Here is a 115,343-nt window from a genome sequence, read left to right as displayed (position 1 = left end):
ATTCCCGCTGAACAAAAAGAAATCATGAAACCGCCTTTTTGGCTTGAGACAGAAACTGCAGTTTTTCCTCTGGCTGTCAGGGAAGAATACCGTCTTGAATCAGCATACAAGTTTGTTTGCGTATCTGACCGTCCAATGACATTCGGAAAAATGCATGCCGTCAGAGCGTCCAGCGGCGACAAAACGGATCTCCAAATTGGCGCGGTCATCCGGACGGACGCCTTTGATGACTCATTCTATTATGACGGAGAGCTGGGGGCCGTTTACACTGCGGATTATACTGAATTTAAAGTATGGGCGCCTGTCGCAACCTCAGCTGCAGTCAAGCTTTCACATCCAAATAAAAGCGGGCGCACATTCCAAATGATTCGGATGGAAAAAGGAGTCTACACCGTTACTGTCACTGGTGATCTCCACGGGTATGAGTATGTGTTCTGCATCTGCAACAATTCAGAATGGACAGAAACGGTTGACCCGTATGCAAAGGCGGTGACAGTAAATGGAGAGAAGGGGGTCGTCCTGCGCCCGGATCAAGTGAAGTGGGCTGGCCCGCTCAAACCATTCTCAAACCCTGTGGATGCCGTCATCTATGAGATGCACATCCGCGACTTCTCCATCCATGAAAACAGCGGCATGAAAAACAAGGGGAAATACTTAGCGCTGACGGAAACGGATACGCAAACCGCAAATGGCTGTTCTTCCGGTCTGGCGTATGTAAAAGAGCTCGGTGTTACACACGTAGAGCTTCTGCCGGTAAATGATTTTGCCGGAGTTGATGAAGAGAAGCCGCTTGATGCTTACAATTGGGGTTATAACCCGCTTCATTTTTTTGCCCCGGAGGGAAGCTATGCCTCAAATCCTCATGATCCTCAAACAAGAAAAACAGAGTTAAAACAAATGATTAAAACCCTTCATCAGCACGGCCTGCGAGTCATTCTGGATGTCGTCTATAACCACGTCTATGAGAGGGAGAATTCCCCTTTTGAAAAGACAGTGCCAGGTTATTTTTTTCGGCATGACGAATTTGGGATGCCTTCAAACGGCACCGGCGTTGGCAATGATGTCGCGTCAGAAAGACGGATGGCGCGAAAATTCATTGCGGATTGCGTCACCTACTGGATAGAGGAATACGATGTCGACGGCTTCCGCTTTGATCTGCTCGGCATTTTAGATATTGATACGGTGCTTTATATGAAGGAAAAAGCAACTGCGATAAAGCCAGGAATCCTGCTCTTCGGGGAAGGATGGGATTTGGCGACACCGCTGCCGCATGAACAAAAAGCGATTTTGGCGAACGCTACAAAAATGCCGGGCATCGGCTTTTTTAATGATACGTTTCGTGACGCTGTGAAAGGGAATACCTTTCACCCCATGGCAGCGGGCTTTGCGCTCGGAAGCGGTGAAGCTGCGGAAACCGTCATGCACGGAATTGCAGGCTCTTCCGGATGGAAGGTATTAGCACCGATTGTTCCTGAACCCAGCCAGTCCATCAACTATGTTGAGTCACACGACAATCACACCTTTTGGGATAAAATGGGCTTTGCGCTTTCTAAAGAAACTGACAGCCAAAAGAGAAGCAGGCAAAGGCTGGCAGCGGCGATCATCTTGCTTGCCCAAGGGGTGCCGTTCATTCACAGCGGACAGGAATTTTTCAGGACGAAGCAGGGAGTGGAAAACAGCTATCAATCCAGTGACAGCATCAACCAGCTGGATTGGGATCGTCGTGAAACGTTCAAAGAAGATGTTGACTATATCCGCAGGCTGATTTCGCTGAGATTAACGCATCGTGCATTTCGTCTTAATTCCGCTGCAGACATCCAGCGTCATCTTGAATGTTTAACGCTAAAAGAACACCTTATCGCATACAGGCTTTATGACCTTAACGAGATTGATGAATGGGAAGACATCATCGTCATTCATCACGCGAGTCCGGACTTCGTTGAATGGAAGCTGCCAAACGATAAAACGTACCGGCTTTTATGTGATACTTCAGGCTTTCATCATCAAATAGAAATTAAGAAAGCGGTTGCGGTAAACGGCATCGGAACGGTTATCTTATATTTAGCATCAGATCTTAAGAGTTTTGCTTGACGAAGTTTGTGCTATAGCGCTAAAATTTAAAGGACGGCTATTGATTAGCATATGAGACTCTCAATAGCTGTCTTTTTTATTTTCATACGATTCGTACGAAAAAGGCACTCGCTGGATAGACTAGAGACGATTAGCCTTTATTCTAAAATATTTTAAGAAATGATGGGTTGAACATTGATATGAACTGGTTGGGACAATTACTAGGTAGCGATTGGGAGATCTTCCCCGCCGGAGGAGCTACAGGAGATGCATATTATGCGAAACATAACGGGCAGCAGCTTTTTTTAAAACGTAATAGCTCACCTTTTTTAGCTGTTTTATCCGCCGAAGGCATTGTTCCGAAGCTGGTTTGGACAAAACGGATGGAAAATGGGGACGTCATTACGGCTCAGCACTGGATGACCGGCAGAGAGCTGAAGCCTAAAGATATGAGCGGACGGCCCGTTGCTGAATTGCTTCGTAAAATACACACATCAAAAGCCTTGCTGGACATGCTAAAGAGACTTGGAAAAGAACCGCTGAACCCGGAGGCTCTTCTGTCTCAGCTGAAGCAAGCTGTATTTAGTGTGCAGCAATCTTCGCCGCTGATTCAAGAAGGAATCAAGTATTTAGAAGAACATCTGCATGAAGTGCATTTCGGTGAGAAAGTCGTTTGCCATTGTGATGTCAATCATAATAACTGGCTATTGTCTGAAGACAACCAGCTGTATTTAATTGACTGGGACGGCGCCATGATCGCTGATCCGGCGATGGATCTAGGGCCTTTGCTGTACCACTACGTCGAAAAGCCAGCTTGGGAGAGCTGGCTGAGCATGTACGGCATTGAGTTAACAGAAAGCCTGCGGTTACGAATGGCTTGGTATGTGTTATCTGAAACAATCACTTTCATTGCCTGGCACAAAGCAAAAGGCAATGATAAGGAATTTCATGACGCAATGGAAGAACTGCATATTCTCATGAAACGTATCGTTGAATAATCAGGAATACGAATCCATCTGCTCTACCCATTGAGACAGGCTGTTCTGATGCTCTTGTATGTGTGAGTCGATGGATTTGGACGATATTCCTGATTGGCTGTAGCGGTAAACATCTTCCAGCACGTTTTTGAAGTTTGAATCGAGCTCGGTGTTTGCCATCAGCGATTTAATCACACGCTCAAGCTGCTCGTACTCTGCGACGGTTCCGCAGCAGTCCAATTGATGGTCAGTCAATATATCCTTCAATAAATGAACTTGATGCTCATAATGTAAACCCATAACGGTACACATCCCTTCAGTATCATACGGGTTAAATTGTTCAAAATAGAGCGTTTTTATGCATGTAAAAGGAGTGTTCCGGCAGACGGAAACTTCTTTTTTTATATAATCGGCCCTAGAAGGCACACTGGAAAAACGATCTTGCGGGTCTTTTTAATTCATGGTATGTTGTTAGTCGAAATAATAGATAGAGGTGTCAATCATATGAGAATGCGCCACAAGCCTTGGGCTGATGACTTTTTGGCTGAGAACGCAGATATTGCCATCAGCAATCCTGCTGATTATAAAGGAAAATGGAACACAGTGTTTGGCAACGACAATCCGATTCATATCGAAGTTGGTACAGGAAAAGGGCAATTCATTTCAGGAATGGCCAAACAAAATCCGGACATCAATTATATTGGGATTGAGTTATTTAAAAGCGTTATCGTGACAGCCGTCCAAAAAGTAAAAGACAGCGAAACGCCGAATGTAAAGCTTCTGAATATAGACGCGGACACGCTGACGGATGTGTTTGAGCCGGGTGAAGTCAAACGGGTCTACTTGAACTTTTCTGATCCGTGGCCGAAGAAACGCCACGAAAAACGCCGTCTGACATATTCCCACTTCCTCAAAAAATATGAAGAAGTAATGGGAAAAGGCGGAGCGATTCATTTTAAAACGGACAACCGCGGCTTGTTTGAGTACTCTTTGAAGAGCTTTTCTGAGTACGGCCTGCTGCTGACATATGTCAGTCTCGATTTGCATAACAGCAATCTGGAAGGCAATATTATGACAGAATATGAAGAAAAATTCTCAGCACTCGGCCAGCCGATCTATCGGGCTGAGGTTGAATGGAGAACGTAAAACAGACTCTGACAGGAGTCTGTTCAGTTTATTGACAAAATCCTAAAACAGTTTATTGTTTTAGGATTTTGTCATCTTTTCAGCGTAATTGAAAACCCTTGAAGTCTAGGAAGGGCGAGCACGGGAGCGTAGCGAATGCTAAAATTCGTGAGCACCGGAGCGCAGTCCTGACAACGAATGCAAGGGTTTGCCGACACGATGAACAGACTCTGACAGGAGTCTGTTTTTTTTATGGCCCGTTTGCTACCATGATGACAGGGGGGGATGAAAATGGAAACAATGAAAATTGGAAACATCATGTTGACCTGGCTTGATGGAGGCGTGACGCATATGGACGGAGGCGCCATGTTCGGCGTCGTTCCAAAGCCGCTATGGTCCAAAAAATATCCAGTCAATGAAAAAAACCAGATTGAACTAAGGACAGATCCTATCCTCATTCAAAAGGACGGGCTCAATATCATCGTCGACGCCGGAATTGGGTCCGGCAAGATGACTGATAAACAAAAACGAAACTATGGAGTGACACAAGAGTCGAGCGTGAAAGCATCATTAACGGCACTTGGATTGACGGTTGCTGATGTAGACGTAGTCGCTATGACACATCTTCATTTCGACCATGCATGCGGTTTAACGGAATATGAAGGAGATCAGCTCGTCTCTGTCTTTCCGAATGCAGTGATTTATGCATCAGCTGTTGAATGGAATGAAATGCGCCATCCAAATATCAGATCGAAAAATACGTATTGGAAAGAAAACTGGGAGGCTGTTGCCGGCCAAGTCAAAACCTTTGAAGACACCTTAACGATCACAGAGGGAATTACTATGCACCACACCGGAGGCCATAGCGACGGACACAGTGTACTTATATGCGAGGATGCGGGTGAAACCGCCGTACATATGGCAGATCTGATGCCGACACACGCCCACCGCAATCCGCTATGGGTGCTGGCTTACGATGATTATCCGATGACCTCTATACCGCAAAAGCAGAAGTGGCAGGCATTTGCAGCGGAAAGAGACGCTTGGTTTATTTTTTATCATGATGCTGGATTTCGCGCGCTTAAATGGGATGAGGATGGAAACATCAAAGATTCAGTCAAGCGAATGAAGCAATAGCATATTTTTATGTTTACCCTGCATGTTTTCCGGCTAATAATGCAAACCTAGTACTAATTATGCTCAGAAAGGAAGAGGCAGGGTGAAACAATTCAAAGTAACAAACGAAGGAGACATTCAAACAACATTAAGAGGCCTTGAAGTACTCTCTGTTCCTTTTTTGAACAAAGGTGTTGCTTTTACTGAGGAAGAAAGAAAAGAACTTGGTTTAAAAGGCTTTCTGCCGCCGAAGGTATTAACGATTGAAGATCAGGCGAAAAGAGCGTACGAACAATATTCCGCACAGCCTGACGATTTGAGCAAGAATGTCTATTTAACGGCACTACACGATCGGAATGAAACGCTGTTTTACCGCCTGTTAAATGACCATTTAGGGGAAATGCTCCCGATTGTCTACACGCCGACAGTCGGAACGGCGATCCAGAGATACAGCCATGAATACAGAAAGCCTAGAGGACTCTATCTGTCAATCGATGACCCGGACGGTATGAAAGAAGCATTTAAACAGTATAAAGATCAAAGCGATACGATTGATTTAATTGTTGCAACTGATGCGGAAGGAATTTTAGGAATCGGAGACTGGGGCGTCGGCGGAATCGCGATTTCTATCGGCAAACTTGCGGTTTATACGGCAGCTGCCGGCATTGACCCAAGCAGAGTGCTGGCTGTCGTTTTAGATGCGGGGACAAATCAGGAGAGCCTCTTAAACGACCCGCTTTATGTCGGCAATCAGCATTCCAGAGTGCGTGGGGAACGCTATGACCAATTTATTGACGATTATGTTGCGCTGGCAAGAGAAACGTTCCCCAATGCATTGCTGCACTGGGAGGATTTCGGAGCGAAAAATGCGCGCAGCATTTTGAAACGCTATAAAGATAAAGTATGTACATTTAATGATGATATCCAAGGTACAGGCGCTGTTTCACTGGCGGCAGTCTTATCCTGTGCAAAAGCGTCTAAAGTGCCGTTGAGGGATCACAGAGTTGTCATATTCGGAGCGGGAACAGCAGGAATCGGAATAGCTGAACAGCTGCGGGAAGCATTGGTGCGCGAAGGGCTGAGTGAGGAAGAATCATACCAGCGCTTCTGGTGCATAGACCGAAACGGGCTGTTAACAGATGATATGGATCAGCTTCTCGATTTCCAAAAGCCTTATGCCCGTCCGGCTGATGAGGTGAAGGATTATCGGCGGAACGGAGAAGGCGGGGGGATTGATCTCCTTGAAGTGGTCCGGCAGGCGAAACCGACGATCCTGATCGGGACATCAACTGTTTCCGGCGCATTTACTGAAGAAATTGTAAAAGAAATGGCTTCACACGTAAAACGTCCGGCCATTTTGCCGATGTCAAATCCGACAACTCTTTCTGAAGCAAAACCGCAGGATTTAATCGAATGGACGGAGGGCCGCGCGCTGGTCACGACAGGAAGCCCGTTTTCCCCGGTGGAATATAACGGCGTAACGTACCATATCGGCCAAGCAAACAACGCGCTTGTTTTCCCCGGGCTCGGGCTTGGAACAATTGTCACCAAATCAAAATTAATAACTGATGGCATGTTTGAAGCATGTGCACGCGCGATTGCAAGTATGGTCAATGTCGGTGTGCCTGGCGCGCCGATGCTTCCGAAAGTAGAGGATTTGCGGACTGTATCGGCAACCGTTGCAGTTGAAGTCGCTAAAACCACAATTAAAGAAGGCGTTGCGACGGAAGAGCCTGACGACATCATACAGGCTGTGCAGGACGCGATGTGGTATCCGGTATATAAACCAATTCGCGCGATATAATAAAAAAGAGCCGCTGCATGGGCAGCGGCTTTTATTTTACGCTTGTCCGGTATTAAGAGGCGATTGTATCAATAACATCTACAATTTCCCCCGTTTTCGCATCCACCATGACCTCATACTGCTCTAATTCTCCGAAAGCTGATCGTGTAATGCCGGTTTTGTACACCTGTACCGTTTCTCCGTTCAATTTGTAAGGCTCGGGCTGGGTGTAAATCCATGATCCGTCAATCGGCCCCCGCTGCTTAAAAGCGGATTTTACGATTCGAAGCGCTTTTTCTGAAGAAATATAAGGCTTCATCACATATTGTTTCACAACGACTGCCGTACAAATGCCAAGTCCTGCTCCTAAAAGAAGATGACGCAATTTCAAAATAAAGCACCTCCTGGTTGATCGTACTTTTCATTATACAGAAACCGCCAAATCCTGTTAAGCAATACGCGGCTGATTGAGCAGATTCGGTCAGGGTGCTTGGAAAACTTGATTTTTTCTAATAAAATAAAAGGACTACATAGAAATGAGGGGAAAACATGAATCAAGAAACGAAAGCGCTTTTCCAAACACTGACGCAGCTTCCCGGCGCGCCGGGCAATGAGCATCAGGTTCGTGCTTTTATGAAGCAGGAGCTTGCTAAATATGCCGATGACATCGTTCAGGACAGACTGGGAAGTGTTTTCGGAGTCAGAAAAGGCGAAGAGGGCGCACCGAGAATCATGGTAGCCGGGCATATGGATGAAGTCGGCTTCATGGTCACATCCATTACAGACAACGGGCTGCTCAGATTCCAGACACTCGGGGGCTGGTGGAGCCAGGTGCTGCTTGCACAGCGAGTTGAAATTCAAACTGATAACGGGCCGATTCCAGGTGTGATTTCAAGCATACCGCCGCATCTGCTGACAGATGCTCAGCGAAATCGCCCGATGGATATCAAAAACATGATGATCGATATAGGAGCGGATGATAAGGAAGACGCTATCAAAATTGGCATAAAACCGGGGCAGCAGATTGTTCCTGTCTGTCCATTTACGACGATGGCAAATGAAAAGAAAATTTTATCAAAAGCGTGGGATAACCGGTATGGATGCGGCTTGAGCATTGAACTTCTGAAAGAATTGCACGGAAAAGAACTTCCGAACACGCTTTATGCGGGTGCTACGGTTCAGGAAGAAGTGGGGCTGAGAGGCGCGCAGACGGCTTCCCATATGATTAAACCAGACTTGTTTTTTGCGCTTGACGCAAGTCCGGCAAACGATATGAGCGGTGACAAAAATGAATTTGGCCAGCTTGGAAAAGGCTTTTTGCTCCGGATTCTTGACAGAACGACAGTCATGCACCGCGGAATGAGAGAATTTGTTCTTGATATGGCGGAATCACATGATATTCCATATCAATATTTTGTATCAGGCGGGGGAACAGATGCAGGGAGAGTTCATATTTCGAACAGCGGTGTTCCTTCAGCAGTTATCGGAATTTGTTCCCGCTACATTCATACGAACGCTTCTATCATTCATATTGATGATTATGCTGCTGCTAAAGAAATGCTCATCAAACTTGTAACAGCCTGCGATAAGCAGACGGTGGATGCAATTAAAGAAAATATGTAGGATTACATGAAAGCTTGTTGAACGGGGCAGTAAGCCCGGATCGACAAGCTTTTTTCTTATTCTGTTTCAAATACATAGGAAAGGGCCTTAATGGCTTGATTCACGGTTTCAACCGTTATATTTGCTTTGTTGGAAAGCTCTTTTAAAGGATGGTGGAGCGATTCCGGCCGGATGATAATCAGGGGTTTTCCTTTTGCGATTGCATATGATGCATCCATTGCCGTGTTCCACTGTTTGTATTTTTCGCCAAACAGGGCGATCACAAAGTCTGCTTTATTCATCAAGACGGCGGTTCTGAAGTTGTTCATGTCAGAGGCTTTGTCATCCTTCAAAACGGCGTTTGGCTGAACGCCCATAACTTCTTCTCCGATATTGTCTGATCGGTCATGATTCTCCATCGGCCCGACAAACGTAATCGGCAGCTTCAGTGATTTTGTTTTCTCTTTGATTTCCTCGCGCCAATTGCTGTGGATTTCTCCTGCTAAATAGACGATAAACTCCATACTGAATCCCTCCTTATGTATGTCCATCTGTAAATTTTACCCTCATGTACAAGATGTTAAACGAAACGAGCTTGATAATGCAAATGAAATATGATAATGATAATGGGAAAGCCAATCTTACATATTTCATTCGTTGCATATAAGTGGTTTTGCCGCAAGCAGTTTGGTATGATCCAAATGGACGAGTATCGATAAACCAACATGTAAGAACATAAACAACTGGAGGGATATGAAATGAAAAAAATTGAATCAACACAAGAGCTGGAAAAAGCGGTAAAGGATGATTGGGCGGTATTTATGTTTTCAGCAGATTGGTGCCCGGATTGCCGTTTTGTAGAGCCTTTTCTGCCTGAACTGGAAGCGAACTTCCCTGAATTCACTTACTACTACGTAGACCGCGACAAATTCATTGATACGTGTGCAGAGTGGGAAATTTACGGCATCCCAAGCTTTGTGGTTTTTAATGAAGGAAAAGAAGTAAATCGTTTTGTGAGCAAAGACCGCAAAACGAAAGAAGAAATTGAAAAGTTTTTAACAGACTCTCTCGCTAAAGCGTAAAGGAGGACATCGGTTTGAAAATGACCTCAAGGAAGCTGTCAGATATACTGAAACAGCGCCTTCAGCACGAGAATCGCTCCTTTCTGTTTGACAGAGAAAAAGACACCCTCCGTGTTGAGGATCAAACGACCAAAAAAGGAATTACGCTCGACCTGCCGCCAATTATTGCAAAATGGGAACTGAAAAAAGACGAAGCCATTGATGAGATTGTGTACTATGTCTCCGAAGCAATGACGGCAATGGAAGGGAAGGCTCAGGAAATGACCGGAAAAGAAAGCCGCATTTATCCGGTTATCCGCTCAACTTCTTTCCCGGACAAGTCCAGCGAAGATATTCCGCTCATTTATGATGATCATACCGCAGAGACAAGAATTTATTACGCGCTAGATCTAGGGAAAACCTATCGTTTAATTGATCAGCGCATGCTCGAGAAGGAAAACTGGACAAAAGAGCGGATCAGAGAGACGGCTGCATTTAATCTCCGTTCCCTGCCGACGGTTGTCAAAGAGGATACGGTTGCCGGCAATTACTTTTATTTCTTCAGAGCAAACGACGGTTACGACGCCAGCCGGATTCTGAACGAAGCGATTTTAAATGAATACAAGCAACGTGCAGAAGGTGAGCTGGCGATCTCTGTTCCTCATCAGGACGTGCTGATTCTTGCTGACATCCGGAATGAATCGGGGTATGATATTCTAGGACAAATGTCGATGAGCTTCTTTGCAGGCGGCACCGTTCCGATTACCGCCCTTTCATTTTTGTACAATGAAGGAAAGCTGGAACCGGTGTTCATCCTGGCGAAAAGCCGTCCGAAAAAGGATTAGAAAGGATTTTTACTTATGAACGCTTTTTATAATAAAGAAGGTGTAGGAGACACGCTTCTGATCTCTCTTAAAGACGTGACACGCGAACAAATAGGCTATGAAAAACATGGCGACGTCTCCAAAATGTTCAATAACGAAACAAAGGAAACCACGGGCTTCAACATTTTCAATGCATCTTCTTACTTGACCATTGATGAAAACGGCCCTGTTGCGCTCTCAGAAACATTCGTGCAAGATGTGAATGAGATTCTAAACAGAAACGGCGTTGAAGAAACATTAGTCGTTGATTTATCTCCGAAGTTTGTTGTGGGATATGTGGAATCAAAAGAAAAACATCCGAATGCGGATAAATTAAGCGTATGTAAAGTCAATGTAGGAGAAGAAACGCTTCAGATCGTCTGCGGCGCGCCTAACGTTGACCAAGGCCAAAAAGTTGTTGTTGCCAAAGTAGGCGCTGTGATGCCGAGCGGACTTGTTATTAAGGATGCCGAGCTTCGCGGCGTTCCGTCAAGCGGAATGATCTGCTCAGCAAAAGAGCTCGCTTTGCCGGATGCACCTGCTGAAAAAGGAATTCTGGTGTTAGAAGGAGACCATGAAGCGGGAGATGCATTTCAGTTTTAGACTCCCATAAATCCGCCCAAAAAAACGAATCATGTGAAAAGCCGCTAAGCCCTTGTTTAGCGGCTTTATTTTGCTGAAAGCTTAATCTTTTCTGGGCCGACCAGCAATGGTATACTAAAAACCGTCCCAGAAAACTATAAGGGAGTTAGAGATAAATTATGAGTTGGCTTCATAAATTTTTTGATTTGTTTTTAGGCGAGAGCGAAGAGAAGGCTGAACGGGAGACAAAACCCGCTCAAATGCCGCAGCAACAAGAAGTACATCATCATCCTGAAGGACAATTAAAAAGGTTGGAAGATCCTAAAATATATTATGAATATCCAAAAGGCAAGTTCCGTTTTCCGATCGTGCCTGACGGATACAAAAATCAAGACTTAAGAAGGCGCCGCGGTGCACCATCGGACGAACCGAAACCCGCGCCTCGTCCAAGCGCTGCACCATACAGGGAACGTTCCAAAGGTGAAAAAGAGCAGCATACATATCAAACATCAGAGCCGGCGAAGAAACCGTTTAAACCGACAAATATCCCTTCGCCTATATATGGTTTCAATCAAAAACCATCCGTCAAAAAGGATGTGCCGAAACAGCCTTCTGAAACATTGAAGGCACCGGACAAATCTGTAAAAGAGAAAGTCACTCTACTGTCAGAAGAGATCGAACGTGAACGCGGCTATCCTGCGCCAGACATACCGGCGCAGTCCAAAAAAGAAGCGGTTAGTCAATTCGAAGAACAGCCTTCTGGCATCTTAAACGGAACGGCTGAAGGGCATGAAGAAGCGCTGGCGCAGCGCCCAGCCGAAGAGCGGTCAAACAAGAGAGTGCCATCTGCTAGCATTGAGGCGGAAAAAGAGACGCCTTTCTTCCCTGAAGGACAAAATGAAGAGCAAACAGCGCCTGAGACACTGGCAGATACGGTGGCTGAGACACAAGAAGACCTTACAGGCAGTGAAGACATCATGCCTGCAACGGATGAGACTCTAGAAGAACAAAAGGAACAACAGTCAGAGGAAGTAGAAGAGCCTGTGTTCCGCGGTGAACAAAATGAAGAGCAAACAGTATCTGAATTTCTGACAAATCCAGTATCTGAGGCCGAAGTAGCAGAAGAGCCGTCAGACAGCTCTGTAAACAATTATCACGAAATCTCGGCAGAAGCTTCTGAGACCCTATCTGTTCAAGAAGAGCAAATGGAAATTCAACAGAAAGAGCCTTCTTTATTTACAGATCATGAGTATTCATCATCTGAGGCTATGACTCAAGCAGAAACTGATGCCAAAGAATCAGAAGAGCCATCAGACAGCATAATAAATAATCAGTACGACATCCCGGGAGAAACTGAGGACGCGAAGATAGATGTTCAGCCAGACAGCCATACAGAATCGGTTGAGAATGACGGCTTGGAGCGGGATTCCGGACCGTTTGCTGCAGCCCCTGAAAATCCGCAGGAAATGCGTGCGAACGGAACACAACCAGCTATAGAGGAGCCGCAAAAAAGGCCTGTCATGCAGGAGAAACGGGCTGAACGAAGCGCATCTCCTCAAAAAGGGCCGTCCGTTCCTTTTAATGTCATGATGCTGAAAAGAGATACGCATAAGCAGCAAAAAGCAGAGGAGCGCCGCGGCAGCTATGTGTTTCCGAATGTCTCACTGCTTGATGTCCCGCCAGCGCAAGTTCAGGACGATACTGCGTGGATCGAAGAACAGCGTCAGCTTCTTGATTTGACCCTGAAAAATTTCAATGTCCGCGCCAATGTGGTCCATGTGACCCAGGGTCCGTCTGTTACAAGATTTGAAGTGCATCCTGAACCAGGCGTAAAGGTGAATAAAATCACCAATTTATCTGATGATATTAAACTCAGCCTGTCTGCAAGAGATATTCGGATTGAAGCGCCGATTCCTGGGAAAAACACAATCGGAATTGAAGTGCCGAACCGCTCGAGCAAGGTGGTTGATTTGCGCCAGATGATTCGCAGCTCAGCTTTCAGGACAAGCAAGTCACCGCTCACGGCTGCGCTGGGATTGGATATCTCAGGAAATCCAGTCGTTATCGACTTAAAGAAAATGCCGCATGGATTGATTGCCGGTGCTACGGGCTCGGGAAAAAGCGTGTGCATCAATACAATATTAGTCAGCCTGCTTTATAAAGCCGATCCGAGTGAGGTAAAGGTGCTGCTGATTGATCCGAAAATGGTAGAGCTGGCCCCTTACAACAAAATTCCTCATCTTGTCAGCCCGGTCATTACTGACGCTAAAGCGGCAACCGCTGCTTTAAAATGGGTTGTTGAGGAAATGGAGCGGCGCTATGAGCTGTTTGCCCATTCAGGTGTCCGCGACATTGACCGCTTTAATCAATTAACCGCTGATCACCACACGGGCGAAAAGCTTCCGTATTTAGTTGTGGTTATTGATGAGCTTGCTGATTTGATGATGGTGGCTCCAAATGATGTAGAAGAGAGCATTGCCCGGATCGCCCAAAAAGCCAGAGCGTGCGGAATTCATCTGCTTGTCGCAACTCAGCGGCCGTCGGTCGATGTCATTACCGGTCTAATTAAGGCGAATATCCCGACGAGAATCGCATTTTCTGTCTCAAGCCAAGTTGATTCCCGCACGATCATTGACATCGCCGGTGCAGAAAAGCTTCTCGGAAAAGGGGATATGCTCTTTTTGGAAAACGGCTCGGGAAAACCTGTCCGCCTGCAAGGTAACTTTGTGTCGGACCGCGAAATCGACCGCGTTGTTTCCCACGTCAGAAAACAAATGCCGCCAACCTATTTATTTGAACAAGAAGAGCTTGTAAGACAGGGGTCAGCCCTGAAAGAAGAGGATGAACTGTTTTACGAAGCGTGTGAATTTGTTGTTGAGCAAAACAGCGCGAGTACTTCAAGTCTGCAAAGAAGGTTCAGAATCGGGTACAATCGCGCGGCAAGGCTGATCGATATGATGGAAGCGGAAGGCATGATCTCTGAGGCAAAAGGAAGCAAGCCTCGTGAGGTGCTGATCACAGCAAGTGATTTAATAAAAGAATAATATAGGTTCATTTTCACACTAAACATGGTATGATAGTGTTTAGAGCATTTAACAGCTATGCCGCTTTACAGCAGATGTGCATAGATTAATCTTGATATCTAGGTTTAAACGGAAAGAAATAACCGGATACTGAACATAACAAAACATATAAAATACGCCGCTAAGTGCGGCTTTTCAGCCGCCGCGGTCGCAAATTGAAATGAGCGTCATATACTGGGGAACAGATAGACGTTTGTTGGAGGTACAATTATGACTGTTTATCATTTTGTTGGAATAAAAGGGACCGGTATGAGTCCGCTTGCCCAAATACTTCATGATAATGGATATACTGTCCAAGGATCGGATATCGAAAAATTTATTTTTACGCAAACAGCGCTTGAAAAAAGAAATATTACGATTCTTCCATTTAGCGCGGATAATATCAAACCCGGCATGACAGTCATCGCCGGAAACGCATTCCCAGACACGCATCCTGAAATTGAAAAAGCCGTGTCTGACGGAATTCCGGTGATACGTTATCATAAGTTTTTAGGCGACTACATGAAAAAATTCACTAGTGTTGCTGTTACGGGCGCACACGGCAAAACGTCGACTACGGGTCTGCTGGCTCACGTGATCCAAAACGCAAAACCGACGTCTTTCTTAATCGGGGACGGAACAGGCCAGGGAAATGAAAACAGTGAATACTTTGTGTTTGAAGCGTGCGAATACCGCCGCCATTTCTTAAGCTATCAGCCAGACTACGCAATCATGACGAATATTGATTTTGACCATCCTGATTACTTCTCAAGCATTGACGATGTGTTTGATGCATTCCAAGAGATGGCTCTTCAAGTCAACAAAGGGATTATTGCCTGCGGAGACGATGAGCACCTGCCGAAAATCCATGCGAACGTCCCGGTTGTGTATTACGGCACGGGGGAAGAAAATGATTTTCAAGCCAGAAACATCGTAAAAAGCACGGAAGGGACAACTTTCGATGTATTTGTCCGCAATACATTCTATGATACGTTTTATATTCCTGCGTACGGCCACCACAATGTATTAAACTCATTGGCGGTCATCGCGTTATGCCATTATGAAGAAATTGATTCCAGCATCATTAAGCATGCCCTCAAATCATTCGGCGGCGTCAAACGCAGATTCAATGAGAAGCAGCTCGGGGATCAAGTGCTGATAGATGATTACGCTCATCACCCGACAGAAATAAAAGTGACGATTGAGGCGGCAAGACAGAAATACCCTGATCGTGAAATCGTCGCGGTATTTCAGCCTCATACATTTACGCGGACGCAGCAATTCCTTGACGAATTCGCAGAAAGCCTGAGCGGGGCTGACTGTGTGTATTTATGCGATATTTTCGGCTCAGCCCGGGAGAATGCAGGAAAGCTGACAATCGGCGACCTGCAAGGAAAAATTCATAACGCTAAGCTGATTGAAGAAGATGATACATCTGTTTTAAAAGCTCATGAAAAAGCCGTTCTCATCTTTATGGGAGCAGGAGATATCCAAAAATATATGAGAGCCTACGAAAACGTTATGGCATAATAAAAAAGCAGTGATCTCACTGCTTTTTATTTATCTGATGGAAAAGCTTGTTAAAGGATTTTCCTACATAGTGGAGAATAATATGTATACAGCCCAGTACACATGTTTATGATTGAAGAAAACGGGTAAACAGCAGTATATCCTGCAGCAAGGAGGTTTGAGATGATTATTATTCTTTATTTAAGCGTTGCACTGATCGCAGTCGCATTTCTGGTATTAGTGATCTACTTGTCTAAAACATTGAAGTCACTGCAGCTGACACTAAAACACGTCGCATCCACTCTCGAGGGGCTGGAGGGACAAATGAAAGGCATTACAACTGAAACAGCCGAGCTTTTACATAAGACCAACCGCCTGGCTGAAGATATTCAGGAAAAATCAGAAAAGCTGAACACGGTCGTTCATGCTGTTCAAGGGGTGGGAACTTCTGTACAGCAGTTCAATACATCCATGAAACAGGCGGCAGGGTCTGTATCGGCATCAGTAAGAGAAAATCAAGACAAGATCAATCAAGTTGTCACATGGGGCCAAGCAGCAATGGAAATGTGGGAGAAATGGAAGCAAAAGAAAAAATCAACCCTGTAAGAGAAAAAAACACTATGAGGAGGAATAATGATGAGTAAAGATGGAATTAATAGTAAAGATTTTTTAATCGGAACTTTAATCGGGGGAATCATCGGTGCCACTACCGCTCTTTTCCTAGCGCCTAAATCAGGCAAAGAACTTCGCGACGATCTCGGCAGCCAAGCTGTTGCTTTACGGGACAAAACTGACAAAATGACAGCAGATGCGAAGGAAAAAGGCACGCAATATGTCAGCATTGCAAAAGACAAAACATCCAACATTACACAGCTTGTAGCGGATCAGTCAGGGCAGATCATGAACAAGGTGAAGGATTTAAGAGACCGTTCCAAATCTGCTAAAACAGATTCATCAACTGATATGCAAGAGATGAGAGAAGAAGCGATGCAGGCGGCAGACGAAACAAAAGATCAAGTCCTTCAAGCGAAAGAAGATGTAAAAGACGAACTGAAAGATGCACAAAAGCAGGCTGAGCATATCAACCGCTGAGCCGGGAAGGAAGATCTTGAATCATGGCAAAACAACTTATTCAATCTGAGGAAGAATTTAAACGCATTGCAGAACAGGAAGGCACTTTCGTCTTCTTTAAACACAGTACTACATGCCCGATCAGCCAGGCAGCATTTCATGAGTTTAATGCCTTTGCAAATCAGCATGAGGATGTGCCGGCTTACTATCTGCAAGTACAAGAAGCACGGCCGCTGTCAAATTTCATCGCAGAAACATACAGCATAAAGCACGAAAGCCCTCAGGTTTTCGTCATCCAAAACGGTGAAGTGAAATGGCATACCTCACATTCACAAATTACAGAAGCGGCCATTGAGCAGCATTTATCATAGAAAAAAGCGTCCGGATACTTTCTGGCGCTTTTTTTTTTGAAAAAACCCTTGAACATTGCCCTCACATCATGTAGGATAGCTTCATAGATTACTTTATCACTTAAAAGCGTTTGGGTAATAAAGTAGCGTTTTTATAAAATTTTTTGTATTTCAGTATTTCCATTTGGAATTACTTATAGTAAGATGCATGATAACTACAAAATAAAAAAATGAATGTGCAGGGAAAGGATGAAAATAATGAGCAACACAGAATTGGAGCTTTTAAGGCAGAAAGCAGACGAATTAAACCTACAAATTTTAAAATTAATCAACGAACGCGGAAATGTTGTAAAAGAGATCGGTAAAGCGAAGGAAGCACAGGGTGTCAACCGATTTGATCCTGTCAGAGAACGCACAATGTTAAACAATATCATTGAAAACAATGACGGGCCGTTCGAAAATTCTACCATCCAGCACATTTTTAAAGAGATATTCAAAGCCGGTTTAGAGCTTCAGGAAGAAGATCACAGCAAAGCGCTGCTTGTCTCCCGTAAGAAAAAACCTGAAGATACAATTGTAGATATCAAAGGTGAAAAAATCGGAGACGGCCAGCAAAGATTCATTGTCGGCCCATGTGCAGTAGAGAGCTACGAGCAGGTGGCTGAAGTGGCTGCAGCTGCGAAAAAACAAGGAATTAAAATTTTGCGCGGAGGAGCCTTTAAGCCTCGTACGAGCCCATACGATTTCCAAGGGCTTGGTGTTGAAGGCCTTCAAATCTTAAAACGTGTAGCGGACGAATTTGATCTGGCAGTGATCAGTGAAATTGTAACTCCGGCTCATATCGAAGAAGCGCTGGACTACATTGATGTCATTCAAATCGGAGCGCGCAACATGCAAAACTTCGAGTTGCTGAAAGCGGCCGGCGCAGTGAAAAAGCCAGTGCTTCTGAAGCGCGGACTTGCTGCAACGATCTCTGAATTCATCAATGCCGCTGAATACATTATGTCACAAGGAAATGACCAAATTATCCTTTGTGAGCGCGGTATCAGAACATACGAAACAGCAACGAGAAACACACTGGATATTTCTGCTGTACCGATTTTGAAACAAGAAACGCATTTGCCTGTTTTTGTTGATGTTACGCATTCAACCGGCCGCCGCGACCTCTTGCTTCCGACAGCTAAAGCCGCTTTAGCAATCGGTGCAGACGGCGTAATGGCTGAGGTTCACCCTGATCCGTCAGTCGCACTTTCTGACTCTGCTCAGCAAATGGCGATTCCTGAATTCGAAAAATGGCTGAATGAACTGAAACCTATGGTGAAAGTCAACGCTTAATTGAACAATACAAAAGGCCGCGTCTGCGGCTTTTTTTTATGCTTTCTCGTTTAATTAGTTATAAAATCCAAGTATACGTTTTCATCATCTATAAAAACGTGTATAATTTCATGAGAAGTATATAAATTTGATGAATAATGAAAAATAATGTACACTACTGACTTACGCTTACAAATCATAAACGACATAAATTCGGACATTATGACATTTCTCTACATAAAGTGTTTATGCTATAGATAAGGATAAGTGTATCCAGTAAAAGGAGTGGTTTTAGGATGAGCAATATTACGATCTACGATGTAGCGAGAGAAGCTAATGTAAGCATGGCAACTGTTTCCCGTGTCGTGAACGGCAACCCGAATGTAAAACCGACAACGCGGAAAAAAGTCTTGGAAGCTATTGACCGTCTCGGCTACCGTCCAAACGCGGTGGCAAGAGGCTTGGCGAGCAAAAAAACAACAACTGTAGGTGTCATCATTCCCGATATCTCAAGCATTTTCTATTCAGAGCTTGCGCGCGGAATTGAAGATATCGCGACAATGTATAAATACAATATTATTTTAAGCAACTCTGACCAAAACATGGAGAAAGAGCTTCACCTGTTAAACACAATGCTCGGCAAACAAGTGGATGGCATCGTGTTTATGGGCGGAAACATTACAGACGAGCATGTTGCGGAATTTAAGCGTTCACCAGTGCCGATTGTACTTGCCGCTTCTGTAGAAGAGCAGGAGGAAACACCGTCAGTCGCAATCGATTACGAACAGGCGATTTATGATGCAGTGAAGCTTTTGGTTGATAAAGGACATACAGATATCGCATTCGTTTCCGGACCAATGACAGAACCGATCAACCGCTCGAAAAAACTGCAAGGCTACAAACGCGCGCTTGAAGAAGCGAATCTTCCGTTTAATGAACAATTTGTCGCTGAAGGGGATTACACATATGATTCCGGACTTGAAGCGCTGCAGCATTTGATGAGCCTGGACAAAAAACCGACAGCCATTCTTTCTGCAACTGATGAAATGGCTCTTGGCATTATCCATGCGGCTCAGGATCAAGGCTTATCCATTCCTGAGGATCTTGAGATTATCGGCTTTGATAATACGAGATTAAGCCTCATGGTTCGTCCGCAGCTTTCAACAGTTGTTCAGCCGACATATGATATTGGCGCCGTTGCGATGAGACTGCTGACGAAGCTCATGAATAAAGAGCCGGTTGAAGAGCATATCGTCGAACTGCCGCACCGTATAGAACTAAGAAAGTCAACCAAGTCATAAGAAAAACAAGAGAGCAAGCTTCACCTCTAAGGTGAATTCTTGCTTTTTTCATGGGGAGAAATGATGAAACGTTTTGATTATCTTACACCTGTTGGTTTTGTGTTAGGAACAATTATTATTGTTATCGGAATTATTTCGGGGTCGGGAGTAAGCGGTTTCCGCTCTTTTCTTGATCTGACCTCTTTCTTCATCGTAACAGGGGGACTTTGCGCCGCTGTTTTTATCAGTTTTCCGCCGAGAGAGCTGAAAAAAGCGCCATTTGTATTAAAGCAGGCATTTATCCGCCAGGAAGACAATGTGAAAGATCTTGTGAAAACCTTTGTCTCTCTTTCCGATCACGCGCGTAAACACGGGCTTTTATCATTGGATGATCAGGCTCGGGAAATCAAAGATCCATTCTTGAAAAAAGGGCTGCTTTTAGCAATTGACGGCTGGGATGAAGAAACGATTCGGCTTGTCATGGATTCAGAAATCGCAGCAATGGAGGAACGGCACCGCAAAGGACGGCGTGTTTTTGAAAAAGCGGGAGAATTTGCTCCGGCATGGGGAATGATCGGAACACTCGTCGGGCTCGTGCTGATGCTCAAAAACTTAAATGATCCGCATATGCTTGGACCGAATATGGCCGTTGCGCTTCTGACTACCTTATACGGTTCATTGCTGGCAAACATGGTCTTCAACCCGATTGCTGCTAAGCTCGAAGAAAAAACAGAAAGTGAAATCTTCATCAAGCAGGTAATGGTGGAAGGCATTATCGGAATCCAATCCGGAAAAAATCCTCGTAATCTCGAAAGCCAGCTCGTCGTTTTCAGCTCCCGGGAAGAATGGCGGAAGCAGCCAAATCAAGTAAAAACAAAAAAGGGATCTGTACATGAAGCTTAGAAGAGAACGTTTTGACAGAAGGAATCGAAGCGGGAAAAACAGCCAATCATCATCCAACTGGATGGTCACCTTTTCAGATTTGATCACCTTGATCCTTGTGTTCTTTATTTTACTTTTTTCCATGTCCCAAATCGATCTGCAAAAATTTAAAGCGGCAGTCGATTCGATCCAAAAGGAAGGCGGCGGGCTTCAGCCGGACCAAACGTCCATAGAAAAAAAGGCTGCCTCGCCAGCTGAGGCGAAGAAGCAAGAGGATCAGCAGGATCAGCTTCTCAAGAAAGTAAATACATATATAAAAGACAATCATTTGAAGGCCCAAATGACAGCCAAACGGGATGAACGCGGTGTCGTGCTCGTTCTGCAGGAGGCTGTGCTGTTTGATTCAGGTGAGGCAAAGGTGCTGAAAAATGCTGAAACACTTCTTCACCAAATTGCCGTTCTTCTTCAAACAATTCCAAATGACATTCAGGTGGAGGGCCATACAGACAGCCGAAACATCTCGACATACCGATACCCGTCTAACTGGGAGCTGTCAGCAGCACGGGCAAGCGGTGTTATTCAATATTTCACATCAAAGGAAAAACTTCCCTCGAAGCGCTTTATCGCTGTCGGTTATGCGGATACAAAGCCTGTAAAGGATAACAAGACAAACGAACATATGAAGGAAAACCGGCGTGTGGAAATCGTCATCAAAAAATAAAACGACCTCTTCGTAAAGGTCGTTTTTATTTTGTTTTCTGCTGCTGCTCGGATCGTATCGCATATAATGCTTTGCTGACGGTTTGCGCATTTTTCTCTGTAATTTCTGGCTTGCGGGGAATCGGAGGATATAAATCGGCTGGATCTCTCCAGCTGGACGGAAGGGTGACGGGGCATTGTTTTTGCCATTTAGCGATCCATTCCGGCGGGATATCGTTTCCTGGATCAATTCCCTTCATTTCAAGCCATATTCTGGCCCAGGCACGGGGCACGACACGCCAAATATCATAGCCGCCGCCTCCCACTGCAATCCATCTTCCTCCGCAATATTGGTGCGCTAAAGTGTGTGCAAGCCGGGGGATTTCTTCGTATATGTTGATTGTTGCTGATAAATGTGTCAGCGGGTCATAGTAATGGGCATCGGCACCGTTTTGGCTGATAATGACATCCGGCTGGAAATAAGCAGCGACTTCGGAAGCTGCTGTCTGGTAAGCCTCTAGAAAAGAATCATCCTCTGTAAAAGCGTCAAGCGGGATATTAAAGGAATAGCCATATCCTTTTCCACTGCCTTTTTCCTGGATCTGGCCGGTTCCGGGGAATAAATACCTTCCTGTCTCATGAATGGACAGCGTGCATACGTCAGGGTTATCGTAAAATGTAAATTGCACACCGTCTCCATGGTGGGCGTCCGTATCAATATAGAGCACTCTTGCTCTGTATTTTTTCTGGATATATTGAATCGCCACAGCGCTGTCGTTGTATATGCAAAACCCTGAAGCTCTCCCTCGAAAGCCGTGATGTAGGCCTCCTCCAAGGTTAGCAGCATGCAGGGCTTGTCCTGACATCACCCAGTCTGCGGCCGTTAAGGTGCCGCCGACTAAGAGTGATGCCGCTTCGTGCATGCCGGCAAAGACGGGTGTATCTTCTGTACCGAGCCCGTAGCTTTCTCCTTCTTCAGCGGGAAGCTTTCCGGCGCCCGCAAGCTTGACCGCCTGGATGTAATCATCCGTATGGACAAGAGCAAGCTCTTCTTCTTCCGCGAGTCTGGGTCTGACAATGTCTCCATCATCAAAGGCATTGATCGTCTTGAGTAAATCGTATGTTAACAGAACCCGCTGCTGATTAAAGGGATGTTCCTGATGAAACATATAGGTTTGATACGATGGAGAATAGATAAATACACTGTCTCTCATAGCAGATCCCTTTGCTCTGACGGCCAGACGACGTGGTGTCCATTTCTTTGTAATTCCTGCAAAAACGGCAGCGGATTCATCGTTTTTACACGGAAGACAAGCACTTTTACACCGGGATCGTCATGCGGATAGACAAGCACGCTTAATATTTTTACTTGGAGGTCTTGGCAAAGGCTGCTGATTTCCGTGAGGCTTTTGGTGATATCGTTTACTTTTATTTCAATTTGCGATCCCGGCTGGTCAGCGCCTGTCAATTTGACAAATGTCCGCAATAAATCCGTTTTCGTCAAAATGCCTATTAATTTTTGATGCTGCACCACTGGAAGGCAGCCGATGCCATGCTCGTAGAAAACAGCAGATATTTCTTCGACAAAATCAAGCGGGTGGGCGCAGACGACATCTTTTTTCATAATAGAATCTACGCTTCGTGTGAGAAATCGGCTTCGTTTGCTTTCTTCAAAAATACTCGGGCTGGCCTGTTTCATGTCTCTGTCTGTAATCATGCCAATCACATGGCAGTCTTCATCTACGACAGGCAGATGCCTGATATGGAATTCCTTCAGTTTGCATATTGCTGTTTCAAGCGTATCCGTCTTCGTTAATGTAATGACATCCCTTTTCATGATTTGTTCAACAATCATTATTTTTTCCCCTTTGTCAGTGTCAGTTAATACATAAAACGATGATAAAAACGGAGCCTGTCAAATTGTTCAATTGATTCTTGGCTGACGTTTTTTCCGATGCGTGCCATCAGGCAGTTTGCAGGGTGGGAGCTGATCTCAGGCTCATCCGTCGCAAACCAGACCAATCCGCCTGCATTCATCATCTTCTCCATGAGCTTTCTGTATTCCCACACATCTTTTTTCATCCCTTTTAAATCCCAATGCCAGTAATATTCCGTCGTCATTACGATGTAGTTTTCCATTTGCTCATCCATCATGCTGACGGTTAGAAGCGTCTTTCCGACAGAACATCCCCGATAGGCCGGCGCCACCTCAATGGCCCCGAGCTCAAGCAAATCCTCCATATTTCCTTCAGACCATCTTTCGAGCGGGTCAGGATATAAATACGTCACATAGCCGATAATCGTTCGGCCGTCTCTGGCAATGATAATGCGCCCTTCGGGAAGGCCGGCAATGTCGACTAGCGCTTCCTGCTGCTCACGGGGCGGGCGAAATGCGGTTAAATCGTTATGAAACTCGTAACCTGCCAAATCCTCTGGAGAGACAGGCCCTTCTATCAGTAAGGAGCCGGTTGCTGTTTTGATGTTTGCTGAATGGTATGTTTTATGATGTTCCACTGATCCACCGTCCCATCAATTCTTATAAAAATACATGCCTTCTTTAAGAATAACAAATTATAAAGCGTTTTCAACATGGTTTATATTTTAAAAATTGAGAAGAATATGAATATATACTATAATAAATGTGACAACTTCAGCAAAGGGGGATGTTTGGGCATGAATTTGAAAGCGTTACCAGCAGTGGAAGGGGATCATCATTTAAAAAATTATGAAGAAACGTACCGACATTTTGATTGGGCCGAGGCAGAGAAACATTTCTCCTGGCATGAGACAGGGAAACTGAATGCGGCGTATGAAGCGATTGACCGCCATGCCGAATCGTTTCGAAAAAACAAAGTAGCGCTTTATTATAAAGACGCAAATCGGGATGAAAAATACACTTTTAAAGAAATGAAGGAAGAATCAAACAGAGCCGGGAATGTGCTGAGACGGTATGGAAATGTGGAAAAAGGGGACCGCGTTTTTATTTTTATGCCGAGATCACCCGAGCTTTATTTTATTATGCTTGGCGCCATCAAAATTGGCGCCATCGCTGGGCCGCTGTTCGAAGCATTTATGGAGGGGGCGGTGAAGGACCGGCTTGAAAACAGCGAAGCGAAGGTTATTGTCACAACGCCTGAGCTGCTGGAGAGAATACCGGCTGACAAACTGCCTCATTTACAGCATATATTCGTAGTCGGCGGAGAGGCTGAGAGCGGCACAAACATCATCAGTTATGATGAAGCAGCTGAGCAGGAAAGCACAAGACTGGATGTCGAATGGATGGACAAAAAAGACGGCTATCTGCTTCACTATACATCTGGTTCTACTGGAACGCCAAAGGGTGTGCTTCATGTCCATGAAGCGATGATTCAGCAATATCAGACAGGGAAGTGGGTTCTTGATTTAAAGGAAGAAGACATTTACTGGTGCACAGCTGACCCGGGCTGGGTGACAGGTACGGTATACGGCATTTTTGCACCGTGGCTGAACGGAGCGACAAATGTCATCGTCGGCGGCCGTTTCAGCCCGGAAAGCTGGTATGGAACGATTGAAAAGCTTGGCGTCAATGTCTGGTACAGCGCGCCGACCGCGTTTCGAATGCTGATGGGAGCGGGAGATGAGATGGCTGCGAAATATGATCTAACCTCACTCCGGCATGTGCTCAGTGTCGGTGAACCGTTAAATCCAGAAGTCATCAGATGGGGGCATAAAGTCTTTAACAAACGAATCCATGATACATGGTGGATGACAGAAACGGGCAGTCAGCTCATCTGCAACTATCCTTGCATGGATATTAAACCGGGCTCAATGGGTAAGCCGATTCCCGGTGTGGAGGCAGCAATCGTTGACAATCAGGGCAACGAGCTTCCGCCGTACAGAATGGGCAATCTCGCCATTAAAAAGGGCTGGCCTTCCATGATGCATACCATTTGGAATAACCCTGAAAAGTATGAATCGTATTTCATGCCGGGTGGCTGGTATGTCTCTGGGGATTCTGCTTACATGGATGATGAGGGATATTTTTGGTTCCAGGGCAGAGTCGATGACGTCATTATGACGTCCGGTGAGCGCGTCGGCCCATTTGAAGTGGAAAGCAAACTTGTCGAGCACCCGGCCATTGCAGAAGCAGGCGTAATCGGAAAGCCTGATCCGGTACGGGGAGAAATCATTAAAGCCTTTATCGCACTCCGAGAAGGATTTGAGCCGTCTGATAAACTGAAAGAAGAGATCCGTCTATTTGTAAAGCAGGGTCTTGCAGCCCATGCGGCACCGCGTGAAATTGAATTTAAAGATAAGCTTCCAAAAACCCGGAGCGGAAAGATCATGAGACGTGTGCTGAAGGCGTGGGAGCTCAATCTGCCGGCTGGAGATCTGTCAACGATGGAGGATTAAAAGGCGACGTTGACACGGGATTTTATTTATGTTAAAAATGATATAGCTTCATATGAAAAGGTAAAGATTGAGACAAGTAGAATATCCTTACGTTCCAGAGAGCTGATGGCCGGTGAAAATCAGCACAGACGGATATATCGAATACACTCATGAACCGCTTTTGCAAACAAAGCCGGCCAGGCTTTCAGTAGTGAAAGAACGGACCTGATCCGTTATCAGGCAAAGTGATAAGACGAATGTTTTGCATTCTCTTATTAGTAGGGTGGTACCGCGATAATCAATCGTCCCTTCGTGTAAACGAAGGGGCGTTTTTTATTTTAATCAAAAAAGGAGCTTTATCTTATGACAAACTTACTTGAAGACTTATCCTTCCGCGGATTGATTCAGCAAATGACGGATGAAGAAGGATTAAATAAACAGCTGAATGAAGAAAAAATCCGCCTGTACTCAGGCTTTGACCCGACAGCAGACAGCTTGCATATCGGACACCTGCTGCCTATTTTAACACTTCGCCGTTTCCAGCTTGCGGGGCATCATCCAATTGCGCTTGTGGGCGGCGCGACGGGCCTCATTGGCGATCCGAGCGGAAAAAAAGCGGAGCGTACATTAAACACTGCTGACATCGTATCCGAATGGTCCCAAAAAATTAAAAACCAGCTGTCCAGATTTTTAGATTTCGACGCAGCAGAAAATCCTGCTGTCATTGCGAACAACTTTGACTGGATCGGCAAAATGAATGTGATCGACTTCCTTCGTGATGTCGGTAAAAACTTCGGCATCAATTACATGCTGGCAAAAGACACGGTCAGCTCAAGAATTGAATCCGGCATTTCATACACGGAATTCAGCTACATGATTCTTCAATCTTATGATTTTTTAAATCTGTACAGAGATAAAAACTGTAAGCTGCAAATCGGCGGAAGCGATCAGTGGGGAAACATCACAGCGGGTCTTGAACTGATCAGAAAATCAGAAGAAGAAGGAGCAAAAGCGTTTGGCCTTACGATTCCGCTTGTCACAAAAGCAGACGGCACGAAGTTCGGAAAAACGGAAGGCGGCGCTATCTGGCTTGATAAGGAAAAAACATCGCCGTATGAATTCTATCAATTCTGGATCAACACAGATGACCGTGACGTTGTCAAATACTTAAAATACTTTACGTTCCTATCAAAAGAAGAAATTGAAGCATACGCTGAAAAAACAGAAACGGCGCCTGAAAAGCGTGAAGCGCAAAAACGCCTGGCAGAAGAAGTGACAGCGCTCGTTCATGGACGTGATGCGCTGGAGCAAGCTATCAACATCTCCCAAGCGTTGTTCAGCGGCAATATTAAAGAGCTTTCCGCCCAAGACGTTAAAGTCGGCTTTAAAGATGTTCCATCTATGGAAGCTGACAGCAGCCAAGAGCTTTCACTTGTAGATGTATTGGTGCAATCTACATTATCTCCATCTAAACGCCAGGCCCGTGAAGACATCCAAAACGGAGCTGTTTATATTAACGGTGAACGCCAGACGGAATTGAATTATATCTTATCGGATGAAGACCGCATCGAAGGCCAATTTACGGTCCTGCGCCGCGGGAAGAAAAAATACTTCCTTGTGACGTATAAATAAACAAAAAAAGATCCTTTGCCGCTAGGGTAAAGGATCTTTTTTTGTTTAGCGCATAGGAATGACAGGAAAAGAGTATATTAGATAGGGCAAACACGATCAATCACCACCTTTTAACAGAAAGGAGCGCTCACCGTGAATCTCATGTTTACGATTGCAAAAGAAAGGCTTCAGCGGGATTATTGGGAGCAGCAGGCGCGAGATAGTGTTGGCCAGCAAGAGGCAAATGACGAAACAGACGATAAAAAAACCCCGACCGCATAGCGGCAGGGGTTTTTAAAACGATTAACGAGAGTAGAACTCAACGATAAGCGCTTCGTTAATTTCCGGAGCAAGTTCAGAACGCTCAGGAAGACGAGTGAAAGTACCTTCAAGCTTTTCAGCATCAAAAGTAAGGTATTCAGGAACGAAGTTGTTCACTTCAACAGATTCTTTGATGATAGAAAGGTTTCTTGATTTTTCGCGAACACCGATTGTTTGACCAGGTTTTACTTGGTAAGACGGGATGTCAACGCGGCTTCCGTCTACAAGAATGTGACCGTGGTTAACCAATTGGCGAGCTTGACGGCGAGTACGTGCTAAACCTAGCTTGTACACAACGTTATCAAGACGAGAATCTAAAAGAATCATGAAGTTTTCACCGTGTTTACCAGCTAGTTTGCCAGCTTTGTCAAACAAAGTGCGGAATTGGCGTTCGTTTACACCGTACATGTGACGAAGCTTTTGCTTTTCTTGCAATTGCAAACCATATTCTGATAATTTTTTACGTTGTCCTGGACCGTGTGGACCTGGAGCGTAAGGGCGTTTTTCTAATTCTTTTCCTGTACCGCTAAGAGAGATTCCTAGACGGCGGGACAGTTTCCAAGATGGACCTGTATAGCGAGCCATAATGTGACTCCTCCTTTGGTTTTATTTTTGTGGAAAATAAAAACCGTCTGCTCTATTCGACCATGTACATTTTGTTTTCATGTATCCTCGCTCCAGCAGCAGAGAGTTACACGATACACCTTATGGATAAGGAACAAAATGAAAACATAGAAGCTGAACAAAAAGGCTGCAATATTTCACACAAAGGTCATTATATAATTTATTTGTTTTGAAGTCAACCATTCCTCCATTGTTGCTTTGACGTTTATGATATAATAAACAAAAATTAGTGGTAAACTCTTAGGTGATAAAAACATGGTAGAACAAACAAAAGAACAATTATCCGCCTTTCATTATCATATGCTCGATTTTTTGCTAACCAAATCTGAAAAAGTCTCATTCACCGATTCATTACTATGGCTGACTTCGGCTATTCAAACCTATTTTTCATCCCTTTGTGTTTCGCTTACACCGTCACCATCTGACTCTGCTGCAAACCTGGCAGATGAAGAATTACGTTTTTCCGCTTCGAAAATAAACGCTTCATTTTATATGATTGAGGACGGCTCCGGCAGACGCTTTCATCTTACATGCAGGCAGGATGGAGAGATTCCTGAAGGGCTTCCGGACGTGGTTGCTTCATTTTTAAACCAGTCAATGAAACAGGAAAGACTCTATATCAAAACGATCTATCAAAAAAAGATATACAAAATGACAGAGCTGTTCCATTCACTGCTTGATCAGACAGAGGTGCTGAAGCAGCTTTTAGAAAGCTTGACACGCACGTTTTCTCTTTTTGAGTTTTCATTGTTTATTTCGCACGACCAAGATCAATGTTTAGGTGTTCCCGCAAAAGAGCTGTATATGGAAGGGGAAAAATCCGATTCCTTTGCTCTCAAAGTATACTTGTCCGGGGATACTTTGCGGAAAAATGAATCTGCCGCCTACATTCCGATTAAAGGACAGCAGGGAACGTACGGGGTGTTGATGGCTGAAGGAACGGGCGGCAGTTTTATTACTGACGTCTACCTTGATGAAATGTCGCTGATAGCAAACGCTGCGGGAAAAGCGTTTGAAAATGCCCAGCTCTATGAACAATCCAAAGCAAGCATCTCGAATTTGGAATTGATCAATGAAACGACACGCCGCCTGAATCAGCGGCTGACACTGCCCGATACGATGAATGATCTGGCTGTAAGAATGGCAGAATCGTTTCAGGCTGAAGAAGTGGGGTTTTTTCATATAGACCATTTTGAAAAGCTAACATTGCTCCCCGGAAGCACAGCGTTTTTTAAAGAAGAGAAGCCATCTGATTTTTATCATGAGTTGAAAGAAAAGCTGTATGAAGGTGAAAAAGGGGTTTTCATCGGAAATGGCCAGTCTGTTTTTGGAAAGGCCGGCTACGGCTCGCTGATGGCCGCTCCGATGATTGAGAATGACAGGCTGTTAGGCTTTGCAGTTTTATTGAAGCAGGAACTGTACGCTTTTACATTTGAAATGTACAAACTGTTTCAAGCGCTGATTCATCACACAACATTGGCTGTAACCAACTCAATGCTCCGCGACCGCCTTGAGCATCTCGTGAAAACAGATCAGCTGACTGAACTGTATTCAAGGGTGTACTTAGATGAAAAAATTCAATATAGCATGAAAATCCACCCAAAGGGTGTCTTTATTCTTGTTGATATTGATAATTTTAAGAATGTAAATGATACGTACGGTCATCAGACTGGGGACGAGATTTTAATTCAAGTCGCTTCGGTGATTAAATGCAACATCCGCAAGCATGATGTAGGCGCCCGCTGGGGAGGCGAAGAGCTGGCCATTTATTTGCCGAATGTATCGGTTGCGGTGGGTAAACGGATTACTGAGCGATTGGTTTATGCGGTCAGAAAAAACACGAAACCCGAGGTGACCATTTCATGCGGTATCTCCTGCTGGACGGCAGAAACAAGAAAGTCTCTGAAAGAGCTTGTGCATGAGGCTGATGAAGCGCTCTACAGCGCAAAACGAAGCGGGAAAAACCGCTTGATGATTCACGAATCAATAAAATAAAAAAAGCCCAAAACAATATCAGTTTTGGGCTTTTATATTACTGTGCTAACGCTTTTTCAAGCGTTTCGGCAAATTGTGATAGATATTTTTCATCAATTTCGTCGAAACGGTTTTTCACTGGGCTGTCGATGTCCAAAACACCGACAACTTTTCCGCCTACATGAATCGGAAGCACAATTTCTGATTGAGACGCTGCATCGCAGGCGATATGTCCCGGAAACGCGTTTACATCCTCAACACGCTCCACTTTTCCGTTTGCATACGCTGTGCCGCAAACGCCTCTGCCGAAAGGAATCCGAACACATGCCGGCAGACCTTGGAACGGCCCTAACACAAGCTGCCCATCCTCTTCTTTGGCAAAATAGAAACCCGCCCAGTTGACTTCAGGCAAAGAATGATACAGAAGCGCTGAGGCATTTGCATAGTTTGCAATTTGATCTGTTTCGTCTTCGGTCATGGCTTCGAGCTGTTTTAGCAGAAGCTTATAGTCTTTTTCTTTATCTCCAGATTGTTTTTCGACATGGAACATGGAAAACCCTCACTTTTACTATAATATAAAACAAAATTCCGGCTTTTCTGCCGGCATTTGTCGATAAGTTCTTACAGGAACAGTGGCCTTCTGCTTGAATAGTAATCAAGAGGAAGGAGTGAGCCGTATGAAAGTAAGCACCAAAGACAAAATTATTGAATCTGCTGTCATGCTCTTTAACCAAAAAGGATTTTCTGGCACGTCTGTCCGTGAAATCGCCAAGTCAGCTGATGTAAATGTTGCGCACATCTCCTACTATTTTAAAGGTAAAGGAGGTTTGATGGAACACTTAGTTTCAGAGTTTTACGAAGGCTACAGCAAAACGCTTGAAACAGCGGCAGGCAATATCTCTTCTCAAAGCACGCAGGAACAGCTTCTCCAATTGGTTTTCGATATTTTATCCTATCAGCATAATCATCGTCAATTAACTCGTTTTGTCTACCGGGAAGTCACGATTGACTCCACGTTAATCAGGGAAATTATGTCGACATATCTAATGAAGGAAAAGTATATCTTCCAGCTTATCATTGAGGAAGGAGAAAAACAGCGTGAACATTTAACGCTGCCGCTGCCCCATTTTATTCTCCAATTAAAATCTCTCTTAATGATGCCATATCTCCAGCCTCAATATATTTCAGAAGTACTCTACATGCAGCCGCATGAGCCGTATTTTTATAAAATGTATTTTGAAGAAATCAAAATTTGGATCAGGAGCGTCTTCCGGACAGGAGACGTGGCGCTTATCAATTAGCACCGCTCCAAAAACGTCTCATATGCGTATCCGACATCTCCCGCTTGATGGGCATCAGACCCAAACACAAGCGGGATTTTCTTTTGCTTCGCTTCATTCAGCATCCAATCCTCGATATAAATGCCGCCAGCGTACATTTTTCTTAAGCCGGAAGTATTGAAGTCGAGCTCCATTCCGTTTTCTTTAATGGCACTCAGGCACTGAGAAACGAATTCGCGAATATGTTCAGACATGCTGTATGGAAACAGCTTGATGAATTTTTGAATAAGTGTGATATGACCGACTCTTTTTGGCTTATAAGAGCCGAGAGATGCTACAATGGAAGAATAGATGCTGCGGTAATACTGTTCATATACAGCTTCAATGCTCCCGCAGGCTGAAATCAGCTCCTTAAAGGTATGCTCATCATAATCAAGGCACAGATAGGAAGAACCCGCGCGCAAAAAATGAACGGATAAGATGCTGTCATCTAAGTATGGACCGTATGTGTCCAGAAATAATTTGATTTCGTCTTCAAATTCAGCAATATAATCGACCTCAAGCCCCGTCTGTATGGTAAGCTGTCCGCGATATTCTTTTTTTAATCCGGAAATTTCATTGATATAGCGCTCCAGAGAGGCTTGTGCCATCGCGCTGTCTTTCAGCGGTGTCGGATCAGTAAAAGAGGGCGGCAATGGGGCGTGTTCGGTAAAAGTAATCGAATCAAAGCCTTTTTTTATGGCTTCTTCTGCATATTGTCTGAGTGTGTCATTTGAGCCGTGAGGGCAAAATGGTGTGTGAATATGTCCGTCTCGCTTTTGCATTGGCGTCACCCCATGAAAAAATAGTCAAATCCTGCCGATTTTGCACAAAAAGTTTTTGATTTCTGGTCAAAAAATGTTGGTTACATGGTATCATAATAACAATGAAAACGACAGTTTTTCTCAATACATATCCTGAAATCTTTCTGAATAAATAAAACACCCTGACAGATTAAGGTTAACAGCAAGGGGGCTCATTATGGAGTTTGTCATTGGATTATTAATTGTACTGCTTGCGCTGTTTGCGGCAGGCTACTTTTTCAGGAAAAAAATCTACGCCGAAATTGACCGGCTGGAATCGTGGAAGATTGAAATTCTAAACCGGTCGATTGTGGAAGAAATGTCCAAAATTAAACATTTGAAAATGACGGGTCAGACAGAAGAGTTCTTTGAGAAGTGGCGTGAAGAATGGGATGAGATTGTCACAGCCCACATGCCGAAAGTTGAAGAGCTCCTTTATGATGCCGAGGAAAATGCAGACAAATACCGTTTTAAAAAGGCCAATCAAGTGCTCGTTCATATCGACGACCTGCTGACTGCGGCGGAATCGAGCATTGAAAAGATTCTTCGCGAAATCAGCGACCTCGTTACAAGTGAGGAAAAGAGCCGTGAAGAGATTGAACAGGTGAGGGAACGTTATTCAAAATCGCGAAAAAACCTGCTGGCTTACAGCCACCTTTACGGGGAGCTTTATGAAAGCCTTGAAAAGGATCTTGACGAAATTTGGAGCGGAATCAAACAATTTGAAGAAGAAACAGAAGGCGGAAACTATATTACTGCACGAAAAGTGCTGCTTGAGCAGGACCGCAATCTTGAACGGCTTCAGTCATACATAGATGACGTGCCGAAGCTGCTAGCTGACTGCAAACAGACGGTGCCAGGACAGATTGCAAAGCTCAAGGACGGCTATCGCGAAATGAAAGAGAAAGGGTATAAGCTTGAGCATATCCAGCTTGATAAGGAATTAGAAAATCTGTCAAATCAACTGAAGCGGGCGGAACATGTCTTGATGAGTGAGCTGGATATTGATGAAGCATCCGCAATCCTGCAGCTCATAGACGAAAATATCCAATCTGTTTATGAGCAGCTGGAGGGCGAAGTCGAAGCCGGCCAATCTGTGTTAAGCAAAATGCCTGAATTGATCATTGCTTATGACAAGCTGATAGAAGAGAAAGAGGATACAAAGGCGGAAACTGAGCTGGTGAAGGAAAGCTACAGACTGACAGCTGGCGAGCTTGGCAAGCAGCAGGCTTTTGAAAAGCGCCTTGATGAAATTGGCAAGCTGCTCTCATCCGTTAAAGATAAGCTCGATGCAGAGCACGTCGCCTACTCACTTTTAGTAGAAGAAGTTGCTTCAATAGAGAAGCAGATTGAAGAAGTGAAAAAAGAGCATGCAGAATATCGTGAAAAGCTGCAAGCACTGAGAAAAGAAGAGCTTCAGGCGAGAGAGACGCTCAGCAATCTGAAAAAAACAATTTCTGAGACGGCAAGACTGCTGAAGACAAGCAATATCCCAGGCATTCCGAGTCACATTCAAGAGATGCTAGAAAACGCGTATCATCACATTCAAGAAACAGTCAATCAACTAAACGAACTTCCATTAAATATGGAAGAAGCCGGAGCCCATTTAAAACAAGCAGAGGATATCGTCAACAGGGCAAGCCGGGAATCAGAGGAACTTGTCGAGCAGGTGATCCTCATTGAAAAAATCATTCAGTTCGGAAACCGGTTCAGAAGCCAGAATCATATTTTATCTGAACAGCTGAAAGAAGCGGAAAGACGTTTTTATGAATATGATTACAGTGAAGCGTATGAAATTGCAGCAGCTGCAGTTGAAAAAGCCGCACCAGGTGCTGTCCGAAAATTAGAATCACAAAAGACAAAAATTCATCAATATCAATAAAGTGTAAAAAGGCCGAGCTTAAGTGCTCGGCCTTTTATATGTATTCAGCATATAAAAAAGCCTTATCGGATGTAGATCCAATAAGGCTTTTCGTTTTTACTGGTTGATATCAGCTGGTTTTTTATTCGAACCGGTAGCAAGAGAAATCAGATAACCGGCAATGCCTCCAATGATTGCAGGGATGACCCAGCCAAATCCTAAGCTGTAAAGAGGCAGTGACTGACCGAGAACTTTATTTAAAGAACCGAGCGGAATGCTTGCGGCATTCAGGCCATCGATAATACTAAAAATACCAGTTGCGATCAAACAAAGAATATATACTTCACGTCTGCCTTTAAATGATTTTTCAATAAATGAAAGCAAAATGATAACAATTGCTAACGGATAAATAGCTGATAAAATAGGAACTGAGAACAAAATAATATTTGAAAGCCCAAAGTTAGAAATAATAAAGCTGAACACAGTGACAATCGTTACAACCGCTTTATAAGATAAAGAAGGAATCAGCTTTGAGAAATAATTTCCGCATGAAGAGACAAGGCCAATGCTTGTAGTCAAGCACGCGAATAGGATAGCGACGCCTAATATGATATTTCCTAATGATCCGAACAGATGCTGTGAAGATTCTGATAAAATTTTGCTTCCTGCTCCAAGGAGTCCGACAGAATCTGTGCTTGTTGCTCCTAAATAGGCGAGTGAAACGTAAACCAGGCCGAGGCCTGCTGCGGCAACAAGTCCTGCTTTAATACATACGGAAGCAACAGATTTACGGCTGGTGATGCCTCTGTCCTTAACGGCATTCACAACGACAATTCCGAACACGATAGAAGCAAGTGCATCCATTGTTTTATAGCCTTCTAAAAATCCTTTAAACAATGATCCGGAAGCATACGCTTCAAGCGGTGGCTGAATGTCCCCCATTGGCGTCACGATGCTTTTGATGACTAAGATTGCGATAACAGCAAGTAAAATAGGTGTTAATACCTTGCCAATCCTGTCAACAAGCTTTGTAGGATTTAAAGCCAGGTAGTACGTAACAGTAAAGAAAAGAAACGTAAAAATAAGAAGTGTCAGCCATGCAGGCATGCCGCTTACAAAAGGTAGAGCCGCAATTTCATAAGAAACAGTGCCTGTTCGCGGAATCGCAAACAACGGTCCGATTGTTAAATAAAGAACGACTGTAAAAATAGTTCCAAAGACCGGGTGTGCTTTATCTGCAAGGCCTTTAGCATCTGTCCCTGTTAATGCAACAGCTACAACACCTAAAAGCGGGAGGCCGACACCCGTCACGAGAAATCCTGTCATCGCTTTCCAAACATTTTCACCGGCTGCTTGTCCAAGTTCAGGCGGAAATATCATATTTCCTGCGCCAAAGAACAAAGCGAAGAGCATAAGCCCAATGGCGATCGTCTCCTTGGCTGATAGTGATGATTTCATAACGTATAAATCCTCCTAATTTCACTATGGTAGAATATTCTGTCAATTAATTGTCAGATAATATGACGAAAGTAACAAATCTAATTATAGGTGAATGTATGAAGAAGTCAATAGTAATTTTATTTACTTTTTCAGCAGTAATTTGTTATGGTAACATATAAAATTAGTTTTGTATCGCTTTCATATTAAAGGAGTAAAAAGATGTTATATTTAGACAATAGTTCAACGACCAAACCGTACGATGAAGTCTTGAACACATATGAACAAACAAGCAGAAGATATTTTGGAAATCCTTCATCTTTGCACCGGTATGGAGCCGAAACGGAACAGCTGCTTCAGGCAGCTAAACATCAGATAAAAAGAGCCATAGGCCTAAAGAATTATGATATTGTATTTACGTCAGGCGCTACAGAAGCTAATAATTTGGCTTTAAAAGGGGCCGCTTTGTCAAAAATAAAAGCAGGCAAACATATCATTGCCACTTCTATCGAACATCCGTCCGTTACGGAATCGTTAGAACAGCTGACAGAGTTACTCGGGTTTGACGTCACTTATCTTTCAGTGAACGAAGACGGATTTGTTTCAATAGAAGAATTAAAAAAAGCCATCCGTCCTGATACTGTGCTTGTGAGCATGATGCATGTTAACAATGAAGTCGGTTCTGTGCAGCCGATTGAAGAGGCAGGGGAAGTGCTGAAGGGGCACCCAAACATTTTGTTCCACGTCGATTATGTGCAGGGCATCTATAAAGTGCCATTGGCCATTGAAAAAGCCGGCATTGATCTTTGTTCAATTTCTGGGCATAAATTTCATGGGCTGAAGGGGACAGGCGCACTTATCGTAAAAGAAGGAACACGCCTTATCCCGCTGATAACGGGGGGCTCTCAGCAAAAAGGCATACGGGCCGGAACGGAACATACTGCGGGTGCGGTTTCGCTTGCCAAAGCCATTAATCTTGCCGCTGCTGATTTTGAAACACGGATTGACAAGATGGCTGCCGCTAAGGAATTATTTATGAAAAGGCTGAGTGAAACCGAAGGCGTCGTTGTCAACACGCCTCAAATGAATAGTGCGCCGCACATTATTAATTTCTCTGTTCCGGGGATTAAAGCTGAAGTGCTTTTACACATGCTCGAGGAACAGGATATATTCGTCTCAACAACATCGGCATGCTCAGCAAAAGAGCATAAGCCCAGCAAAGTTCTCTTACAGATGGGCAAGGGAGAGCCAATTGCCGGAAGCAGCATCAGAATCAGCTTAAACTACAGCCAGACAAGCGATGTGACAGAACCGTTTATGAACGCGCTCCGTCCTGGCATCAAAAAATTAAAGAAAATGATGAGGTAGAATATGAATTACGATCATATATTAATTCGTTTTGGGGAAATTTCGACCAAAGGAAAAAACAGAAAAAGCTTTATTGAGCGCTTAAAGCAAAATGTCAGACTCGTTTTGAAAGACTATCCGAACTTAAAATACTTTTCCAATCGGGACCGTATGACGATTACATTAAATGGTGAAGATCCTGAGGCTCTTTTTCCTCATTTAAAGCAGGTATTTGGCATCCAAAGCTTCAGCCTGGCGATTAAGTGTGATAGCCGCCTTGATGATATTAAGGCAACTGCGCTGCAGGCTATCGAGAATCAGTATCAGCCTGGTGATACGTTTAAAGTCGAAACGAAGAGAGCGTATAAACAATTTGAATTAGATACAAATCAAATGAACGCTGAAATCGGCGGCCATATTTTGCGACATACAGAAGGATTGACAGTCGATGTCCGCAACCCTGACATCCCGCTCAGAATCGAAATCAGAGAAGAAGCGACCTTTTTGACGATTCGCAATGAAAAAGGTGCAGGCGGACTGCCCGTTGGTTCAGCAGGCAAAGCGATGCTAATGCTATCCGGCGGTTTTGACAGCCCTGTGGCCGGATTTTATGCCATGAAACGGGGACTGTCGGTAGAAGCTGTTCATTTCTTCAGCCCGCCATACACAAGCGAGCGCGCAAAGCAAAAGGTCATGGATCTGGCAAAATGCCTATCCCGCTTTGGGGGAAGCATGACGCTTCATATCGTTCCATTTACAAAAACGCAAGAGCTCATCCAAAAACAAATTCCTGAGAACTACACAATGACGGCAACCCGCCGCCTCATGCTTCAAATTGCAGACAGAATCAGAGAAAAGAGAAACGGGCTTGCCATTATTACGGGAGAAAGCCTCGGTCAGGTAGCGAGCCAAACGCTGGAAAGCATGTACGCGATTAATGCGGTGACGTCAACACCGATTTTGCGTCCGTTAATCGCCATGGATAAAACAGAAATTATCGAAAAATCGCGGGAAATCGGCACATATGAGACAAGCATTCAGCCGTTTGAAGACTGCTGTACGATCTTTACGCCGCCAAGCCCGAAAACGCGCCCTAAAAAAGAAAAAATCGAACACTTTGAAAGCTTTGTTGATTTTGAACCGTATATTCAAGAAGCGGTTGAAAACATTGAAACACTGACGCTGTATAGCGAACAAGAAGCAAACGATAAATTCGCGGAACTCTTTTAAAACAGCTCCAGCTCCTGTATACAATTACCAAAGTTTTTTTGAATGAAGCCATGTGTTTTAACACATTCTATACTCACAAGGAGGTGAGACACATGGCTAACAATAACTCAGGTAACAGCAACAACCTTTTAGTACCAGGAGCTGCTCAAGCTATCGACCAAATGAAATTAGAAATCGCTTCTGAATTTGGTGTAAACCTTGGAGCAGACACAACTTCTCGCGCTAACGGTTCTGTTGGAGGAGAGATCACAAAACGTCTTGTATCTTTTGCTCAACAAAACATGGGCGGAGGACAATTCTAATTTACAATTTCACATAATGGCTTAGGAGTGGGGGTATCCCCACTCTTTTTCGTTTTTTAGATAAAAAAAGGACCAGCGGCCTATAAAACCTATGTTTACGTGGCTTGTTTTTAGGCATATCCTTACGGAAAGAGCCTGTATTTATGTATAATGGGTGGAGAAAGTGAGGAGTTGTTCGTGTTAAAACGAGAAGATTTAATTGCCCCTATGCAATATAATTTAGTGAATGAAATGGAAAAGTTCAGTGCCGCTGGACAGAAAACCGCTCTTCTTTGGGAGGATGAGTCGGGCAAGCAAGAATCTTGGTCATATGAAAAGCTGATGGAAGAAACAAATAAAATTGGAGCGGCTTTGGCTGACCTTGGATTTAAAAAGGGAGACAAACTGATTGTCATGGTTCCGCGGGTGCTTGAAGCCTATGCTGTTTATTTGGCTATCCTGAAATCAGGAATGGTTGTCATTCCGTGCTCGGAAATGCTTCGTGCGAAAGATCTTGAATACCGAATTGAACATGCAGAAGTGAAAGGCGCCATCGTCTATTCTGAATTTATCGGCGCTTTCCGTGACGTCAGTACGGCTGACAAACTGATTAAGCTGTCTATTGGCGAAAACGATGCCAACTGGAAAAATCTCTTATCGATTGAAGCTGACGGAAGCCAATTCCAAACAGCTGACACAACAAGAGATGATATGGCTTTCTTATCTTATACATCCGGAACAACAGGTCAGCCTAAAGGTGTTGTACATACACACGGATGGGCATTTGCTCATTTGAAAACATCTGCCGGCGCTTGGCTTGATATTTCTGAAAAGGATATCGTCTGGGCGACTGCTGCTCCTGGCTGGCAAAAGTGGGTGTGGAGCCCGTTTTTAGCGGTACTCGGCAGCGGAGCAACGGGTTTTGTGTACCACGGCAGATTCAAAGCAGAAAAATATTTAGAACTTTTAAACCGGTACAAAATCAATGTCTTCTGCTGTACGCCGACGGAATACCGCTTAATGGCGAAGGTCGAAGGCTTGGACCGCTACGATCTTTCTGCACTGCACAGCGCTGTGTCAGCAGGCGAGCCGCTCAACCGTGAAGTGATTGATGTTTTCCAAAAGCACTTCGGCATTAAGGTGCGGGACGGATATGGTCAAACAGAAAGCACGCTTTTAGTCGGTGTCTTGAAAGATATGGATATTAAACCAGGAAGTATGGGAAAACCGACACCGGGAAATCAGGTGGAGATCATTAATGAAGACGGTGAAATCTGCAAACCTGGTGAGGTTGGCGATATCGCTGTTCACCTCAGCACGCCGGCGCTCTTTAAAGAATATTACAAAGATCCGGAAAGAATGAAAACACAAATTCGCGGCGATTATTTCCTAACAGGAGACAGAGCAAAAAAAGATGAGGAAGGTTACTTTTGGTTTGAAAGCCGAAATGACGATATCATTATCAGCTCCGGCTACACGATCGGGCCATTCGAAGTGGAAGACGCGCTTGTTAAGCACCCTGAAGTAAAAGAATGTGCTGTTGTCGCAAGCCCGGATGAAATCAGAGGCTCCATCGTTAAGGCGTACGTTGTCCTGCAAGATCACGAAAAACGCAGTGATGAGCTTATCAAAATGCTGCAAAATCATGTGAAAACCATTACCGCTCCATACAAGTATCCAAGAGAGATTGAATTTGTAGAAAGCCTGCCGAAAACGGCTTCTGCAAAAATCAGACGAGTGGAATTAAGAAAACGTGAAGAACAGCTCAAAGCCAATAAAAAGGCGTAAAGAAAGAGAGTGAACGTGAATGAAGGCCATATGGCACGGCGGTTTCATTTATACGATGCTCGCAGAAGGCGATCGGACAGAGGCAGTTTATGTTGAGGATGGTGTCATAAAGGGCACCGGCAGCTATGAACGTCTGAAGAAAAAGTACGGGTCCCCGGAAACAGAAGAAATCTGCCTGAACGGAGCAGTGATGTTTCCCGGTTTTGTCGACAGCCATTTACATTTGATCGGCCACGGCGAGAAACAGCTTCAGCTCGATCTGTCCGCACTAACGTCAAAAGAAGCTATTTTGCAGGCTGCCAAGGAAAGAGAGCGGCAGCTTCCTGAAGGCGATTGGCTCATTGGAGAGGGCTGGAATGAAAATCAGTTTGAGACACCGGACTATTTGGTGAAGCATGATCTCGACCGCTTATTTCCAGACAGGCCCGTCTTGCTCAAGCGAATATGCCGGCATGCGATAGCTGCCAATTCTGCGGCTCTTCAAGCGGCAGGGATTTCAAGAAACACTCCTGACCCTGAAGGCGGAGTCATCGCAAAAGATGCAAACGGTGAGCCGACCGGGCTTCTGTTTGATAAGGCGCAGGACTTGATTCTGAAGACTGTCCCGCCAGTCTCCCAGCACTATGTTGATGAGGCGCTTACGGCTGCGATAGAAGACTGCTGGACAAAAGGCCTGACTGGCGGACATTCGGAAGACCTGTCCTATTATGGTGATGTCTCGGTGCCGATGAAAGCTTATGAGAAAGCTGCCGCTAGCGGAAATTATCCATTCCGCTGTCATTTGCTCGTTCATCACGAAGCGGTCGATCGATGGGAGCAGCTGGAGAAGCCGTCCGGCTCGTATGTGGAATTCGGTGCAATGAAAATCTTTGCAGACGGGGCGCTTGGCGGCAGAACGGCTTTATTGAAAGAACCATATCAGGATGATCCATCCACTAATGGTGTTCAGGTTCATGATGACGAAACCCTTGGCCGGCTCATTCGAAAAGCGAGAGAAAAAGGCATGGAGGTTGCGGTTCATGCAATCGGCGATCTTGCTTTTGAAAAAGTGTTGAACGCAATAGAAAAGCATCCACCCAAAAATGGACGGCATGATCGGCTGATTCATGCTCAAGTGCTAAATGATGAATTAATCGAAAAAGCAGTACGTATGCCGATCGCACTTGATCTTCAGCCTCATTTTGTCGCCAGTGATTTTCCGTGGGTCATTGAACGTCTCGGAAAAGACCGGATGAACACAGCCTTTGCGTGGAAAACGCTGATGTCTAAAGGCATTTTATGCGCGGGCGGTTCAGACGCTCCGATTGAGCCTGTTGACCCGCTTCTTGGCATCCAGTCCGCGGTGCTCCGGAAAAGCAGTCATGAGCAGAACGGACCAAGCTATAACGAAAGCGAATGTTTAACGGTATATGAAGCAATTAAGCTCTATACAGAAGGAAGCGCAAGGATCATTTATAAAGAGAAGTCACGCGGAAAAATTGCCGAAGGCTATGACGCGGATTTTACGGTTCTCAGCGATAATCCCTTTACAATTGACCCTGCACAGCTTCATCTTTTAGACATTAAAAAAACCGTAATAAACGGCCAGATTGTATATGAGAAATAATAAAAGGACAGGCGGGAAGCCTGTCCTTTTCATTTTCTATAAAAAAGTGCGTTTCACTTTCTCCCAAAATGAATTGTCCTTTAATTTGACTGTTTTGATTTTCTTGTCAGACAGTTTGATTTCGATCGTTTTCACATTTCTCGTGCTGAGTGCTTCATTGTCCAAGCCGATGATTGGGTGCTCGTTGCCGTCTTGTACCACACGAAGGGTCAGCTTTCGGTCAGAACTGAGGACAAATGGCGAGCCGAGTGTCCGGTAGGTGTTATTGTTAAGAGAAGCAAGTTCAGATACCTGCATGCATGGGAGCAGCGGATCAACGACCGCACCTGCAACAGACTTGTTATATGCGGTGCTGCCTGTAGGCGTCGAGATAATCATCCCGTCACCTCTAAACGTTTCAAAGTGCAGATCATCAATCAGCACGTCCATCACAAAGGTTTTAATGATGCTTGAACGGATGGAAACCTCGTTTAAGCAGTGAAAAGGACTTGCATTATCCACTGTCACTTCAATCAGCGGATACTTTCTGACTTCAATTTGTTCAAACGTCATTGCATCGACCATTTTTTCACGCTCATCACTATGAAAGTCGCAATATAAATGAGCTTTCCCCTTTTTGGTAATGCCGACGTACAAGCAGTCGTCACGGAAATTCGTCTTTCTGACTGCCTGCAAAAATGTGCCGTCCCCGCCAATGCTAGCAATGATATTGGCGTCTGAGTGCTGATTCACAACCGTAAATCCATGCTCTTCAGCCAATTTCGTTAAAGAGCTGGCTTGTTCGTTTGTTTCCTGGTCTTGTTTGTGAAAAAAATAAACATTACGGCGTTGATCGGTCATATCCCATTTCCCCTTTGCTGTCATATTTAAGTTTTTCTGCCATCCAGTATTTGTGATAAAATACCTTTGGCCATAAGTGTACCACGTTTGCCGGCAGCCCGTTAAGCCGGAGCTTTCTCATCACATGAAACATTTTTCATATTGAATCGTATAATGAGAGAGTTTGGGAAAAAGGAGGAGAAAAAAATGAATGCTAAAAGATGGATTGCATTAGTGATTGCCTTGGGGATTTTCGGCGTGTCCATCATCGTCAGCATCTCAATGAGTTTCTTTGAAAGCGTCAAAGGCGCTCAAACGGATCTCACTTCACTGACGGATGAGTCACAGGAAAAGACGCTGGAAAATGGCAGTCTCTCAAGTAAAATTGCCGTATTGAAGGTCAGCGGCACCATTCAGGATAATGGGGATTCAAGCAGTCTGCTCGGTTCAGACGGATATAACCACAGAACGTTCTTAAAAAACCTTGAGCGTGCAAAAGATGACAAGGCGGTCAAAGGTATTGTTCTGAAGGTGAATTCACCGGGCGGCGGAGTGTATGAAAGTGCCGAAATACATAAGAAGCTGGAAGAAATCAAGAAAGAAACAAAAAAACCGATTTATGTGTCGATGGGATCGATGGCAGCATCCGGCGGCTATTACATCTCAACGGCGGCAGATAAGATTTTTGCGACACCGGAAACCCTGACCGGGTCACTCGGCGTCATTATGGAAAGCGTCAATTATTCCAAGCTTGCTGATAAGCTCGGCATTTCTTTTGAGACAATTAAGAGCGGGGCCCATAAGGATATTATGTCACCTTCCCGTGAGATGACGAAAGAAGAAAAGAACATCATGCAATCGATGGTTGATAATTCGTATGAAGGCTTTGTTGATGTCATTTCTGAAGGCCGCGGCATGTCGAAAACAGAGGTAAAAAAAATTGCGGACGGACGCGTGTATGACGGACGGCAGGCGAAAAAACTGAATCTCGTTGATGAGCTTGGTTTTTATGACGATACCATTTCTGCGATGAAAAAAGATCATAAGGATTTGAAAAACGCCTCAGTCATTTCTTACGAGGAAAGCTTCGGATTAGGCTCATTGTTTTCCATGGGCGCCAACAAAATGTTTAAGAGTGAAATTGATTTTCTGAATATGAGAGAAATTCTTTCACAATCCGGTTCGCCGAGAATGATGTATCTCTATGCGAAGTAGGAGGGATCAATAATGGATGTGACATATGAAGAGTTGGAGCATAATGACATCAAAAGCCCGCAAGAAGCGGAGCAGCTGACACATGCCTATGCCGGCTTTTGGGTTCGTTTCTGGGCTTTCCTGCTTGATTGGCTCGTTGTATGGGGATTAAATCATTTACTTGTTTCTCCCCTCTTTACCGTATTGGATCTGCCGAAAACATCTGGCATGTTTACCTTCTCGGCCTACAGTGTGACAACGCTTATTGTTTATCTTGCCTATTTTGCGCTGATGACAAAGTTCTTCAGGCAGACGCTTGGAAAAATGGTGTTCGGCCTCAAAGTGGTTTCTGTGAAACCGGATCGCAAGCTGACATGGAGTACAGTAATTTTTCGTGAAGTAGTCGGACGGTATATTGACAAGATTTGGATTTTATATATCGTCGTTGCTTTTTCACCCACAAAGCAGGGGATTCATGATTACATTGCGGATACGACTGTGGTGCATGAAAAACTATACAGCAAATAACCGATAAACCCGGACTTCATCCGGGTTTATTTTTTTATGATTTGGCGATAATGCTCCTAGAGGAAGTGAAGAATATGGTATATGTGCTGACAGCCATTCTTATTCTTATAGGTATCATGCTGCTTCTCAGAATGAAAGTTCATGTCGCTGCAGAGTATCTTCACACAAATGATAACGACAAACTGACCTTGAAGATCACGACGCTGTTTGGCCTGATCCGGATCAAAAAATCAATCCCGGCCATTAAGGTGAACAAAGCTGACGGAACAGTTGATATCAAACAAAAATCAAAATCTAAAGTGAAAGAAAGCAGCAGTAAGAAAAAAATTACGTTTGATGATGTGCAGCAGAGTATTCATAAAATCGAAATGCTTCTGCACCAGGTCAAAAATTTACGGAAAACCAACGCGACTTTTCTGGCGCATGTACATATCACAAAACTCGAATGGGTTACAATCGTTGGAATTCATGACGCGGCAGTAACTGGTGTGTTAACAGGTGCTGTATGGGGTGTGAAAGGCGGCATCGCTGCGATGCTGTACGACCATCTGGACTTTGTGAATAAACCTGTCTATGAAGTGATTCCATCGTTTCAAGTCCCTGTCTCCAAGACCCATTTTCAGTGTATATTCTTTTTTCGCTTTGGACATGCTATGCTTGCAGCTTTCAAATTCGTCAAATACGGACGAGAGCTATCCGTATTAAAGAAGAATCCGTCGTCCCGAATGACTTCAAAGAATGATTCATCAGTTTAAGGAGGAAGCGTATATGGCAGACCATCCCATCCAAGGTTTAATGAAAACCGCAATGGAGAACTTGAAGGAAATGATTGATGTTAACACCATCATCGGAGATCCGGTTGAAACGCCGGATGGAAGCGTGATTTTAACCGTTTCTAAAGTTGGATTTGGATTCGCCGCAGGCGGAAGCGAGTTTGGCGGAAAGCCGGCAGAAAAGAAATCGGAAGACGATGAGACAAGAGAACAAAAACTTCCTTTCGGAGGCGGAAGCGGGGGCGGTGTGTCCATTACGCCGATCGCGTTTTTAATTGTCGGATCGACAGGAATCAGAATGCTTCATTTAGATGAAAATACCCATTTGATTGAGAAAATTTTAGACGCAGCCCCTCAAACCCTTGAACGCATCCAGCAAATGTTCAAGAAAAATAACAAGAACCAAGGTCAGGGACAAGGCCAAAATCAAAACCAAATGAACAATATGAATTATTAAAGAAGGTTAACTGCGGCCGCCGCAGTTAACTTTTTTTTGGCATAAACTTTGCAGTTTGCAGGAAACTTTACTATGATAGAGTCATACATACAAAAGGGAGGAATTATAATGGCTGAGATTACATTTAAAGGCGGTCCGGTTACACTCGTCGGACAAGAAGTGAAAGTAGGAGATCAAGCTCCTGATTTCACAGTGCTGACTAACAGCCTCGAAGAAAAATCGTTAGCTGATATGAAAGGAAAGGTAACGATTATTTCTGTTATCCCTTCAATTGATACAGGTGTTTGTGATGCGCAAACACGCCGTTTTAACGAAGAAGCTGCAAAGCTTGGAGATGTTAACGTCTATACAATCAGTGCAGACCTTCCATTTGCGCAAGCGCGCTGGTGCGGTGCTAACGGAATTGACAAAGTGGAAACACTGTCTGACCACAGAGATATGTCATTTGGCGAAGCGTTCGGTGTGTATATTAAAGAACTTCGTCTGCTTGCGCGTTCCGTATTCGTCCTTGATGAGAACGGAAAAGTCGTTTACGCTGAATATGTAAGCGAAGCAACAAACCACCCGAACTATGAAAAGCCAATTGAGGCTGCCAAGGCATTAGTGAAGTAAGCAGGGAAAAAAGCTCCAGGCTGCCGCCGGAGCTTTTTTCATGGCAAGGAGGAACATATATGCAAAAAGACCATGTAGGTGCGGTTTACGAGCTGTTAAACGAAGCCGCGATCATTATAAAGAATGAATTGCAAATTTCATATATAGAGGCGCTGGCTGAAGCGGGAGAAATGTATTTCCTTGAAAAAACGGATCAGCTGAAACTGCCTGATGAGAAAACCGAACAGCTTCAGGCTCTGCTTGAAAAAGCGGAATTCGGCACGTATGAACACGAGTGGGTGCGCAAAGCTTTTCAGCTTGCTGTCCTGAAAGGCCTGAAAGATATCTCCCATCCGAACAGACAAATGACGCCGGACACGATCGGGCTTTTCATCAGTTATTTGGTGAATAAGTTTATGTCAGACCAAAAGGAACTGACGATTCTTGATCCGGCTGTCGGAACGGGAAACCTTCTGTTCACCGTGCTGAACCAGCTGTCTGAAAAAACGGCAAATAGCTATGGCATTGAAATTGATGATGTGCTGCTGAAGATCGCGTATGCCCAAGCGAACCTTCTGAAAAAAGAGCTTGAGCTTTTCCATCAGGACAGCCTTGAGCCGCTGTTTATCGATCCTGTTGACACGGTCATATGCGATCTGCCAGTCGGCTATTATCCGAATGACGAAGGAGCAGAAGCGTTTGAGCTTAAAGCTGACGAAGGCCATTCCTTCGCTCATCATCTGTTTATTGAACAAAGCGTCAAGCACACCAAACCGGGCGGCTACTTATTTTTTATGATCCCGAATCATTTATTTGAGAGCTCCCAAAGCGACAAGCTGAAGCAGTTTTTCAAAGATAAAGTTCATATCAACGCGCTTTTGCAGCTGCCAAAATCCATTTTTAAAGACGAGGCTCATGCCAAAAGCATCCTTGTGCTTCAGAAAAAAGGAGAGGAGACAAAAGCGCCGAGCCAAATTCTGCTTGCGAATCTTCCGTCTTTCTCCAATCAGAAGCCGATGCTTGACATGATGGCACAATTGGATGCGTGGTTTAAAAAAGAAAAATAGATGTTAAATAGCAGCTTAGGCAGCCGTCATACGATGGATGCTTAAGCTGTTTTTATTTGTGCACTTGAAGACAAGACCGGCGAATTGAATCCCGCTTTGAAACACAAAATACAGAAAGAAAAACCGCAAATTGTAAGCGTTCGTCAACATGAAATCTATAGATGATATGTCTGAAAATAACGACTTCTCGTTGTAAGCGTTATCAATACACAAGTTGACTTGAAATGCCGACATGACAATGTTTAAATGGAAAAGTCAGATATTTTTCGGAGAAGATGATGATATTCACCGGGAAAAAAGTACGAAAAACGAAGTTGTTGATACAGAGTATAAAGGAGCGTCAATCATGTCCAAAATTATTGCAATTAACGCAGGAAGCTCGTCTTTGAAATTTCAGCTTTTCGAAATGCCTTCAGAAACCGTTTTAACGAAGGGTTTAGTTGAACGAATTGGTATCGCCGACAGCGTATTCACAATTTCTGTAAACGGCGAAAAAAATACAGAAGTAACTGATATTCCGGATCATGCGGTAGCTGTTAAAATGCTGCTGAACAAGTTAACGGAATTCGGCATTATTAAAGATTTGAATGAAATTGACGGAATCGGTCACCGCGTCGTACACGGTGGGGAAAAATTCAGCGATTCTGTTTTATTAACAGATGAAACCATTAAGGAAATTGAAGATATTTCTGAATTGGCACCGCTTCACAACCCGGCAAATATTGTTGGAATTAAAGCCTTCAAAGAAGTGCTTCCAAATGTTCCTGCGGTTGCTGTTTTTGATACAGCATTCCACCAAACAATGCCTGAACAGTCTTACCTGTACAGCCTGCCGTATGAATACTATGAAAAGTTTGGCATCCGTAAATACGGCTTCCACGGCACTTCACATAAATATGTGACTGAGCGCGCGGCAGAGCTTCTCGGCCGTCCGTTAAAAGACTTACGCCTGATTTCCTGCCACCTTGGAAACGGTGCAAGTATTGCTGCTGTTGAAGGCGGCAAATCAATTGATACATCTATGGGCTTCACGCCGCTTGCCGGTGTTGCAATGGGTACACGTTCTGGAAACATCGACCCTGCCCTTATCCCATACATCATGGAGAAAACAGGCCAAACGGCTGACGAAGTACTGAATACATTAAACAAAAAAAGCGGACTGCTCGGCATCTCCGGTTTCTCAAGCGATCTTCGTGACATCGTTGAAGCAACGAAAGAAGGAAATGAGCGTGCGGAAACTGCCCTTGAAGTCTTCGCAAGCAGAATCCACAAATACATCGGTTCTTACGCTGCAAGAATGAGCGGTGTAGATGCGATCATCTTTACTGCCGGCATCGGTGAAAACAGTGTGGAAGTTAGAGAACGCGTCCTTCGCGGCTTAGAATTCATGGGCGTATACTGGGATCCTGCGCTTAATAACGTGCGCGGCGAGGAAGCTTTCATCAGCTATCCACATTCTCCAGTAAAAGTCATGATCATTCCGACTGATGAAGAAGTCATGATTGCGCGCGACGTTGTCCGTTTAGCAAAATAAATCAGTTGAAAAAGCACATTCTCTTGAATGTGCTTTTTTGTTCATGCATGATAATGACAGACAGAAAAATAAAAGAGGTGGGCCAATGAGCGTTCAAGAGCATAAACAGGAAGCTCCCGATATCGTTCGGTGCAAAGTGATCACAGTCAGTGACACAAGGACGGAAGAAACCGATAAGAGCGGCAAGCTGATGATCTCGTTTTTAGAAGAAGCCGGTCATCACATTGCTGCATATGAAATTGTAAAAGACGAGAAGGATGCTTTGCAGCAGGCTGTTCTTGCGGGCTGCATGGATGAACAAACAGACGCGGTTCTCTTAAACGGAGGGACAGGCATAGCAAATCGGGACGTCACAATTGAAGCCATTACGCCGCTGTTTTCGAAAGAGCTGCCCGGCTTTGGAGAAATATTCAGGATGCTGAGTTATACAGAGGATATCGGCTCTGCCGCAATCATGTCGAGAGCGACTGCTGGTGTCATCCAGCATACAGCTGTTTTCTCAACACCAGGCTCAAGCGGTGCGGTAAAGCTGGCAATGAATAAGCTGATTATTCCCGAACTTGCACATGTGGTCAGAGAAATCAGAAAAGACAAGTAAATGAATAAATACTACGAAACTTCACCTGGAAATTTAGGTGAAGTTTTTTTTATAAAAGGCTTGAAAAAACGAAAAGTACTTGTTAAAGTGTATACATACAAAATGTATTTTTATTAAATATAATTTATTTTTATACAAAAAAGAAACACGGTGAGAGGGGATTTTTATCATGTCAGAACAGAAAAAAGTCGTATTAGCATACTCAGGAGGTCTTGATACTTCCGTTGCAATAAAATGGCTTCAGGAGCAAGGATATAATGTAATCGCCTGCTGCCTGGACGTCGGTGAAGGCAAAGATTTGGCATTTGTTCAGCAGAAAGCGCTGGAAGTCGGCGCGACAAACTCTTACGTGATCGATGCGAAAGAAGAATTTGCACAGGACTACGCACTTATCTCTCTGCAGGCCCACACGATGTATGAAGGGAAATATCCGCTCGTTTCAGCATTATCACGACCGCTGATTGCGAAAAAACTGGTTGAAATCGCAGATAAAGAAGATGCACAGGCGATTGCGCACGGATGCACAGGAAAAGGAAATGACCAGGTTCGTTTCGAAGTATCCATTAAATCATTAAACCCTGACCTTGAAGTTATCGCGCCGGTTCGGGAATGGCAGTGGTCACGTGAAGAAGAAATCGAATATGCGGCAAGCCGCGGCATTCCGATTCCGATCAATCTTGACAGCCCGTATTCTATCGACCAAAACCTCTGGGGACGTGCAAATGAGTGCGGCATTTTAGAAGATCCGTGGGCGGCGCCGCCAGAAGGTGCATACGATTTAACAGCTCCGCTGGAAAAAACGCCGGACACGCCGGAAGTGATTGAAATTGCATTTGAACAAGGTGTGCCTGTATCCATTGATGGCGTATCCTACCCGCTTTCTGAACTGATTTTAAAGCTGAATGAAATGGCAGGCGCACACGGTGTCGGACGTATCGACCACGTGGAAAACCGTCTTGTCGGCATTAAATCCCGGGAAGTATACGAATGCCCTGGTGCGATGACACTGATCAAAGCGCATAAAGAATTGGAAGATTTGACACTGGTTAAAGAGGTAGCCCACTTTAAACCGATCATCGAGCAAAAAATGTCAGAAATCATATACAACGGCTTATGGTTCTCACCGCTGAAAGATGCGCTGCATGCTTTCTTAAAAGAAACGCAAAAGCATGTCACAGGCATTGTCCGCGTGAAGCTGTTTAAAGGCCATGCGATTGTAGAAGGACGTAAATCAGATTACTCTCTATATGATGAAAAACTTGCAACATATACAAAAGACGATGCGTTTGATCACCATGCGGCAATCGGGTTTATCGAGCTTTGGGGACTTCCGACAAAAGTGAACAGCATCGTGAAAAAGAAGGAGCAGATTAAAGCATGAAGAAGCTTTGGGGAGGCCGATTTCAAAAAACACCGGAAAAATGGGTCGACGAGTTCGGCGCGTCTATATCATTTGACCAAAATTTAGTCACTGAAGACATTACAGGGTCTCTCGCACATGCTGCCATGCTGAAAAAATGCGGTATCCTGACAGCGGAAGAAGAACTGAAAATCCGGGAGGGACTGAATACCCTTCTGCAAAAAGCAGAGGAAGGAGCATTGGACTTCTCAGTCGATTATGAAGATATTCATTTGAACATTGAGAAAATGCTTATTGACGAAATCGGCCCTCTTGGCGGCAAGCTGCATACTGGCAGAAGCCGGAATGACCAGGTGGCAACTGACATGCATTTATACTTAAAAAATCATGTCGGCCACATCATCGAGCTGATTGAGGCATTCCAAGGCGCGCTGATCGAAAAGGCGGAAGCAAATATCGAAACGATTTTGCCGGGCTACACACATCTGCAACGCGCCCAACCGATTTCATTCGCTCACCATTTGCTTGCGTATTTCTGGATGCTTGAACGCGACAAGGAGCGTTTTCAGGATTCGATGAAGCGGATTAACAAATCTCCGCTAGGCTGCGGGGCACTGGCGGGAACAACCTTCCCAATCGACCGTGATTATTCAGCAGAACTGCTCGGTTTTGACTCTATTTATGAAAACAGTCTGGACGGCGTCAGCGACAGAGATTTCATTTTGGAGTTTTTAAGCAACAGCAGTATGCTGATGATGCACCTATCCCGTTTCTCTGAAGAAATCATTCTATGGTGCTCTCAGGAGTTTAAATTCATCGAGCTTGACGATACGTACGCAACAGGAAGCAGCATGATGCCGCAAAAGAAAAACCCTGATATGGCAGAGCTGATCCGCGGAAAAACGGGACGCGTATACGGCGATATGATAGGGCTGTTTACGATCATGAAAGGCCTTCCACTCGCTTACAATAAAGACCTTCAAGAAGACAAAGAAGGCATGTTTGACACAGTGAAAACGGTCGAGGGCAGCCTGCAAATCTTCACAGGCATGATCCAAACAATGACGGTCAACAAAGAGGTCATGAAGCAAGCGACAAAACAAGACTTTTCAAATGCGACAGAACTGGCCGATTATTTAGCGAAAAAAGGAATGCCGTTCAGAGAAGCGCATGAAGTGGTCGGAAAACTTGTGTACACATGCATTGAAAAAGGGATCTATTTAAGCGATATGCCGTTTGGTGACTTTCAGCAGGCGAGCGAGCTCTTCGAAGAAGATATTTACACCGTGTTAGACCCTTACCACGCAGTTGAAAAAAGAATGAGCGCCGGAGGCACCGGATTCAAACAGGTGGAGCAGGCGCTTGAAAAAGCGAAAGCTTGCGTGGCAGCAGGAGTTTGCTAAAATTTCCTTCATAAAATTCCGTCATTATAGCCAACCTACCTCTATAATGATGGGAGGCAGAATGATGAAAAAAGAACCGGAACGCTATATTTATGATGAACAAGAAAGCCAGGAGACAACAAGGCTCATTTCAGAAGCATATCAAAGCGGTTATGTGGATATGCCTGATCAGGAGCCTTCATCTTCTGCTGAATAAGCTGTCTGTATAGGCAGCTTTTTTTGTATGTCAAAGTGTAAAAAGTGATATTGAAGGCCTTTTATAGTAAAGTAGAAGAAGAAACACTTTATTGAAAGCGGCGACGTTGCTTTGGGAGGTATTCATGTGCGACATGCTTTAATTACTGCCGGTTCGAAGGGTTTAGGCCGCAAAGTGACTGAGACGTTGCTTGCAAAGGGGTATTCAGTAACAGTCAATTACAGACAGGATGAGGATGCTGTCAGCCGCCTGAAGGAAGCCTGTCATGATTGTCTTGACCGGCTGCAATTTGTAAAAGGTGATGTCACCAAAAAAGAAGATCTGCTGCGTATTGCAGAGGCAGCCTTAAACCGCTTCGGAAGGATCGACTTTTTGATTAACAACGCGGGACCATACATATTTGAACGTAAAAAGTTAGCCGATTATACCGATGATGAATGGTACGGCATGCTGGAAGGTAATTTAAGCGCCGTCTTTCATTTATTCAAAGCGGTTATTCCTATTATGAGAAAACAGCAATTCGGACGCATCATCACGTACGGATTCCAAGGTGCGGCGCACGCGCCCGGCTGGCTTCATCGATCGGCATTTGGCGCTGCGAAAGTGGGCTTGGCTTCTTTGACGAAGACCATTGCCATTGAAGAAGCCGAATTCGGCATAACTGCCAACATGGTTTGCCCGGGTGACATTGTCGGCGACATGAAGGAAGCATCAATAGAGGAAGCCAGGAAGAGAATCGGCAAAGAAAAAACGCCGATAGGAAGATCCGGCACAGGCGAGGATATCGCCCGGATTATCGCTTTCTTGTGTGAGGAGAACTCAGACCTTGTGACAGGGACTGTCATTGAAGCCACCGGAGGCCTCAATGTCATTAATAAGAATCAAACAACATAAGTTTTTCAGCTTTTTAAAAAGGGAAAATAAGAAAACAAAATAACGTGACGAGGTGAAAGAAATGAAAGTGACATATCACGGACATTCTGTAATCACAGTGGAAACGAAGGATCATCATATTATATTTGATCCGTTTTTGACAGGGAATTCGTTAACGGATGTAAAGCCGGAGGATGTAAAAGCAGACGTTATCTTATTGACGCACGGCCACAATGATCATGTCGGCGACACTGAGCAAATTGCCAAGCAAAACAACGCGCTGGTTGTAGCGCCGAACGAGCTCGCCGTGTACTTAGGCTGGAAAGGCTTGAATGTTCATCCAATGCACATCGGCGGCTCCCGCCAGTTCGATTTTGGAAAAGTGAAGCTCACACAGGCCTTTCACGGATCAGCCATCACTGATGAAGAAAACAAAACAATTACTTACACAGGCATGCCAGCCGGTATTTTGCTGACTGTAGAAGATAAAACGATTTTCCACGCGGGCGATACGGCTCTTTTCTCTGATATGAAACTCATTGGCGAATTGAATCATATTGATATTGCCTTCTTGCCGATTGGCGATAACTTTACGATGGGGCCTGAAGACGCCAAGCTTGCCGCTGAATGGCTGCGGGCAAAACAGGTCGTGCCGGTGCATTACAATACATTCCCGGTCATCGAACAAGACCCTGAGGCCTTCGCTGACAGCCTGCCGGGCGGAGTCGGTAAAGTCATGGCGGTCGGTGAGACGATCGAGCTTTAAACGGGTGAAAACATCTCCTGATTCATCAGGGGATGTTTTTTTATTTTCTCCGCTCATTGCGTATAAATCCTCCGAAACCTTATAATGAAAACAGAAGACTGTCCTTAGAGGTGAAAGGCTTGGCAACGAAGCATGAACAAATATTAATGTATATTGATTCACTGCCTGTCGGTGAAAAAATTTCTGTGCGAAGAATTGCAAAGGAAATGAAAGTAAGCGAAGGGACCGCGTACAGAGCGATCAAGGAAGCAGAGAATAAAGGGTTTGTCAGCACGATTGAACGTGTGGGCACAATTAGGATTGAGCAAAAGAAAAAAGAGAATATTGAAAAGCTTACCTATGCGGAGGTTGTAAATGTCATAGACGGACAAGTGCTTGGAGGCCGGGCCGGGCTCCATAAGACATTGAATAAGTTTGTCATCGGCGCAATGGAGCTGGACGCGATGATGCGTTACACCGCAGCGGGCAATCTTTTGATTGTCGGTAACAGAATCAACGCACACAGACAGGCGCTCGAAGCAGGCGCGGCTGTATTGGTGACCGGGGGCTTCAACACGGATGACAGCATTGTGCAGCTGGCAGATGAGCTTGAGCTGCCGATTTTATCTACGAGCTATGACACCTTTACAGTCGCCGCGATGATCAACCGGGCAATTTATGACCAGCTGATCAAAAAAGAAATTGTCCTGGTGGAGGACATCTTAACGCCTGCTGACCGTACGGTATATCTTTCGCCTAAGGATAAACTTGAAAAATGGTATGAGAAAAACTTTGAAACGGGGCACGGCCGATTTCCGGTTGTCGATGACCAGATGAAAATCCACGGCATCCTGACATCAAAAGATATTGCCGGCCACGACCGAAACGCACCTATCGAAAAGGTCATGACTAAAAATCCCGTTACGGTTATTGGGAAAACATCTGTCGCCTCAGCGGCACAAACGATGGTATGGGAAGGGATCGAAGTGCTTCCCGTCACTGACGGCCACCAAAAACTGATCGGCATGATCAGCCGCCAAGACGTGTTAAAAGCGCTTCAAATGATTCAAAAGCAGCCGCAGGTCGGGGAGAAGCTGGATGATATTGTTTCAAGGGGATTTAAAGATGAGGGTGGTGATAAAGAGGATCAAACGATTTACGAGTATGAAGTCACGCCGCAGATGACAAACCAGCTCGGAACCATTTCTTATGGTGTGTTTACGACCATTTTGACGCAAGCGGCAAACCGGTTTTTGCGCTCGAAAAAACGCGGCGAGCTCGTAATCGAAAGCATCACCATTTTCTTTTTGAAGCCTGTGCAGATGGAGTCGGTCATCGAAGTCAAACCGCGCATTCTGGAGGCGGGCAGAAAGTTCGGAAAAATGGAAGTCGAAGTGCACAGCCAAGGCCATATCGTGTCTAAAGCGATGCTGATGGTTCAGCTGATGGAAAGAAGCTAAGGGACGTTTCAGGCGCCCCTTACGCGTGATCTCTTTCAGCTTCTTTGGCGTGAAGGGGATAGTAATGCCTGTAGGCTTTATAACCTGCCCAAGCGCTTCCTGCTCCTATGACGATAAAGATACCGCCGATTACTAACGTTAATACAGAATGAAATAATATCATTTGGTTGAGCCCGTAGAACAGGACCAGTGACCCTAAGGCCATGCTTGATTTTGCTGAACAGATTTCTTTTTCCAAAGATTGCTTAGCCCGAACGCCTTTTACTTTATAGTACACATAAAAGCAGGCTGAAAGCCCAATCAAAAAAACAAGAACCAGCATAAATGAAATCCTCCATCGTAAAAGTTTACAAACCCATTCTATACAAAAACGGGCTTGGTTTTGACGTTATTTTTCTTTTCCGTCGGCAGAGAATGTGATTTAATGAATAAAAACAATAAAGGAGTATCAAATGAAAACAGAACTGATCAGAACCATATCATTATATGACACGATTATCTTACATAGACATGTGCGTCCTGATCCGGATGCCTACGGATCACAGTGCGGACTTACAGAAATCCTGCGTGAAACATATCCTGAAAAAAATATTTTTGCGGTCGGCACACCTGAACCGTCCCTCTCTTTCTTATATTCCCTTGATGAGGTGGACAATGAAACATATGAAGGCGCACTTGTCATTGTCTGCGATACGGCAAATCAGGAAAGAATCGACGATCAGCGTTATCCTTCAGGCGCCAAACTGATGAAAATCGACCACCATCCGAACGAAGATCCATACGGTGACCTTCTCTGGGTCGATACGAGCGCGAGCTCAGTAAGTGAAATGATTTACGAGCTGTATTTAGAAGGAAAAGAGCACGGCTGGAAGCTGAATACGAAAGCGGCAGAGCTCATCTACGCCGGTATTGTCGGAGATACCGGACGCTTCTTATTTCCGAATACAACGGAAAAAACATTAAAATATGCAGGCGAGCTCATTCAGTATCCATTCTCTTCCTCAGAGTTGTTTAATCAATTGTATGAAACAAAACTGAATGTGGTGAAGCTTAACGGCTATATCTTTCAAAATGTGTCATTATCCGAAAACGGTGCAGCTTCTGTTTTCATCAAAAAGGATACGCTTGAAAAGTTCGGCACAACGGCTTCAGAAGCGTCGCAGCTTGTCGGGACGCTTGGGAATATCTCAGGTATTCGCGCTTGGGTGTTTTTCGTAGAAGAAGACGATCAAATCAGAGTCAGATTCCGTTCGAAGGGGCCTGTCATTAACGGACTTGCCCGCAAATATAACGGCGGAGGACATCCGCTTGCTTCAGGCGCCTCTATTTACAGCTGGGATGAAGCCGATCGGATTTTAGCTGATCTGGAAACATTATGTAAAGAACACGAGTAGAGGGGAGACCCTCTCTCTTAGTGTTCATCTGTGACGGGGATGAACCAGCAGCCAAAATCAGTAAGGTCCTCATAGACTTGGAGATTGTGAGATTGAAGTTCTTTTTTGATGAGGGAAGCGAGTGAGTGTGTTTCGGCATATGCAGAAAAACCTTGTCTGAGCCGGGCTGTTTGATCTTTTGCTAACTGACGGTCACTGTAAACCTCCATTTCCCTTCCTCCTTCCTTTCGCCATTAAGCCTCACATATAGTTTATAAAAAAGAATGGGAAAAAGCGACAGAAGTTTGGAGAATTTAAAAAAAATCCATAATTACGCGGCGAATGAAATTTCAAGTTCTACTGTCAGTCTTGTATAAATCGTTAATTCCCTGACAGTTGCCTCGTATTTTTTTTCATTGATCATATAGACTTTATTTTCGATTGTCCGTTTTAAAAGATCCTTTGTTTGATAGACGCTCTCTATGTCTTTTGTAATCACCTCTGAAATATCATCCTTTACATGCTCCTCGAATTTCGTTTTATCCGGCTGCGATATTTTATATTTATCCCCATTCAGTAACTTAACGCTGACGCTTTGAATCAGCAGTTTTCTTTTATTATCTTCATTTAGTTTATGGAGGTCTTCCTGATAGATTGAAATTTGATTGTTTAAGTCTTTCACATGCTCTTTTTGTTTTTCGATGAGGCTGACCTGCTCCTCTTGGAATGTTCCGTAAGTAAACAGGAAAAAGAACCAGCTGATTACGGCTCCGCACATCATTCCCGCAAAAAAGCGCTGCCACCCCGGTTTTTTGTAATGCTGGGGAACCCTCATGAAGAAAGATGCTCCTGGGTCAGCCATGAAATAATGAGCCAGCCGCTTTGCGCGCCGCCCATGGCCGAGATAATCAAAAGAAGCTGCTTAAAGATATCTCTCGTATTGCCTTCAAGAATGCCCCGTTCAAAGCTGTATACCGCATCAAAGGTGCCTCCGATAGCTGCAACAAGCGCCCATATTTTTAACCGGTTCGCAAGCTTTGTAATCGCCGTAAGCGGGGGCTCGCCTGCCAAATATGCTCCGAGCCCTCCGATGAGTGCGCCCCCGATCAGCACCCCTAACGCAATGAAGTAACTATTAATAAAATTCACCATAAATCCTGCTTCCTGATCCATCTTTATCACCTCACCTTTTATATCATATTGAGCTTTCAGGACAAGTATGATGAGTAGTCGAAAAAGAACGTTTGTTTCTTTTGGGAACCGGACTTATAATAAAGAAAGAAATAGATCGTAATGAGAAAGAGGTGATAGCATGTCTTTTGTTCACCTGCAAGTGCATAGCGGGTACAGCCTGCTAAACAGCGCCGCGGCTGTGGAAGAGCTCGTCAGTGAAGCTGACAGGCTCGGATATGCGTCTTTGGCGCTGACAGATGATCATGTCATGTACGGAGCTATTCAATTTTATAAAGCATGCAAGGCGAGAGGGATCAACCCGATAATCGGTTTGACAGCTTCTGTTTTTACAGATGATAACGAACTTGAAGCCTACCCGCTTGTCCTGCTGGCAAAATCAAATACAGGCTATCAAAATCTGCTGAAAATCAGCAGCGTTCTGCAATCGAAATCAAAAGGCGGGCTAAAGCCGAAATGGCTTCACAGTTATCGAGAAGACATTATCGCTATAACGCCCGGTGATAAAGGATATATTGAAATGCTTCTTGAAGAAGGGCTGTTTGAACAGGCCGCTCAAGCCGCACTTGAATTTCAGTCTATATTCGGAAAGGAAGCCTTTTATTTCTCTTATCAGCCTTTTAAAGGGAATCAAGCCTTGTCCGAGCAAATTCTGCAGCTGTCTGAAGAAACCGGTATCCCTATTACGGCGACAGGCGATGTGCATTACATAAGGAAAGAAGATAAGGCTGCCTACCGCTGTCTGAAAGCGATTAAAGCAGGTGAAAAACTGACTGATGCACCCGCAGTAGATCTTCCTGATCTCGATTTGAAATCACTCGAAGAAATGCAAAACATTTATCGAGAGCATCCCGAAGCACTGCAAGCTTCTGTTGAGATCGCGGAACAATGCCGAGTTGACGTCAGCCTCGGGCAGACCCGTCTCCCGTCTTTCCCGACTCCAGACGGAACGTCCGCTGATGATTATTTAACGGACATCTGTACGGCAGGACTCCGAACCCGTTTTGGCACGACGCCTGATGAACGATATCTTCGCCGTCTTCAATATGAGCTTGATGTCATCAAAAGGATGAAGTTCAGCGATTACTTTCTGATTGTATGGGATTTTATGAAGCATGCCCATGAAAAAGGGATCGTCACGGGACCGGGAAGGGGTTCTGCGGCAGGCTCTCTCGTGGCTTATGTGCTGTATATCACAGATGTTGATCCGATTAAACATCACCTGCTGTTTGAACGATTTTTAAACCCCGAACGCATCAGCATGCCCGATATTGATATTGACTTTCCGGATACAAGAAGAGATGAAGTCATCCAATACGTTCAGCAGAAATACGGTGCGATGCATGTTGCGCAGATTATTACCTTTGGAACACTTGCGGCAAAAGCGGCGCTTCGGGACGTCGGCAGAGTATTCGGCGTAAACCCGAAGGAAGCAGATCAGCTTGCAAAACTCATTCCTTCAAGGCCGGGCATGACGCTGGATGAAGCGAGAAAGCAGTCGCCGCAGCTGGATAAGCGGCTTCGGGAGTCAACCCTGCTTCAGCAAGTCTATACAATTGCCTTAAAAATAGAAGGGCTGCCAAGGCATACATCAACCCACGCAGCAGGCGTTGTCCTTAGTGAAGAACCGTTAACTGATGTTGTTCCGCTTCAGGAAGGGCATGAAGGGATATATTTGACGCAATACGCGATGGATCATCTTGAGGACTTGGGCCTTTTAAAAATGGATTTCTTAGGTTTGCGCAACCTGACTCTGATCGAGTCCATTACTTCAATGATCGAAAAAGAAGAAAATATCAAAATAGATCTATCAAGTATTTCCTACCGTGATGACAAAACGTTCTCCTTACTGTCAAAAGGGGATACGACAGGGATTTTTCAGCTTGAATCTGCAGGGATGAGAAGCGTCCTAAAGCGGCTTAAACCTTCCGGATTGGAGGATATTGTGGCGGTCAATGCGTTGTACCGGCCTGGTCCGATGGAAAATATTCCGCTATTTATTGACCGTAAACACGGCCGGGAGCCTGTTCACTATCCTCATGAAGATTTAAGGAGTATCTTGGAAGATACATATGGTGTCATTGTGTATCAGGAACAAATTATGATGATTGCTTCCCGCATGGCTGGGTTTTCTTTAGGTGAAGCGGACCTGCTGAGACGGGCGGTCAGCAAAAAGAAAAAAGAAATTCTGGACAGAGAGCGAAGCCATTTTGTTGAAGGGTGCTTAAAAAAGGAGTATTCTGTAGACACTGCAAATGAAGTCTACGATTTAATCGTCAAATTCGCAAACTATGGCTTTAACCGAAGCCATGCGGTGGCATACAGCATGATCGGCTGCCAGCTTGCGTATTTGAAAGCTCATTACCCGTTATATTTTATGTGCGGTTTGCTGACAAGCGTCATTGGCAATGAGGATAAAATATCTCAATATCTTTACGAAGCAAAGGGGAGCGGGATTCGTATCCTTCCTCCGTCAGTGAACAAAAGCAGTTTTCCGTTTACAGTTGAAGACGGATCTGTCAGATACAGCCTCCGCGCGATAAAAAGTGTAGGCGTCTCAGCAGTCAAAGATATATATAAAGCAAGAAAAGAGAAACCATTTGAAGATCTTTTCGATTTCTGCTTTCGTGTGCCGTCAAAAAGCGTAAATCGCAAAATGCTTGAAGCACTTATCTTTTCTGGTGCGATGGACGAATTCGGCCAAAACCGGGCCACGCTGCTCGCAACCATTGATGTTGCCTTGGAACATGCTGAGTTATTCGCCGGGGACGACGACCAAATGGGATTGTTTTTAGATGAATCGTTTTCGATTAAGCCGAAGTATGTGGAGACGGAGGAGCTTCCGCTTGTGGATTTACTTGCGTTTGAAAAAGAGACGCTTGGCATTTATTTTTCAAATCATCCGCTCTCTGCTTTCCGAAAACAGCTGGCTGCGCACGGGGCAGCAACCATTCTGCAGGCTCAGCAGGCTGTCAAAAGGCAGCTTTCTCTCGGAGTCCTGCTGTCGAAGATCAAGACAATTCGGACGAAAACAGGTCAAAACATGGCGTTTTTAACGCTCAGTGACGAAACCGGCGAAACGGAAGCCGTAGTCTTCCCTGAACAATTCAGGCAGCTTTCTCCCGTTTTAAGAGAAGGCGCTCTTTTGTTCACAGCGGGGAAATGTGAAGTAAGACAGGATAAGGTCCAGTTCATCATGTCCCGGGCAGAATTATTAGAAAATATGGATGCAGAAAAAGCGCCATCGGTTTATATAAAAATAGAAAGCAGTCAGCACAGTCAGGAGGTCCTGGCAAAGATTAAGCGCATTTTGCTGGAGCATAAAGGGGAAACAGGCGTTTATCTCTATTATGAAAGGCAAAAACAGACAATTAAGCTTCCTGAGTCGTTTCATATCAATGCGGACCACCAGGTGTTATATCGCTTAAAAGAGCTGTTGGGTCAAAAAAACGTCGTTTTAAAACAGTGGTAACGCTTCACTTTTTGTTATACAATTGGAGCAATTATGTGATCCTGTTTAAATATTCAGATAGATCAACTCCGCAGAATGCAGCAATCAACGCAGCAATATACGAATCAAAAAATATCCATAAGGAGTGTTTAGGAGAATGTCATTAAGAGAAGAAGCATTGCACCTGCATAAAGTCAATCAGGGGAAACTTGAGTCCAAATCGAAAGTAGAGGTCAGAAACGCGAAAGATTTAAGTCTTGCGTATTCCCCGGGTGTAGCAGAACCGTGTAAGGATATTCACGAAGACATTAACAAAGTATATGATTATACAATGAAGGGGAACATGGTAGCAGTTGTTACTGATGGTACAGCTGTGCTTGGCCTTGGAAATATCGGCCCTGAAGCCGCGCTTCCTGTCATGGAAGGGAAAGCTGTTCTATTCAAAAGCTTTGCAGGCGTGGACGCGTTCCCAATTGCTTTAAACACAAACGATGTTGATAAAATCGTTGAAACTGTTAAATTGCTTGAACCGACATTTGGCGGCGTCAACCTTGAGGATATTGCAGCGCCAAACTGCTTTATCATTGAAGAGCGCCTCAAAAAAGAAACAAACATCCCGGTTTTCCATGATGATCAGCACGGTACTGCTATTGTAACTGTAGCAGGTCTTGTAAACGCGCTGAAACTGTCTGGAAAATCCATGTCATCCATTAAAGTTGTTGCAAACGGCGCCGGTGCAGCTGGTATTGCGATTATCAAGCTTCTTCACCATTACGGCGTGCGTGACATCGTGATGTGCGATTCAAAAGGAGCGATTTATGAAGGGCGTCCGGAAGGCATGAACGATGTCAAAAACGAAGTGGCGAAATTCACAAACCAAGACCGCAAAGACGGATCTCTGAAAGATGTCATCGTTGATGCTGACGTATTTATCGGCGTGTCTGTAGCAGGAGCGTTAACAAAAGAAATGGTTCAAAGCATGGCAAAAGATCCGATTATCTTTGCGATGGCAAATCCAAATCCGGAAATTATGCCGGAAGATGCGCGTGAGGCTGGCGCAAGCGTTATTGGAACGGGCCGTTCTGACTTCCCGAATCAAGTAAACAATGTTCTTGCATTCCCTGGTATTTTCCGCGGGGCGCTTGACGTTCGCGCCACTCACATTAACGAAGAAATGAAAATCGCAGCGGTTGAAGCCATTGCTTCACTGGTTTCAGAAGATGAGCTTAGCGCAGACTATGTCATCCCTGCACCTTTTGATAAACGTGTTGCGCCTGCTGTTGCGAAAGCTGTGGCAAAAGCGGCGATGGAAACAGGTGTTGCTAGAATCACTGTTGACCCTGAGGAAGTTGCTGAAAAAACGAGAAAACTTACGATTATTGGCGAATAATTTTTAATTCATTCCAAAAATGGCAGCGCGTTGGCGGAGACCAGCGCGCTGTTCTCAAGTTAAACTGGCGGCTGAAATTTTTTTAATCATTGGTCTTAAAAAAATTTCAGCCGGGTTTAACGTTATTTTTGAATGCGCTGCCAATCCTGTTATTTCAACGTCTTATCTGAATTCATTCGTACCTTTCCTAATACGTCATTGAATAAAAAGTTGTCGAATTGAGGATGACAGCGTTTGACAAAAAAAGTACAATAGTTTCGGTAAAGTTATTAGCAAGTCTATCTGTTTGATGACATGCGGTGAAGAGAACCCTTCACAAAAGGGAGGTAATCATTTGTTAAAGGATATATTCACGAAAAAGAAAAAGTATGCTTCCGTACCGTCTGATCAAGCGAAGCACGATGTTCCGGAAGGCATAATGACAAAATGTCCTAAGTGTAAAAAAATCATGCTCACTAAAGAGTTGGATAAAAATATGCGGGTATGCATGAACTGCGATTATCATTTCCCAATGAACGCAAAACAGCGTATCGAAAGCTTGATGGATGAACAATCCTTTGAGGAATTCAATCAGGGAATGTTATCGGAAAACCCGCTTGGTTTCCCTGGATATCTGGAAAAGCTTGAAAAAGATCGCGAGAAAACATCCTTAAACGAGGCTGTTGTAACAGGCAAGGGCACCATCGGCGGACACCCGGCTGTTGTCGCAGTCATGGATTCTTCATTCAGAATGGGCAGCATGGGTTCAGTCGTCGGTGAAAAAATCACGCTTGCGATTGAAAAAGCAAAAGCTGATAAAGTACCGTTTATTATTTTTACGGCTTCAGGCGGGGCTAGAATGCAGGAAGGCGTATTAAGTTTGATGCAGATGGCTAAGACAAGCTCTGCCCTAAAACTGTTCAGTGAAGAACAAGGCCTCATTATCTCAGTGATGACGCATCCGACTACCGGGGGCGTATCAGCAAGCTTTGCATCCCTTGGCGATTACAATTTCGCTGAGCCTGGCGCGCTGATCGGTTTTGCCGGAAGACGGATTATTGAACAGACAATAGGAGAAAAACTGCCGGAGGACTTCCAAACGGCAGAATTTTTATTAAAACATGGACAGCTTGATGCGGTTATTCACCGCGACGATATGAAAAAAACATTAGAAAATCTGCTGGATATGCATCAAACAGGAGGTGACATAGAGTGGCTGCAAGATTAGAATTTGAAAAACCGGTGATTGAACTGCAAACGAAAATCGCCGAACTAAAAAAATTCACCCAAGATTCCGATATGGATTTAAGTGCGGAAATCGAACGGCTCGAAGACCGTCTCGCTAAGCTTCAGGATGATATTTACAAAAATCTGAAGCCTTGGGACCGTGTTCAAATCGCACGTCTGGCGGACCGTCCGACAACGCTTGATTATATCGAACACCTGTTTACCGACTTTTTTGAATGTCACGGAGACAGAGCGTACGGGGACGATGAAGCCATTGTTGGCGGGATTGCGAAGTTCCATGGCCTTCCTGTAACGGTAATCGGGCACCAGCGCGGAAAAGACACGAAGGAAAACCTTGTCCGCAATTTTGGGATGCCGCATCCTGAAGGCTACCGAAAAGCGCTTCGTCTCATGAAACAGGCTGACAAATTCAACAGACCGATTATCTGTTTTATTGATACGAAGGGGGCATATCCTGGACGAGCAGCGGAGGAAAGAGGACAAAGCGAAGCGATTGCCAAGAACTTATTTGAGATGGCTGGCCTTCGAGTGCCTGTTATCTGTATCGTCATCGGTGAAGGCGGAAGCGGCGGAGCCCTTGGTCTTGGAGTAGGTAATCACTTGCATATGCTGGAAAACTCTACTTATTCTGTTATTTCTCCGGAAGGTGCCGCGGCACTTTTATGGAAGGACTCCAGTCTTGCTAAAAAAGCAGCAGAAACAATGAAAATCACTGCGCCGGATTTAAAAGAATTAGGTATTATAGATCATATGATTAAAGAAGTAAAAGGCGGAGCGCACCACGATGTAAAGCTGCAGGCAAGCTATATGGACGAAACCCTTAAACAATCGCTAAAAACGTTGCTAAAGCTGAGCGAAGAAGAATTAGTTCAGCAGCGCTATGAAAAATATAAAGCAATTGGTAAAGTCTCGGTTGAAGATCAATATATCGGGGTAAACTAAATAAACGTGAAGCCTTTGGCTCACGTTTATTTTTTGTGACATTCTTTAAATTTTATTTAAAAACAATTTATTTAATTGTATAATAGGTAAGGTTTCATAGGGAGGATGGAGATCCCTTTTCATTGTTTTTAGGGCAATGATCATGTTATGTTTAATCATATATGTTGCTGAGGTGAATGGAGAATGAAACGTATAGGGGTATTAACGAGCGGCGGGGATTCCCCGGGAATGAACGCAGCAGTTCGCGCAGTAGTCAGAAAAGCGATTTATCATGACGTTGAAGTTTACGGCATTTACAACGGATACGCAGGATTGATCAGCGGAAAGATTGAAAAGCTTGAGCTCGGATCTGTAGGCGATATTATACATCGTGGAGGAACAAAGCTTTATACGGCAAGATGTCCTGAATTCAAAACGGTTGAAGGCCGTGAAAAAGGGATAGAAAACTTGAAAAAGCTCGGTATTGAAGGTCTTGTTGTTATCGGCGGAGACGGTTCCTATATGGGTGCGAAAAAATTAACGGAACACGGGTTTCCATGTGTAGGTGTACCGGGTACAATTGATAATGACATTCCGGGCACTGATTTTACAATCGGTTTCGATACAGCTTTAAATACAGTAATTGACGCAATTGATAAGATTCGCGATACAGCGACTTCTCATGAACGTACATATGTGATCGAAGTAATGGGGCGTCATGCCGGCGATATCGCATTGTGGGCCGGTCTTGCAGGAGGCGCGGAATCAATCTTAATCCCTGAGGCAGACTATGACATGCACGAAATTATTGCCCGCTTAAAACGCGGCCATGAACGCGGCAAGAAACACAGTATTATTATTGTTGCCGAAGGTGTAGGCAGCGGTGTTGAGTTCGGGAAACGCATTGAAGAAGAAACAAATCTTGAAACTAGGGTATCTGTACTGGGCCACATCCAGCGCGGAGGTTCTCCAAGCGCGGCTGACCGCGTGCTGGCAAGCCGTCTTGGCGCATATGCAGTTGAACTGCTGCTTGAAGGAAAAGGCGGACGCTGTGTAGGTATACAAAACAATAAGCTTGTAGACCATGATATTATAGAAATACTGGATACAAAACACACAGTTGAGCAAAACATGTATCAGCTTTCAAAAGAACTGTCTATTTAACGTGCAGCTGAAGGCTGAAGATTTCAGAAGGAAGTGAACCAAATGAGAAAAACTAAAATTGTTTGTACTATCGGTCCGGCAAGTGAAAGTGTTGAAATGCTTACGAAATTAATGGAGTCAGGAATGAACGTGGCTCGATTAAACTTTTCTCACGGAGATTTTGAGGAACACGGTGCAAGAATTAAAAATATCCGCGAAGCAAGCAAAAAGCTTGGCAAAAACGTCGGTATCCTGCTTGATACAAAGGGTCCTGAAATCCGTACACATACAATGGAAAACGGCGGCATTGAACTTGAAACAGGCAAAGAGCTTATCATTTCAATGGACGAGGTAGTGGGAACAACAGATAAAATTTCAGTCACATATGAAGGTTTAGTTGACGACGTTGAAAAAGGTTCAACGATTCTGTTAGATGACGGACTTATCGGCCTTGAGGTACTAGATGTAGATGCCGCTAAACGCGAAATCAAAACAAAAGTAATGAACAATGGAACACTCAAAAATAAAAAAGGTGTTAACGTACCGGGCGTCAGCGTCAATCTTCCGGGTATTACTGAAAAAGATGCACGAGACATCGTTTTCGGTATTGAGCAGGGAGTAGACTTCATCGCACCATCTTTCATACGCCGTTCCACGGACGTGCTTGAAATCCGTGAGCTTCTTGAAGAGCACAACGCTCAGGATATTCAAATCATCCCTAAAATCGAAAACCAAGAGGGCGTCGACAACATCGATGCTATTCTCGAAGTGTCTGACGGCTTAATGGTTGCACGCGGAGACTTAGGTGTGGAAATTCCAGCTGAAGAAGTGCCGCTCGTGCAAAAAGAACTGATCAAAAAGTGCAATGCACTTGGCAAACCTGTTATTACAGCGACACAAATGCTTGACAGCATGCAGCGCAACCCGCGTCCGACTCGTGCGGAAGCAAGTGACGTTGCAAACGCGATCTTCGACGGCTCAGATGCGATCATGCTTTCTGGTGAAACGGCTGCCGGAAGCTATCCGGTTGAGGCGGTTCAAACGATGCACAACATCGCGTCCCGTTCAGAGGAAGCTTTAAATTATAAAGAAATTCTTTCAAAACGCAGAGATCAAGTGGGAATGACGATTACAGACGCAATTGGACAATCTGTCGCACATACGGCGATTAACCTGAATGCTGCTGCGATCGTAACACCGACTGAAAGCGGCCATACGGCGCGTATGATCGCGAAATACCGTCCACAGGCGCCAATTGTTGCGGTTACTGTAAATGACTCTGTTTCCAGAAAACTTGCGCTCGTATCAGGTGTATTCGCTGAAAGCGGCCAAAATGCGAACACAACAGATGAGATGCTTGAAGATGCTGTCCAAAAATCAGTAAACAGCGGAATTGTAAAACACGGCGATCTGATCGTCATTACAGCAGGCACTGTCGGTGAGTCTGGCACTACAAACTTAATGAAAGTTTACACTGTCGGCGATATCGTCGCTAAAGGCCAAGGAATCGGACGCAAATCAGCTTTCGGTCCGGTTGTCATTGCACAAAATGCAAAAGAGGCTGAGCAAAAAATGACTGACGGTGCGGTACTTGTTACAAAAAGCACTGACCGTGATATGATTGCATCTCTTGAAAAAGCGTCTGCCCTTATTACAGAAGAAGGCGGCTTGACAAGCCATGCTGCGGTAGTCGGATTAAGCCTGGGCATTCCAGTAATCGTTGGCCTGGAAAATGCAACATCTATATTGACAGAAGGCCAAGAAATTACAGTTGACGCTTCCAGAGGCGCAGTCTACCAAGGCCGTGCAAGCGTTCTTTAATCACAGGTGAAAACGGAAGGGGAATCCCTTCCTTTTCTCTTTATCTTGCCTTTTGTTGAACAGAGGCGTGTTACACGTGTGGGGGGGCTTGGATATGAGATTTTTATTTTTGCTTTTTATTGTATTTCCGGCAATAGAAATCGGCATATTCCTCTTTTCAGGCAAGCTGATCGGCATTTTGCCGACGGTCCTTTTAATGATTCTGTCGGGCATTATCGGCGCAGCAGCTGCAAAAAAACAAGGAACCGAAGTGTATTACAAGGTTCAGCGTGATCTTCAATATGGCAAAATGCCCGGGGAAGCGATTGTTGACGGCCTGTGCATTTTCATTGGCGGTCTATTGCTGATGCTTCCGGGCTTTTTATCAGATTTGGCCGGCGCCTGCTTGCTTATCCCGTTTACCCGCAGCTGGTGTAAGCCGATTCTGTTCAAATGGCTGAGAGGAATGTCGAAGAACAAACGGATCATCATCAAATAAAAAACGGCAGCCATGCAACATGGGCTGCTGTTTTATTTTTGCTGAACTGTGATGTAGGACCATATCTCCTTTAATGCGCCTGTTGTGATGAAGGCTTGGATGATGACAAGAAAAGCCGGCCCGGCGATCAGTCCTAAAAACCCGAATAATTTAAAACCGGCAAACAGGGCAACGAGTGTTGCCAGCGGATCGATCCCGATAGATTTACTAAGTATTTTAGGTTCTGTCAGCTGCCGCTGAATCAGAACGACGAGATACAGTACACCGATTCCGATCGCCTGTGGCAGCTGGCCTGTAATCGATAAATACAAAATCCACGGCACAAATACGGAGCCCGCCCCCAAATAAGGGAGAAGATCAACAAGCCCGATTAAAAAAGCAATTGTTGCAGCATGTTCAACTTTTAAGAGAGAAAGGCCGATAAATACAATTACCATCGTAATGAAAACGAGAACGGCCTGCGCTTTGATAAAACCGGTCATTGCTTTTTTTAATTCACTGCTGATCGCTTTGCTGTTAGCTGTAACCCGATCCGGCAGAATTGAAACGAGCATGGCTTTCAGCTTGTGCCAATCCTTTGTCATAAAAAAAGTTGCCAGAAGAGAAAAAATCAGAACAGCCGCTGTGTTTGGAAGAAGCGCAAAAAACCTCGGAATCATTTCTAGAATGTGGGACAGCAGCAGCCCGGCATTTTTAGCGGCGGAATCACCGAGTGTCTGGATGTGAGTGACGATGGAGGCCTGCTGATTGGTCTCCAATTCTTGAAACAAAAGGGTCAGTTCGTTATAGAGCGGCTGGATATGAGTCGTAAACAATTTTTCGCAATATGAGATAAACGTGCTGATATGCGGAGGCAGCGTTTTTGCAAGATAGGCTGTTCCCGTTACGATTTCGGCTACCAGAATGGTGAGCACACCGAAGGCTGCGAGCAGAAAAAAAGCAAGCACGCCCAGAACGTTTATCGTTCGGGGGAATCCTGTCACTTTGTCAAAGTAGTCAACAACAGGATGAATCGCTGATGAAAGAATAAGGGCGATCAGGAACGGATAAGTTAACGGAAACGAATAATAGGCCGCAGCTATCAATCCTGCGGTAATTGATATGACAAAGAGGGTTCTGAAAAAAATAGTGATATAAGATTGATTCACGAAATCGATCCTCCTCTCGTCAGCATGTCCTATTTTTTATATGTATTCACGCTCCTGCTGAATATGAATACATACAACTTAAAGGAGGGATGGCATGTGTTTACACAAGCGAATTTATTTTTAATTTTACTCTTGGCTATCGCACTTATCGCAAAAAATCAATCATTGCTTTTTGCTGTATCCGTCCTTTTGATCATCAAAATCATTGGACTTGACCAAAAATTATTACCAACCATCCAATCGAAAGGCATTAACTGGGGTGTGACCATTATTACCATCGCCGTTCTTGTTCCGATTGCAACAGGAGAAATCGGATTTAAGCAGCTTGGAGAAGCAATGCGGTCTTCCTATGCATGGATCGCCTTGGGAGCGGGCATCGCAGTGGCGCTGATTGCCAAAAACGGACTGACTCTGCTGGAAAATGACCCCCATATTACAACTGCCCTTGTGATCGGGACCATTCTTGCAGTTGCGCTTTTTGGCGGAGTAGCGGTAGGTCCGCTGATCGGAGCGGGAATTGCTTATATTGCCATGCAGATCGTAAAACTGTTCACTTCATGAAAAAAGCGGCCTAAGGCCGCTTTTTTTTACGCAGAAAAACCCGCAAATAAAGGCGTTTTTTCGGGGAAATCACAGAATGAAAAAAAAAATTATAGGTAAACATTTAACAAATGTCTGATTATTGTTTATAATGAGAATAGGCTTAAACTTAAATAAGCTTATAAGAATTTGTTATGTTCTTTCATAAGCAAAGGGTTTCAGTACCAGCAGGCTGTAAAATGTAAGCATTTTCTTTTTGGGGGAGAGAAATACTTGCATCATGCTTTTTAAGTAAGCCTCATGTTTTTACAACACTCTTAAAGGGGAAATTTATTTAAAAGGAGATGTTATATATGACAGCGACACGCGGTCTAGAAGGGGTTGTAGCAACAACATCATCTGTTAGTTCTATTATTGATGATACCCTTACATATGTGGGGTATGATATCGATGATTTAACAGAGAATGCAAGTTTTGAAGAAATCATCTACTTGCTTTGGCATTTAAGGCTGCCAAACAAAAAAGAGCTTGATGAGTTAAAGCAGCAGCTTGCAAAGGAAGCTGCAGTTCCGCAAGAAATTATTGAGCACTTCAAATCATATTCCCTCGAAAATGTTCATCCCATGGCTGCTCTTCGGACAGCAATTTCATTACTAGGCCTGCTTGACAGCGAGGCTGATACCATGAACCCGGAAGCCAACTACAGAAAGGCGATCCGCCTTCAGGCAAAGGTGCCTGGCCTGGTTGCAGCGTTTTCCAGAATCCGCAAGGGTCTTGAGCCTGTTGAACCAAGAGAAGACTACGGCATTGCCGAGAATTTTCTCTACACTTTAAACGGTGAAGAGCCTTCGCCAATTGAGGTCGAAGCCTTCAACAAAGCATTGATTTTACATGCTGACCATGAGTTGAACGCGTCAACATTCACAGCAAGGGTCTGCGTCGCAACACTTTCTGATATCTATTCAGGCATTACTGCCGCAATCGGCGCACTGAAGGGGCCTCTTCACGGCGGTGCAAACGAAGCAGTCATGAAAATGCTGACAGAGATCGGCGAAGTGGAGAATGTAGAACCTTATGTTCGCGCCAAGATGGAAAAGAAAGAAAAAATCATGGGATTTGGCCATCGCGTGTATAAGCACGGCGACCCGCGCGCGAAGCATCTGAAAGAAATGAGCAAGCGCCTGACCAACCTGACAGGCGAAAGCAAATGGTATGAGATGTCGATTCGCATAGAAGAAATCGTCACATCAGAGAAAAAGCTACCGCCTAACGTTGATTTCTATTCGGCTTCAGTTTATCACAGCCTCGGTATTGACCATGACTTGTTCACACCGATTTTTGCTATAAGCAGAATGTCTGGCTGGCTTGCTCATATTCTTGAGCAGTATGATAACAACCGACTGATCCGTCCGCGGGCAGATTACACAGGCCCTGATAAACAAGCATTTGTTCCGATTGAAGAAAGAGCCTAAAGAACCATTGGAGGCTGGCTTGCGTTAATGAGGTTAGCCTCTTGTTCAGAACATCAAAAGTGGTTTACAATTTAGATTGAATGTTGAGAAAAATCATTTTGTTTTCTATATAGGAAAAATAAAATGTTTTCTAAATATGAATTACATACTGGGAGGTTTTTATTGTGGCACAAGGTGAAAAAATTACAGTCTCTAACGGAGTATTAAACGTACCAAACAACCCGATTATCCCGTTTATCGAAGGAGACGGAACCGGTCCTGATATTTGGAACTCGGCTTCGAAGGTTTTGGAAGCAGCAGTTGAAAAAGCATACAAAGGCGAAAAGAAAATTACGTGGAAAGAAGTTTATGCCGGAGAAAAGGCTTATAATAAAACAGGTGAGTGGCTTCCTGCTGAAACATTAGATGTGATCCGCGAATATTTCATCGCGATTAAAGGACCGTTAACGACACCTGTCGGCGGCGGGATCCGATCATTGAACGTAGCGCTCAGACAAGAGCTTGACCTATTCGTCTGCTTAAGACCTGTAAGATACTTTACTGGAGTGCCGTCCCCGGTAAAACGCCCTGAAGATACTGATATGGTCATCTTCCGTGAAAATACAGAAGATATTTACGCTGGTATCGAGTACGCAAAAGGCTCTGAAGAAGTGCAAAAACTCATCAGCTTCCTGCAAAATGAGTTAAACGTCAACAAAATCCGTTTCCCTGAGACATCAGGTATCGGCATTAAGCCTGTTTCTGAAGAAGGAACAAGCCGTTTGGTCAGAGCTGCCATTGATTATGCGATCGAGCACGGCCGCAAATCTGTAACGCTTGTTCACAAAGGAAACATTATGAAGTTCACAGAAGGCGCCTTCAAAAACTGGGGCTATGAACTTGCTGAAAGAGAATACGGCGAAAAGGTCTTCACATGGGCTCAATATGACCGCATTGCTGAAGAACAAGGAAAAGACGCTGCCAACAAAGCACAAAGCGAAGCGGAAGCAGCAGGCAAAATCATTGTCAAAGACAGCATTGCTGACATCTTCCTTCAGCAGATCTTAACGCGTCCGAACGAATTTGATGTTGTTGCAACAATGAACCTGAACGGAGATTACATCTCTGACGCTCTTGCTGCGCAAGTCGGCGGAATCGGCATTGCTCCTGGAGCGAACATCAACTATGAAACAGGACATGCGATTTTCGAGGCGACGCACGGAACGGCTCCTAAATATGCAGGCCTTGATAAAGTAAACCCATCTTCAGTTATTCTTTCAGGCGTTCTGCTTCTTGAGCACTTAGGATGGAACGAAGCGGCTGATTTGGTTATCAAATCTATGGAAAAAACAATCGCTTCTAAAGTCGTAACTTACGATTTTGCCAGATTAATGGACGGCGCGACCGAAGTAAAATGTTCAGAGTTCGGACAAGAACTGATTAAAAACATGGACTAAGCAAGGAAACAGCCTAAAACTAGTCATAAAGGAGAAGAGAGACATGGGAAATACTCGTAAAAAAGTTTCTGTTATCGGAGCAGGTTTTACCGGAGCGACAACTGCATTTTTAATCGCTCAAAAAGAGCTGGCAGACGTTGTTCTTGTTGACATTCCGCAATTGGAGAACCCGACAAAGGGAAAAGCGCTTGATATGTTTGAAGCAAGCCCAGTTCAAGGCTTTGACGCAAAAATTACGGGTACATCCAATTACGAGGATACAGCGGGTTCTGACATTGTTGTTATTACAGCCGGTATCGCAAGAAAACCTGGTATGAGCAGAGATGATCTAGTCTCTACAAACGAAAAAATTATGAGAAGCGTTACACGAGAAATCGTGAAATATTCTCCTGACTCTATCATTGTGGTGCTGACAAATCCTGTTGATGCAATGACATACGCGGTGTACAAAGAATCAGGTTTCCCTAAAGAGCGCGTAATCGGCCAGTCTGGTGTGCTTGATACGGCAAGATTCAGAACATTTGTGGCAGAGGAATTAAACCTGTCAGTGAAAGATGTGACTGGTTTCGTTCTTGGCGGGCACGGTGACGATATGGTACCGCTTGTGCGTTATTCTTATGCCGGTGGCATCCCGCTTGAAACTCTCCTTCCGAAAGAACGGATTGACGCAATTGTGGAGCGCACCAGAAAAGGCGGAGGCGAAATCGTGAACCTTCTTGGAAACGGAAGCGCGTATTATGCGCCTGCGGCTTCTCTGACAGAAATGGTCGAAGCGATCTTGAAAGATCAGCGCCGCGTCCTTCCTACAATTGCTTATCTTGAAGGGGAATATGACTATGAAGGCATCTACCTTGGTGTTCCTACAATTGTAGGCGGCAATGGTCTTGAGCAAATCATTGAACTTGAACTGACAGACTATGAAAGAGCACAGCTGAATAAATCAGTTGAATCAGTCAAAAATGTCATGAAAGTATTATCTTAATAAAAAGAGAGAAAGGCTTGCTTGATAGAGCCTTTCTCTTTTTACTATAAATGAAAGCGTTATCATTCACTTCTTTATTTCTTTTAAAAATGATGTAAAAGGCGAATTGTCGGAATGTCCTGCTTTCGCTAAAATAAAATCATGAAACATGTTAAGATGACATAAAATAGAGAAATAGGATGTCGGGGAATTATAATACTGGAGGCACAGCATGAACAAGAAAATTTTAGTTGTGGATGATGAAGAATCTATTGTTACTCTTTTACAGTACAATTTGGAACGGTCGGGCTATGATGTCATTACTGCCCCGGATGGGGAAGAAGCACTCAAAAAAGCGGAAACAGAGAAGCCTGATTTGATTGTGCTTGATGTGATGCTTCCAAAACTGGACGGAATCGAAGTATGCAAGCAGCTGAGACAGCAAAAACTAATGTTTCCGATTTTAATGCTGACAGCGAAAGATGAGGAATTCGACAAAGTATTAGGGCTTGAGCTTGGTGCTGATGATTATATGACCAAGCCGTTCAGTCCAAGGGAAGTAAATGCAAGAGTCAAAGCGATTTTAAGGCGTTCGGAAATGGCTGCGCCCTCTAGTGAAATGAAAAACGATGAAATTGAAGGTCAGATCGTAATTGGCGATCTGAAAATCCTGCCTGATCATTATGAAGCGTACTTTAAAGAAAATCAGCTTGAGCTGACACCGAAAGAATTCGAACTGTTGCTCTATTTGGGCAGACACAAAGGCAGAGTGCTGACGAGAGATCTTCTGTTGAGCGCTGTCTGGAATTATGATTTTGCCGGGGATACGAGAATTGTTGATGTACATATCAGCCATCTCCGCGACAAAATTGAAAACAATACTAAAAAACCGATCTATATTAAAACAATTAGGGGATTGGGGTATAAACTGGAGGAGCCAAAAATGAATGAATAAATACCGTGTGCGCCTTTTTTCTGTACTCGTTGTCTGTATGATTCTGGTGTTTAGTGTCCTCGGGCTGTTTTTGCAGCAGCTCTTTGAAACATCTGACCAAAGGAAAGCAGAGGAACACATTGAAAAAGAAGCCAAATACATGGCTTCGCTTCTTGATGCCGGCAATCTGAATGATCAAGCAAATGAGAAAATCATTAAAGATGCAGGCGGCGCGCTTGATGTGAGCGCATCCGTTATCGATACAGACGGCAAGGTGCTGTACGGGTCAAACGGGAGAGCAGCAGATTCTCAAAAGGTGCAAGCGCTTGTTTCTGGCCATGAGGGTGTTCTTTCTACAGCGGATAACAAGCTTTATTACGGACTTTCGCTTAGAAGCGAAGGTGAAAAAACTGGATATGTGCTGCTTTCTGCCTCTGAAAAAAGTTACGGCTTGAAAGGCGAAATGTGGGGAATGCTGACTGCCAGTCTTTGTACCGCTTTTATCGTCATTGTTTATTTTTATTCCAGTATGACCTCACGTTATAAAAGGTCGATTGAAGCAGCGACAAACGTAGCAACAGAACTGTCCAAGGGAAATTATGATGCCAGGACATATGGCGGCTATATCAGGCGTTCTGATAAGCTTGGCCGTGCAATGAACAGCCTTGCCGTTGATCTGATGGAAATGACGAGAACGCAGGAAATGCAGCGGGACCGCCTGCTGACAGTCATTGAAAATATCGGCTCCGGGCTGATTATGATTGATGGAAGAGGCTTTATCAATCTCGTGAACAGGTCTTACGCCAAGCAATTTCATATCAATCCGAATCAGATGTTGCGCCGTCTTTATCATGATGCATTTGAACATGAAGAAGTGATCCAGCTTGTCGAAGACATTTTTATGACGGAGACAAAGAAATGCAAGCTGTTAAGGCTTCCGATCAAGATTGAACGGCGTTATTTTGAAGTGGACGGCGTTCCAATTATGGGTCCGGACGATGAATGGAAAGGAATTGTGCTCGTTTTCCATGACATGACGGAGACGAAGAAATTAGAGCAGATGAGAAAGGATTTTGTGGCTAATGTTTCTCATGAGCTGAAAACGCCGATTACGTCCATTAAAGGGTTTACGGAGACGTTATTGGACGGGGCGATGGAGGACAAAGAAGCGCTCTCTGAATTTCTCTCCATTATTCTAAAGGAAAGTGAAAGGCTACAGTCTTTGGTTCAGGATCTTCTCGATCTCTCAAAAATCGAGCAGCAAAATTTCACGCTAAGCGTCGAAACGTTTGAACCAGCCAAAATGCTTGCTGAGATTGAAACGCTTCTTAAGCATAAAGCAGATGAGAAAGGCATCTCCTTACAACTGAATGTCCCGAAAGACCCGCTATATGTATCGGGAGACCCGTACAGGCTGAAACAGGTATTTCTTAATCTCGTAAACAATGCGTTAACGTACACGCCTGAAGGAGGCTCTGTAACTATCAATGTAAAGTCCAGAGAAAAAGACATTCAGATTGAAGTTGCCGATTCCGGAATCGGAATTCAGAAAGAAGAAATTCCTCGCATCTTTGAACGTTTTTACCGCGTAAATAAAGACAGAAGCAGGAATTCGGGCGGAACCGGCCTGGGCCTTGCGATCGTAAAGCATTTAATAGAGGCTCATGAAGGGAAAATCGATGTCACAAGCGAGCCAGGACGGGGAACGGTCTTTACAGTGACGCTAAAACGGGCCGCTGAACAGTCCGCCTAATGTTTACAAAGGTTTAACAATATCTTCATGCACTGTTAAACCTATGCTGGTAGGATGTAGTAGAACCCCTTCATCCAAGGAGCCAATTTTGACGGCGGGAACCAATTTGAGTTCCCGTCCTTTTTTGTGTCTTCTCCTCAGTTTACGTATTTTCCTTTCAAATTGAACTTTGTTAAAATAAGAGGAGCTAATGATTATGTAAGAGATGAATGGAAGCCTGAAGCTTCTTAGGAGGATATTGAATGACGGAACGAAAAAAATTAGTGCTTGTAGACGGAAACAGTCTGGCTTACCGGGCGTTTTTTGCATTGCCGCTGTTAAGCAATGATAAAGGTATTCATACGAATGCCGTATACGGCTTTGCAATGATTTTAATGAAGATGCTTGAGGATGAAAAACCGACGCACATGCTCGTTGCATTTGATGCCGGAAAAACAACATTTCGTCACGGCACATTTAAAGAATATAAAGGCGGCAGACAGAAAACCCCGCCTGAGCTTTCCGAACAAATGCCATTTATCCGCGAGCTGCTGGATGCCTACCAGGTGAGCCGCTATGAGCTGGAACAATACGAAGCCGATGATATTATCGGCACACTTGCCAAATCGGCTGAAAAAGACGGATTTGAAGTAAAGGTTTTCTCAGGAGATAAGGATTTAACTCAGCTGGCAACAGACAAAACAACAGTTGCCATTACGCGAAAAGGAATTACCGATGTTGAATTTTACACACCGGAGCACGTCAAAGAGAAATATGGGCTTACGCCTGAACAAATCATTGACATGAAAGGCCTGATGGGCGATTCCTCGGATAATATTCCGGGTGTGCCCGGCGTAGGAGAAAAGACAGCGATAAAGCTTTTAAAACAGTTCGATACCGTGGAAAAGCTGCTGGAGTCCATTGACGAGGTGAGCGGAAAGAAACTGAAGGAAAAGCTTGAGGAATTTAAGGATCAGGCATTGATGAGCAAGGAGCTTGCTACGATCATGACGGATGCGCCGATTGAGGTATCCGTTTCCGGCTTGGAATATCAAGGATTTAATCGTGAACAGGTGATTGCCATCTTTAAAGACCTTGGATTCAACACGCTTCTTGAACGTCTTGGGGAAGACAGTGAAGAAGCAGAGCAGGATCAGGCGTTAGAAGAAATTAAAGTCGAAACCGTCACAGACGTAACAAGCGAAATGTTGGTTTCTCCATCCGCGTTTGTCGTTGAACAGATTGGCGACAATTATCATGAAGAGCCGATTCTCGGATTTTCGATCGTAAATGAAACGGGATCTTATTTTATTCCGAAAGACATTGCTGTGGAGTCTGAGGCGTTTAAAGAATGGGCGGAAAATGACGAGCAGAAGAAATGGGTTTTCGACAGCAAGCGGGCTGTTGTCGCTTTGCGCTGGCAGGGCATTGATCTGAAAGGGGCGGAATTTGATACGCTTCTTGCAGCTTATATCATCAATCCGGGCAATTCATATGATGACGTTGCGAGTGTGGCCAAGGATTACGGCCTGCATATCGTATCAAGCGACGAATCGGTTTACGGCAAAGGAGCAAAACGGGCGGTGCCGTCAGAAGATGTACTGTCTGAGCACCTTGTCCGAAAAGCGTTAGCGGTTCAAAGCCTCCGGGAAAAGCTCGTTCAGGAGCTGGAGAACAACAATCAGCTTAAACTGTTTGAAGAGCTCGAAATGCCGCTTGCGCTTATTCTCGGCGAAATGGAATCAACTGGCGTCAAGGTCGATGTGGACCGTTTAAAACGGATGGGTGAAGAACTGGGTGCGAAGCTGAAGGAATATGAAGAAAAAATCCATGAAATTGCAGGAGAGACGTTTAATATCAATTCTCCGAAACAGCTCGGCGTCATCTTGTTTGAAAAGATCGGCCTGCCTGTCGTGAAAAAAACAAAAACAGGCTATTCAACGTCTGCAGATGTACTGGAAAAGCTGGCAGACAAGCATGATATTGTCGACTATATTTTGCAGTACAGACAAATTGGCAAGCTTCAGTCGACATATATTGAAGGGCTTTTAAAGGTGACGAGACCGGATTCGCATAAAGTGCACACACGCTTTAACCAGGCTTTAACGCAAACAGGCCGTCTCAGCTCGACTGATCCGAATCTGCAAAACATTCCGATCAGGCTTGAAGAAGGGCGTAAAATCCGCCAAGCTTTTGTTCCGTCTGAAAAAGACTGGCTCATTTTTGCAGCCGATTACTCACAAATTGAGCTGCGGGTGCTTGCCCATATTTCAAAGGATCAAAATCTTATCGAAGCTTTTACAAATGATATGGATATTCATACGAAAACGGCAATGGATGTATTCCATGTTGCCGAGGATGAAGTGACATCTGCGATGAGACGCCAGGCGAAAGCGGTCAACTTTGGCATCGTATACGGCATCAGCGATTACGGGCTGTCACAGAACCTTGGCATTACCCGGAAGGAAGCCGGAGCATTCATCGACCGCTATTTGGAAAGCTTCCAAGGCGTAAAAGCGTACATGGAAGATTCAGTTCAGGATGCGAAGCAAAAAGGATACGTGACAACGCTCATGCATCGCCGCCGCTACATTCCTGAGCTGACGAGCCGAAACTTTAATATCCGCAGTTTTGCGGAGCGGACGGCGATGAATACGCCGATTCAAGGAAGCGCCGCTGATATTATAAAAAAAGCCATGATTGATATGGCTGCCAAGCTGAAAGAAAAACAGCTGAAAGCAAGACTGCTGCTTCAAGTACACGATGAATTGATTTTTGAGGCGCCGCAGGAAGAAATTGAAATTCTTGAAAAGCTTGTTCCTGAAGTGATGGAGCATGCGCTTGCATTAGATGTGCCGTTAAAGGTGGACTTTGCATCTGGCCCATCTTGGTACGATGCGAAATAAACAGAGATAGGAAGTGATGGATGTGCCGGAATTACCAGAGGTTGAAACGGTCCGGCGCACTCTGACCGGGCTTGTAAAGGGAAAAACAATCAAATCGGTAGAGATCAGATGGTCGAATATCATCAAACGGCCTGCCGAACCGGAGGAATTTGCGCGAAATCTAGCAGGAGAAACCATAAAGTCTATCGGAAGACGGGGAAAGTTTTTGCTGTTTCATTTAGATCATTATGTCATGGTTTCCCACCTTCGAATGGAAGGGAAATACGGGCTTCATCAGGCGGAGGAGCCAGACGATAAACACGTGCATGTCATATTCACGATGACAGATGGAACCCAGCTTCGTTACAGGGATGTGCGGAAGTTTGGAACCATGCACTTATTTAAACCGGGAGAGGAAGCGGGCGAGCTCCCTCTTTCTCAATTAGGGCCGGAGCCGGATGCAGAAGAATTTACGAGTGCATATTTAAAAGAACGGCTTGCCAAAACAAACCGTGCTGTCAAAACCGCCCTACTGGATCAAAAAACAGTTGTCGGACTCGGGAACATTTACGTGGATGAGGCTCTTTTCAGAGCGGGTGTCCATCCTGAGACGAAAGCAAATCAATTATCAGACAAAACAATCAATACACTTCACGCTGAAATCAAAAACACCCTGCAGGAAGCGATTGACGCAGGCGGCAGCACAGTCCGTTCGTATATCAACTCCCAAGGGGAGATCGGAATGTTCCAGCTGCAGCATTTTGTGTACGGAAAAAAAGACGAGCCGTGCAAAAATTGCGGAACGATGATTTCAAAAATTGTCGTCGGAGGCAGAGGCACGCATTTTTGCGCGAAGTGCCAGAAAAAAAAGTAGCATAATGCTTCATCGTCCAAGCTGTCGGTGCATATATCAGTAACTCTGTAATAGAGGATGCCATTTTCGAAACACGGATTTTTCACTTTTCCATATATATGTTGTGATGAATCCCGGGCATTTTACATCTGATACAAGAGCACCAACAGAAAGGAAGAAACGGATATGCAAATGGTTTCTATACTGCTGCTGGCGTTGGCTGTCAGCTTGGACAGTTTTTCAGTCGGATTTACGTACGGATTGAGAAAAATGAAAATACCGTTTAAAGCGATTTTGGTTATTGCCTGCTGTTCCGGTGCTGTCATGTTTATATCCATGCTGATCGGAAGCTTTCTCACAAAGTTTTTTCCTGTATATGTAACGGAGAAGCTTGGCGGTTTAATATTGGTCGGAATCGGTGTATGGGTTCTGTATCAATTTTTCAAACCGGCAAAAGACAAAGAATACTTATTGCATGAAAAAACACTGCTTAATTTAGAGGTTCGGTCATTAGGGATTGTCATTCATATTTTGAGAAAACCTATGAGTGCGGATATTGACAAATCGGGTGTGATCAATGGAATTGAGGCGGTCTTATTGGGATTTGCCTTATCGATTGATGCCTTCGGAGCAGGTATAGGCGCAGCCATTCTCGGTTTTTCCCCGATTGTGATGAGCATTGCCGTGGCAATCATGAGTTCGCTGTTTGTATCAATTGGAATCAATGCCGGCCATTTTCTGTCTAAGTGGAAATGGATCGATAAAATGGCGTTTTTGCCGGGGCTTCTGCTGATCACGATTGGGCTCTGGAAATTGTAAAAAGGAGTGGATCTCTTGACCTTAGTCATTGGTTTAACGGGAGGGATAGCTAGCGGCAAAAGCACGGTAGCCAATATGCTGATTGAAAAAGGAATAACAGTTATAGATGCAGATATCATTGCAAAACAAGCGGTAGAAAAAGGGATGCCGGCCTACCGGCAAATCATTGACGAATTTGGTGAAGACATTCTGCTCCCAAACGGTGATATAGATAGAAAAAAGCTTGGGGCACTGGTTTTTACAAATGAACAAAAGCGTCTTGCTTTAAATGCAATTGTTCATCCCGCAGTCAGGCAGGAAATGCTTAAGCGCCGTGATGAAGCCATTGCAAATCGGGAGGCATTTGTTGTATTAGATATCCCGCTATTGTTCGAAAGTAAATTGGAATCATTAGTTGATAAAATTATAGTGGTCAGTGTCACAAAAGAGCTTCAGCTGGAACGTCTGATGAAGCGAAACCAGCTGACGGAAGAAGAAGCGGTCAGCCGAATCAGCGCTCAAATGCCTTTAGAGGAAAAAAAAGCAAGAGCAGATCAAGTCATCGATAACAGCGGCACGCTCGAAGAGACCAAACAGCAGATTGATGAAATTATCAACAGCTGGGCATAATACAAAACACCGTTCAATATGAACGGTGTTTTTTGTCATTAAAAATCAAAGTTGTCTGGGTCAGGGCCGACGCGCAGGTTTTCATTCAGCGCATCGATTCGGTTCATGTCCTCCTGTGTTAACTCAAAGTCAAACACGCTGGCATTTTCTTTAATGCGGTGTTCCTTCGTTGATTTAGGAATCGTAATGATGCCATGCTGCAGATCCCAGCGCAAAATGATTTGTGCTACAGATTTGTTATATGTTTGAGCGATGTCTGCTAAGACAGGGTGATCCAGCAGCTGTCCCTGCATTAAAGGTGACCAAGCTTCCATCTGGATGCCTTGTTTTTGGCAGTATGCCATCAGCTCTTTTTGTGTAAGACGCGGGTGAAATTCCACTTGGTTGATCATAGGCTTGATTTCAGCAGCCGTCATCAGGTCTTCAAGATGATGGATTTGGAAGTTACTCACGCCGATTGCTTTGACACGGCCTTCTTTATATAGAGCTTCAAGCGCTCTCCACGCTTCTTTATATTTTCCATCTACAGGCCAGTGGATAAGGTATAGATCTAAATAATCCAGACCGAGTTTTGACAGGCTTGTTTCAAATGCGGCGAGTGTTTCCTCGTAGCCTAAATCCGCATTCCATACTTTTGAAGTAATAAACAGATCCTCTCTTGAGATGCCTGCTTCTTCAATGCCTTGCCGAAGCCCTTCTCCGACTCCAGCTTCATTTCCGTAGATAGCGGCAGTATCAATACTGCGGTATCCATGAACAATGGCGGTTCTAATGGCGTTTACCAGTTCAGATCCTTCTTCCACTTGGAATACGCCGAGGCCGAACCAAGGCATTCTTACTCCGTTATGAAGTGTTGCTGTTGCTTGTAAATGTGTTGTCATGTTGATTTCCTCCTTTAAAATTGTCAGGCTTCCTGCTGATCCCGTTTTTCCATCAAGCGGCTCAAGCCTGTTAAGATGACTGCGCCGACCACCATTAATCCGCCGATCCAAGCGGTATGAATCAATCCGATTGAATCGGTGATCACACCTCCAAGATATGAGCCAAGCGCAATCCCTGCATTAAAGGCAGCGATATTCATCGCGGATGCGACGTCAACTGCACTTGGGACAAAACGCTCAGCCAGCATGACGACATACACCTGAAGGCCGGGCACATTCATAAAGGCCAGCAATCCCATACAGAGAATGGTGATGAGGCCTGCTGTTTGATATGGAGCCGTAAATGTCAGCGTAAACAGAACGAGTGCCTGTACGATAAACATATAAAATAAAGCGGCAATTGGATTTCGATTTGACAGCTTTCCGCCCATCATATTGCCGATTGCAATGGCAATTCCGTATCCGAGCAGGATTACTGCAACAGTTCCGGCTTTGAAGCCTGTTACTTCCTGAAGCAGTGGAGACAGGTACGTGAATACAACGAATGTTCCTCCGTATCCAAGAGCTGTAATGACAAATAAAAGTAATAACCGGCCGTTTGTCACAAGCTTCATTTGATCCCGCATCGTTGTTTTCGTCCCTTTTCGTAATTTGGACGGGACAAGAATGCCATTGGTAATGAAAGCAATGATTCCGACTGCGATAATGACCATAAAGGCAAAACGCCAGCCGAGCTGCTGGCCGATAAACGTGCCGAAAGGAACTCCGGTTACTGTTGCTACAGTGAGGCCTGTAAACATGATCGAAATTGCGCTAGCCCTTTTATCCTCTGGGACAATATCCGCTGCGATGGTCGAACCGATCGACATAAACACACCGTGAGAAAAAGCTGATATCACACGTGCTGCTAATAATATCCCGATGCTTGAAGCGGTAGCTGCCATCGTATTCCCGGCAATAAAAATCAACATGATCCAAAGCAATAGCGTCTTACGTGACATGCCTGAGGTCAATGAAGTTAATATAGGCGCACCGAATGTAACGCCAAGCGCATAAAGGGAAACGGTCAATCCCGCTGTTGTGACAGGAATGTCCAGGTCATCAGAAATTAGCGGCAAAAGGCCGACGCTGATAAATTCGGTTGTTCCTATGGCGAATGCACTTACGGCCAAAGCCAGGAGTGCAGGAATGCTGCTTTTATTGGCTGAAGTCATCATGTTCCTCCTTTGTGTAATGTGTTGTATGATTGAAATTCTGCCGAGTAAGCTATATAAATAAAAAGAGCAGATTCAAATCAGCCGGCAAATGTGATTATGAAAGATATCGTCAAAAAAGAAAAGTACGTACTTTTAAGTGCTATAGTCACTTTTTGGTGCCTGTAAGGAGAATGAACGGTATGGAGAAGAAAAAATATAATATCTCTGTGGAAGCGACTCTTGAAGTGATCGGCGGGAAATGGAAATGCGTCATTTTATGCCACCTGACGCACGGAAAAAAACGCACGAGTGAATTAAAGCGCCTGATGCCTAACATCACGCAAAAAATGCTGACCCAGCAGCTGCGTGAGCTCGAAGCGGACGGTGTCATTAACCGGATCGTGTACAATCAGGTTCCTCCCAAAGTGGAATACGAGCTCAGCGAATACGGCCGCAGCTTAGAAGGGATTTTAGACATGCTGTGTGCTTGGGGAGCGAATCATATCAACAGAGTGTACGGGGATACATTTTCTGTATTAGAAGAAAGTGTGCTCAATGATAAGTTAAAACAGGAATCATAAAAAAATGAGAGCAGTCAGTGCGGAGCGCTGGCTGTTTTTTTGGTTCTTACGCCTAATTTTGTGTGCAAGAAAACATATAATGCATCATAAATTAGCGTTGTAATCGTTGATTTTTATCAATATGTACTGGCGAATTCGATTTAATGTGTTATACTAATTACAGATGACAACAAATTAGAATGGCATAATTGATAAGGGGTGTCCAACATGAAGGTAAAAGTAGCGATCAACGGGTTTGGAAGAATCGGAAGAATGGTTTTTAGAAAAGCAATGTTAGACGATCAAATTCAAGTAGTGGCCATTAACGCCAGTTATTCTGCAGAAACGCTGGCTCATTTAATAAAGTATGACACAAATCACGGCAGGTACGACAAAGAGGTTGTGGCTGGTGAAGACAGCCTGATCGTGAATGGAAAGAAAGTGCTTTTGTTAAACAGCCGTGATCCAAAACAGCTGCCTTGGCGGGAATATGATATTGACATTGTCGTTGAAGCCACAGGGAAGTTTAATTCAAAAGATAAAGCGATGGGTCATATTGAAGCGGGTGCGAAAAAAGTCATTCTGACTGCTCCGGGAAAAAATGAAGACGTTACCATTGTGATGGGAGTAAATGAGGACCAATTCGACGCCGACCGTCATGTCATTATTTCAAATGCATCATGCACGACTAACTGCCTTGCGCCAGTTGTAAAAGTGCTGGATGAACAATTTGGCATTGAGAGCGGGCTGATGACCACAGTTCACGCATATACGAATGACCAGAAAAACATTGATAATCCTCACAAAGATTTGCGCCGGGCGCGGGCATGCGGTGAATCCATCATTCCGACGACAACAGGAGCGGCAAAGGCGCTTTCGCTCGTGCTGCCGCATCTGAAAGGAAAGCTTCACGGCCTTGCCTTGCGCGTCCCTGTTCCGAACGTCTCACTGGTTGATCTCGTTGTCGATCTGAAAACAGATGTAACGGCTGAAGAGGTAAACGAGGCATTTAAACGGGCTGCCAAAACTTCAATGTACGGCGTTCTTGATTATTCAGATGAACCGCTCGTTTCGACTGACTATAATACAAATCCGCATTCAGCAGTCATTGACGGGCTAACGACAATGGTAATGGAAGACAGAAAAGTAAAGGTGCTCGCATGGTATGACAACGAATGGGGCTACTCATGCAGAGTCGTTGATCTGATCCGCCATGTAGCGGTACGAATGAAACATCCGTCTGCTGTATAAAATAAGGTCATGGACGCTTTTTGAAGAAAAAACCCTTAACAGCATATTTCTGAAAAAACGCACCTTGCAAATTAGACTTAAACACAGTATACTATTTTTCGTGAACTTCTTGCTTGAGACTGTTTCGGAATTACTTAAAGGGTTAGGACCTCTCCGGACTAACTTTCCCCCGTGGTAAATGGCCGACCCAGTTGTTGGAATTTCACTTTTTAATTCTTGTTAAGGGGGGTCCATGACTATGGAAACAATGGGGCGTCACGTTATCTCCGAGCTATGGGGATGCGATTTTGATAAGCTGAATGACATGGATTTTATTGAAAAAACGTTTGTAAATGCTGCTCTAAAATCAGGTGCTGAGGTGCGCGAGGTTGCATTTCACAAATTTGCACCGCAAGGCGTAAGCGGAGTTGTGATTATTTCTGAATCACACTTAACAATTCACAGTTTTCCTGAGCACGGATATGCGAGCATTGATGTTTATACTTGTGGAGACTTAGATCCTAATGTTGCTGCTGACTATATCGCAGAGGCATTACATGCTGATACAAGAGAAAACATTGAAATACCAAGAGGAATGGGGCCTGTGCAAATTAAACAGGCGCAAGCGAAAGTACTATAGTTAATACGAACACAAAGGGAGCTGAAGCTAAAAGCCATTATGCGCTTTTTAGCTTATGCTCCTTTTATTTTTATAAAGAAACAAAGGCAGTCAGCTTTTTCTTTTTTCATTTTTTTTGTAAAATAAGAAAGAGATTTTCACAAACCACCTGATGCTGTAGATACAGTTTTACACAACGGCTCTCCCGACAGATGCTGTCACATCTATTTTAAAAAGGCGGAGGCTGCCGAAAATACATTGCAGGGAACGAAATAGTTGGGAGCTGATTTTATTGAAATGTCCTTCATGCCAGCATAATGGAACGCGAGTCCTTGATTCACGGCCTGTGGATGACGGAAAATCGATTCGCCGAAGACGCGAATGTGAATCCTGCCACTACCGGTTTACGACCTTTGAGAAAGTGGAGGAAACCCCGCTCATCGTCGTAAAAAAAGAAGGTGTGCGTGAGGAATTCAGCCGAGAAAAAATGCTGCGCGGCCTCATAAAAGCATGCGAAAAAAGACCTGTTTCACTCAAAATGCTTGAAGACATGTGCTTTGATATTGAAAAAGAACTTCGCAATCAAGGCTGCTCTGAGGTGAAAAGCGAGCTTGTCGGAGAAATGGTGATGGACCGGCTGGCCAAGATTGATGAAGTCGCATATGTGCGGTTCGCGTCAGTCTATCGGCAGTTTAAAGATATAAACGTCTTTATCGACGAATTAAAAGACTTAATAAAGAAAGAGCGTTAAAAGAGCTAAGAGGATTCTTCTAGCTCTTTTCTCATGTGCAAAATTGGCATTTGATAGATATGAGAAACGGTGTAAAATGAAAGGTAGAAACAAATTCGGAAGGTTTGAGATGTATGGCTGACTATTGGAAAGATGTACTGCCTGTAGATCCGTATGTGGTCAAAAGCAGATCAATGCTGCAGGATATAGACAGACAAATTATCACACAACTGTATCAGCCCTTAATCGGCCCTGTTGCATTCTCTCTTTATATGACATTATGGGGAGAGCTTGAACAAAACCGTTTGTGGGGCGGAGAGTCCACACATAGACAGCTGATGGGGATGACACAGTCCAACTTAAAAACGATCCATCAGGAACAGGGGAAGCTCGAAGGCATCGGATTGCTGAAAGTATATATGAAGGAATCCGAGCGGCAGGAGCGCCTCTTTATATATGAACTCCTTCCGCCGCTCAGGCCAAATGATTTTTTTGAAGATGGAATGCTGAATGTTTTTCTGTACAATAGAGTCGGAAAAACAAAATATCAGCAATTGAAACAATTTTTCACGCACCCGGCCATTTCAGAAGATGCGAAGGACATTACGCGGCCGTTTAATCATGCGTTTGAATCGCTGCAGCCGAGTGAATGGAAGCTCACATCTGATATGGAGGAAACGGTGAGACTTGCGCAGGGTGCAGAGTATACTTCTGTCGGACAGGCTCCGTCCTACACCATAACAGAGGATGTGTTTGATTTTGATTTGTTTTTAGCGGGTCTATCTGAGACGATGATTCCGAGAAAAGCGATGACCCAGCAGGTGCGGGACACAATCAAAAAGCTTTCTTATCTTTACGGCATAGATCCTTTGCAGATGCAAAATGTCGTGATGAGCGCGATTGATGAGCGTGACGTCATTACAACGGAGGCTTTACGAAAAGCGGCCAGTGACTGGTATCAAATCGAAAGAAACGGCCAGCTGCCTGACTTAGTGGAAAAAACACAGCCGGTGCATCTGCGTGAAGGCGAAAAACCGGCGGAAGGGGAATCACTGGACGGAAAGCTGATTGCATTGCTTGAGACGATTTCTCCGAAGAAGCTTCTCCAGGACATTGCCGACGGAACAGAGCCGTCAAAAGCTGATCTGAAAATCATAGAAGAAATTATGTTTGAACAGAAGCTCGAGCCCGGCGTTACAAATGTGTTAATTTATTACGTCATGCTGAAAACCGACATGAAGCTGTCGAAAAACTATATCCAAAAAATCGCGTCGCATTGGGCGCGCAAAAAGGTAAAAACGGTCAGAGAAGCGATGAAGCTTGCGATAGAAGAAAACCGCCAATACCTTGAATGGGCTGAAGGAAAAGCAAATCAGCCTTCGAAACGAAACCAAAAAGTGATTCGCGAAGAAAAACTTCCTGACTGGATGAAAGAAAAGCAGACAGCGTCCGAGTCAGAGTCCGGACAGCAGAAGCTGCAACCGCAGGATTTGGAAGAACAGAAGAAAAAGATGATGGAAGAAATGGAAAAACTGAAAAAATACTCTGCCTATTAAAGACAGAGATGCGGGGTGAAGTAATAGATGGAACCAATCGGCCGTTCCCTGCAGGGCTTAACCGGCAGACCGGATTTCCAAAAACGTCTTGAACAAATGAAGGAAAAAGTCATGAAGGATCAAGATGTTCAGGCATTTTTGAAGGAAAACGAAGAAATGATTGATCAAAAAATGATCGAAAAGAGCTTAAATAAGCTTTATGAATATATCGGACAAAGCAAGAAGTGCTCCTATTGTTCAGAAGATGAAGATTGCAACAATCTGTTGGAGGGCTACCATCCGAAGCTTGTTGTCAATGGCCGTTCTATAGATATCGAGTATTATGAATGTCCTGTCAAACGGAAGCTAGACCAGCAGAAAAAACAAAAGTCTCTTATGAAAAGCATGTATATCCAGCAGGACCTTCTCGGCGCGACATTTCAGCAGGTTGATATCAGTGATCCGAGCAGGCTCGCGATGTTCCAGCATGTTACGGATTTTCTGAAAAGCTATAATGAGACGGGAAAAGGGAAAGGACTGTATTTATACGGGAAATTCGGGGTAGGAAAAACGTTTATGCTTGCTGCGATTGCCAATGAACTGGCTGAAAAAGAGTATTCCTCCATGATCGTATATGTGCCCGAATTTGTGAGAGAGCTCAAGAATTCGCTTCAAGACCATTCATTGGAAGAGAAGCTCAATATGGTCAAAACAACACCTGTATTAATGCTTGATGACATCGGAGCGGAATCAATGACGAGCTGGGTAAGGGATGAAGTCATCGGAACGGTGCTTCAGCACAGAATGTCCCAGCAGCTGCCGACGTTCTTTTCTTCTAATTTTTCACCTGATGAGCTAAAGCATCATTTTACGTATTCGCAAAGAGGAGAAAAGGAAGAAGTAAAAGCGGCAAGACTGATGGAGCGGATATTATATTTGGCTGCTCCAATCCGTCTTGACGGAGAAAACCGCCGCCATCCGTAATCGCTGCGGTTCAAAGGGGAAGGAACTGAGTGTATGAAACGAAAAACCGCTCTTAAATGGCTGACAGTGCTGGCCGTTGCAGGTTTAATCTTTTGGGGAAATAAAAGGTATTTGAATCTATCACCGAAAGAGATCAGGGTTTGGGTATTATCGTTCGGGGTCTTTGCACCGCTGATGTTTATCGGGATATCCATCGTCAGACCTCTTGTTTTATTTCCCGTTTCTGTTATTTCTATAGCGGGCGGACTTGCGTTTGGCCCGCTTCTCGGCACGCTTTATACGTTATTCGGTTCGATGTGCGCCTCAGCTGTATCGTTTTTTGCGGCCGGTTTGTTTGCGGCGAAAAAGACCGGCCATTACGAAAAGCTGGAAGCCATTCAGAAGCAAATGGAGGATAACGGATTTTTTTATATCTTTCTTCTGAGGATCCTGCCGATTAATTTTGATTTCGTCAGTTATGCGGCAGGTCTTTCCAATGTCAAAGCGCTGCCGTATTTTGCGGCGACGGCCGCGGGAATCATCCCTGGGACCATTGCGCTTAATGTGCTGGGGGCGAGCTTTTTGGCTGGAAATCTGCCCGCTTTCTATATGGTGCTCGTATTGTATATCGTGTTTATCTCGCTGCCGTTTATCTTCAGAAAGAAAATGCAAAACTTGTTCCAGGAATCAAATTAAGATTTGCCAATGACCTTTACGTCTATTTTAAAAACATCCCCCATATACTTGTAACAGATGCCGTAAGGGGGGACAAACATGCTTGAAATAATCTTTGAAGATGACCATGATGCAGCCGCTTTTTTACATCTCATTCAGCATTCGGACGATCGGAACAATATTATTGTCCGTGAAGGCATACGAAAAATCGGGATTGAAAAAGCGAAGCCGGCTTTCTCTATTCAGCGTTTTATGGAGCCGATTCTGGTCAAATTTTTTTTAGAATGCAAAGAAGACGAACATATGCTGTCATTGATTGAGGGAACATACTGCTTCACGGACCAGGATGAACAGCAGCAAATCCTTCAGCTCGCACACAGTATTATTGAAGGAGAAGCGGACGATCTTCCGTTTGAGCCGCTAAAGCTTTCGCGAAAACAATCTATTTTGGATGAACTCCAAACGATCTGTTTAGAGGAAGGCTTATTTTCCATTCGTTCCTTTCAGACCTTCCGACTCGGACAATACTACAAGCAGCTTAGAGACATTACGGAAGCGGCGATAGATGAATATAAGATGGAACAGGAATATCAAAATTTTATTCAAACACTCAGAGACTATGTAACAGCCAAACAGCCGAGACTCAAAAAGGTGCACATTGTCCATGATGGTTCTTTTACATTATGGGAACTGCGCTATGTGCCGGAACGGGAAAAGATGAAATACATAGACAGGCGATTTGTCCGCGATCATCCTATGTACATTGATTCTCATTTGCTCGCACCCCTGATTTCCATTGCGCCTGATGAAGTGGTGCTTTATACCGACCAGCCCGAGCACATGATGGCAAGGACCATTCAAAACGTATTTCAAGAGAGAGTGGAAATGCTTCCGCTGCACGCTTTTTCAGACGCAGAAATACCGGTGAAGCACTCGGAAGGATAAGGGCCGGCAGCCTGTATATATAAGGCTGTCGGTTTGAAAAAAAGGAAATACGCTCGTGTTGATTTTTTGGATTGAACAATTTATAATACATAGGAGATTAAGAAAGACACACGTATTGATAAGGACATGAAGGAATGATACCGGCTCAAAGAGAGGGAAGCCAAGGCTGCAAGCTTCCCAGCTAAGGACCATTCACTTTACCGCCTTTGAACTTCAGCTGTGAACCCCTTGATAAAGGAGCAGTAATGGCTGACGGGAACTCCCGTTACAGAGCTAGAGCCGCAGGTGCCGGAGTATTGGCTATGCGGAAAAAAGGGTGGAACCACGATTCCGTTTATTCAACCTCGTCCCTTTCATAGGGGGCGGGGTTTTTATATGCAAAAAAAGGAGTGACATAGATGTCAGATATGGTAAAAATCACATTTCCTGATGGAGCAGTCAAGGAGTTTGCGAAAGGAACAACAACAGAAGATATCGCGGCATCCATCAGTCCGGGATTAAAGAAAAAATCGTTAGCCGGAAAACTGAACGGAAAAGAAATCGATTTGAGAATGCCGATCAATGAAGACGGTACAGTGGAAATCATTACAGAAGGCTCAGAAGAAGGTCTTCAAATTATGCGCCACAGTACGGCTCACTTGCTGGCTCAAGCGATTAAACGCATTTACAAAGATGTCAAATTCGGTGTCGGTCCGGTCATCGAAAACGGTTTTTACTACGATGTAGAAATGGAAGAAGCGATTACACCGGAGGATCTGCCGAAAATCGAGAAAGAAATGAAAAAGATCGTCAATGCGAACCTTCCGATCGTTCGAAAAGAAGTCAGCCGTGAAGAAGCGAAAGCCCGTTTTGCAGAAATCGGTGACGACCTGAAGCTTGAACTATTGGATGCAATTCCTGAGGGAGAAACCGTTTCAATCTATGAGCAAGGCGAATTCTTTGACCTATGCCGCGGTGTGCACGTTCCTTCAACAGGAAAAATTAAAGAGTTTAAGCTGTTAAGCCTTGCAGGCGCATACTGGCGCGGTGACAGCAATAACCAAATGCTTCAGCGCGTATACGGCACAGCGTTCTTCAAAAAAGCTGATCTTGAAGAGCATCTTCGCATGCTTGAAGAAGCAAAAGAGCGTGACCACAGAAAGCTCGGCAAAGAATTAAAGCTGTTTGCGAACTCTCAAAAAGTCGGACAAGGCCTGCCGCTTTGGCTGCCAAAAGGCGCGACAATCCGCCGCGTCATCGAGCGCTACATTGTCGATAAAGAAATCAGCCTCGGCTATGAGCATGTATACACACCTGTGCTTGGAAGCAAAGAGCTGTATGAAACATCAGGACACTGGGATCATTATCAGGAAGGCATGTTCCCTCCGATGGAAATGGATAATGAAACACTTGTGCTCCGTCCGATGAACTGCCCGCACCATATGATGATTTACAAACAAGACATTCATAGCTACCGCGAGCTTCCGATTCGGATTGCCGAGCTCGGAACAATGCACCGTTATGAAATGTCTGGTGCGTTGTCAGGCCTTCAGCGCGTGCGCGGCATGACATTAAACGATGCACATATCTTTGTGCGTCCGGACCAAATTAAGGATGAGTTTATTCGCACAGTCCGTTTAATCCAGGACGTATATGAAGACTTCGGCTTGAGTGATTATACATTCCGTCTGTCTTACCGTGATCCGGAAGACACAGAGAAATATTTTGATGACGATGAAATGTGGAACAAAGCACAATCCATGCTGAAAGAGGCAATGGACGAAATCGGCCATGACTATTACGAAGCAGAAGGTGAAGCGGCATTCTACGGCCCTAAACTGGATGTTCAGGTAAAAACAGCGATTGGCAAAGAAGAAACATTGTCTACGGTTCAGCTTGACTTCTTATTGCCTGAACGTTTTGATCTAACCTATATCGGTGAAGACGGCAAGCAGCACCGCCCGGTTGTAATTCACAGAGGTGTCGTCTCAACAATGGAACGCTTTGTTGCCTTCTTAATCGAAGAACACAAAGGCGCGCTGCCAACATGGCTTGCACCGGTTCAATTCCAAGTCATCCCGGTTTCTCCGGCTGTGCATTTAGACTATGCCAAAAAAGTGCAGGAACGCCTGCAGCGTGAAGGCCTGCGTGTTGAAGTCGACAGCCGCGATGAAAAAATCGGCTACAAAATCCGTGAAGCGCAGATGCAAAAAATTCCGTACATGCTTGTGGTCGGTGACCAAGAAGCAGAAAACGGAGCGGTAAACGTCCGTAAGTACGGAGAGCAGAACTCTGAAACCATTTCACTTGATGATTTTGTGAAAAAGGCAGTAGCTGAAGCGAAGAAATAACATGAAAAAAGCATGATCTCATTGAAGAGATCATGCTTTTTTATTTCTCTAATATAGGAAACAAATCATGAAGGCTGCTGATGATAAAATCAGGCGTCACATCAGTTTCGTTTTTCTTCTCTGTCCGGTTGATCCAAACGGTTTTAATTCCGGCTCTTGAAGCGCCTAAAATATCAGTATTCAAATTATCGCCGACCATGATCGCATCGTCTTTTTCAATATTCATCAGCTCAAGGCAGTGTTCAAAAATTGAAACATCCGGTTTCCCTTTCCCGAAAGCGCCCGAGATGACGATTTCATTGAAATAAGGGGCGAGCTCAGGCACACCGGCGAGCTTCTCCTTTTGCAGGCTCGGATCGCCGTTTGTCAAAAGCAGCAATTCATATTTACCTTTTAATTGATCGAGTACAGCAAATGTTTCATCATATACAAACGGGCGTTTTCTGCGCTCTGCCGCGAAAAACTCTCCTAAAAATTCGCCGTATGCCGGATCTTCAATGCCAAGCGCTTTCAGTCCGTTTGTCCATGCGTTTCTTCTGTACTCCGGCACAATCTTGTTCAGCTTCTGAAACCCTTCACTGATTGGTTCTGAGAAATTGGACCAGAGTCCTTCAAACGGGTTAATGCCGATCATCACTGTATATGGATACGTCTCATATGACATGTACAATTCTCTCGCCGCTTCGCGAACAGCTGTTTCGAATGCCTGCGGGTCAAGGCCATATTTTTTCTCCGCCTGTAAGCAAGTTTCTGCAAATGTTGTTCTGACGCTTTTTTCGTCCCAAAGTAGTGTATCGTCTAAATCAAAAAATACGGCTTTCATGATCTTCTCCTCTGCTTCAGATTCAAATCTTTCTGCCAAAAGGCTTATGTTTTATTTTACAATAGATAAAAGTCTTGTGAAATATGTTTTCAGACGATTTTAAAAAAACAGTCAGCCGTAAAACGAAACCATGCTAGAATGAAAACGGAAAGAACAGGTGACATGAATGATTCATTTAATGATTATGATGCTGGAGAGAGTAGGGATTATTGTTATATTAGGGTTTATACTCGCCCATACGAAACTTTTCAGACAAGCTCTTCAGAATCAGGACGGCTATAAAGGAAAAGCGGTTTTAATCTCTATTTTTTCTCTTTTTAGCATCATCAGCAATTATACAGGCATCGAAATTCAAAAAAATATGATTGTAAATAATGACTGGGTGTTTGCGATAGATCCGTCGGGCTCTATCGCGAATACCCGTATTTTGGGCGTGGAAATCGGAGGCCTTCTAGGAGGTCCTTTTGTAGGGGCTGGGATCGGTATACTGGCGGGCCTGCACCGTTTTTCGCTCGGCGGCAGCACGGCCTTAAGCTGTGCGGTATCATCCGTTTTAGCAGGTGTTCTTGCAGGCTTGATCGGCAGGTATTTTACGAAGCGCTACCGAATGCCGACACCGCGTATCGCGGCTCTTGTGGGAATCGGCATGGAGTCACTGCAGATGGTGATTATTTTGCTGATGGCGAAGCCGTTCAGTGCCGCTTGGGAGCTTGTCAGCATGATCGGGATACCGATGATACTCATCAATGGAACAGGCAGTTTTATTTTCTTGTCGATCATTCAAGCGATCATTCGCAAGGAAGAGCAGGCAAGGGCTCTTGAAACGCATAGAGTGCTGACAATTGCTGATCAGACGCTCCCATTTTTTCGCCAAGGTCTAAATGAAAATTCCTGTAAAAGTGTGGCGGCTATTATCCATAAGCTGACCGGAACAGATGCGGTGTCTCTCACTGACAATGAGAAAATACTTGCGCATGTCGGCGCGGGAATGGATCACCATATTCCATCAAAAAGCTTGATCACCGGCTTGTCCAAAAAGGTGATTAAAACAGGGCAAATCATGAAGGCGGTTTCCCAGGAAGAGATTGAATGCACGCATTCTGAATGTCCTTTGCACGCGGCGATTGTCCTGCCGCTGACATCAAATGGCAATACAATCGGCACCTTAAAAATGTATTTTAAAAGCCCGGCAGGCCTGAGCCAAGTAGAGGAGGAGCTTGCTGAAGGGCTCGCCATGCTGTTTTCGACACAGCTTGAGCTTGGGGAAGCAGAGCTGCAAAGCAAGCTTCTCAAAGATGCTGAAATCAAAGCGCTTCAAGCACAGGTAAATCCGCATTTTTTATTTAATGCGATCAACACGATTTCTGCGTTATGCCGCACGGATGTTGAAAAAACCCGGAAGCTCTTATTGCAGCTCAGTGTTTATTTTCGTTCAAACCTTCAAGGAGCGAGGCAGCTGCTGATTCCGCTCTCAAAGGAGCTGAACCACCTTCACGCCTATTTGTCATTAGAACAGGCGCGTTTTCCCGGGAAATATAAGATTGAACTCAATATTGACAGCAGGCTGGAGCAGATTGAAATCCCTCCGTTTGTTTTACAGGTGCTTGTGGAGAACGCGCTTCGGCATGCGTTTCCGAAAAAACAAGACATGTGCAAAGTTACGGTCTGTGTCTTATCTGATGTTACATCCGTCTATATGAAGGTGACGGATAACGGACGGGGAATTCCGCCGGACGTCCTGCCGGATCTGGGAAAGAAACCGTTTCCGTCTAAGGAGGGAACCGGTACAGCACTCTATAACCTGAACCAGCGGCTGATTGGTTTATTCGGTCAGCAGGCTGCACTGAATATCAAAAGTGAGGTTCAGAAAGGGACAGAGGTTTCCTTTCAAGTGCCAATGCAACAGAGGAAAGAGGGAGAAGAACATGCTCAGGGTGTTAATAGTTGACGATGAGATGCTGGCAAGGGATGAATTGGCTTACTTGCTCAAGCGGTCCAATGAAGAAATGGAGATCAATGAAGCGGAAAATATCGAATCTGCATTTGACCAAATGATGGATCAAAAGCCTGACTTGTTGTTTTTAGATGTTGATTTATCCGGAGAAAACGGTTTTGATATTGCAAAGCGGTTAAAGAAAATGAAGCATCCTCCTGCTGTTGTGTTTGCGACAGCGTATGACCAATATGCACTCAAAGCGTTTGAGGTGGATGCTCTTGATTATTTAACAAAGCCTTTCGATGAGGAAAGAATCCAGCAAACGTTAAAAAAATATAAAAAAGTAAATCGGGATATCGTTGAAACGGAACAGAACATCCATGCCGGCCAGCATAGACTCGCGCTATCTGTCGGAGAATCAATCGTAATCGTCGATACGAAGGACATTATCTATGCTGGAACGGAAGATGGTCATGTCAATGTAAAAACCTTCGATACATCTTATTCGGTCAGCGATACGCTCGTTGTCATTGAGAAAAAGCTGCCGGATGCGGATTTTATCCGCGTCCATCGAAGTTTTGTCGTCAATACCGAATATATTAAAGAAATTCAGCCTTGGTTTAATTCAACGTACAATCTGATCATGAAAGACGGATCGAAAATACCGGTCAGCCGGACATATGCGAAGGAATTAAAAAAGCTGCTCCATATTTAATGGGCGGCTTTTTGCATTTCAGCCATTTGATTCTGCAACTCAGTTCCGCTATTCGACATGTTATCTTGTAAGCGCTTCATAACAGGGGCTTCTTATTTATAATGAGGGTACCAAAGAGAAAGAGGTGAAGAAAATGAGTGCTAAAAAAGTGTACGGGTTTTTAACACAAGCATTTATTTTTGCCGTCATTATGCTGGTTTCGAATATGATTGCCGCTATTGTCCCAATACCTATCCCGGCATCGGTTGTAGGGTTGGTCTTATTATTTCTCCTATTATGTTTGAAAGTCATTAAACTGGAACAAGTAGAAACTCTCGGAACGTCTTTAACCTCTCTGATCGGATTTTTATTTGTCCCGTCAGGTATATCTGTTATGAATTCGCTTGGTGTAATGCAGCAATACGGTCTGCAAATTGTTCTTGTCATTCTGCTCGCAACGATCATTTTGCTAGGGGCTACAGGATTGTTTTCTCAGCTGATTCTTTCGCTTAGCGGAAAACGCAATACCGCAGCGGACATGAAAACAAAAACAGTGCAAAGCCCGCAGAACAATAAAGAACTCGTTCACCATTAAGGAAACAGGAGGTTCTTCAGATGGAAAGCACAATGAGTCCTTATTTCGGAATTGTCGTATCACTTGCTGCATTCGGCATCGGCACCTTTTTATTTAAGAAAACGAAAGGCTTCTTTCTTTTCACTCCTTTGTTTGTTGCCATGGTGCTTGGGATCGCATTTTTAAAAATCGGCGGTTTTTCCTACGCTGACTATAATAACGGGGGAGAAATCATTAAGTTTTTCCTTGAACCGGCGACAATCGCTTTTGCAATTCCTTTGTACAAACAAAGAGATAAGCTGAAAAAATACTGGTGGCAAATCATGTCCTCCATTATTGTCGGCTCTATCTGCTCTGTGACGATTGTTTATTTGCTTGCAAAAGGCATTCACCTCGATACGGCAGTGATGAAAAGCATGCTTCCGCAGGCGGCTACAACGGCAATTGCGCTTCCTCTATCAAAAGACATAGGAGGAATCAGCGATATCACTGCCTTTGCGGTCATCTTTAACGCTGTTATTGTTTATGCGCTCGGAGCATTGTTCTTGAAGGTGTTTAAAGTAAAGAATCCGATTTCTAAAGGATTGGCTCTCGGAACATCCGGACATGCACTCGGTGTAGCGGTCGGTATCGAGATGGGAGAAGTCGAAGCTGCGATGGCAAGTATTGCTGTTGTCGTAGTAGGAGTGGTAACGGTTCTGGTCATCCCTGTGTTCGTGCAGCTGATCGGAGGATAAGCCAAGGCTTTCAGCCTTGGCTTTTTCTATTTTAAGGTGCGTCTTCAGGATCGATATATCCTTGTTTAATGCCCCATTCCACTTGATCATCATGCCACTTTTTTCGTTCTTCATAACCATATCCGTCGTCATCAGGAAGCTCTGAAGCCGGCTGTTGAATGGTATCATCTGTCTGGTTTGAGGAAGACGGTGAATGTTGGCTATTAGATGAGGATGCCTCTGTCTTCTGCCGTTGTGCCTGCGATTGCCGCTTTTTTTGAGCATTCGCTTCCTGCTCTTTTTGGATTGCAGCCTGCCGCTGTCTTTCAAGCTCTGCTTGTCTTTCAGCTTCCGCTAGCCGCTGTCTCTCTGCTGCTTGCCGCTCTGCCAATCGCTGTCTCTCCGCTTCTCCTTCTTGCTGTTTCTTTCGTTTTGCTTCTCGCTCTTTTTCACGTTTTTTCGAGTCGGCGATTTGTCTTTGTTTCTCTGCTTCTTCTTTTGACTTCAGCTTTCCTAATTCAGCAGCGAGCGGACTCTCAAACTTAATTTCCAATGAAACGAGTTTTCGTTTTTTCAGGGGTGTCAGCGGCTGGATGTCGGAACAAAAAGTCAGCTATTTTCAGCATTTCCGGGGATCAGTCATGGATCACCGCTGGCTGAACCGAGGTTATTCAACAGAACACCTGATGCGCGGCTGACTGGTCCAGAAACTTTACATTCTGGATGAGGATGAAAGATTTTCTTTTTCTATCTTGCACTCATAGAAAACCCATGTTACAATGTAAAAGTTGTTCCGGATAAGTCGTCCTTGACTAAAGATCCGGCATTGTGTAGAATAGTTATTGAATTGAATATAAATCACAAGCAGAAGCACCCGCTTCTCACCTGATTGACACATGCATGTAGTTGGCAGGTTGACCGTACATTTTTATTGATACAGATGTTCGTAGTGTGGGTGTTTTATAATGCCCACACTTTTTGTTTGCCTGCAGAATGCAGTCAAAATGAGTTGTGAATCAATTCGAAGAAACTATGGAGGTGGCTCATTATTAGCAAAGATCAATTGGTTAATGAGGGTATCCGTGCACGTGAGGTCCGCTTGATCGGACAAAATGGCGACCAGCTTGGAATCAAGTCCCGTCAGGAAGCACTTGAAATCGCCGGCCGCGCAAATCTTGACCTTGTGTTAGTTGCAGCGAATGCAAAACCGCCTGTCTGCCGAATTATGGACTACGGTAAGTTCCGATTTGAGCAGCAGAAAAAGGAAAAAGAAGCACGCAAGAATCAAAAAATCATTAACTTAAAAGAAGTTCGATTAAGTCCGACAATCGATGAGCATGACTTTAACACGAAATTGCGCAATGCGATTAAATTCCTTGAAAAAGGCGATAAAGTGAAAGCTTCTATCCGCTTTAAAGGACGCGCAATCACTCATAAAGAAATCGGTCAGCGTGTGTTAGACCGTTTTTCTGAAGCATGTGCTGAGGTTGCGACTGTCGAAACAAAACCAAAAATGGACGGCCGCAGCATGTTCTTAATGCTCGCGCCGAAAAATGAAAAGCAATAAGGAGGAAATCCCATGCCAAAAATGAAAACTCACCGCGGATCTGCTAAACGTTTTAAAAAGACAGGTTCTGGGAAGTTAAAACGTTCTCATGCGTATACAAGTCACTTATTCGCTAACAAATCTCAAAAGCAAAAGCGTAAGCTTCGCAAGAGTGCTGTTGTAAGTGCAGGAGACTTCAAACGTATCAAACAAATGCTTGCTAACATCAAGTAATCGGATAAGGAACAATTAGGAGGGAAATTTAATGCCAAGAGTAAAAGGCGGAACTGTTGCGCGTAAGCGTCGTAAAAAGGTTCTTAAATTAGCAAAAGGTTATTTCGGTTCAAAACATACATTATACAAAGTAGCTAACCAGCAGGTCATGAAATCTGGAAACTATGCTTTCCGTGACCGTCGTCAGAAAAAACGTGATTTCCGTAAGCTTTGGATCACTCGTATTAACGCGGCTGCTCGCATGAACGGTCTTTCTTACAGCCGTTTAATGCACGGTCTTAAGCTTTCTGGTATCGAAGTAAACCGTAAAATGCTTGCTGATCTTGCTGTAAACGATCTTACTGCATTCAATCAGCTTGCTGATGCTGCTAAAGCTCAATTAAACAAGTAATCATATAGAGCCGCTCTCCAGCAGAGCGGCTTTTTTATATAAAGGATGAGGCAACATGGTTATTGCTGTCTATTTGGTGCTGATTAATCTATGCGGTTTTTGGGTGATGGGCGTTGACAAACGAAAAGCGCAGCAGCACAAATGGAGAATTTTTGAAGAACGGCTGTGGCTGATAGCGATCGTGTTTGGAGCACTCGGTGTCTGGCTTGGCATGCAAACCTTCAGACATAAAACGAAGCACACGTCGTTTAAGTACGGAGTGCCGCTTCTTCTGGTAATTGAAGCGATCTTGATCGGCATTTATTACAGCCCGTTTGATTTATAAAAAGCAGAAAAGCGTTTTAACGCTCTTCTGCTTTTTTTGTGAGTTTAATGGGCTGGTCCCAGTCAATCTTACAATTTGGATATCGTTCCAGCACTTTTTCTTCAATGTTCTCAAAATCTTTTGAAGAGAAATGCTTCAGCTTCTCAGGAGATTCTGTCCAGACAAAGATGGTGTGGATAAACAGCGGATGATCCTTGGAAGGAATATGCTTTTCTCCTTCAAAAAGCACGCCTTTATACGTCAGCTGAAAGTTTTTTCGGGTATTGTTCTGTTCATCAATAATATAAAAATGTTCTTTTGATTGGGCCAGCTTTAGCCTTCTCTTTGGATTTGCGACATATTTGACTGCGGCATAAATACAATAAGCAAAAAGTGCAAGCAATATAATCCTTAAAACCATGACAAACATTGTGTGAAGGCACCTCCCTTATTGTGATGATCTGATGTAATACGAAGAGCATAGAAAAAGGTTTCACTTTTTCTAAAAGAAAGTTCTAAAAACATATACCCGATTTTCAAGTGAAATAGTCGTATGGTTAGCGCCAGGTTTTGTATAATAAGAATGCAGGACAGATGAAGGAGGTTTTTGGAACATGGAAAAATTAGATGAAACATTGACCATGCTGAAAGATTTAACAGATGCAAAAGGCATACCGGGCAATGAGAGAGAAGTAAGGCAAGTGATGAAATCATACATAGAACCATTTGCTGATGAAGTAACAACAGATCGGCTGGGCAGTTTAATTGCCAAAAAAACAGGTGCGCAAAACGGCCCGAAAATTATGATCGCCGGGCATTTGGACGAAGTCGGCTTTATGGTGACGCAAATCACCGATAAAGGCTTTATCCGTTTTCAAACCGTTGGCGGCTGGTGGGCTCAGGTTATGCTGGCCCAGCGTGTCACCATTGTGACAAAAAAAGGTGAAATCACAGGGGTTATCGGCTCTAAGCCGCCGCATATTTTATCTCCTGAAGCGAGAAAAAAATCAGTGGAAATAAAAGAGATGTTTATTGATATTGGAGCTTCAAGCCGTGAAGAAGCCTTGGAATGGGGTGTACTCCCGGGAGATATGATCGTACCTCATTTTGAATTTACGGTCATGAACAATGAAAAATTCTTACTGGCGAAGGCCTGGGACAACCGCATCGGCTGTGCGATTGCCATTGATGTTTTAAGAAACTTACAAAACACAGATCATCCAAACATTGTGTATGGTGTCGGAACCGTGCAGGAGGAAGTTGGCCTGAGGGGAGCGAAAACAGCTGCACACACCATTCAGCCTGATATTGCGTTTGGTGTTGATGTAGGGATAGCAGGAGACACGCCTGGCATTTCCGAGAAGGAAGCGCAAAGCAAAATGGGCAAAGGCCCGCAGATTATCGTTTACGATGCATCCATGGTCTCTCACAAAGGTTTACGTGATGTAGTTGTCGCTACCGCAGAGGAAGCAGGCATTCCGTATCAATTTGATGCCATTGCCGGCGGCGGTACAGATTCAGGAGCCATCCATTTGACGGCAAATGGCGTTCCTGCGCTGTCCATTACCATTGCAACGCGCTATATTCATACGCACGCAGCCATGCTGCATCGTGACGATTATGAAAACGCGGTCAAATTAATTACAGAAGTCATTAAGAAGTTAGACCGAAAGACAGTTGACCAAATCACATATGAATAAAAATCATCAGAATCCGCTATAAAAGGCGGGTTCTATTTTTTTGTCTGTACAAATTCAATAAGCAACCCTACAATAAGGATATATATAGAAAATATGTGCTAGTCTGGATGATAGACAAGTTTTCTATATCACAAAAAAAGGGGGATTTGATGAATATGAAAAAGAAAGCGTTTTCTGGTTTGTTGCGTTTTTCTTGCGCAGCTTTAACAGCTGGTGCTGTGATGTTGTCCGCTTTACCGGCATCAGCCGCTTTTTGGGGAGCATCAAATGAGCTTCTGCATGATCCGACGATGGCAAAGGAAGGAAATACTTGGTATGCTTTCGGGACAGGGCTTTCAGAGGAAAACGGACTTCGTGTACTGAAAGCGGACAGCAACGGGGTATGGAGAGTTCAAAAGTCAATTTTCACCAGTCCTTTATCGTGGTGGCGTCAATATGTGCCTAATCATGAAATAAACCAATGGGCTCCGGATGTGACATACTACAACGGAAAGTACTGGCTTTACTATTCGGTTTCTTCGTTTGGAAGCAATACCTCTTTAATTGGTCTTGCTTCAGCAACTAATCTCAGTTCGGGCAGCTGGAAGGATGAAGGGCTTGTTACTCGGACAACAAGTGCAAATAATTATAATGCCATTGATCCTGAATTAACCATTGACAAAGATGGAAATCCTTGGCTTGCGTTTGGTTCATTTTGGGGCGGAATTAAATTAACAAAATTAAATAAAGATACAATGAAACCCACCGGTTCATTATATTCAATAGCAGCCAGACCAAATAACGGCGGCGCTCTGGAAGCCCCTACATTAACATACAATAATGGCTACTATTACTTAATGGTTTCATTCGATAAATGCTGTGAAGGCGTAAATAGTACGTACAAAATTGCTTACGGCAGATCGAAAAATATTACAGGTCCTTATGTAGACAGAAACGGTAAAAGCATGATGGACGGAGGAGGTACGATTCTTGATGCCGGCAATGAACAGTGGAGAGGGCCGGGCGGACAGGATATCGTTAACGGGAACATACTCGTGCGTCATGCTTATGATGCAAAAGACAACGGCATACCAAAGATGTTAATCAATGATTTGAATTGGAGCTCAGGCTGGCCGTCTTATTAAGAGAAAGCTTAATCATTCACATCTTATCATTTGTTTAGCCCTGATACATCAGGGCTTTTTCTAATGGAAAAACGAATCGGAAGATTGATTGACAGAGCAATCACAGTTCTTTAGAAGACGTTTTTTCACCTGAAAACCTTGTAACCAATCATTTTTGTAAAAGAATACAAAAATGATTGACAGTCAATAAACCTACTAATATAATAAAGTTGTTCGTACAAATTAATTGTATATGGTTTGTTTTTTCTTATTAGTCCGTATCTGTTTAGGTAATTGAAAGCGTTTTACTATAGGAAGAAAGGGGCAGTTTACATGCTTCAGACAAAGGATTATGAATTCTGGTTTGTAACAGGAAGCCAGCACCTATACGGGGAGGAGACGCTGGAACTGGTGGATCAGCATGCGAAAAGTATTTGCGAGGGGCTCAGCGGGGTTTCTTCCAGATATAAAATCACTCACAAGCCTGTCGTCACTTCATCGGAAACCATCAGACAACTATTAAGAGAAGCGGAGTACAGTGAGACATGCGCCGGCATCATTACATGGATGCATACATTTTCTCCCGCGAAAATGTGGATAGAAGGTCTTTCTTCATATCAAAAACCGCTTATGCATCTGCATACACAATACAATCGCGATATCCCTTGGGGTACGATTGACATGGATTTTATGAACAGCAACCAATCCGCACATGGTGATCGTGAGTACGGTTACATCAACTCGCGAATGGGTCTGAGCCGGAAAGTTGTTGCCGGCTATTGGGATGATGAAGAAGTGAAGAAAGAAATTTCCCAGTGGATGGATACGGCGGCTGCATTAAATGAAAGCAGACATATTAAGGTTGCCAGATTCGGAGATAACATGCGTCACGTCGCGGTAACGGACGGAGACAAGGTGGGGGCGCATATTCAATTTGGCTGGCAGGTTGACGGGTATGGCATCGGAGATCTTGTAGAGGTGATGAACCGCATCACCGACGACGAGGTTGACACGCTCTATGCGGAGTATGACAGGCTCTATATAATCAGCGAGGAAACAAAACGTGACGAAGCAAAGGTAGCGTCCATTAAAGAACAGGCGAAAATTGAACTTGGATTAACCGCTTTTCTTGAACAAGGCGGATATACAGCTTTTACGACATCGTTTGAAGTGCTGCACGGAATGAAGCAGCTGCCGGGGCTTGCCGTTCAGCGCCTGATGGAGAAGGGCTACGGATTCGCCGGTGAGGGAGATTGGAAGACAGCGGCCCTTGTACGAATGATGAAAATCATGGCTGAAGGAAAAAGAACGTCCTTCATGGAAGATTATACGTACCATTTTGAACCGGGAAATGAAATGATTCTAGGTTCGCATATGCTTGAAGTGTGTCCGACTGTCGCTTTGGATCAACCGAAAATTGAGGTTCATCCGCTTTCGATCGGGGGAAAAGAGGACCCTGCACGTTTTGTATTTAACGGCATCAGCGGTTCAGCCATTCAAGCAAGCCTTGTTGATATCGGTGGGCGTTTCCGTCTTGTTTTGAATGAGGTCAACGGACAGGAAGTTGAAAAAAACATGCCGAATCTGCCGGTGGCCCGTGTACTCTGGAAGCCGGAGCCGTCATTGAAAACAGCGGCGGAGGCGTGGATTTTAGCCGGCGGCGCACACCATACCTGCTTGTCTTATGAACTGACAGCGGAGCAAATGCTCGATTGGGCGGAAATGGCGGGGATCGAAAGTGTTCTCATTTCCCGTGATACGACAATTCACAAGCTGAAACACGAATTAAAATGGAACGAGGCGCTTTACCGGCTTCAAAAGTAGAGAGGGGGATGTCACTTGGCTTACACAATAGGGGTTGATTTTGGGACTTTATCAGGAAGAGCAGTGCTCGTTCATGTCGAAACAGGAGAGGAACTGGCGGCTGCTGTAAAAGAATACAGGCATGCTGTCATTGATACCGTCCTTCCAAAAACGGGTCAAAAGCTGCCGCGGGACTGGGCGCTGCAGCATCCGGCTGATTACCTCGAAGTCTTGGAAACAACCATTCCGTCTTTATTCGAACAGACAGGGGTTGACCCGAAAGACATTATCGGGATCGGAATTGATTTTACGGCATGTACGATCCTGCCTGTTGACAGTACAGGACAGCCGTTATGCATGCTGCCGGAATATGAAGAGGAGCCGCACAGCTATGTGAAGCTCTGGAAGCATCATGCAGCCCAAAAACATGCTGATCGGCTCAATCAAATCGCTAAAGAAGAAGGAGAAGCTTTTTTACAGCGGTACGGAGGAAAAATTTCATCAGAATGGATGATTCCAAAGGTCATACAGATTGCCGAAGAAGCGCCTCACATATATGAAGCGGCTGACCGGATCATCGAGGCGGCAGACTGGATCGTGTACCAGCTGTGCGGCTCGCTCAAGCGAAGCAACTGTACTGCAGGGTATAAAGCAATTTGGAGTGAAAAAGCGGGGTACCCGTCAGATGATTTCTTTGACAAATTAAATCCTTTAATGAAAACGATTACAAATGACAAATTAGCGGGTTCTATTCATTCAGTAGGGGAAAAAGCCGGCGGACTGACTGAAAAAATGGCACAGCTGACAGGCCTTCTTCCGGGTACGGCTGTTGCTGTTGCCAATGTTGACGCGCATGTTTCCGTGCCGGCAGTCGGCATCACAGAGCCAGGGAAAATGCTGATGATTATGGGAACCTCAACGTGCCACGTTCTTTTGGGCGAAGAGGTACATATCGTGCCCGGTATGTGCGGGGTTGTGGACAACGGAATTCTCCCGGGCTATGCGGGATATGAAGCAGGGCAGTCCTGTGTTGGCGATCATTTTGACTGGTTTGTGAAAACATGTGTCCCGCAAGCGTATCGAGAGGAAGCAGAGGAAAAAAACATTGGCGTTCATGAGCTGCTGAGTGAGAAAGCAAACCTTCAAGCGCCGGGTGAAAGCGGCCTGCTTGCTTTAGATTGGTGGAATGGAAACCGTTCAACACTTGTTGATGCTGATTTAACTGGGATGCTGCTTGGCATGACGCTGCTGACGAAGCCTGAAGAGATTTATAGAGCGTTAGTTGAAGCGACAGCTTACGGAACCCGGATGATTATCGAAACGTTCAAAGAAAGCGGGGTTCCGATTGAAGAGCTGTACGCAGCCGGCGGAATTGCTGAGAAAAACCCGTTTGTCATGCAGATTTATGCCGATGTGACAAACATGGACATTAAAATCTCTGGTTCACCGCAAGCCCCTGCCTTAGGATCTGCTATTTTCGGCGCGCTTGCCGCCGGTAAAGAAAACGGTGGATACGACGACATCAAAGAGGCAGCGGCCCACATGGGAAAACTGAAAGATATATCTTATACGCCGAACGCCGAAAACGCCGCCGTGTATGAAAAATTGTACGCTGAATATAAAGAGCTGGTTCACTATTTCGGAAAAGAAAATCATGTCATGAAGCGTCTGAAAACAATTAAAAATCTTCAATTTTCATCTGCCGCCAAAAAGAATTCATAAAGGGTGATGGAGCATGCTTGAAACATTAAAAAAAGAAGTGCTGGCTGCCAACCTGAAGCTTCAAGAGCATCAGCTGGTAACCTTTACGTGGGGAAATGTCAGCGGCATTGACCGTGAAAAAGAAAGAATTGTTATCAAACCAAGTGGTGTCGAATACAGCGATCTGACAGCTGATGATTTGGTTGTTTTAAACCTTGAAGGAGAGGTCGTCGAAGGTTCGCTCAAGCCTTCATCAGATACACCTACTCATGTTTATTTGTATAAAGCCTTCCCGAACATCGGGGGAATTGTCCATACCCATTCTCAATGGGCGACAAGCTGGGCGCAATCGGGGAGAGACATACCGCCTTTAGGCACGACGCATGCTGATTATTTTGACAGTGCGATTCCGTGTACAAGAGAAATGTACAATGAAGAAATCATTCATGACTACGAACTGAATACAGGAAAAGTCATAGCCGAAACCTTTCAGCATCATAACTACGAACAGGTTCCGGGTGTGCTCGTGAATAATCACGGCCCGTTCTGCTGGGGCACGGACGCCTTAAATGCCATTCATAACGCAGTTGTATTAGAAACAGTTGCGGAAATGGCCTATCACTCCATTATGCTGAACAAGGATGTAAACCCAATCAATACAGTCCTTCATGAAAAGCATTTTTATCGAAAACACGGAGCAAATGCGTACTATGGCCAGTCATGATTCCGCAGTGTCACCGGCCGGCATTCTAATTGACTTGGACGGTACTGTATTCAGAGGAAATGAATTGATTGAAGGGGCAAGAGAAGCGATCAATACACTTCGGGGAATGGGGAAGAAAATCGTCTTTTTGAGCAATCGGGGGAATATCTCCCGTGCCATGTGCAGAAAAAAACTTCTCGGCGCGGGGATTGAAGCGGATGTAAGCAACATTGTTCTGTCGTCAAGTGTCACAGCAGCTTTTCTGAAAAAACATTATCGTTTTTCAAGGGTGTGGGTCCTGGGAGAACAAGGCCTGGTTGATGAGCTAAGACTGGCGGGCGTGCAGCACGCGAATGAACCGAATGAAGCGGATTGGCTCGTTATCTCCCTCCATGAAACGCTCACGTATGAAGATTTAAATCAAGCCTTTCAAGCGGCTGCTGGCGGAGCTCGTATCATTGCTACGAACAAAGACCGCTTTTTTCCGAACGAAGACGGCAATGCCATCGATGTAGCCGGAATGATTGGGGCGATAGAGGCTTCCGCTCAAGCGAAGACGGAGGTTGTTGTCGGAAAGCCGTCATGGCTGATGGCGGAGGCTGCCTGTACAGCAATGGGGCTGTCCGCACATGAATGCATGATTATCGGGGACAGCATTGAATCAGACATTGCGATGGGGAAACTTTATGGCATGAAAAGCGCCTTAGTGCTTACTGGTTCTGCGAAACCGGGTGAACAGCGCCTGTACACGCCGGATTATGTGCTGGAGTCTATTAAGGATGTATCCAAATTAGCTGAGGAGGGGATTCTGTTATGAATCGTATCGCAGCTGACGTTCAGCGTGCTTTTGAACACGCCGGAGAAAAGACGTTTCCTATAGAAGTTGAAGAAATTGTTCTTGATAAACAAGCAGCCGATTCACTTTTGGACTATGTAAAAAGAAAAAACGACAAACATATTGTCCTTGTCTGCGACTCGAACACACATCGCATTGCAGGAACTGATCTGGAAAACCGGCTGAATCAAGAAGGATTTCAGGCGGAGTGCCTGATCATTCCGGAAAATGAGGCCGGAGATGTGACAGCTGATGAACGATCGCTCATTCATACGCTGCTCCATACGAAAAAAACAACGGATGTCATGGTCGCAGTCGGTTCGGGCACGATTCATGATATCGTGCGCTTTGCAGCGTTTCAGAGGGATTTGCCGTTTATTTCTTATCCGACTGCTCCATCTGTAGACGGATTTACATCAGCCGGGGCGCCGCTTATTTTATACGGTACGAAAACTACCATCCAAACGAAGGCTCCGTGTGCGCTGTTCGCTGATCTGGATTTATTAAAAGCGGCACCCCAGTCAATGGTGGCGGCTGGATTTGGTGACATGCTCGGTAAAATAACGTCTTTAGCTGATTGGGAAATATCCCGCCATCTTGCCGGCGAGCCTTATTCGCCAGCAGGAGCTAAGATCGTTCAGGAGGCGCTTGATGCCTGTATCGAACATACAGAAGACATTGCGATGAAGACGGAAACAGGCATACAAGTTTTGATGGAGTCTTTACTTGTATCAGGACTTGTCATGCTGGCCTTAGATCATTCCCGCCCGGCATCAGGCGGAGAGCATCATATTTCACATTGGATTGAGATGGAATTAATGGAGAAAAACCGGCCTCAGATTCTTCATGGAGCAAAGGTCGGCTGTGCCGCTGTTTTATTAACTGACACATACAGAAAGCTCGCTCAGGATGACGGGCTGAACGAATTTTCTCCACGCCGGCGGCAAGCCATTCAATTGGCTTATGAAACGCTTCCGGAAGGAAAAGTGCTTGCCGATTGGCTGAGATCAGCCGGAGGCCCTGCGTCTTTTGACGAAATCGGTGTCGGGCAGGATTCCGTCAAGAATGCCTTCAGACACGCGCACACCTTAAGAGACCGCTGCACCGGATTAAGAATCATTAATGAAAACAAAACGCTGATCAATCATGGTCTATATGAATAGCCCGCACCTCGAATGGAAGGGGTAACGTAAATGAAAAAATTGACTGCCTGTTTTCTTGTCCTTATGATGCTGTTGACATTATTCATTGCTGGGTGTTCAGCAGAAAGATCATCCGGGAAATCGGGTGAAACCGAGCTGACCTTTTGGACATTTAACGGACTTCATGAGCAGTTTTATGTGGAAATGGTGAAGGAATGGAACAAAAAATATCCTGACCGCAAAATTAAACTGAATACGGTCGTTTATCCATATGGGCAAATGCATGATAACTTGTCTATCTCCTTAATTGCGGGAGAAGGCGTCCCTGATATTGCCGATGTCGAATTGGCCCGTTTTTCAAACTTTTTGAAGGGCTCTGACATACCGCTTGCCGACCTGACTCCGCTGATTGAAAAGGATCGCGATAAATTCGTCGAGGCGCGGCTTACCCTGTACAGCAAAAACGGCAAGCTTTACGGACTGGATACCCATGTAGGGACGACAGTGATGTTTTATAACATGGATGTGATGAAAAAAGCCGGCGTCAATCCTGATGATATTAAAACATGGGATGATTACCATAAAGCTGGGCAGAAAGTGCGTAAAGTGACTGGGAAGCCGATGGGAACGGTGGAAACAAATGATTCCGGAACGTTCTTATCCATGATTTCACAGCAAAACTCAGGCTATTTTGATAAAAACGGCAAGCTGATCCTCAATAATGACACCAACGTAAAAACACTTCAATATTTAAAGGACATGATTAATGATAAAACGATGATTGCCGCACCAGGCGGCGGGCATCACAGTGAAGAATACTACGGCTTTATGAACCAAGGCGGAGCCGCTTCAGTCCTGATGCCGATTTGGTATATGGGAAGATTCATAGATTATATGCCTGATCTGAAAGGGAAGATTGCCATTCGGCCGCTTCCAGCATGGAAAGAGGGAGGCGACCGTTCGGCAGGTTTGGGCGGTACGGCAACTGTTGTGCCGAAGCAATCCAAGCATGTTGGGTTAGCAAAGGAGTTTTTGGCCTTTGCGAAGGGCTCTAAAGAAGGAAATAAAAAGCTCTGGAGCGTACTCGGGTTTGACCCGCTTCGCTGGGATGTCTGGAGCTCCAAGGAATTGAAAGAGAAAAACAAATATACGGATTATTTCCAAAACGGAACAGGTATTTTTTCTGTGCTGCTCGATATCAAGGATGAAATCAATCCGATTTATTTACATGAGGATTTTGCCAAGGCTTCAGACCTTGTTAACAGAAGTGTATTGTTCGAAGCACTTAAATCTCAGCAAAAAACGCCTAAACAAGCCTTGGACAGAGCGGCAGGTGAACTGAAACAGAAATAGAATCTCATTCAAAAAGTGAAAGCGGGGAGGTTCTCATGAAACCTGTGAAAACGGGAACGGTTCATCCCGTTCCTTCAGCTGCGAAACAATCAGGCTGGCGAGATTTATTTTATTCGAAAAAAGCGGCGCCCTATCTGTTTACTGCGCCATTCGTTTTATCCTTTCTCGTATTTTTTCTATACCCCATCATTAGTGTCTTCATCATGAGCTTTCAAAGAATTTTGCCGGGAGAGGTATCGTTTGTCGGATTGTCTAATTATACAGCGCTAAACAACCCGACGTTCTATACAGCCCTTTGGAATACGCTGGAATACACCTTTTGGACGCTGATTGTTCTGATTCCTGTTCCATTGCTTCTGGCCATATTCCTGAATTCAAAGCTGGTCAAATTCAGAAATATATTCAAATCAGCGCTATTTATTCCGGCATTGACTTCTACCATTGTTGCTGGGATCATTTTTCGGCTGATCTTCGGAGAAATGGAAACGTCGCTGGCCAATTCCATCTTACTCAAACTCGGCTTTTCACCTCAGAACTGGATGAACAATGAACATACCGGCATGTTTTTGATGGTGCTGCTTGCCTCGTGGAGATGGATGGGAATCAACATCCTTTACTTTTTAGCAGGCCTGCAAAATGTGCCGAAAGAGCTGTACGAAGCCGCTGATATTGACGGCGCGAATACAATGAAAAAATTCCGGCACATTACGCTGCCGTTTCTCAAGCCAGTAACCGTATATGTGCTAACCATCAGCATCATCGGCGGATTTAGGATGTTTGAGGAAAGCTACGTCCTTTGGCAAAATAATTCCCCGGGTAATATCGGTCTGACGCTTGTCGGATATTTGTACCAGCAGGGGCTTGCCTACAACGAAATGGGATACGGAGCGGCCATCGGCATTGTGCTTTTGATTGTGATCCTTGTTGTAAGCCTGATTTCATTAAAGCTGTCAGGCTCGTTTAAGGGGGAGGGATAAATGTTGCGGCACAGTCCTCAGTTTAGCGTTTACAAAATCGCGCTAACCCTGTTTTTTATTATGCTGAGCCTATTGTATATTTTTCCGATTTTCTGTTTGCTTTTAGGATCATTAAAGCCGTCATCTGAGCTCTTGCGTGTGGGGCTAAATCTTGACATTGATCCTAAAGTGATGAGTCTTGATAATTATACATTTCTGTTTAATGGCGGCAGCATTTATTTCAAATGGTTTTTTAACAGTCTTGTGCTTGGGCTTTTTACAACCGTTCTCACTCTGTTTTTTTCTTCGATGATTGGGTACGGACTTGCGGTTTACGAGTTTAAGGGCAGGAATATCATCTTTGTCCTTGTGCTGATTATTATGATGGTTCCGCTTGAAGTGATGATGCTTCCGCTGTTTAAGCTTACCGTCGGATTGCACTTGATTGATTCGTATACGGGTGTCATATTGCCGTTCATCGTTTCGCCGGTAGCCGTATTCTTTTTCAGGCAGTATGCGCTTGGTCTTCCAAGAGATCTGCTGGACTCTGCAAGGATGGACGGCTGTACGGAATTCGGCATCTTTTTCAGGATTATGGCGCCGCTGATGAAACCGGCTTTCGGCGCGATGATCATCCTCCAGTCTTTAAACAGCTGGAACAACTTCTTATGGCCGCTGATTGTGCTTCGGTCGAAAGAAATGTTTACGCTTCCAATAGGGCTGTCCAGCTTGCTGAGCCCTTACGGAAACAACTATGACATGCTCATATCCGGCTCGGTATTTGCGATTTTGCCGGTAATTATTATTTTCTTGTTTTTCCAAAAATACTTTATCTCCGGCCTGACGGTAGGGGGAGTCAAAGGTTAATGAAGGAGGAAACGTGTGATGAAAAAAGCGCGAATGATTGTAGACAAAGAATATAAAATCGGTGAAGTAGACAAACGGATTTACGGATCGTTTATCGAACATATGGGGCGTGCAGTATACGAAGGCATTTATGAGCCTGATCATCCTGAAGCGGATGAAGACGGGTTTAGAAAGGATGTCCAGTCGCTGATCAAAGAATTGCAGGTACCGATCATCCGCTATCCGGGCGGAAACTTTTTATCCGGATACAACTGGGAGGACGGTGTCGGACCTGTCGAAAACCGCCCAAGACGGCTTGACTTGGCATGGCAAACGACAGAAACCAATGAAGTGGGCACAAATGAATTTTTATCTTGGGCAAAAAAAGTCAACACTGAAGTCAACATGGCCGTCAACCTTGGCACTAGAGGCATAGATGCTGCCCGCAATCTCGTTGAATACTGCAACCACCCGAAAGGCTCTTACTGGAGTGATTTAAGAAGGTCACATGGCTATGAACAGCCGTACGGCATCAAAACATGGTGCTTAGGAAATGAAATGGATGGCCCGTGGCAGATCGGCCACAAAACAGCTGACGAATACGGACGGCTTGCCGCAGAGACGGCAAAGGTCATGAAGTGGGTTGACCCATCAATTGAACTTGTTGCCTGTGGCAGCTCAAACAGCGGAATGCCGACCTTTATCGATTGGGAAGCGAAGGTGCTGGAGCATACGTACGAGCATGTCGACTATATATCTCTCCATACGTATTACGGAAACCGGGATAACAATCTGCCAAACTACTTGGCCCGTTCCATGGATCTGGATCATTTTATTAAATCTGTCGCTGCAACCTGTGACTATGTAAAAGCAAAAACTCGCAGCAAGAAAACCATCAACCTCTCTCTGGATGAATGGAACGTCTGGTATCACTCAAATGAGGCGGATAAAAAAGTCGAGCCGTGGATTACTGCGCGGCCAATTTTAGAAGATATTTATAATTTTGAAGATGCTCTATTGGTCGGCTCTCTGCTCATTACGATGCTGCAGCACGCAGACCGTGTGAAAATCGCGTGCCTTGCACAGCTTGTAAATGTCATCGCGCCGATCATGACGGAAAAAGGCGGAGAAGCATGGAGACAGCCGATTTTCTATCCGTACATGCATGCTTCTGTTTACGGAAGAGGCGAGTCACTGAAACCGCTTATTTCTTCTCCGAAGTACGACTGCTCAGATTTTACTGATGTGCCATATGTTGATGCAGCTGTTGTGTACTCCGAAGAGGAAGAAACACTCACCATTTTTGCGGTAAACAAAGCTGAAGATCAGATGGAGACGGAGATTTCGCTCAGAGGTTTTGAATCCTATCAAATCGCAGAGCATATCGTACTCGAGCATCAGGATATCAAAGCGACAAACCAGCATAACAGAAAAAATGTCGTCCCGCATTCCAATGGAACATCGTCTGTCAGCGAAAATGGCCTAACCGCACATTTTACGCCGCTTTCCTGGAATGTGATCCGCCTGAAAAAACAGTCATAAGAGAAAGAAAAACCGGAGATCTCTCTCCGGTTTTTCTTTTTAAAAGTTCGCACAACATCTGGAGACATTGAACTAAACTGATTGTCTCAAGCCGGCCCATTTCAGCCGGCTTTTTTGTATAGGAAAAAATGACCGCTTTTCACTATGAAATTATGATATATTTATGAAAAACAGCAAAGGGGTTGGGAAAAATGAATGCGGTTACAATTGTGATAGCGTCAATGTGCATTTTGGCTATCGCCTATCGTTTATACGGAACATTTATGATGGTGAAGGTTCTCAAAGTGAATGATGATAAGCCGACACCTGCTCACACGCTTGAGGATGGAAAAGACTATGTGCCTACAAATAAATGGGTTTCGTTCGGCCACCATTTTGCAGCGATCGCAGCGGCCGGGCCGCTAGTCGGACCGATCCTGGCGGCGCAGTTCGGTTATTTGCCGGGGTTATTATGGCTGTTAATCGGGGCGGTTATCGGGGGAGCCGTCCATGATATAGTGGTGCTGTTTGCATCGATGCGCAAAAATGGTAAATCGCTGTCGGAAGTGGCGAAGGATGAGCTCGGCCCTGTTGCCGGCTTTTGTACAGGATTATCCATGCTGTTTATTATCACGATTACGATGGCGGGCCTGTCGATGGTTGTGCTGCACGCGCTTGAACGCAATCCGTGGGGAACGTTTGCGGTAGGGATTACGATTCCGATTGCGATGGGTGTGGGCTTATTTTATAAGAAAACGGGAAATCTGAAGCTTGCGTCAACAATCGGCTTTCTCTTTTTAATGGCAGGGGTCTTTATCGGCCCATGGGTGCAGACTACCGCGCTCGGTGACTTTTTAACACTAGATACGAAAACGCTTGCAGTCGCACTTCCTGTTT

Annotated in this window: 108 protein-coding genes, 4 pseudogenes and 2 other annotated features (2 of these 114 only partly in view); of the genes and pseudogenes, 91 read left to right on the top strand and 21 right to left on the bottom strand. The window is 44.6% G+C overall.

Annotated features, from left to right (window positions below):
- Both pulA and M0696_RS14925 read left to right on the top strand, forming a co-directional pair.
- Positions 1–2,091 carry the 3' portion of a type I pullulanase gene (gene pulA / locus M0696_RS14930; protein WP_248602103.1) on the top strand. It extends 63 nt beyond the left edge of the window, so the window shows 2,091 of its 2,154 coding nt (coding positions 64–2,154); its start codon lies off the left edge, out of view; the stop codon is at positions 2,089–2,091.
- A 179-nt stretch (positions 2,092–2,270) separates the two neighbouring features.
- Entirely contained in the window at positions 2,271–3,068 is a 798-nt protein-coding gene (locus tag M0696_RS14925; protein ID WP_166849526.1) for a phosphotransferase family protein, read from the top strand.
- Here M0696_RS14925 and M0696_RS14920 read toward each other — a convergent pair whose 3' ends face one another.
- On the bottom strand, positions 3,069–3,347 hold the full coding sequence (locus tag M0696_RS14920) for a YtzH-like family protein (protein WP_003237926.1): 279 nt from the start codon (positions 3,345–3,347) through the stop codon (positions 3,069–3,071).
- A 204-nt stretch (positions 3,348–3,551) separates the two neighbouring features.
- Here M0696_RS14920 and trmB point away from each other — a divergent pair, with 204 nt between their 5' ends.
- The 3 genes from trmB (at position 3,552) to M0696_RS14905 (ending at position 7,092) form a co-directional block, all read left to right on the top strand.
- The gene (trmB, locus tag M0696_RS14915; protein WP_166849532.1) at positions 3,552–4,193 is read left to right on the top strand and encodes a tRNA (guanosine(46)-N7)-methyltransferase TrmB; all 642 of its coding nucleotides are present in this window, start codon (positions 3,552–3,554) and stop codon (positions 4,191–4,193) included.
- A gap of 270 nt (positions 4,194–4,463) precedes the next feature.
- Positions 4,464–5,309: a YtnP family quorum-quenching lactonase gene (locus M0696_RS14910; protein ID WP_222143349.1), complete on the top strand. Its 846-nt coding sequence runs from the start codon at positions 4,464–4,466 to the stop codon at positions 5,307–5,309.
- An 82-nt stretch (positions 5,310–5,391) separates the two neighbouring features.
- Positions 5,392–7,092, top strand: coding sequence for an NAD-dependent malic enzyme (locus tag M0696_RS14905; protein WP_222143348.1), 1,701 nt, complete (start codon positions 5,392–5,394; stop codon positions 7,090–7,092).
- A 52-nt stretch (positions 7,093–7,144) separates the two neighbouring features.
- Here M0696_RS14905 and M0696_RS14900 read toward each other — a convergent pair whose 3' ends face one another.
- Positions 7,145–7,462 (bottom strand): PepSY domain-containing protein, encoded by a 318-nt coding sequence (locus M0696_RS14900; protein WP_166849540.1) that lies wholly within the window; start codon positions 7,460–7,462, stop codon positions 7,145–7,147.
- 158 nt (positions 7,463–7,620) lie between these two features.
- Between M0696_RS14900 and M0696_RS14895 the strand changes: the two genes are divergently transcribed.
- Entirely contained in the window at positions 7,621–8,694 is a 1,074-nt protein-coding gene (locus M0696_RS14895; RefSeq protein ID WP_166849543.1) for a M42 family metallopeptidase, read from the top strand.
- Positions 8,695–8,750: 56 nt separating this feature from the next.
- On the opposite strand, the gene M0696_RS14890 is transcribed toward M0696_RS14895, so the two are convergent.
- Entirely contained in the window at positions 8,751–9,197 is a 447-nt protein-coding gene (locus M0696_RS14890) for a YtoQ family protein (RefSeq protein ID WP_166849546.1), read from the bottom strand.
- A 77-nt stretch (positions 9,198–9,274) separates the two neighbouring features.
- Here M0696_RS14890 and M0696_RS14885 point away from each other — a divergent pair.
- The 13 genes and pseudogenes from M0696_RS14885 (at position 9,275) to motS (ending at position 21,384) form a co-directional block, all read left to right on the top strand.
- Positions 9,275–9,392 (top strand): annotated as a pseudogene (locus tag M0696_RS14885) (hypothetical protein).
- Positions 9,393–9,431: 39 nt separating this feature from the next.
- Positions 9,432–9,755, top strand: a complete 324-nt coding sequence (locus M0696_RS14880; RefSeq protein WP_166849549.1) for a thioredoxin family protein — start codon at positions 9,432–9,434, stop codon at positions 9,753–9,755.
- A 14-nt stretch (positions 9,756–9,769) separates the two neighbouring features.
- Positions 9,770–10,579, top strand: a complete 810-nt coding sequence (locus tag M0696_RS14875) for a DUF1444 domain-containing protein (protein WP_166849553.1) — start codon at positions 9,770–9,772, stop codon at positions 10,577–10,579.
- A gap of 15 nt (positions 10,580–10,594) precedes the next feature.
- Positions 10,595–11,200: a YtpR family tRNA-binding protein gene (gene ytpR / locus M0696_RS14870; RefSeq protein WP_222143347.1), complete on the top strand. Its 606-nt coding sequence runs from the start codon at positions 10,595–10,597 to the stop codon at positions 11,198–11,200.
- Between the two features lie 158 nt (positions 11,201–11,358).
- Positions 11,359–14,223: a DNA translocase FtsK gene (locus tag M0696_RS14865; RefSeq protein WP_222143346.1), complete on the top strand. Its 2,865-nt coding sequence runs from the start codon at positions 11,359–11,361 to the stop codon at positions 14,221–14,223.
- 249 nt (positions 14,224–14,472) lie between these two features.
- Positions 14,473–15,771, top strand: coding sequence for a UDP-N-acetylmuramate--L-alanine ligase (murC, locus tag M0696_RS14860; protein ID WP_166849579.1), 1,299 nt, complete (start codon positions 14,473–14,475; stop codon positions 15,769–15,771).
- A gap of 162 nt (positions 15,772–15,933) precedes the next feature.
- Positions 15,934–16,356: a DUF948 domain-containing protein gene (locus M0696_RS14855; RefSeq protein ID WP_166849582.1), complete on the top strand. Its 423-nt coding sequence runs from the start codon at positions 15,934–15,936 to the stop codon at positions 16,354–16,356.
- A 30-nt stretch (positions 16,357–16,386) separates the two neighbouring features.
- Positions 16,387–16,842 (top strand): YtxH domain-containing protein, encoded by a 456-nt coding sequence (locus tag M0696_RS14850; RefSeq protein ID WP_166854612.1) that lies wholly within the window; start codon positions 16,387–16,389, stop codon positions 16,840–16,842.
- A gap of 23 nt (positions 16,843–16,865) precedes the next feature.
- Positions 16,866–17,192: a bacillithiol system redox-active protein YtxJ gene (ytxJ, locus tag M0696_RS14845; RefSeq protein ID WP_166849585.1), complete on the top strand. Its 327-nt coding sequence runs from the start codon at positions 16,866–16,868 to the stop codon at positions 17,190–17,192.
- A 237-nt stretch (positions 17,193–17,429) separates the two neighbouring features.
- Positions 17,430–18,506 carry a bifunctional 3-deoxy-7-phosphoheptulonate synthase/chorismate mutase gene (locus tag M0696_RS14840; RefSeq protein ID WP_003223454.1) on the top strand — a complete coding sequence of 359 codons (1,077 nt, stop codon included), beginning with the start codon at positions 17,430–17,432 and terminating at the stop codon, positions 18,504–18,506.
- Between the two features lie 275 nt (positions 18,507–18,781).
- The gene (gene ccpA, locus M0696_RS14835; RefSeq protein ID WP_075747104.1) at positions 18,782–19,786 is read left to right on the top strand and encodes a catabolite control protein A; all 1,005 of its coding nucleotides are present in this window, start codon (positions 18,782–18,784) and stop codon (positions 19,784–19,786) included.
- 63 nt (positions 19,787–19,849) lie between these two features.
- Positions 19,850–20,668: a flagellar motor protein MotP gene (gene motP / locus M0696_RS14830; RefSeq protein WP_222143424.1), complete on the top strand. Its 819-nt coding sequence runs from the start codon at positions 19,850–19,852 to the stop codon at positions 20,666–20,668.
- Positions 20,658–21,384, top strand: a pseudogene (gene motS / locus M0696_RS14825) (flagellar motor protein MotS). Before motP ends, motS begins: the two are co-directional and overlap by 11 nt.
- A gap of 9 nt (positions 21,385–21,393) precedes the next feature.
- On the opposite strand, the gene M0696_RS14820 reads toward motS, so the two are convergent.
- The 3 genes from M0696_RS14820 to acuA are packed head-to-tail and all read right to left on the bottom strand — an operon-like array spanning position 21,394 to position 23,860.
- A complete protein-coding gene (locus tag M0696_RS14820; RefSeq protein WP_222143345.1) occupies positions 21,394–22,560 on the bottom strand; it encodes an acetoin utilization protein AcuC in 1,167 nt (388 codons plus the stop codon).
- A complete protein-coding gene (locus tag M0696_RS14815; RefSeq protein WP_222143344.1) occupies positions 22,557–23,201 on the bottom strand; it encodes an acetoin utilization AcuB family protein in 645 nt (214 codons plus the stop codon). Before M0696_RS14815 ends, M0696_RS14820 begins: the two co-directional genes overlap by 4 nt.
- Before the next feature lie 26 nt (positions 23,202–23,227).
- Positions 23,228–23,860, bottom strand: a complete 633-nt coding sequence (gene acuA / locus M0696_RS14810) for an acetoin utilization protein acetyltransferase AcuA (protein WP_248602102.1) — start codon at positions 23,858–23,860, stop codon at positions 23,228–23,230.
- 159 nt (positions 23,861–24,019) lie between these two features.
- Here acuA and acsA point away from each other — a divergent pair, with 159 nt between their 5' ends.
- The 3 genes from acsA (at position 24,020) to sr7p (ending at position 27,610) form a co-directional block, all read left to right on the top strand.
- Positions 24,020–25,738, top strand: coding sequence for an acetate--CoA ligase (acsA, locus tag M0696_RS14805; RefSeq protein ID WP_248602101.1), 1,719 nt, complete (start codon positions 24,020–24,022; stop codon positions 25,736–25,738).
- Between the two features lie 54 nt (positions 25,739–25,792).
- Positions 25,793–26,030 (top strand) — a binding site (T-box leader).
- 50 nt (positions 26,031–26,080) lie between these two features.
- Positions 26,081–27,349: a tyrosine--tRNA ligase gene (tyrS, locus tag M0696_RS14800; RefSeq protein WP_248602100.1), complete on the top strand. Its 1,269-nt coding sequence runs from the start codon at positions 26,081–26,083 to the stop codon at positions 27,347–27,349.
- A gap of 132 nt (positions 27,350–27,481) precedes the next feature.
- Positions 27,482–27,610, top strand: coding sequence for a small protein SR7P (sr7p, locus tag M0696_RS21020; RefSeq protein ID WP_261311406.1), 129 nt, complete (start codon positions 27,482–27,484; stop codon positions 27,608–27,610).
- 21 nt (positions 27,611–27,631) lie between these two features.
- Here the strand turns inward: sr7p and rpsD are convergent, their stop codons facing one another.
- Positions 27,632–28,234 carry a 30S ribosomal protein S4 gene (gene rpsD / locus M0696_RS14795; RefSeq protein ID WP_003223474.1) on the bottom strand — a complete coding sequence of 201 codons (603 nt, stop codon included), beginning with the start codon at positions 28,232–28,234 and terminating at the stop codon, positions 27,632–27,634.
- A 294-nt stretch (positions 28,235–28,528) separates the two neighbouring features.
- On the opposite strand from rpsD, the gene M0696_RS14790 reads away from it, so the two are divergent.
- Positions 28,529–30,268, top strand: coding sequence for a diguanylate cyclase domain-containing protein (locus M0696_RS14790; RefSeq protein ID WP_166849605.1), 1,740 nt, complete (start codon positions 28,529–28,531; stop codon positions 30,266–30,268).
- A 37-nt stretch (positions 30,269–30,305) separates the two neighbouring features.
- Here M0696_RS14790 and M0696_RS14785 read toward each other — a convergent pair whose 3' ends face one another.
- On the bottom strand, positions 30,306–30,797 hold the full coding sequence (locus tag M0696_RS14785; RefSeq protein WP_222143341.1) for a GAF domain-containing protein: 492 nt from the start codon (positions 30,795–30,797) through the stop codon (positions 30,306–30,308).
- 127 nt (positions 30,798–30,924) lie between these two features.
- Between M0696_RS14785 and refZ the strand changes: the two genes are divergently transcribed.
- The gene (gene refZ / locus M0696_RS14780) at positions 30,925–31,548 is read left to right on the top strand and encodes a transcriptional regulator RefZ (protein ID WP_003223478.1); all 624 of its coding nucleotides are present in this window, start codon (positions 30,925–30,927) and stop codon (positions 31,546–31,548) included.
- Here the strand turns inward: refZ and hisJ are convergent.
- Entirely contained in the window at positions 31,545–32,351 is an 807-nt protein-coding gene (gene hisJ, locus M0696_RS14775; protein ID WP_222143340.1) for a histidinol-phosphatase HisJ, read from the bottom strand. The two genes, refZ and hisJ, sit on opposite strands and share 4 nt — an antisense overlap.
- 196 nt (positions 32,352–32,547) lie before the next feature.
- Between hisJ and ezrA the strand changes: the two genes are divergently transcribed.
- The gene (gene ezrA / locus M0696_RS14770) at positions 32,548–34,251 is read left to right on the top strand and encodes a septation ring formation regulator EzrA (RefSeq protein WP_222143339.1); all 1,704 of its coding nucleotides are present in this window, start codon (positions 32,548–32,550) and stop codon (positions 34,249–34,251) included.
- A gap of 96 nt (positions 34,252–34,347) precedes the next feature.
- Here ezrA and brnQ read toward each other — a convergent pair whose 3' ends face one another.
- Entirely contained in the window at positions 34,348–35,688 is a 1,341-nt protein-coding gene (brnQ, locus tag M0696_RS14765) for a branched-chain amino acid transport system II carrier protein (protein WP_166849613.1), read from the bottom strand.
- 201 nt (positions 35,689–35,889) lie between these two features.
- Between brnQ and M0696_RS14760 the strand changes: the two genes are divergently transcribed.
- From M0696_RS14760 to M0696_RS14740, 5 genes are all read left to right on the top strand, one after another.
- A complete protein-coding gene (locus M0696_RS14760) occupies positions 35,890–37,035 on the top strand; it encodes a cysteine desulfurase family protein (RefSeq protein ID WP_166849616.1) in 1,146 nt (381 codons plus the stop codon).
- A 3-nt stretch (positions 37,036–37,038) separates the two neighbouring features.
- Positions 37,039–38,244: a tRNA uracil 4-sulfurtransferase ThiI gene (gene thiI / locus M0696_RS14755; RefSeq protein WP_248602099.1), complete on the top strand. Its 1,206-nt coding sequence runs from the start codon at positions 37,039–37,041 to the stop codon at positions 38,242–38,244.
- A gap of 92 nt (positions 38,245–38,336) precedes the next feature.
- Positions 38,337–38,546 carry an alpha type acid-soluble spore protein SspA gene (gene sspA / locus M0696_RS14750; RefSeq protein ID WP_003223491.1) on the top strand — a complete coding sequence of 70 codons (210 nt, stop codon included), beginning with the start codon at positions 38,337–38,339 and terminating at the stop codon, positions 38,544–38,546.
- A 177-nt stretch (positions 38,547–38,723) separates the two neighbouring features.
- Positions 38,724–40,313, top strand: coding sequence for an acyl-CoA synthetase MbcS (mbcS, locus tag M0696_RS14745; RefSeq protein WP_166849621.1), 1,590 nt, complete (start codon positions 38,724–38,726; stop codon positions 40,311–40,313).
- 19 nt (positions 40,314–40,332) lie between these two features.
- A complete protein-coding gene (locus M0696_RS14740; protein WP_248602098.1) occupies positions 40,333–41,919 on the top strand; it encodes an amidohydrolase in 1,587 nt (528 codons plus the stop codon).
- 36 nt (positions 41,920–41,955) lie between these two features.
- Here M0696_RS14740 and M0696_RS14735 read toward each other — a convergent pair whose 3' ends face one another.
- On the bottom strand, positions 41,956–42,759 hold the full coding sequence (locus M0696_RS14735) for an NAD kinase (protein ID WP_166849627.1): 804 nt from the start codon (positions 42,757–42,759) through the stop codon (positions 41,956–41,958).
- Positions 42,760–42,945: 186 nt separating this feature from the next.
- Here M0696_RS14735 and sppA point away from each other — a divergent pair, with 186 nt between their 5' ends.
- The 14 genes from sppA to M0696_RS14670 all read left to right on the top strand — a co-directional run bounded on the left by sppA (position 42,946) and on the right by M0696_RS14670 (position 55,517).
- Complete coding sequence (sppA, locus tag M0696_RS14730; RefSeq protein WP_248602097.1) at positions 42,946–43,953, top strand: signal peptide peptidase SppA; 1,008 nt, start codon at positions 42,946–42,948, stop codon at positions 43,951–43,953.
- 12 nt (positions 43,954–43,965) lie between these two features.
- Complete coding sequence (locus tag M0696_RS14725) at positions 43,966–44,460, top strand: RDD family protein (protein ID WP_166849665.1); 495 nt, start codon at positions 43,966–43,968, stop codon at positions 44,458–44,460.
- Between the two features lie 74 nt (positions 44,461–44,534).
- A complete protein-coding gene (locus tag M0696_RS14720) occupies positions 44,535–45,215 on the top strand; it encodes a DUF2953 domain-containing protein (RefSeq protein ID WP_248602096.1) in 681 nt (226 codons plus the stop codon).
- Between the two features lie 13 nt (positions 45,216–45,228).
- On the top strand, positions 45,229–45,690 hold the full coding sequence (gene ytfJ / locus M0696_RS14715) for a GerW family sporulation protein (protein ID WP_014114770.1): 462 nt from the start codon (positions 45,229–45,231) through the stop codon (positions 45,688–45,690).
- A 108-nt stretch (positions 45,691–45,798) separates the two neighbouring features.
- Positions 45,799–46,302 (top strand): thiol peroxidase, encoded by a 504-nt coding sequence (gene tpx, locus M0696_RS14710; RefSeq protein ID WP_003223506.1) that lies wholly within the window; start codon positions 45,799–45,801, stop codon positions 46,300–46,302.
- A gap of 59 nt (positions 46,303–46,361) precedes the next feature.
- Positions 46,362–47,348, top strand: coding sequence for a class I SAM-dependent methyltransferase (locus tag M0696_RS14705; protein WP_248602095.1), 987 nt, complete (start codon positions 46,362–46,364; stop codon positions 47,346–47,348).
- Positions 47,349–47,694: 346 nt separating this feature from the next.
- Complete coding sequence (locus M0696_RS14700; protein WP_003223511.1) at positions 47,695–48,882, top strand: acetate kinase; 1,188 nt, start codon at positions 47,695–47,697, stop codon at positions 48,880–48,882.
- Positions 48,883–48,967: 85 nt separating this feature from the next.
- Complete coding sequence (locus M0696_RS14695; RefSeq protein WP_248602094.1) at positions 48,968–49,480, top strand: MogA/MoaB family molybdenum cofactor biosynthesis protein; 513 nt, start codon at positions 48,968–48,970, stop codon at positions 49,478–49,480.
- A 169-nt stretch (positions 49,481–49,649) separates the two neighbouring features.
- Positions 49,650–50,861, top strand: a complete 1,212-nt coding sequence (locus tag M0696_RS14690; RefSeq protein WP_248602093.1) for an argininosuccinate synthase — start codon at positions 49,650–49,652, stop codon at positions 50,859–50,861.
- Positions 50,858–52,243 carry an argininosuccinate lyase gene (argH, locus tag M0696_RS14685; RefSeq protein WP_222143329.1) on the top strand — a complete coding sequence of 462 codons (1,386 nt, stop codon included), beginning with the start codon at positions 50,858–50,860 and terminating at the stop codon, positions 52,241–52,243. The genes M0696_RS14690 and argH overlap by 4 nt, the downstream gene beginning before the upstream one ends.
- Before the next feature lie 61 nt (positions 52,244–52,304).
- The gene (locus M0696_RS21015) at positions 52,305–52,439 is read left to right on the top strand and encodes a hypothetical protein (protein WP_261311405.1); all 135 of its coding nucleotides are present in this window, start codon (positions 52,305–52,307) and stop codon (positions 52,437–52,439) included.
- 126 nt (positions 52,440–52,565) lie between these two features.
- Positions 52,566–53,333, top strand: a complete 768-nt coding sequence (locus tag M0696_RS14680) for an SDR family oxidoreductase (RefSeq protein WP_248602092.1) — start codon at positions 52,566–52,568, stop codon at positions 53,331–53,333.
- Positions 53,334–53,394: 61 nt separating this feature from the next.
- On the top strand, positions 53,395–54,078 hold the full coding sequence (locus M0696_RS14675) for a metal-dependent hydrolase (protein ID WP_003223523.1): 684 nt from the start codon (positions 53,395–53,397) through the stop codon (positions 54,076–54,078).
- A gap of 119 nt (positions 54,079–54,197) precedes the next feature.
- Entirely contained in the window at positions 54,198–55,517 is a 1,320-nt protein-coding gene (locus M0696_RS14670) for a CBS domain-containing protein (RefSeq protein ID WP_222143328.1), read from the top strand.
- A gap of 19 nt (positions 55,518–55,536) precedes the next feature.
- On the opposite strand, the gene M0696_RS14665 is transcribed toward M0696_RS14670, so the two are convergent.
- Positions 55,537–55,839 carry a YtpI family protein gene (locus M0696_RS14665; protein WP_003223529.1) on the bottom strand — a complete coding sequence of 101 codons (303 nt, stop codon included), beginning with the start codon at positions 55,837–55,839 and terminating at the stop codon, positions 55,537–55,539.
- A 130-nt stretch (positions 55,840–55,969) separates the two neighbouring features.
- On the opposite strand from M0696_RS14665, the gene nrnA reads away from it, so the two are divergent.
- Positions 55,970–56,911: a bifunctional oligoribonuclease/PAP phosphatase NrnA gene (gene nrnA / locus M0696_RS14660; protein WP_061186757.1), complete on the top strand. Its 942-nt coding sequence runs from the start codon at positions 55,970–55,972 to the stop codon at positions 56,909–56,911.
- Between the two features lie 17 nt (positions 56,912–56,928).
- On the opposite strand, the gene M0696_RS14655 is transcribed toward nrnA, so the two are convergent.
- The 3 genes from M0696_RS14655 to ytrH form a co-directional block, all read right to left on the bottom strand.
- Positions 56,929–57,120, bottom strand: a complete 192-nt coding sequence (locus M0696_RS14655) for a YtzJ family protein (protein WP_019715361.1) — start codon at positions 57,118–57,120, stop codon at positions 56,929–56,931.
- Between the two features lie 101 nt (positions 57,121–57,221).
- Complete coding sequence (gene ytrI, locus M0696_RS14650) at positions 57,222–57,725, bottom strand: sporulation membrane protein YtrI (protein ID WP_166849729.1); 504 nt, start codon at positions 57,723–57,725, stop codon at positions 57,222–57,224.
- Positions 57,722–58,063, bottom strand: coding sequence for a sporulation membrane protein YtrH (gene ytrH / locus M0696_RS14645; protein WP_003229410.1), 342 nt, complete (start codon positions 58,061–58,063; stop codon positions 57,722–57,724). Before ytrH ends, ytrI begins: the two co-directional genes overlap by 4 nt.
- Positions 58,064–58,202: 139 nt before the next feature.
- Between ytrH and dnaE the strand changes: the two genes are divergently transcribed.
- From dnaE to M0696_RS14610, 7 genes are all read left to right on the top strand, one after another.
- Positions 58,203–61,553 carry a DNA polymerase III subunit alpha gene (dnaE, locus tag M0696_RS14640; protein WP_248602091.1) on the top strand — a complete coding sequence of 1,117 codons (3,351 nt, stop codon included), beginning with the start codon at positions 58,203–58,205 and terminating at the stop codon, positions 61,551–61,553.
- Between the two features lie 136 nt (positions 61,554–61,689).
- Entirely contained in the window at positions 61,690–62,922 is a 1,233-nt protein-coding gene (ystJ, locus tag M0696_RS14635) for an NADP-dependent malic enzyme (RefSeq protein ID WP_003223541.1), read from the top strand.
- Positions 62,923–63,256: 334 nt separating this feature from the next.
- Positions 63,257–64,129: an acetyl-CoA carboxylase, carboxyltransferase subunit beta gene (gene accD / locus M0696_RS14630; protein WP_003223544.1), complete on the top strand. Its 873-nt coding sequence runs from the start codon at positions 63,257–63,259 to the stop codon at positions 64,127–64,129.
- Positions 64,114–65,091, top strand: a complete 978-nt coding sequence (gene accA / locus M0696_RS14625; RefSeq protein ID WP_014114756.1) for an acetyl-CoA carboxylase carboxyl transferase subunit alpha — start codon at positions 64,114–64,116, stop codon at positions 65,089–65,091. The genes accD and accA overlap by 16 nt, the downstream gene beginning before the upstream one ends.
- 183 nt (positions 65,092–65,274) lie before the next feature.
- Positions 65,275–66,234, top strand: a complete 960-nt coding sequence (gene pfkA, locus M0696_RS14620; RefSeq protein ID WP_003223547.1) for a 6-phosphofructokinase — start codon at positions 65,275–65,277, stop codon at positions 66,232–66,234.
- Positions 66,235–66,276: 42 nt separating this feature from the next.
- The gene (gene pyk / locus M0696_RS14615) at positions 66,277–68,034 is read left to right on the top strand and encodes a pyruvate kinase (protein ID WP_248602090.1); all 1,758 of its coding nucleotides are present in this window, start codon (positions 66,277–66,279) and stop codon (positions 68,032–68,034) included.
- Positions 68,035–68,128: 94 nt separating this feature from the next.
- Positions 68,129–68,512 carry an FxsA family protein gene (locus M0696_RS14610; protein ID WP_166849738.1) on the top strand — a complete coding sequence of 128 codons (384 nt, stop codon included), beginning with the start codon at positions 68,129–68,131 and terminating at the stop codon, positions 68,510–68,512.
- A 32-nt stretch (positions 68,513–68,544) separates the two neighbouring features.
- Here M0696_RS14610 and ytvI read toward each other — a convergent pair whose 3' ends face one another.
- A complete protein-coding gene (gene ytvI / locus M0696_RS14605) occupies positions 68,545–69,660 on the bottom strand; it encodes a sporulation integral membrane protein YtvI (RefSeq protein ID WP_166849741.1) in 1,116 nt (371 codons plus the stop codon).
- Positions 69,661–69,756: 96 nt separating this feature from the next.
- On the opposite strand from ytvI, the gene M0696_RS14600 reads away from it, so the two are divergent.
- From M0696_RS14600 to coaE, 10 genes and pseudogenes are all read left to right on the top strand, one after another.
- On the top strand, positions 69,757–70,221 hold the full coding sequence (locus M0696_RS14600; RefSeq protein ID WP_166849744.1) for a DUF441 domain-containing protein: 465 nt from the start codon (positions 69,757–69,759) through the stop codon (positions 70,219–70,221).
- A gap of 332 nt (positions 70,222–70,553) precedes the next feature.
- A complete protein-coding gene (gene citZ / locus M0696_RS14595; RefSeq protein ID WP_166849747.1) occupies positions 70,554–71,672 on the top strand; it encodes a citrate synthase in 1,119 nt (372 codons plus the stop codon).
- Positions 71,673–71,836: 164 nt separating this feature from the next.
- Entirely contained in the window at positions 71,837–73,108 is a 1,272-nt protein-coding gene (gene icd / locus M0696_RS14590) for an NADP-dependent isocitrate dehydrogenase (protein WP_166849750.1), read from the top strand.
- Between the two features lie 43 nt (positions 73,109–73,151).
- Entirely contained in the window at positions 73,152–74,090 is a 939-nt protein-coding gene (gene mdh / locus M0696_RS14585) for a malate dehydrogenase (protein WP_222143325.1), read from the top strand.
- 211 nt (positions 74,091–74,301) lie between these two features.
- A complete protein-coding gene (gene phoP, locus M0696_RS14580; protein WP_222143324.1) occupies positions 74,302–75,024 on the top strand; it encodes a two-component system response regulator PhoP in 723 nt (240 codons plus the stop codon).
- Positions 75,017–76,756 (top strand): sensory box histidine kinase PhoR, encoded by a 1,740-nt coding sequence (gene phoR / locus M0696_RS14575; protein ID WP_222143323.1) that lies wholly within the window; start codon positions 75,017–75,019, stop codon positions 76,754–76,756. The genes phoP and phoR overlap by 8 nt, the downstream gene beginning before the upstream one ends.
- A 242-nt stretch (positions 76,757–76,998) precedes the next feature.
- Positions 76,999–79,641: a DNA polymerase I gene (gene polA / locus M0696_RS14570; RefSeq protein WP_222143322.1), complete on the top strand. Its 2,643-nt coding sequence runs from the start codon at positions 76,999–77,001 to the stop codon at positions 79,639–79,641.
- Between the two features lie 22 nt (positions 79,642–79,663).
- Positions 79,664–80,494 carry a DNA-formamidopyrimidine glycosylase gene (gene mutM / locus M0696_RS14565; protein WP_222143321.1) on the top strand — a complete coding sequence of 277 codons (831 nt, stop codon included), beginning with the start codon at positions 79,664–79,666 and terminating at the stop codon, positions 80,492–80,494.
- A gap of 147 nt (positions 80,495–80,641) precedes the next feature.
- Positions 80,642–81,292 (top strand): annotated as a pseudogene (gene ytaF / locus M0696_RS14560) (sporulation membrane protein YtaF); the annotation flags it as partial.
- Between the two features lie 15 nt (positions 81,293–81,307).
- Positions 81,308–81,901 (top strand): dephospho-CoA kinase, encoded by a 594-nt coding sequence (gene coaE, locus M0696_RS14555; RefSeq protein WP_166849786.1) that lies wholly within the window; start codon positions 81,308–81,310, stop codon positions 81,899–81,901.
- A 38-nt stretch (positions 81,902–81,939) separates the two neighbouring features.
- Here the strand turns inward: coaE and ytbE are convergent, their stop codons facing one another.
- On the bottom strand, positions 81,940–82,782 hold the full coding sequence (ytbE, locus tag M0696_RS14550; protein WP_222143320.1) for an aldo/keto reductase YtbE: 843 nt from the start codon (positions 82,780–82,782) through the stop codon (positions 81,940–81,942).
- A 23-nt stretch (positions 82,783–82,805) separates the two neighbouring features.
- Positions 82,806–83,996, bottom strand: a complete 1,191-nt coding sequence (locus tag M0696_RS14545) for an MFS transporter (RefSeq protein WP_222143319.1) — start codon at positions 83,994–83,996, stop codon at positions 82,806–82,808.
- A 182-nt stretch (positions 83,997–84,178) separates the two neighbouring features.
- Here M0696_RS14545 and M0696_RS14540 point away from each other — a divergent pair, with 182 nt between their 5' ends.
- From M0696_RS14540 to thrS, 9 genes are all read left to right on the top strand, one after another.
- Positions 84,179–84,559: a winged helix-turn-helix transcriptional regulator gene (locus M0696_RS14540; protein ID WP_003229458.1), complete on the top strand. Its 381-nt coding sequence runs from the start codon at positions 84,179–84,181 to the stop codon at positions 84,557–84,559.
- Between the two features lie 207 nt (positions 84,560–84,766).
- A complete protein-coding gene (locus M0696_RS14535) occupies positions 84,767–85,789 on the top strand; it encodes a glyceraldehyde-3-phosphate dehydrogenase (RefSeq protein WP_166849792.1) in 1,023 nt (340 codons plus the stop codon).
- 238 nt (positions 85,790–86,027) lie between these two features.
- Entirely contained in the window at positions 86,028–86,408 is a 381-nt protein-coding gene (gene speD / locus M0696_RS14530; protein WP_003223584.1) for an adenosylmethionine decarboxylase, read from the top strand.
- Positions 86,409–86,679: 271 nt separating this feature from the next.
- Positions 86,680–87,138 (top strand): transcriptional regulator NrdR, encoded by a 459-nt coding sequence (gene nrdR / locus M0696_RS14525; protein WP_019259145.1) that lies wholly within the window; start codon positions 86,680–86,682, stop codon positions 87,136–87,138.
- Between the two features lie 113 nt (positions 87,139–87,251).
- Entirely contained in the window at positions 87,252–88,673 is a 1,422-nt protein-coding gene (gene dnaB, locus M0696_RS14520; RefSeq protein ID WP_222143318.1) for a replicative helicase loading/DNA remodeling protein DnaB, read from the top strand.
- Between the two features lie 27 nt (positions 88,674–88,700).
- On the top strand, positions 88,701–89,636 hold the full coding sequence (gene dnaI, locus M0696_RS14515; protein WP_222143317.1) for a primosomal protein DnaI: 936 nt from the start codon (positions 88,701–88,703) through the stop codon (positions 89,634–89,636).
- 33 nt (positions 89,637–89,669) lie between these two features.
- Positions 89,670–90,311 carry a TVP38/TMEM64 family protein gene (locus M0696_RS14510; RefSeq protein WP_222143316.1) on the top strand — a complete coding sequence of 214 codons (642 nt, stop codon included), beginning with the start codon at positions 89,670–89,672 and terminating at the stop codon, positions 90,309–90,311.
- 78 nt (positions 90,312–90,389) lie between these two features.
- Positions 90,390–91,235 (top strand): putative sporulation protein YtxC, encoded by an 846-nt coding sequence (ytxC, locus tag M0696_RS14505; protein WP_166849822.1) that lies wholly within the window; start codon positions 90,390–90,392, stop codon positions 91,233–91,235.
- Positions 91,236–91,633: 398 nt separating this feature from the next.
- Positions 91,634–93,565, top strand: a complete 1,932-nt coding sequence (gene thrS, locus M0696_RS14500; protein ID WP_222143315.1) for a threonine--tRNA ligase — start codon at positions 91,634–91,636, stop codon at positions 93,563–93,565.
- Between the two features lie 40 nt (positions 93,566–93,605).
- Here thrS and M0696_RS14495 read toward each other — a convergent pair whose 3' ends face one another.
- Entirely contained in the window at positions 93,606–94,388 is a 783-nt protein-coding gene (locus M0696_RS14495; RefSeq protein ID WP_222143314.1) for an HAD family hydrolase, read from the bottom strand.
- A 166-nt stretch (positions 94,389–94,554) separates the two neighbouring features.
- Between M0696_RS14495 and lytS the strand changes: the two genes are divergently transcribed.
- The 4 genes from lytS to lrgB all read left to right on the top strand — a co-directional run bounded on the left by lytS (position 94,555) and on the right by lrgB (position 98,329).
- Positions 94,555–96,336 (top strand): two-component system sensor histidine kinase LytS, encoded by a 1,782-nt coding sequence (gene lytS, locus M0696_RS14490; protein ID WP_166849831.1) that lies wholly within the window; start codon positions 94,555–94,557, stop codon positions 96,334–96,336.
- Positions 96,314–97,039, top strand: coding sequence for a two-component system response regulator LytT (gene lytT / locus M0696_RS14485; protein WP_166849835.1), 726 nt, complete (start codon positions 96,314–96,316; stop codon positions 97,037–97,039). Before lytS ends, lytT begins: the two co-directional genes overlap by 23 nt.
- Before the next feature lie 133 nt (positions 97,040–97,172).
- Positions 97,173–97,613, top strand: a complete 441-nt coding sequence (gene lrgA / locus M0696_RS14480; RefSeq protein WP_166849838.1) for an antiholin-like murein hydrolase modulator LrgA — start codon at positions 97,173–97,175, stop codon at positions 97,611–97,613.
- A 20-nt stretch (positions 97,614–97,633) separates the two neighbouring features.
- Entirely contained in the window at positions 97,634–98,329 is a 696-nt protein-coding gene (gene lrgB, locus M0696_RS14475) for an antiholin-like protein LrgB (RefSeq protein WP_166849841.1), read from the top strand.
- A 31-nt stretch (positions 98,330–98,360) separates the two neighbouring features.
- On the opposite strand, the pseudogene M0696_RS14470 reads toward lrgB, so the two are convergent.
- A pseudogene (locus tag M0696_RS14470) lies at positions 98,361–98,885 on the bottom strand (hypothetical protein); the annotation flags it as partial.
- A 279-nt stretch (positions 98,886–99,164) separates the two neighbouring features.
- Positions 99,165–99,295, top strand: a sequence feature (ribosomal protein L20 leader region).
- A 58-nt stretch (positions 99,296–99,353) separates the two neighbouring features.
- Here M0696_RS14470 and infC point away from each other — a divergent pair.
- Genes infC through M0696_RS14450 form a run of 4 tightly spaced genes read left to right on the top strand, consistent with a single transcriptional unit; the run spans position 99,354 to position 100,804 of the window.
- Positions 99,354–99,875, top strand: coding sequence for a translation initiation factor IF-3 (gene infC, locus M0696_RS14465; RefSeq protein WP_010886591.1), 522 nt, complete (start codon positions 99,354–99,356; stop codon positions 99,873–99,875).
- Positions 99,876–99,887: 12 nt separating this feature from the next.
- Positions 99,888–100,088, top strand: a complete 201-nt coding sequence (gene rpmI / locus M0696_RS14460; protein ID WP_003222418.1) for a 50S ribosomal protein L35 — start codon at positions 99,888–99,890, stop codon at positions 100,086–100,088.
- 31 nt (positions 100,089–100,119) lie between these two features.
- Positions 100,120–100,479, top strand: a complete 360-nt coding sequence (gene rplT / locus M0696_RS14455; RefSeq protein ID WP_014114727.1) for a 50S ribosomal protein L20 — start codon at positions 100,120–100,122, stop codon at positions 100,477–100,479.
- A 55-nt stretch (positions 100,480–100,534) separates the two neighbouring features.
- Positions 100,535–100,804, top strand: coding sequence for a DUF1294 domain-containing protein (locus M0696_RS14450; RefSeq protein ID WP_248602089.1), 270 nt, complete (start codon positions 100,535–100,537; stop codon positions 100,802–100,804).
- Positions 100,805–100,820: 16 nt separating this feature from the next.
- On the opposite strand, the gene ysdB is transcribed toward M0696_RS14450, so the two are convergent.
- Entirely contained in the window at positions 100,821–101,213 is a 393-nt protein-coding gene (gene ysdB, locus M0696_RS14445; RefSeq protein ID WP_166849847.1) for a sigma W pathway protein YsdB, read from the bottom strand.
- Positions 101,214–101,397: 184 nt separating this feature from the next.
- On the opposite strand from ysdB, the gene M0696_RS14440 reads away from it, so the two are divergent.
- The 12 genes from M0696_RS14440 to cstA form a co-directional block, all read left to right on the top strand.
- Complete coding sequence (locus M0696_RS14440) at positions 101,398–102,483, top strand: M42 family metallopeptidase (RefSeq protein ID WP_166849849.1); 1,086 nt, start codon at positions 101,398–101,400, stop codon at positions 102,481–102,483.
- Positions 102,484–102,638: 155 nt separating this feature from the next.
- Entirely contained in the window at positions 102,639–103,607 is a 969-nt protein-coding gene (abnA, locus tag M0696_RS14435) for an arabinan endo-1,5-alpha-L-arabinosidase AbnA (protein ID WP_222143422.1), read from the top strand.
- Positions 103,608–103,919: 312 nt separating this feature from the next.
- Complete coding sequence (gene araA, locus M0696_RS14430) at positions 103,920–105,410, top strand: L-arabinose isomerase (RefSeq protein ID WP_222143313.1); 1,491 nt, start codon at positions 103,920–103,922, stop codon at positions 105,408–105,410.
- Positions 105,411–105,425: 15 nt separating this feature from the next.
- On the top strand, positions 105,426–107,111 hold the full coding sequence (gene araB, locus M0696_RS14425; RefSeq protein WP_248602088.1) for a ribulokinase: 1,686 nt from the start codon (positions 105,426–105,428) through the stop codon (positions 107,109–107,111).
- 13 nt (positions 107,112–107,124) lie between these two features.
- On the top strand, positions 107,125–107,814 hold the full coding sequence (araD, locus tag M0696_RS14420; protein WP_166849857.1) for an L-ribulose-5-phosphate 4-epimerase: 690 nt from the start codon (positions 107,125–107,127) through the stop codon (positions 107,812–107,814).
- Positions 107,792–108,610 carry a sugar-phosphatase AraL gene (araL, locus tag M0696_RS14415; RefSeq protein WP_222143312.1) on the top strand — a complete coding sequence of 273 codons (819 nt, stop codon included), beginning with the start codon at positions 107,792–107,794 and terminating at the stop codon, positions 108,608–108,610. Before araD ends, araL begins: the two co-directional genes overlap by 23 nt.
- Positions 108,607–109,791, top strand: a complete 1,185-nt coding sequence (egsA, locus tag M0696_RS14410) for a sn-glycerol-1-phosphate dehydrogenase (protein ID WP_166849860.1) — start codon at positions 108,607–108,609, stop codon at positions 109,789–109,791. The genes araL and egsA overlap by 4 nt, the downstream gene beginning before the upstream one ends.
- Before the next feature lie 30 nt (positions 109,792–109,821).
- The gene (araN, locus tag M0696_RS14405) at positions 109,822–111,123 is read left to right on the top strand and encodes an arabinooligosaccharides ABC transporter substrate-binding protein AraN (RefSeq protein WP_222143311.1); all 1,302 of its coding nucleotides are present in this window, start codon (positions 109,822–109,824) and stop codon (positions 111,121–111,123) included.
- Positions 111,124–111,158: 35 nt separating this feature from the next.
- Positions 111,159–112,100, top strand: a complete 942-nt coding sequence (araP, locus tag M0696_RS14400; protein ID WP_061186735.1) for an arabinooligosaccharides ABC transporter permease AraP — start codon at positions 111,159–111,161, stop codon at positions 112,098–112,100.
- Entirely contained in the window at positions 112,101–112,946 is an 846-nt protein-coding gene (araQ, locus tag M0696_RS14395) for an arabinooligosaccharides ABC transporter permease AraQ (RefSeq protein ID WP_166849866.1), read from the top strand.
- 18 nt (positions 112,947–112,964) lie between these two features.
- On the top strand, positions 112,965–114,467 hold the full coding sequence (gene abfA, locus M0696_RS14390; protein WP_003222445.1) for an alpha-L-arabinofuranosidase AbfA: 1,503 nt from the start codon (positions 112,965–112,967) through the stop codon (positions 114,465–114,467).
- 191 nt (positions 114,468–114,658) lie between these two features.
- A protein-coding gene (gene cstA, locus M0696_RS14385) for a carbon starvation protein CstA (RefSeq protein ID WP_248602087.1) crosses the window boundary here: on the top strand, positions 114,659–115,343 show its 5' end (the start). Its footprint extends 1,112 nt past the window's final position; only the first 685 of its 1,797 coding nucleotides appear in the window; the start codon lies at positions 114,659–114,661; the stop codon falls past the right edge of the window.

The organism is Bacillus rugosus, assembly GCF_023238245.1.
Lineage (GTDB): Bacteria > Bacillota > Bacilli > Bacillales > Bacillaceae > Bacillus > Bacillus rugosus.
This window is presented reverse-complemented; position numbering and strand designations above follow the sequence as displayed.

Excerpts from the sequence above, each read along its gene's own strand:
- M0696_RS14925 (WP_166849526.1), top strand. The coding sequence starts at position 2,271 with ATGAACTGGTTGGGACAATTACTAGGTAGCGATTGGGAGATCTTCCCC.
- M0696_RS14920 (WP_003237926.1), bottom strand. The coding sequence starts at position 3,347 with ATGGGTTTACATTATGAGCATCAAGTTCATTTATTGAAGGATATATTG.
- trmB (WP_166849532.1), top strand. The coding sequence starts at position 3,552 with ATGAGAATGCGCCACAAGCCTTGGGCTGATGACTTTTTGGCTGAGAAC.
- M0696_RS14910 (WP_222143349.1), top strand. The coding sequence starts at position 4,464 with ATGGAAACAATGAAAATTGGAAACATCATGTTGACCTGGCTTGATGGA.
- M0696_RS14895 (WP_166849543.1), top strand. The coding sequence starts at position 7,621 with ATGAATCAAGAAACGAAAGCGCTTTTCCAAACACTGACGCAGCTTCCC.
- M0696_RS14890 (WP_166849546.1), bottom strand. The coding sequence starts at position 9,197 with ATGGAGTTTATCGTCTATTTAGCAGGAGAAATCCACAGCAATTGGCGC.
- M0696_RS14880 (WP_166849549.1), top strand. The coding sequence starts at position 9,432 with ATGAAAAAAATTGAATCAACACAAGAGCTGGAAAAAGCGGTAAAGGAT.
- ytpR (WP_222143347.1), top strand. The coding sequence starts at position 10,595 with ATGAACGCTTTTTATAATAAAGAAGGTGTAGGAGACACGCTTCTGATC.
- M0696_RS14865 (WP_222143346.1), top strand. The coding sequence starts at position 11,359 with ATGAGTTGGCTTCATAAATTTTTTGATTTGTTTTTAGGCGAGAGCGAA.
- murC (WP_166849579.1), top strand. The coding sequence starts at position 14,473 with ATGACTGTTTATCATTTTGTTGGAATAAAAGGGACCGGTATGAGTCCG.
- M0696_RS14855 (WP_166849582.1), top strand. The coding sequence starts at position 15,934 with ATGATTATTATTCTTTATTTAAGCGTTGCACTGATCGCAGTCGCATTT.
- M0696_RS14850 (WP_166854612.1), top strand. The coding sequence starts at position 16,387 with ATGAGTAAAGATGGAATTAATAGTAAAGATTTTTTAATCGGAACTTTA.
- ytxJ (WP_166849585.1), top strand. The coding sequence starts at position 16,866 with ATGGCAAAACAACTTATTCAATCTGAGGAAGAATTTAAACGCATTGCA.
- M0696_RS14840 (WP_003223454.1), top strand. The coding sequence starts at position 17,430 with ATGAGCAACACAGAATTGGAGCTTTTAAGGCAGAAAGCAGACGAATTA.
- ccpA (WP_075747104.1), top strand. The coding sequence starts at position 18,782 with ATGAGCAATATTACGATCTACGATGTAGCGAGAGAAGCTAATGTAAGC.
- motP (WP_222143424.1), top strand. The coding sequence starts at position 19,850 with ATGAAACGTTTTGATTATCTTACACCTGTTGGTTTTGTGTTAGGAACA.
- M0696_RS14820 (WP_222143345.1), bottom strand. The coding sequence starts at position 22,560 with ATGAGAGACAGTGTATTTATCTATTCTCCATCGTATCAAACCTATATG.
- M0696_RS14815 (WP_222143344.1), bottom strand. The coding sequence starts at position 23,201 with ATGATTGTTGAACAAATCATGAAAAGGGATGTCATTACATTAACGAAG.
- acsA (WP_248602101.1), top strand. The coding sequence starts at position 24,020 with ATGAATTTGAAAGCGTTACCAGCAGTGGAAGGGGATCATCATTTAAAA.
- tyrS (WP_248602100.1), top strand. The coding sequence starts at position 26,081 with ATGACAAACTTACTTGAAGACTTATCCTTCCGCGGATTGATTCAGCAA.
- rpsD (WP_003223474.1), bottom strand. The coding sequence starts at position 28,234 with ATGGCTCGCTATACAGGTCCATCTTGGAAACTGTCCCGCCGTCTAGGA.
- M0696_RS14790 (WP_166849605.1), top strand. The coding sequence starts at position 28,529 with ATGGTAGAACAAACAAAAGAACAATTATCCGCCTTTCATTATCATATG.
- M0696_RS14785 (WP_222143341.1), bottom strand. The coding sequence starts at position 30,797 with ATGTTCCATGTCGAAAAACAATCTGGAGATAAAGAAAAAGACTATAAG.
- refZ (WP_003223478.1), top strand. The coding sequence starts at position 30,925 with ATGAAAGTAAGCACCAAAGACAAAATTATTGAATCTGCTGTCATGCTC.
- hisJ (WP_222143340.1), bottom strand. The coding sequence starts at position 32,351 with ATGCAAAAGCGAGACGGACATATTCACACACCATTTTGCCCTCACGGC.
- ezrA (WP_222143339.1), top strand. The coding sequence starts at position 32,548 with ATGGAGTTTGTCATTGGATTATTAATTGTACTGCTTGCGCTGTTTGCG.
- brnQ (WP_166849613.1), bottom strand. The coding sequence starts at position 35,688 with ATGAAATCATCACTATCAGCCAAGGAGACGATCGCCATTGGGCTTATG.
- M0696_RS14760 (WP_166849616.1), top strand. The coding sequence starts at position 35,890 with ATGTTATATTTAGACAATAGTTCAACGACCAAACCGTACGATGAAGTC.
- thiI (WP_248602099.1), top strand. The coding sequence starts at position 37,039 with ATGAATTACGATCATATATTAATTCGTTTTGGGGAAATTTCGACCAAA.
- sspA (WP_003223491.1), top strand. The coding sequence starts at position 38,337 with ATGGCTAACAATAACTCAGGTAACAGCAACAACCTTTTAGTACCAGGA.
- M0696_RS14740 (WP_248602098.1), top strand. The coding sequence starts at position 40,333 with ATGAAGGCCATATGGCACGGCGGTTTCATTTATACGATGCTCGCAGAA.
- M0696_RS14735 (WP_166849627.1), bottom strand. The coding sequence starts at position 42,759 with ATGACCGATCAACGCCGTAATGTTTATTTTTTTCACAAACAAGACCAG.
- sppA (WP_248602097.1), top strand. The coding sequence starts at position 42,946 with ATGAATGCTAAAAGATGGATTGCATTAGTGATTGCCTTGGGGATTTTC.
- M0696_RS14725 (WP_166849665.1), top strand. The coding sequence starts at position 43,966 with ATGGATGTGACATATGAAGAGTTGGAGCATAATGACATCAAAAGCCCG.
- M0696_RS14720 (WP_248602096.1), top strand. The coding sequence starts at position 44,535 with ATGGTATATGTGCTGACAGCCATTCTTATTCTTATAGGTATCATGCTG.
- ytfJ (WP_014114770.1), top strand. The coding sequence starts at position 45,229 with ATGGCAGACCATCCCATCCAAGGTTTAATGAAAACCGCAATGGAGAAC.
- tpx (WP_003223506.1), top strand. The coding sequence starts at position 45,799 with ATGGCTGAGATTACATTTAAAGGCGGTCCGGTTACACTCGTCGGACAA.
- M0696_RS14705 (WP_248602095.1), top strand. The coding sequence starts at position 46,362 with ATGCAAAAAGACCATGTAGGTGCGGTTTACGAGCTGTTAAACGAAGCC.
- M0696_RS14700 (WP_003223511.1), top strand. The coding sequence starts at position 47,695 with ATGTCCAAAATTATTGCAATTAACGCAGGAAGCTCGTCTTTGAAATTT.
- M0696_RS14695 (WP_248602094.1), top strand. The coding sequence starts at position 48,968 with ATGAGCGTTCAAGAGCATAAACAGGAAGCTCCCGATATCGTTCGGTGC.
- M0696_RS14690 (WP_248602093.1), top strand. The coding sequence starts at position 49,650 with ATGTCAGAACAGAAAAAAGTCGTATTAGCATACTCAGGAGGTCTTGAT.
- argH (WP_222143329.1), top strand. The coding sequence starts at position 50,858 with ATGAAGAAGCTTTGGGGAGGCCGATTTCAAAAAACACCGGAAAAATGG.
- M0696_RS21015 (WP_261311405.1), top strand. The coding sequence starts at position 52,305 with ATGATGAAAAAAGAACCGGAACGCTATATTTATGATGAACAAGAAAGC.
- M0696_RS14675 (WP_003223523.1), top strand. The coding sequence starts at position 53,395 with ATGAAAGTGACATATCACGGACATTCTGTAATCACAGTGGAAACGAAG.
- M0696_RS14665 (WP_003223529.1), bottom strand. The coding sequence starts at position 55,839 with ATGCTGGTTCTTGTTTTTTTGATTGGGCTTTCAGCCTGCTTTTATGTG.
- nrnA (WP_061186757.1), top strand. The coding sequence starts at position 55,970 with ATGAAAACAGAACTGATCAGAACCATATCATTATATGACACGATTATC.
- M0696_RS14655 (WP_019715361.1), bottom strand. The coding sequence starts at position 57,120 with ATGGAGGTTTACAGTGACCGTCAGTTAGCAAAAGATCAAACAGCCCGG.
- ytrI (WP_166849729.1), bottom strand. The coding sequence starts at position 57,725 with ATGAGGGTTCCCCAGCATTACAAAAAACCGGGGTGGCAGCGCTTTTTT.
- ytrH (WP_003229410.1), bottom strand. The coding sequence starts at position 58,063 with ATGGATCAGGAAGCAGGATTTATGGTGAATTTTATTAATAGTTACTTC.
- dnaE (WP_248602091.1), top strand. The coding sequence starts at position 58,203 with ATGTCTTTTGTTCACCTGCAAGTGCATAGCGGGTACAGCCTGCTAAAC.
- ystJ (WP_003223541.1), top strand. The coding sequence starts at position 61,690 with ATGTCATTAAGAGAAGAAGCATTGCACCTGCATAAAGTCAATCAGGGG.
- pfkA (WP_003223547.1), top strand. The coding sequence starts at position 65,275 with ATGAAACGTATAGGGGTATTAACGAGCGGCGGGGATTCCCCGGGAATG.
- pyk (WP_248602090.1), top strand. The coding sequence starts at position 66,277 with ATGAGAAAAACTAAAATTGTTTGTACTATCGGTCCGGCAAGTGAAAGT.
- M0696_RS14610 (WP_166849738.1), top strand. The coding sequence starts at position 68,129 with ATGAGATTTTTATTTTTGCTTTTTATTGTATTTCCGGCAATAGAAATC.
- citZ (WP_166849747.1), top strand. The coding sequence starts at position 70,554 with ATGACAGCGACACGCGGTCTAGAAGGGGTTGTAGCAACAACATCATCT.
- mdh (WP_222143325.1), top strand. The coding sequence starts at position 73,152 with ATGGGAAATACTCGTAAAAAAGTTTCTGTTATCGGAGCAGGTTTTACC.
- phoP (WP_222143324.1), top strand. The coding sequence starts at position 74,302 with ATGAACAAGAAAATTTTAGTTGTGGATGATGAAGAATCTATTGTTACT.
- phoR (WP_222143323.1), top strand. The coding sequence starts at position 75,017 with ATGAATAAATACCGTGTGCGCCTTTTTTCTGTACTCGTTGTCTGTATG.
- polA (WP_222143322.1), top strand. The coding sequence starts at position 76,999 with ATGACGGAACGAAAAAAATTAGTGCTTGTAGACGGAAACAGTCTGGCT.
- ytbE (WP_222143320.1), bottom strand. The coding sequence starts at position 82,782 with ATGACAACACATTTACAAGCAACAGCAACACTTCATAACGGAGTAAGA.
- M0696_RS14545 (WP_222143319.1), bottom strand. The coding sequence starts at position 83,996 with ATGACTTCAGCCAATAAAAGCAGCATTCCTGCACTCCTGGCTTTGGCC.
- M0696_RS14540 (WP_003229458.1), top strand. The coding sequence starts at position 84,179 with ATGGAGAAGAAAAAATATAATATCTCTGTGGAAGCGACTCTTGAAGTG.
- M0696_RS14535 (WP_166849792.1), top strand. The coding sequence starts at position 84,767 with ATGAAGGTAAAAGTAGCGATCAACGGGTTTGGAAGAATCGGAAGAATG.
- speD (WP_003223584.1), top strand. The coding sequence starts at position 86,028 with ATGGAAACAATGGGGCGTCACGTTATCTCCGAGCTATGGGGATGCGAT.
- dnaB (WP_222143318.1), top strand. The coding sequence starts at position 87,252 with ATGGCTGACTATTGGAAAGATGTACTGCCTGTAGATCCGTATGTGGTC.
- dnaI (WP_222143317.1), top strand. The coding sequence starts at position 88,701 with ATGGAACCAATCGGCCGTTCCCTGCAGGGCTTAACCGGCAGACCGGAT.
- M0696_RS14510 (WP_222143316.1), top strand. The coding sequence starts at position 89,670 with ATGAAACGAAAAACCGCTCTTAAATGGCTGACAGTGCTGGCCGTTGCA.
- ytxC (WP_166849822.1), top strand. The coding sequence starts at position 90,390 with ATGCTTGAAATAATCTTTGAAGATGACCATGATGCAGCCGCTTTTTTA.
- thrS (WP_222143315.1), top strand. The coding sequence starts at position 91,634 with ATGTCAGATATGGTAAAAATCACATTTCCTGATGGAGCAGTCAAGGAG.
- M0696_RS14495 (WP_222143314.1), bottom strand. The coding sequence starts at position 94,388 with ATGAAAGCCGTATTTTTTGATTTAGACGATACACTACTTTGGGACGAA.
- lytS (WP_166849831.1), top strand. The coding sequence starts at position 94,555 with ATGATTCATTTAATGATTATGATGCTGGAGAGAGTAGGGATTATTGTT.
- lytT (WP_166849835.1), top strand. The coding sequence starts at position 96,314 with ATGCTCAGGGTGTTAATAGTTGACGATGAGATGCTGGCAAGGGATGAA.
- lrgA (WP_166849838.1), top strand. The coding sequence starts at position 97,173 with ATGAGTGCTAAAAAAGTGTACGGGTTTTTAACACAAGCATTTATTTTT.
- lrgB (WP_166849841.1), top strand. The coding sequence starts at position 97,634 with ATGGAAAGCACAATGAGTCCTTATTTCGGAATTGTCGTATCACTTGCT.
- rpmI (WP_003222418.1), top strand. The coding sequence starts at position 99,888 with ATGCCAAAAATGAAAACTCACCGCGGATCTGCTAAACGTTTTAAAAAG.
- rplT (WP_014114727.1), top strand. The coding sequence starts at position 100,120 with ATGCCAAGAGTAAAAGGCGGAACTGTTGCGCGTAAGCGTCGTAAAAAG.
- M0696_RS14450 (WP_248602089.1), top strand. The coding sequence starts at position 100,535 with ATGGTTATTGCTGTCTATTTGGTGCTGATTAATCTATGCGGTTTTTGG.
- ysdB (WP_166849847.1), bottom strand. The coding sequence starts at position 101,213 with ATGTTTGTCATGGTTTTAAGGATTATATTGCTTGCACTTTTTGCTTAT.
- M0696_RS14440 (WP_166849849.1), top strand. The coding sequence starts at position 101,398 with ATGGAAAAATTAGATGAAACATTGACCATGCTGAAAGATTTAACAGAT.
- abnA (WP_222143422.1), top strand. The coding sequence starts at position 102,639 with ATGAAAAAGAAAGCGTTTTCTGGTTTGTTGCGTTTTTCTTGCGCAGCT.
- araA (WP_222143313.1), top strand. The coding sequence starts at position 103,920 with ATGCTTCAGACAAAGGATTATGAATTCTGGTTTGTAACAGGAAGCCAG.
- araD (WP_166849857.1), top strand. The coding sequence starts at position 107,125 with ATGCTTGAAACATTAAAAAAAGAAGTGCTGGCTGCCAACCTGAAGCTT.
- araL (WP_222143312.1), top strand. The coding sequence starts at position 107,792 with ATGCGTACTATGGCCAGTCATGATTCCGCAGTGTCACCGGCCGGCATT.
- egsA (WP_166849860.1), top strand. The coding sequence starts at position 108,607 with ATGAATCGTATCGCAGCTGACGTTCAGCGTGCTTTTGAACACGCCGGA.
- araN (WP_222143311.1), top strand. The coding sequence starts at position 109,822 with ATGAAAAAATTGACTGCCTGTTTTCTTGTCCTTATGATGCTGTTGACA.
- araP (WP_061186735.1), top strand. The coding sequence starts at position 111,159 with ATGAAACCTGTGAAAACGGGAACGGTTCATCCCGTTCCTTCAGCTGCG.
- araQ (WP_166849866.1), top strand. The coding sequence starts at position 112,101 with ATGTTGCGGCACAGTCCTCAGTTTAGCGTTTACAAAATCGCGCTAACC.
- abfA (WP_003222445.1), top strand. The coding sequence starts at position 112,965 with ATGAAAAAAGCGCGAATGATTGTAGACAAAGAATATAAAATCGGTGAA.